The organism is Dyadobacter sp. HNCC25DJ185, from assembly GCF_056895195.1.
Map to the genome: position 1 here is coordinate 230686 of NZ_JBXHAR010000005.1, position 115343 is coordinate 346028.

Genomic DNA, 115343 nt, shown 5'->3' on the forward strand with positions numbered 1-115343 from the left:
GGATCCCGGTAAAAAAGCCGCCCTATATTACTTCGGTACAGGTTTTGGGAAAAGAAAAGCTGTATTCCCAGAAAAACAATGTGCTGGAACTGGAACCCAGCGAAGATTTTATCACTTTTCAGTATGCATCCCTGAATCACCGCGACATTCCTTCTCTGCAATACAGTTACCAGTTGGAAGGCATTGATAAGGGATGGGTGAATGCTGCCCGGTCCATTACGGCTTCGTACACCAACCTGCTGCCTGGGACATACACGTTCAGGGTGCGCAGCACAGACCAATACGGTGTATGGATGAATTCGGCAAGAAGCCTGAAGGTGGTTGTAAAGCCTTACTGGTGGCAAACGTGGTGGTTCATTGCCTTTTGCATGCTGGTGTTTTTGGCAGTGCTCTTTCTCACTTACCGCGCCTATCTCAGGCGCAAGCAGGAAAAACGTTTCGACAGTACCATTGATTATTTTGCCAATTCGGTTTACGGTGACAATTCCGTCACGGAAATTTGCTGGGACATTGCCCGCAACTGTATCTCGCAGATGCGTTTTGAAGACTGTGTGGTGTATCTGCTGGATGAGAAAAAAAACGTCCTCGTCCAGCAAGCTGCTTATGGCCCCAAAAACCCGAAAGGATTTGAGATCATCAACCCTATCGAAATCGAGATAGGCAAGGGTATTGTGGGTACCGTGGCACTCACTGGCAGGCCTTTGATTATTTCAGATACCAGTAAGGACGAGAGATATGTAGTGGACGATCAGGTGCGGCTTTCGGAGATCTCTGTGCCCATATTGCATGAGGGCAAAGTCATCGGGGTAATCGATTCGGAGCATACCCGGCGAGATTTCTTTCAGGAGAAGCACCTGAAAACACTGACTACAGTTGCGGCGATCAGCGCTAATAAAATTGCGGAGGCCCTCGCCAAATCACAGGCGCAAAAACAGGAGCTTGTTGTTCTCGAAATCCAAAAAATGCTGGCAGAAAGCCAGTTGATGGCCCTGCGGGCACAAATGAACCCGCATTTTGTTTTTAATTGCCTCAATAGCATCCAGGAATGTATCGTAACCAAAAAATATGCGGAGGCGAGCAAGTACCTCAATAAGTTTTCCAAACTGTTCAGGCTGGTGCTGAACAATTCGGGAAAAAAACTGGTCAGCCTGGAAGAAGAGCGACAGGTACTCGAGCTATATCTGGAACTGGAGCTGATGCGTTTCGGGCAAAGCTTCAGCTATGAAATCATCATGGATCCACGGTTGGACGAACATCAGATCCTGCTGCCCTCCATGCTCCTTCAGCCGTATGTCGAAAATGCATTATGGCATGGCCTGATGGCCAAAGATGGTCCGCGCATGATGGTGGTTGAATTCAGAATGGTCAGTGAAGATGCGTTCTTATGCCGCATTGACGACAACGGTATCGGACGCGAAAAATCTTTCAGTATCAAGGCGGCGACCAGCAAACCCAAAAACCACAAGTCCCTCGGCCTGTCCATCTCGAAGGACCGTATCGATATTCTCAGCCTGCAGGGAAACCATGCGAGTGTGAAAATCACGGACAAATACGATCAGCAGGGCCAGGCGACAGGCACGCTGGTCGAAGTAGAGCTGTCCACCTATTTAAGAACGCCATAATTATTTACTCAATGATCAAAGCACTGATTGTAGACGATGAACCCAAGGCCCGTAATATCCTCAATTATTACATTGAAAATTTCGTAGAAGATATCACGGAAATACGTGAAGCGGAATCGGTGGATGCTGCTTTGGAAATACTCAAAACGTATCGTCCGTCCATCGTTTTTCTGGATGTGGAAATGCCCAGGAAGAATGGTTTTGATTTTCTGAGATCGATCAAGGAACCTTCTTTCGAAGTGGTTTTTACAACTGCGTACAACCAGTATGCCATACAGGCAATCCGTTTCAGCGCACTGGATTACCTGCTGAAACCCGTGGACCCTGACGAGCTGAAAGCGTCCATGGAGCGGTTCAGGAACAAAATGTCCCCCGACCAGAATAAGGTACTGTTCAACAACCTGGCCGAAAACATGCAGAAGGGCCATCCGAAAGACTTCCGGCTGGCTATCCCTTCTAAAGACGGCGTGTTTTTTCTGACCATTGACCAGATCATCCGTATGCAGGGCGACGGTAATTATACATTTATTCACTTTAAAGACAAAAAGCCGATCGTAACCAGCAAAACACTCAAACACTATGAAGAGATGCTGGAAGAGTTCGGATTCATCCGTACACATAAATCACATTTGGTGAACCCTTTACACATCGTCAAGCTCGCGCCCGACCGCGATTGCCTGCTGCTTACAGACGGATCTCAGGTCGAGATCTCAAGACGTAAAAAAGAGGATGTCATTGAGCTTTTAAAAATCAAGTGATTTTACCTTTCCCTAAATAAAAGTAACCGTTGAATTGTTATGGCTAGTTCGCCAGTTTCCCGCGCATTCCTTTGTATCTGTCAAAGGAAAAATGGAGCTAATCATCATTCAGATATCGTATTTAGTTCAGGCAGGGCTGGTTTTGCTCCTGTTGCTGATCGCATACAGAATCATCAGGTCCCTGAGTCTGAACCAGCGGACCCCTGTACAAAGAATACTGGCACATGGTTCTGAGGCCAAAGCCAGAGTGCTGAGTGCCGAGCCAGCCTCCGGACAGCGCCCTGGCATCAAACAGATCAAATTGCTCTTACAGGTAGAACCCGAAAGGGGCAGGAATTTTATCGTTGAGATCTTTACCAGCGATAGTCGTTTCAAAAGCATCCACAGCGGGTCAACCGTTCAGGTCAAATACAATCCCGTCAACCGCCAGGAGGTTGTATTGATTGACCAGATTTAATTCTTAGTATCGTCGATTGCCAGCCAGTTTCCGGGTATTAAATCCGGGCTTATGTCTTATAAGTAAGCAAACTGCTATCACAGACCGACATGACTCATTCAAGACGAAAATTTATTGCTTCCGCATCGGCCATCGCAGCGGGTGCAGGCATCTCCGCCATCATCCCTGGTTCGCTTTCTGCATTTCCAGTCTTAGACACTGCCGCCGGCAACATTCGTATCGGGGCAATCGGTGTACACGGGATGGGGTGGTCGGACCTGACAGCGATCCTTAAAAATCCGGGTGTAGAGTGTGTTGCATTGTGTGATGTGGATAAGAACGTGCTCGACAAACGCGTAGCTGAGCTTGCCGCGAAAGGGAGCACGGTAAAAGCCTATTCGGATTACCGTCAGCTACTCGAAGACAAAAATGTAGATGCAGTGGTGATCGGTACCCCCGATCACTGGCATTGCCTGATGATGGTAGAAGCGTGCCAAGCCGGAAAGGATGTGTATGTGGAGAAGCCCATTGGGAATTCCATTGCGGAATGCAGGAGTATGGTATCCGCCCAGGCAAAATATAAAAGGGTCGTGCAGGTGGGCCAGTGGCAGCGTAGCCAGAAACATTTCAGGGATGCAATGGATTTTGTACATTCCGGTAAACTGGGCAAGATCAGGCTCGTGAAAGTATGGTCTTATTTTAGTTGGGTTGAACCCATCAAGAAACTGCCCGATACTACCCCGCCAGCAGGGGTAGACTATGATATGTGGCTCGGTCCTGCACCAAAACGGCCGTTTAACCCCAATCGTTTTCATTTCAATTTCCGTTGGTTCTGGGATTATGCGGGCGGGCTGATGACCGACTGGGGCGTGCATTTGCTGGATTATGCATTGCTGGGAATGAAGGCAGACATTCCAAACAGTATCATGGCTGCCGGAGGAAAATTTGCCAGTCCCGATTCTGGTGCCGAAACACCGGATACGCTGACAACCGTTTACGAGTTTGATGATTTCAATATACAGTGGGAGCATGCCATTGGGATTGATGGAGGTCCATATAACCGTCAGCATGGTATTGCCTATATCGGCAATAATGGTACGCTTGTTCTCGACCGGGAAGGCTGGGAAGTGATACCCGAAGGCAAAAGAATGGAAGCAGTGGCTCTGCAGAAATCGGTGGACAATGGACTCGACCTGCATGCTAAAAACTTCATCGATGTGGTCAGGTCTAGGAAATTGGAAGACCTGCACGCACCTATCCAGATCGGATCGGATATCGCTGTTTTTTCACAGATGGGCAATATTGCGTTCCGTACCGGAAAGAAGATTTATTGGGACAAACAAAAGGGCAAGTTCAACGACGAGGAAGCCAATAAGCTGATCGCCAAGGAATATCACAATGGTTACAAAAGACCAGCGGTGTAATACCTCGTGGGATTTGGAAGAGGAATATTTTCAAAACTGCCCGGGCTGGCCCATCGCAATTTTTGATAGACCTTCCGCCGCGGACGGTCTATCAGCTTCAGCTTGTAGCCCGTTCCCCATTCATTTCCGGACACAGACTATGATTCTGTCTGCTTTTTGTACCGCTTGGAAACCATTTTTGCTTTAACTGAAACCGTGCTTTTTTCCGCACGGACCGCATTCATTCGGTAAGCCACGGCAAGCGAGATCGTACCGGTGGCGAACCAGAAAAAGTCGGTTATTGCCACGTAGAAGTTTCCTTTTGACAATGCGATGAAAATCCAGTCGCCGGTGATGATTCCATTGGTCATTGGGACTGCAAGTGATAGTACTCCACCCACCAGCATGTAAAACCAGGTCATGCGGGACTCTGTTTTCAAGAACAAGCCTGCAATGCTCAGCAAGAGCCAGGAGACAAAAAACGCAGTTCTGATGACGACAACGCGGTTTTCCAGATCGGGTACCAGCAACTCGGCGTTGAATAAAATGGCAACCGCGGGAAAAAGTCCGAAGGAAATGGCGAGGTACCACATGGTAACCCGGTGATGAAATCGTTTCTGCCTGTCGGTATAACTCTTTTTATTCCGCGCTTCCTTCCACAACAATACACCGCTGATGATCACGAAACAAGAAAAAATGGCTAACAGAAAATAGATACTCTTTAATGCAAGTCCGCCGAAAGTAGCGAAATGCAGCCTGGATATGCCGAACAAAACGGATTGGGCATAAGTCCTTTTGCCCGGTAATTGATCGGAAATCAATTTTCCATCTTTTAGCCGCAATGCCACGGAGCCATCGCCGTTGAAGGTCTCGTTGTTTTGAAGAGCTACGGAAATCACGCCATCCTCCCGGTCGTAATGTTTGAGTTGCAGATAATGCAGTTCGAGCTCCGGATTTTCGCTTTTTACTTTTTTGAGAATGCTGGTAATCCCCACATTTCCGGCAGTAACGGGGGATTTCTCGTTCACTTCCATGGCGCGTTCCGAAAAGATATCATTGATCGCTTTTTGCTGATCACCGCCATAAAAAACCATCACAACCGGCAGCAAGACCAGGAACGACAGCATATAGTAAGCACCTGTAATTGCGTACATCAGCTGAAAAGGTAGGCCGAGGAGGCCGAAAACGGTATGAGAATTGGTCCAAAGATTTTTTAACGACCCTTTGAGGGAAAAGCCGTGAAATTTGGTCAGTATGTTCTGCCAGTGAACCATCACTCCGGTCACCACCGCAAATGCGAAGAACAAGGCGACAAATCCGGAGAGGTACCTGCCCAAAAAAGGGATCTGGTCGAAGAAATGGAGCCGGTAAAGGGTTTCGCCGATGGTGGTTTTCTCGTCTTTATAAAACGCACCGGTTTGGGGGGAATAGGCAACGTAATAATGTTCTTCAGGCCCGCCTTTTGGGGCTTCTAAATGACCGAAGATGTTCACCAGCGGCCGTTCTTTTGATTCCGTCACGAGGGTGATGTCTTCGGAAAAATCAAATTTCGGGTTGGTTTTTTTCAGGTCCTGGAGGATCTGGTCGTAATCCAGCGGATGGGCCAGCTTCTGACGCGCTGCCGGATTTTCCCATTGGTAAAACTCGTCTTTGAAAAGCGTAAAGGCACCTGCGAAAAAAATGACGTACAGCGCAAAACTGATCACGATCCCCGAAACCGTGTGCGTGCTGAAAATAATGTTGTACAGTCGGGGGGATAGACCTTTTAGCTTCATGATTATTTAAGAAAATATACGATGGCCGCGCAAGCCAGGAATGAAATAAGATACACGGCCCAAACGGTCCAGCCGTCCCGCATCAGGAATGCGATAACCATCAGGGCCGTCCAGAGTAAAAAGACCGAAAAGGCCCCGGTAAGGATCACTTCCATACGCCAGGGAAGCATCACCCCGAAGGCCATTTGGATGGCTACCGCCAGGAAGTAACCGCCGAAAACCCCGGCCGTGATTTTGAGGGCGCGCTGGCCGCCGGTGGTCAGATACTCTTTTTTAGCAGGCATAAGAGATCAGTTCTATCAGTAATAAAACATGCACAGCTGCGACTAATCCGTAGAAATAGGATTTCCCCAAAGCCGCAAACAGCTGCACCAGGCCGATTCCCAGCATACAGGCTGCCAACGCCAGCAAAAGGCCGCCCGCCCAGCCGTCGGAACGCACATATAATATGGAACCGGCCGCGGTGAAAAGGAACCCGATCAGCCGGACGCGATGAAACCTGGGGCGTAACAAAAAATAAGGAAAATATTTTGACTTTGAATAGTACAAGTACATTCCTAGCAGAATAAGATAGAACTGTGGCATAAAATAATTTTTTGCAAATATTAATATTATTTAAACTAAATACAAATAAGTAATTACATTTGACGAAAAATTACAAATGCAGCTTATGAGAGTATTTTTGCTACTAGTTATAGTTTTGATTTATTGTGTAAATGCCACTGGACAGGGTGTTTCTATATCAGGAAAAGTCAGAAATGAGGATGGGGATTTTCTTCCCTTTGTTTCCGTATCTTTAAAAAATACAAAATACGAAACTGCTTCAACTCCCGAGGGTACCTTTAAGCTCCTGAACATTCCTGCCGGGGCGTACAGACTGTCGGTCGGGCATGTGGGTTTCAAAACTTTTGAAAAAGACATCCGAGTCGCTGGCCGCGATCTGGTAGAGGATATGGTTCTGACGGCCGATACCATGGAGCTGGATGAAGTTTTGGTCAAAACCGAAAAGCAAAGCCGGGTGCAGGAAATGAAGCCCATCACGATCAGCAGTGTGGAAATCAAAAACGTAGTGAGCCAGAGTGTGCTGATCACGGATGCGATCGACCGGCTTTCGGGTGTCAGGATACGCCGTTCCAGCTCCTTGGGCGAACCTTCGGATATTTCGATCAACGGCCTTCGCGGCAATGCGGTGCGGGTTTATATCGATGGTCTCCCCATGGAATTCATCTACCCGAACTTCGACATTTCGACGCTGCCGATTGGAAATCTGAAACGGATTGACGTCTATAAGGGCGTATTGCCGGTCGACGTTGGTACTGATGCGTTAGGCGGGGGAATTAACCTGGTAACTGACCAAAAATCTTACAATTCGCTGCGGGCTTCCTATCATGTGGGCTCTTATCATACGCACCTGGGCGATTTTACGCTCGGGTTGGCCAATAACAAAAACTATTTCCTGAATGTAACGGGGGCGGTCAACTATTCCGACAATAACTATGGAATGGATGCGAGAATTTTTGAGGAAGGCAATAAGGTCAGAAGGATCAGGCGTTTTCACGACCAGTATAAGATCTTTTTTGGCGGGTTAACCATTGGGACGCACAGCAAACCCTGGGCCGACGAACTGAAACTTTCGGTGAATGTCTCGGGAGGAAATAAGGAATTGCAAAACGGTGCGCGTGTCAGCGGTACCGCTTTTGGCGAAGTGAATTACAAAGCGGAGAACCTGACGGCGGTTTTGAAATATGAAAAATCGTTCTGGAAGGAGCGGGCACTGTTTTCGACCGCAGGCAACTATAGTAGCCAGACGCTTAACTATGTCGATACCACCAAAAATGTTTATAGCTGGAGCGGGAAAATCATCGGCAGGAAAGAAAGCGCCGGAGAATATTACGAGGCCAATACGGATACCTACATCCACGGCTGGATCAACCGAAGCAGCTTTACTTTTAAGCTTAGCCCAAATCACAAGCTGCTGTTTTCCAATTTGTACGCAAAACAGAAGCTTACTGGTGTGGACTATCTGGAAGACGATCCTGCCCGCGACTACCTCCGCATCCCGCAGTACCTGACTAAAAATGTGGCAGGCGCGCAGTATGAAGGTTTGTTTTTGGAGAAGCTGACATTTTCAGCGGCCATCAAAAGATTCGGTTACATCCTGGACGGAGCCGAAAACAACACGTTTGCACTAGTCAAAAAGAAAGACGGTATCTGGGGCTGGAACACGGCTTTGAAATATGATGTGACCGAGGGAATTTTTGCCCGCGCTTCCTTTGAAAAGGGTTACCTGATCCCCCAGTTCGCACAATTCGTAGGCAACGGCTCTGATATTGTACGGAATACCGACCTCCTACCGGAGAGCAGTGACAATCTGAATCTGGGTGTTGCTGTATCAAAGCCGGTCGGTCCCGACCTAACCCTTTCTACAAACATCAACGGCTTTTACAGAAACCAGCACGACATTATTTTCATTGGAAATGGCGTGATCAAGCGCTATGATAATGCTGACCAGGTGCGTACGCTAGGCGTGGACGGCGACCTGTCGTGGACCTTCCGAAAGGCACTCAGCCTGAAAACCAACGTGACTTTCCTGCGCAAGACTTTCACTAAAATGAAACTGGCTGAAAGTAGGTTCCTCGAAGGAACCGCGTTCCCCAACAACCCGAATTTTTACGGAAACGTGGAGTTGGCATGGCAAAAAATGGAGCTGCTGAAAACCGAAGACCGGTTCAGGGCTTACCTGTTTTACAATTACATCGCGCCGTTTAACCACATTACCGTCGGCAAAGGCAACAGTATCAAGAACACGCCCGAGGCCTATGTGCCTGTACAGCATCGTCTGGACGGCGGACTTTCCTACACATTCCCGAAACGCACCCTGACCGCTTCACTGAATGTGATCAACATTTTCAATGCAAAGCTGTTCGATAATTACCTGGTACCGCGTGCCGGGACGAATTTCAATGTGAAGCTGATTTACGAGCTAAATGCTTTTTAGCTATCAGCTAACCCGCACAATTTTTCAAACAAAATCCCAATCCTAATGAAAGCAACCAACTTACTACTATCCCTTCTTTTCGGAGCTGCACTGATTTCATGCAACAGCGACGGTGATAAAAAAGACGCAGAGCCCGAGTCACTTTATCAGGAAGAAGGATTTTTATTGTCGAGCATTTCGCAGTCGACTGCCGGTTATAGTTACTACGCCGGGTTCTTCGCGCAGCAGCCTTCGGGTGACGTTGATCTGACTAAAAATACAGCCTACAGTTCTTTGCTGACGAGGGCGTCCTACAAGAATTATCTATACAGTTTTGCCCTGGATGGAGATAAAAAATTATCCAAACAAGCCATTTTAAAGTCATCCGGCGCAGTGGTGGAAGTGGCGAGCATTCCTTTGCTCGATTATTTAAATGCTGTCAAAATCATCAACGACAACCTGGGTGTGTACTCAACGGGCGGTAACAGAACCCTGTTTCTCTTCAACCCGACGACCATGGAAAACCTGGGACAGATCGATATGTCTAAGGCGAAAAATTTTCCTGACAATGAAACCAATATTTACGCGCACTTTTCATACCGTGCAAACGACAACAAATTATTTGCTGCACTGTATACCAACAGCAGCAAAACCGGCCAGTTTTACGACGCCCAGGATGTGTATGTCGAAGTGGTGGATTTGACCACCCGAAAATGGGAGAAAACAGCCGTTTTTAAACAGGCTACTTACCCGGTAACCAGGGGATTAGAGCATAGCATTGTGGACGAAGCGGGCAACGTTTACATGATAACGCAAGGCCAGTATGGGCTCGACGGGCAATTGGGGCCTAATTCAGCCAAAAGGTCCAGGCCGCAGATATTGAAAATACCAGCTGGTCAAACCGATTTCGATTCGACCTATGCTTTCAATCCTGTCGATGCGGTGGGTCAGCAAAGTTCTCTGTTCCAACTGCTTTTGGGCGCTACTTATGATGCCAATGGAATTGCATACGCCTGTATTTCAGCAGCGCCATATCCTCCAAGGTTATTGGAACTGATCGCCAAGCTGGCCGCCAATTCAATTACATCGGCAGAATACGCGGAACTTTCGGACCTGGCATTTTACAGCCCGGTGCAACGCTGGGCGAAACTGGATTTGAATGCGCAAACCGCCACTGTGATAGCAGATATGCCACTGACCGCAGGTTATGGTTATCCCAATACCCACAAGTACGACGGCAAATTTTTCCTGCCGGTTTATAATCCCGGCTTAGGCTTAAACGGATTTTACAGCTATGATCCGATGACCGGAAAATCGGAGAAGATGGTGAATGTGACGGCTGGCGGGCTGGTCACGGATCTTTTGAAACTAACAAAGTAATAAGCTATCTGCCATGGTAAAAGCCTCGCAAGTCGTTTTGCGAGGCTTTTTTGGTTTATTCAGCTCGAATAGTGGCAGTCACCAGAAAAAATAATCAGCAAAATATTTTAAGTAAATAAACATTTACTTACTTTTGCCTAACCCCTTAACCGCCCCGACAAAGGATTCATTATGAGACCAAAAAACCAGGAAAAAGAAGACGCCATCAAAAGCATTGCGCTGCGGATCATTGCCGAAGAAGGACTTGAAAACCTGAGCATGCAGAAGCTGGCGAAAGAAGCCAATATTTCGCCAAGGACGATTTATATCAAATACGAAAACAAGGAGGACCTGCTGATCAAGCTGTTTATCGAGGAGGTATTGGGCGCTTACGAAAGTGCGGTGCTCGAAAATTTCAGCGACGAAATGGAGTTTGATGAAGGCGTACGCCAGATCTGGTTGAACACATTTCAATATCTGAAAGAAAACAGACATGCATTTGTGCTGATCCAATATGGGAAATCGTCGCCTTTGCTAAACAAGGCTTTTACGAAAGCAAATATCTCCGAAGGCCAGTTCTTCGCGCCTGTTCACCGGTTTTTGGAAAAAAATGTCGCAGCCGGGAAGATACGGGACCTTCCGAATGAAGTGCACAGGGCTTTGCTGTTTTCGCCGGTTTTTGATTTGGCAAGTGAGTATTTCGACTACCTGGAAAGGCCAGTGCAGATTATCACGGGTGAAGTTATGCTGGAATGTTGTGAGGCGGTGGTGGCTGGAATGATTAAGCGATAAGTATTTCATAGTTAATTAGTTAGTATTTTTTTAAAATTAAGATTTGTCAGATATGAATGCGATTAAGGATAAGCGTATTGCAATCATTGGTGGCGGGCCTGGCGGATTGACGTTGGCCAGATTGCTGCAAATGAACGGGGTGAATGTGAAAGTGTATGAGCGGGACCCACATAAGGATGCCAGGCCCAAAGGTGCGACATTGGATTTGCACGAGGAATCGGGGCTGGCAGCGGTTCGTCAGGCCGGGTTGATGGATGCTTTCCATGCCAATTACCGGCCCGGAGCCGACAAAGTGAAGGTTGTTGACCAGCAAGGTAAAGTAGTCCACGATGACCACGAAATGGCAGACAGCGACAGGTCGAGACCGGAAATTGACCGCGGCCCCTTGCAGGAAATACTGCTGGCGTCGCTCCTGCCAGGGACAGTCGTCTGGGATAGTCAGTTTGTGGGAATGTCGGAAGCGAACGGGTCCTGGAAAATTGAATTAAAAAATGGTCGTTCTTTGGAAGCTGATTTGGTGATCGCGGCCGATGGAGCTAACTCAAAAATCCGACCTTATATTACTTCGATCAAACCTTTTTACTCTGGGGTAACCATTGTGGAAGGGGCAGTCCACCATTCAGAAATAGCCAGTCCGAAAATCCATAAGCTTTTGAATGGAGGGAAGATATTCGCGATGGGAGACAGTAAATCATTGATTGTCAGCTCGAAGGGCGACGGGAGCCTGGTGTTTTATACCGGCTGTAAAACAAGCGAACATTGGGTGAAGGAAAGCGGGATCGATTTTTCTGATAAAACGCAGGTGACCGACTGGTTCAGGAGAGCGTATGCAAGCTGGGCCGATATCTGGCTGGAATTATTTGAAAACGCGAGTCCGGACTTCGTACCCCGCCCGCAATATTGTATGCCGCTCGACCAGACCTGGGAAGCCCTCCCTAACCTGACCATGCTTGGGGACGCGGCACATTTGATGCCGCCTTACGCTGGCGAGGGCGTGAATATGGCCATGCTCGACGCCCTGGAATTAAGCCAATGCCTGCTGAATGATATTTTCCAGGACACAAAATCCGCGATCGCTGCCTATGAAAGTCAAATGCGCCAGCGTGCTTCGGAAATCGCAGGCATAACCCTGGAATCTACCGCCGCGCTGCATGGGCCGGGTGCCATTTCCTGGTTGTTGCGCATAATAGGGTAATTTGAAATCAAAATGGCGTTAGGTTCTCCCTGGATATCCTCCTAAAAGTGATATATAAGACTGGGAAATGCAGTGTATTGGCTTGGGCTATGTGCTGGATGCGTTTCATGATGTGGAGAATTGGGTTTTAAATGTTCGAACCGGCCCAATGCCTACAGGTATAAAGGCACCATCAGCAAAGTATTAAATCACAAACAGGGCCTTTCAATACCAATGATCCCCGAATTCAGCAGGTAACTGTGTATTGCCACCGCAACCTTGTTCACTTGTTCAATGGATATCGATTAAATAACGAACAATATGCTCCGCCGCTCATTGATGTGCTCTCCGTTGATGCTGACTATATGCATCCATTTCTTAACGTCCTGCTACCCAAACTTATTCGCCCAGGGGCTGTCCGCATCTGCCGGTGATTGTGAATGCAGTAACCTGGCTAAAGTGACATTCCCCGGAGCCACCATTACCACCGCGGAATGTGTGTCAGCCGGCAGTTTTACACCGCCCGGCAGTGCGCAGCCTGTAAGTGATCTTCCTGCATTTTGCAGAATTGCAGCCACTTTAAAACCAACTTCAGATTCCCATATCCGTATAGAAGTATGGCTTCCTCAAAGTGGCTGGAACGGCAGATTTCTGGGCACGGGAAATGGCGGGGGAGCAGGAGGGATCGCGTTTGGCTCGCTCGCCAATGGTTTGAAACGCGGTTTTGCAACAGCGAATACTGATATGGGTACCTCGCCAGGCCCCAATGAAGTGGTGGGACATCCCGAAAAATGGGCGGATTTTGGTCACCGTGCCACCCATGAAATGACCGTCACGGGCAAGGCCGTTACCGAGACGTTTTACAAGAGGGCCCCGCATCATTCCTATTTCTCGGGCTGTTCTACCGGCGGTCAGCAGGCATTAATGGAATCTCAAAGATATCCCGACGATTACGACGGCATCCTGGCAGGGGCCCCCGCCAATAACCGCACGCATTTGCATACGATGTTTCTCTGGAACCTCAGGGTTACGAACGATATCGACGGAAGCGCTTTTATTCCAAAAGAAAAAATTGCCTTGGTGACCAATGCGGTAGTCAAAGCCTGCGCAGGAAAAGATGGCGGTGCACCCGGCGATCAATTTTTGACCGATCCCAGCGCGTGCCGGTTTGATCCCGAAACGCTGCCCCGTTGTCCGGACGGCATTGACAATGGTACCTGCCTCACTTCCCCCCAAATGGCGGCGCTGAAAAAGTTATATGAAGGGCCGGTCAATCCAAGGACAGGCGAGAGAATTTACACGCCAATTCCGCTGGGCAGTGAAAATTCAGCGGCCGGAGTCGACCTGCAACAAAACCCGCAGGCATCGCTGCCCGCGCTTTTTTATCAATATAAATGGGCATTTGGGAAAGAGTTTGACTATAAAACTTTCGATTTTGATAGAGATCAGGACAAACTGGATGCGGTTCTTGGCAGCGTACTCAATGCAAACAGTACGCATCTGGAACCGCTGAAGAAGCGGGGAGGGAAAATCCTGATGTATTCGGGAATGGCCGATCCGCTGGTACCTTACCAGGATGCCGTCAGTTACTATCAGCGGGTAGTAGCTGCCCAGGGCGGATTGAAACAGACGCAGGATTTTTTCAGGTTCTTTCTGGTACCTGGCATGGCGCATTGCAGTGGTGGGCCGGGCCTGAACGATTGCGGTGACGTACTTACTGCCCTGGTCAGATGGAAGGAAGAAGGTACAGCGCCCGAACAGTTGATTGGGACTGCTTATGTAGACGCTAAACCCGCCAACGGTGTGCGGTTCAAAAGGCCCGTTTACCCGTGGCCGCAACTACCAGTGTATGTCGGAGGCGACGTGAATTTGCCAGAAAGTTATAAAGGAATGGCGTTTCCCGAAAGGAAAGTCTTGCAACCAGCAGGCCGCTATCTCAAATAGCTGCTCCTCCCCCCGAATTGATGCTGAATGACTTTTATCATGAATCTGCCTTACCGAGGTCAGGCTTTATGGAAAGTTTCGGGACTAGCTTTGCGTAAAATTCAGGTCCCAAACTTTACTTGCCAATTCCATGCATACTTTTCATATCCCGGTTTTAGGGCTGGGGTACTCTGTAGACACCCCCATCAAAGTTGCCCATTATGGTATTTCGTCCGTTGCTTCGATCGTTGATGATGAAATGATCGAGCGGATGCGCAAACATCATTCCATCCAGAATGGCGAAACTTATATTCCGATTTCCAGCCAGGAAGATGATTTCAGAAGCAGACGCATTACGGCTTATCTTAACTTGATGGACCGCATTGTTGATCAAAATTTCGAGCGGCTGAAACAGCAGCCGTTCATACAAGGCTCACAGATAACCAGGTATTTCGAGCTGCTGCCTGAGACTTCTCCGTTGAAAAAAAGATATGTCCAAATGCTGAGTACCAGGCAGACGGAAGTGAAAATCGCAATCGGCAGGGAGCTGAGGAACAACCTGACCAAAGGTTCGATCGACGTCAACATCATGTCCAAAGTGGATAAGCTCAATAAGGATGTGCTTGGAAATGCTTTGGGGGATGAGTTTTCGGATGCCTCGGCTGCATTGCGCGGATTTGCAAACAGCACATTAAACTCTTCGCTTGTGCTTTCGGCCGGCATGAACCCCAGACTATACAATTACCTCGAAAGCTTTCCGGATTTTTATCCCGACGGTCGGGGCGATTTCAAAAAGAAGGTCATTTTAAAAGTAAGCGATTTTCGTTCCGCCTTTATACAAGCCAAATACCTTGCTAAAAAGGGAATCTGGGTTTCCGAGTTTCGGATCGAGTCGGGTTTGAACTGTGGCGGGCATGCATTTGCGACCGAAGGTTATCTGCTGGGACCTATCCTGGAAGAGTTTAAAGTCAAAAAGCAGGAAATGCTGTCGGATTTAGGCTCGCTTTACCAATCGGCGCTTTCTGCTAAGAATATCGAAATTCACCACACACCGGCGCTCAGGATTACTGTTCAGGGTGGGATTGGAACAGCAGAGGAACATCACTTTCTGCTTGAGCATTATGAAGTGGACGCAACTGGCTGGGGCAGCCCATTTTTGCTGGTCCCGGAAACCACAAATGTCGATGAGCAGACATTGCAGGATCTGGCGGAAGCCGACAGTTCGGATTATTATGTGAGCAACTCGTCCCCGCTGGGCGTTTTGTTCAATAATTTCAGGAAGAGCAGCGCGGAAAAACAGCGCCTGGAGCGTATTGCAAAGGGTCGGCCGGGCAGTCCATGCAAGAAGAAATACCTGGTTTCCAATACCGAATTTACTGGAGAACCGATTTGCACCGCGTCACGTCAATATCAGAGCTTAAAAATCAAGCAGTTGGCCACGCTTAATCTATCTGCGGAGGACTATCAGGCCCGGGTCAATGCAATTACTGAGAAGCTTTGCCTTTGTGAAGGGTTGAGCACAGCCGCTTTGATTAAAAATGAGGAGATCAGGCCCAGGGAAAATCACGCTGTGGCCATTTGTCCGGGGCCAAATTTGGCTTGGTTTTCAAGGATTTATTCGCTGGACGAAATGGTAAAACATATTTATGGAAAAATCAACCTGCTTGCGGAGGTCGCGCGGCCTAATATGTTCATCAACGAGCTGAATTTGTATATAGAGCATTACCAGAAAGACCTGGAGGCGCACCTGGCCCATTTTACCGAGAAAAAACAGAAATATCTCGGTAAATTCAAGGAGCAGCTATTGGCAGGGATTCAATACTACAAAGGCCTGTTTCCGCAGATGTCAGGCCAGTTAGAAAATATTGAAATGGCATTATTACGGACGGAGCAGGTCAATTCCGCATCCTGACCAGCTTTTCGTATTCAAAAACGGTGATCAGGCTACCCTTCATATCGATCAGGGACTCGTCCTTGAAATCGGATAGGGTACGGATCACCGTTTCTGTTGCGGTACCCACCATCGAAGCGATGTCTTCGCGGGTGATGGACATGGAAAATGGTTTGGAACGGTCGTCCTGATACCGTTGCACCAGAGTCACCAATGCCTGGGCGACCCTTTTCCGGACTGAATTGTAAGCGAGGTGCAGCAGACGCTCCTCCCGGTCCTTTATCTCATTGGAAAGCATCCGGATGAACTTGGAAGATACTTCCCGGTTTCCCTGCAAAAGATTAAAAAAGTCGTCTTTAGGTATCATCGATACTTCTGCCTCTTCCAGCGCTATCGCGGTTTCCTGGTAGGCTTCGCCCTGTAGCAGGTCGAGGTAACCGAAAAAGTCGCCTTCCTTGTAAAGGTCGGTGATATACTCCTTTCCGTGATCGTTTGATTTGTAAGCTTTTACCTTGCCCTTTTGAAGGAAAAATACATTGGACGGAAAACTGCCCTCGGTGTAAATCGTTTCTTTCTTTTTTAAGGTTTTTACCTTTTTGTCCTCCGCTAGCTTGGCAATCAGATCAAATGATTTAGCTTCTTCGATAAATTGGTCCAATCCTTTGGCTGAGCGGTCGAACTGGCGTTTCAACCTTTCGCTCTTTTTGAGGCGCATTTCAACAATGTTCAGCAATTCTACATCGTCGTAGGGCTTGGTGAGGTAATCGTCGGCGCCCATGGTCATCCCTTTTCTGTAATCCTCCTTTTCGGCTTTTGCAGTCAGGAAAACGAAGGGAATGTTGGCAGTGCTCTCTTCCTTGCCCAATAAATGCAGCACCCCATAGCCATCCAGTTCTGGCATCATGATGTCGCAGATGATCAGATCAGGCTTAAATTCGCCGGTAACCTGAACGCCCTCCTTGCCATTCTGCGCCGTCATTACCTGATAATTAGCGAGTTCCAGGATCTCTGCCGTATTTTCTCGCATTTCGGGGTTATCTTCGATCAATAGTATTTTTTTATGTTCCATGGGAAAGGAATTTCGGGTATCAGTGGTTTAGGTTAGATGATTTGGTTTAAAACTATTTTTTGAACTGGACGGACTATTTCGGCCAATGTCCTGCTATCAATCCTCTTGCTTCTCGGGGACCCTATTCGGGAGCTTTACAAAGAACGTTGTGCCCTGCTCCACCTGGCTCGTGAAAGTCACCTTTCCGCCCATCAGGTCTACGTAATTGCTCACGATGTTGAGCCCCAGACCGGTGCCTTGGGTCGTGCCTGCGTTGTGTGCGCGAAAGAAACGGTCGAACACGTTCGGCTGGTCTTTTTCGGGTATCCCGATCCCTTCGTCCTCGACTTCGATGTTCACCGTATTTGCTGCTGTAAATACTTTTAGAAGGATGCGCTTCCCCGGTCCGGAATATTTGATGCCATTGGAAAGCAGATTGAATAGGATGTTTCTCAATAACTGTTTATCCAGCCAGACTTCCTCAATACCCGAATAATCAAATACAATATGCTGTCCTTCTTTGCAAAGTCCCTGGATTTCTTCAATCAGCGTCTGACAAAAATGTTGCAGCTCTACCGGCACGGGGATGCTGTGAATCCGCCCTTCTTCCAGTTTACCAATCGAAAGGAAGTCATTCAGGATTTCGGTGAGGTTGGTGACTGCCGATTTAATCCGCTGAACATGCTTTTGCCTTTTTTCTTCCTCTTCCGTGGTACTATATCTTCCAATGAGCGAAGCGGAGGACAATATGGTCGCCAGCGGCGTGCGGAATTCGTGAGAAGCAATCGTCACAAACTGGCTTTTCATGTTGTTCAACTCTTTCTCTTTTTTCAGGGCGCGTATCACTTCTTCCTGCGATTCCTCGACTTTTTTAACGGCTTTTGCTAATTCTTTTGTGCGCTGTGCCACTCTTTCTTCCAGTTCAGCATTCAATTTTTGTATTTCAAGATTGGCTTCCCTTATCCTGTTCTCCTGCTTTTTTCGCTCGGTAATATCGATGACGAAACTCACGACAAACTCTCCGTCGCTCGTTTTGAACGGACTCAGACTCACTTCAACCGGGAACTCGGTGCCGTCATAACGTTTTGCAAATAAATCCATGGCATGACCCATGCCGCGTGCTTTGGGTGCTTCCAGATATTGATCGCGGTAATGCACATGGTTTCCCGAGAACCGTTGCGGAATGAGCGTTTCAATTTTCTTTCCGGTCAGGTCCACTTCCGTGTAGCCGAAAAGTTCTTTGGCTTTGGGGTTGAGCATGACAATCGTTCCCGATTTGTCGACGACCACAATTCCCTCTGTCGCATGCTTGAACAGCGCGTCGAGCATTTCAATATGCCGTGTCATCACCTTTGTATGAATTAAAATATCCCTATCGAACATAGAAAGGTACGTTACATTGGTGAATTGGACAAGGGGACGAAAAGTTAAACGGTCTCACTGAATAAAGCTGTTTCAGGCTGATTTTCCCACAAACGGGCGTCAAAAGCCATACAGATATTGCGGATAAAGGGTTTTCCTTTTTCAGTTACCTGGACTTTAAAAGGATGGAATTCAATGAGTTCGTCGAACTCCATTTCAGAAAGCCTTTCGATCGATCTGAATAATTCGATACATACTTCATCGGCATTTTCCCAGGAAGTTTCGAACTGTGTCATGAGCCGAAGAATATGACGGCGGAGGATCAGATCTTCCCTGCTTAGTATATGTCCTCGGAAAATGGGAAGTTGTCCGGCGTCAATTTTTTCATAATAATCCTCTACTTTTTTTTCGTTTTGGGCATACCCCCGCCAGCTGTCGCTGATCGCCGAAGCACCCAGTCCAATCAGTAATCGGGTGCGGGTATCGGTGTATCCCATAAAGTTTCTGTGCAGGCGGTGTTCCTGCTGTGCTTTGTAAAGCTCGTCGGTTTCCAGCGCGAAATGATCCATGCCAATATCTTTGTAGCCAGATAGTTCCAATACATTCCTGCCGGTCTCGTAGATCGCCATTTTTTTATCGGGGTCGGGCAGGTCTTTTTCCGTAAAATTCCTTTGGCCGGGCTTGATCCAGGGCACGTGGGCATAACTGTAAAAAGCAATGCGGTCGGGTTTCAGCTGGACCACACGGTGCATGGTTTCCATCATATAGCAGACTTTCTGATGCGGAAGCCCGTACACAATGTCGAAGTTGATGGACGTGTAACCCATCTCCCTGGCCTGCACCGTCAACTTTCTCACCTGCTCATAAGTTTGCTGCCGGTTGATAATCGCCAGCACGATCGGGTTAAAATCCTGAACACCAATGCTGATCCGCCTGAAACCCAGTTCGAATAGGGTTTCTAAATGAGCCTCTGTTGTATTGCCCGGGTGCGCCTCAAATCCGAACTGCGCTTTGGGATGAACGGACGAATCTTTCAATAATCCCAGGATCAGGACCTTCAAATTCCCCGGACTGAAAAAGGTAGGCGTTCCGCCGCCCAGGTGTATTTCACGGATAACAGGTTTGGTATCACCAAAAAGCGCCACATACATTTGCCACTCTTTCAACACTGCAGCCACATATTTTTTTTCGACAGCATGGTTAATCGTAATGCGCGTGTTGCAGCCGCAGTATGTGCATAGGCTTTCACAAAACGGCAGGTGAACGTACAGGCTGATTCCCTCTTTTTCATTGGAAACCGAGAAAGCATCCGTTGCGAGTTCTTTCCATTTTGCTTCTGTGGGTGTTGTTTGCCAGTAGGGAACCGTCGGATAGCTTGTGTAGCGCGGCCCCGGCGTGTTGTACTTGAACAGCAAATCCTTATCCATGGTAATCTTTGTTTTGATTGGTTACTAGGTATCAAAACTAGAAAGCCGACTAGATGAAAAACATGACTTTCGTCAGGAATAAAACTAACTTTTGGTGCAAACTATTTGCCATGGCAAATCGTGATCTGGTCGGCAGGGGTACGGTCGTTCCCTGGATATTGGACTAAAATCCCCCTGGCCACCAGCCACAATCCCGCAATAACAATGAATAACGGGGTAATTTGATGAAAACGGCTGCGCAGCGCCGGGGTAATCCAGTTTTTGAAAAAACCGACGGCCATCATCATCGGCACGGTACCCATTCCAAAAATGAACATGAACAATGCTCCTCCTGGGCTACTCCCCGTCGCAATGGAACTGATCAGTGCCATGTATACCAACCCGCAGGGCAACAGCCCGTTGAGCATACCGAGTAAAAGCCTGCCATATAGTTTCCGGCTTTGCAATAAAACCGACATTCCTTTCTTCAACCTGTTTACCGCCCGCTGCCAGATCTTCGGCGGATGCAAAAAACCGCCGATTTGCCTGGGCCAGACAACATAGGCCACCATGCCTATTCCAGCCAGCACGGTGACGTATTTAAGCCAGCCAATGAGCGCAATGGTACTTCCGAAAATGCCGATCATGCCCCCCAAAGCGGCGTAGGAAAGCGCCCGGCCCACATTGTAAACCAAAAGGCCAGTCATTTGTTGCCAGCTGTTCCCTTGCCGGGCCGGCAGCGCCAATGCGATCGGGCCGCACATACCTACGCAGTGAAAGCTGCTCAAAAGCCCGATCGACAATGCAAGATATGGGAGCACAACGTTCATCGTCCACCTTTTTTAGAACGGCTGATTTTGATCGTACCTTCATTCCAGTAAGTCTGGTGCCCGTCCTTCCAATCGAACTGCAGGCGATAATTTCCTTCGGGCAAATCGCTGGAAGGGATAAGCTGGGTACCGCTGCCCGGTGTGATGGCGAACCGGCGGTCGTTCTGATCGTTTGAGGGGCAATACAGTCTGATTTCTCCGGAGATCGGGCCATTTTTTACTTGTTCGGGATAGCTGACGTGGATTCCCTGGTCATCTACTTCCCATACCAGCGGCTCCTTCAGGGCTGCCGCACGTTCCATTTTTTCAATTTTGTCCTGAAACCGAAGCTCTTCGTCGTAGTAATGTTCGGTTACCAAATCGATTTTCTGTCTGGTGCTCATCGTCACCAGTAAGAGTATCATCGCTACGAAGCTCAGATACAACGCTGCTATTCCAGCTCCCCAGTTAATTTTCATACTATTCCGCAGATAAAAACACAGTTTCAAATTCTTCCAGCTTTTCGTTCCCCTGCCAGACAGACAGTTGCAAATTCGTTCTCCTTTTCTTCAACGCTGTTTTGGGGATTACGACAAATAGAGTCCCTTCCACCATTCCCGCGGGCACCAGCGTCAGGTCGGGCGTTCCGGCGAACAGCAGTTTGCCGCGGATATTTTCCAGTCGGATCACCGGTTTTATGATCTGGTTGGTTTTGTTAAAAATTTTGAAGGTATACAGGTTGCTGACGGTATGGTCGGGATTTTCGATAAACTGACTGCCCGGTGCGCGGAGCAGCGATGTCTGCGTGTCGGTTCTTGAGACGATCACAAAACCCAGCGCTGACCAGAGCATGAGCAATACGGCGGCATATCCGAGCACTCGAGGCGTCACCAGTTTCTTGGTTTTGTTCAAAATGGCATTTTCCGAAGTGTAGCGTATCAGTCCCGTTTCGAATCCCACTTTGTTCATGATTGAGTCGCAAGCGTCGATGCAGGCGGTACAGTTTACACATTCCATTTGCAGGCCATTCCTGATGTCGATACCGGTAGGGCATACCGCCACGCATTGGTGACAGTTGATACAATCGCCCTCTGTTCTTTCCTGGCCTTTATGGATTTTTCCGCGCGGTTCGCCCCTTTCGTGATCATAGGCCACGGCGATCGTGTTGCGGTCCATAAAAACGCTTTGCAACCTGCCATATGGGCACACCACGGTGCATGCCTGGTCACGAAGCCAGGCAAAATTGAAATAAAACAGCGCAGTGAAGCCAATGATGCCCAAAAAGAGGGCGATGTGGTCTTCCAGGGGTTCACGGATGATTTTCGCCAACTCATCCACTCCCAAAATGTAGGCCAGAAGAAGATTGGCAATGGCAAAGGAGACCAACAGGAACAGGGCATATTTGCTGCCTTTTTTAATGATCTTGTCCGAATTCCATGGCGCCTTACTCAATAGTTTTTGCTTGTTGGCATCACCTTCAATAGCATATTCGATTTTGCGGAAAACCATTTCCATAAAGACGGTCTGAGGACAGGCCCAGCCACACCATAGCCGTCCTAAAATCGTGGTGAACAGCACCACGAAAACCATGAACGACAACATGGTCAGCCCGAAAAGCCAGTAATCCTGCGGCCCGATGAAGATACCGAAAATGATAAACTTCCGGTCGAGCACATTGAAAAGCAGCATCGGCTGGCCGTTAAGCTTAACGAACGGACCTGCAAAAAGCAATGTGAGAATCAGCACTGTAAATGCGACACGCCTGTTATGCCATTCTCCTTTTGGTTTTTGAGGATAAAACCAGTTGCGTTTCCCGCCTTCGTTCACCGCATTGAAATGGTCGCGGAAGGATTCGTCGTGATGGGCTATAACGGAATTTGTGGGAATCATTTGTGACGGTGCCATGCACCTTGTTAATGTGGATTAAAATGCCCTTTTTCTGAGTACAAAAGCGGCACTATGTATTTGAACCTGAGCGTACTCAGGCCGTGTCGGCCCGTCCGCCCAGGTTCACGCAGCGAACATTTGATTCTGAATATGTTTTATGGACGTTCAATGACAAAGCGGAATTTTCAGGTGACCGGATCATGAAGGCACGATTCAAATGGTCGATGGCGGTTAATGGCCGATGCTGCTATTTAAACCCAACCCTATCAATTCGCCGCAACGTTTTCATCGGCAACCATTTCTCCCTGCGGCTCCTTAGGATTCGCCGGTTTTGTCCCCTTCAATGATAAAACATAGCTTGCCACTTTTTGAATGTCCGTAGGCGAAAGCTGTTTTTCCCAGGATATCATTCCCTTTTCCGGAACGCCGTATTTAATGGTTTTGAAAAGATTTTTGATCCCGCCGCCGTGCAGCCAGTAGTTATCTGTGAGGTTAGGTCCTACGGTCCCGCCGCCGTCTACACCGTGGCAAGCCGAGCATTTTTCCTGAAAAATGGTTTTACCCTGATCAATCGCAGCCTTGTCGGAAATGAGCGTAACACTATTTTCGTCCATGCTGGCGCCCACCTTTTCAATGTAGGCTTTTTTATCGATCTCGGCCTGAGCGATATCTTTATCCAGCTCGGCCAGCTGAAAATCACCGATTCCGCTGAAATAATAGGTACAATAGCCTATGGCAATCACCACTGTCCCTATAAAAAGCGACTGCAGCCAGGGCGGCATGCGGTTGTCAAGCTCTTGGATACCGTCATAGTCATGGCCTTCGATCAGCAGTTGTTTTTCATCGGCCGGCAGCACCGCCATCCCGGCAAACCGTTTCCACCAGGAAACGGTTTCCACTTTTTCGCCCTGGGCAAGTTTCTGACTTTCAGTTACTTTTTTGAGAATGCTTACCGCATTAACCAGCATGATGATGACGAGGGTAGCGATAAAAAACAGCACGCCCAGCAACATATAAAGGATGATCTCGGTACCGGAGATCGCCCGGATTTTATCTTCCGGGTCCTGGGCAAAAGCCGAACCCGAAACCATAAGAAACGCGGTTAGTGACAAAAGTCCTTTTTTGATCAAACCGTCATTCAGCGGCATACTTTCCAGTTTTCCCAATGTTTTTTTATCAATACGAAAAACATAAACAAGGAGGCAGACAAAAAAGATAAAAAATATGATGAGAGAAATCAGCGGGTATATGCTTATCCCGGCAATGGTTTCGAGGTAGTTACGGAATTTCATAAGATTTATTTCTCGGTTTTGATGTCGGTTCCAAGTCTTTGCAGATAGGCGATTAGTGCTATAATCTCCTTGTTTTCGGAAGTTTTGATGCCGCTTTGTTTAAGCCGCGCCTGTATTTCCTTCGATTGCTTGTGCAGTTCCACATTGGCTATTTTGTCATATCCTTTTTCGTAAGGCACTCCCAGCGTTTCCATCGCGCGTATCTTCGCCGCGGTAGTGGTCGTGTCCAGATCGTCTTCCAGCAGCCAACCATAACGGGGCATAATAGAGCCTGGCGACATCGTGGTCGGGTCTTCCATGTGGTTGTAGTGCCAAGAGTCGGGATACTTGCCGCCAACACGGTGCAGGTCGGGGCCTGTGCGTTTGGAACCCCACTGGTGCGGATGGTCGTACACAAATTCACCCGATTTTGAATATTCGCCGTAACGTTCGATCTCGGAGCGGAAGGGGCGGATCATCTGGGTATGGCAAACATAGCAGCCTTCGCGGATGTAGATGTCCCTTCCTTGTAGTTCCAGCGGCGTATAAGGTTTGACAGCGGCGATCGTAGGTACATTGGATTCGATCATGAATGTTGGGATCATTTCGATCATCCCCCCGATGGCGACAGCGATCAGAGCGAAAACAGTAAGTGCGAGCGGCTTGCGTTCCAGTAACCGGCGGTGCCAGAATTCGCTTTTTTCGGCGTGCCAGATGGCTTTCAAAGGCATGGCGCGGGCAGTTTCGGAGGCGATCAGCTTGCCTTTTAGGGCTGTCATCCAAAGGTTATAGATCATGACCACAAACCCTATGATGTAGAGCGAGCCGCCTACGCCGCGCAAAAAGTAGAGCGGTTTCAACTGGGTGACGGTTTCCAGGAAGTTGGGGTATTTCAAAAGTCCTTCCTGCGTAAATTCCTTCCACATAGAGCTTTGCACCCAGCCTGCCCAGTACATCGGGATGGCGTAGAAAAGAATTCCGAGTGTACCGATCCAGAAGTGGAAATTGGCGGCTTTTTGGGAATATAACGGTCGGCCATATATGCGTGGGAAAAGCCAGTACAAAATCCCGAAAGTCAGGAACCCGTTCCATCCCAGCGCGCCTACGTGAACGTGCGCCACGATCCAGTCGGTGTAGTGGGCAATGGCATTGACGTTCTTAAATGAAAGCATAGGCCCCTCAAATGTCGCCATACCGTAAGCGGTGATCGCAACGACCATGAATTTCAAAACAACGTCTTCTCGTACCCGGTCCCATGCCCCGCGCAAGGTCATCAGACCGTTGATCATACCACCCCAGGAAGGTGCGATCAGCATCACAGAGAAAACAGTGCCCAATGTCTGAGCCCAATCGGGAAGGGAGGTGTAGAGCAAATGGTGCGGCCCTGCCCAGATGTACAGGAAGATCAGCGCCCAGAAGTGGACGATGGACAGCCGGTAGGAATAAATGGGCCGGTTGGCGGCTTTGGGCAGGAAGTAATACATTAGGCCGAGGTAAGGCGTAGTGAGGAAAAAAGCCACTGCATTGTGCCCGTACCACCACTGGACCAGCGCGTCCTGTACGCCCGCATATACCGAATAACTTTTAAAGAGTGAGATTGGCAATGCAATGCTGTTGACCACGTGCAGCATGGCTACGGTAACAAATGAGGCAATGTAAAACCAAACGGCCGCATATATATGCTCTGTGCGGCGGTTGATCGTGGTCATGATCAGGTTGATCAGCGCTGCTACCCACACTACCGCAATGGCTACGTCAATAGGCCATTCCAGTTCGGCATATTCTTTTGAAGTGGTGATACCCATGGGAAGCGTGATCGCCGCCGCCAGGATGATGAACTGCCAACCCCAGAAGTGGACTTTTGCCAGAACGGGGCTCCATATCGGTGTCCTTAAAACCCGTGGGACCGAGTAATATAATCCAGTGAAAAAACCGTTTCCGACAAACGCGAAAATCACGGCATTGGTATGCAGCGGCCTGATCCGGCTGAACGTTAGGAACGGAAGGTCCATGTTCAGGTTCGGGAATACGAGCTGGAAAGCGGCGAGCAGCCCGACCAGCATGCCGATCAGACCAAACAGAATGGTCGCTATGGCAAAATCCCGCACAATGCGGTTATCATATTGGAATTCATCCAGTTCGACAGTGGCGAGGCCGGGATGGGGAACATTTGACATAATTCAGATAAAATTTAGTGAATGGGCTACTGATCTTTTTTTACGGGTTTGGAGGAAATGGGTTCGTCTAGTAAAATCCGGACGGATGGGGTGTAGTCGTCGTCATAATGTCCTTTTTTGACGGACCAAATGAAGGCGCTTAAAAATGCGACAGCAATCAGGAGACTGGCGATGATCATGACATACAATGCGCTCATGGTGAATGAATGATGTTTTTGTTGTTCCAAAACTACCCGATCATGCCGGGGTGAATGATGACGATAGCTATCGCCGGATATGACTTTGATCAGTTTTTGAAAATCTTTCTAGCGGCCAGACTGCTTGCCGCAGTGGTAAAGGCCACGATGGAGATAAGGCTGACAGGCATCAGGATTGCCGCCAGGACCGGTGAAAGTTTGCCGCCAATAGCAAAAAATAGCCCGAGTGTATTGTATATCAATGAAATTGCGAAGCTGGCCTTGATGATTTTTTGACCAGAGCGGGCCAGTCGGATAAAGCCTGGCAGGCGGGCCAACTGGCTGCCTTCGATCATGACATCGCAGGATGGCGAGAAATTATTGGTATCATCGGAGACAGCCATCCCTACATTGCTCTGCCGCAATGCGCCAGCGTCATTGAGCCCATCCCCGATCATCAGGACATTGTTGTGCCGGCTGGCCTGCAGGTTTTTGATAAAATGTAATTTTTCCTCGGGTTTCTGATTGAAGTACAAATTTGCCGCATTACCGAAAACCGAACTCAGAAAGGACACGTCCGTCGGTTTGTCGCCAGAGAGCAGGTAGGTTCGAAAACCGCTCTTATGAAGTTCGGAAATGGTCTTGGCCAGGTTGTCCCGGTACTGAATGCAGATCGTAAAGTAGCCGATAACTTCCTGGTCTATGGAGACGTACACTTTCGAAAAAGATTTTTCCTGATCAGCTTCGGGACGCGCACCAACCCAGGCGGCCGATCCCAGCCTGATCTCCCGCTGGCCCCACCAGGCTTTAATGCCCGATCCGCTGGCTTCCACATAGTTCCCCAGGACCCGTCTGCTGGCTTGGGTGTTTTTCAGCTTTGCGACGATCATCCTGCTCAGCGGATGTGACGACTGAGCCGCGACGGTTTTGATGGCTATCAGCTCGTTTTCCGACAATTCCTCGCCGATAAACTGTATTTCCGCCTCTTCCGATTGCGTAATGGTGCCGGTTTTGTCAAACACAACGGTATCGATATGCGACAGCCGCTCTACGGCATCCGCATTTTTGGGATAGCAATGATTCTTGCCAAAGAGGCTTAAAATGTTTCCATTGGTAAAGGTCGATGACAGGAGCAAGCCGCATGGGCACGCCACAAGCAGGCAGGTAGTAAATGCCCTGAAAGCCGTTTCGGCATCGTTTCTGACAAAATACCAGCCGAGAAAAGTGAGCGTTGCGATGATGAGCACGATCACCGAAAAATAACGGTTGATCCGGGCTGCAAGCGTTTTGTTCTGATCTTCTTTTGCTCTGGAAAACGCGTCGTTGTTCCAGAGCTGGGTCAGGTAGCTTTGGGATACTTTTCTCAGAACTTCCAGCTCAATAGCCGGGCCCGTCTGCTTTCCGCCTGCGTAGACGGTTTCGCCGCGTCTGCGCGAAACAGGTTCTGCTTCGCCGGAAACAAAGCTGTAATCAATCCAGGCATCCGGGCTGAGCAGCACAGCATCGGCCGGGACCAGTTCGGCGTTCCGTACAAAAATGATATCTCCGGGAACCAGGTCAGTAACCGGCGTGCGCAGTTCGGCGCCGTTTTTTAACACCGAAACCGCAACCGGAAAGTAGGATTTATAGTCGCGATCGAAAGAGATGCCATCGTAGGTTTTATCTTGGAAAAAGCGGCCGATCAGCATGAAAAATACAGCGCCTGTGAGCGAGTCGAAATACCCCGGGCCGGTCTTGGAAAGGATCTGGTACAGGCTTAACCCGAAAATGCTCAGCAATGCCAGTACGATCGGGGCATCGATGTTGAGGTAACGGCCTTTCAGCGCAGACCAGGCCGATTTGAAAAAATCATTGGCGCAATACAGCAATACCGGTAAGCTCAATGCCAGATTCAGGAAGCCAAAGGTGACCCTCAGTTTCTGGTCAGTGGCGGTATTTCCCAGGTGAAAATATTCCGGGAAGCTCAGCATCATGATATTGCCGAAACAAAATCCCGCAATTCCGATCTTGTAGAGCCGGGTGCGGTCCCATTTTTTGATCTGTCTGCCCTCGAGATCGTTCAGGCTGATGTAAGGCTCGTAACCGATACGCGAGATCAGCGCCGCCAGTTCGCTCAATTTGATCTTTCCTGCGTCAAAGGTAATCCTGACTGTCTTTTCCGGAAAGTTGACGACAGAACTGCGAATGGCAGGATTGAATTTGTACAGCTGTTCCAGCAGCCAGATACAGGAGCTGCAATGCATTTTAGGCACCTGCAAGTTGACCCGGGATAACTGTCCGTCTGTAAATTCAAGGATCTTCTGGCTTACGTCCGGCAGATCGAGGTAGTCAAATTTACCTTTGAAATAGGCCTTATCGGGAGAGACTCCGGTAGCTCCTTGGATGGCATAATAATCGCAGAGGTTCGTTTCCTTCAAAATGTCGTAAACATTGGAACACCCGTCGCAGCAGAACTCGTGATGGTCCCTGATGATCACTTCTTCTTTACATTCCTCTCCGCAATGGTAGCAGATGTGTTTAGTTGGGGTTTCCTGAATGACTTCGGAATAGAGGGTCTTCATGAGTGAGCTTTGCTTTTTGGATGCAGCTTAACTGCCTGGCAAAGTTGCCCGATGCAAGTCTTTTGGAAGATGACTTTATAAGCGAAAAAAGCTGACTTTCGTCAGCTTTTGGAAAACGGCTATGGAATAGGCTAAGCGGATTCTATACCTGGGGTCTGTCGTTATCAGTTTGATACGCGCGTCAGGTCACTTTTTAGCCTGCCTCACAGCCTTTATGGGGAAGTCCCCGTATTGGGATCCGATCATCCCGGTTAGCGTGTCGCCTTTCTGTACGAAGCTGTATTTGAACACGCCATTCTGGTTTTCTGTCGTGAAGGTGACTTTTCCCTGATCAACAGTCAGTCCCTGCATCTCATTTCGGTCGACACCCTCCACGTAGCCGACCGTTTTGTTTTCCTTTTGCTCAAAAATCAAAAATCCCGATTCGTATTCAGCCGGAACATCACTGATCAGGTATTTCCAGCTTCCAACCAGGTCGTCGGCTGTGAATGCTTTTCGCGCCGCAAGCGAGAACGCGCCAATCGCGATCACCATAAGAAAGATGTAATGTTTTGTTTTCATGTCCATTCAGAAGTTTAAGTTGAAAGATCCGGTACTTAGTCGAAAATTAAAAATAAATCCCGACTTTGTAATATTAGGATCAACGGAGATTAAGCCTCAGCCTAAACATGGCGACAGCTCTTGCCGGGAGTGGCCCGGGGGGCAACCCAAGCAATTTTGGGCTCCGCAAGAAAGAGCCAGAGGCTCGACGGATATCCCAGCAGCGGATTTCAATCCGTTGTATTTTGATAGCGGGCGAGGCTATATTGGTAGCCTTGTCGCCTGTTATTCCGGGTTGAAACCCGGAGGTAGGATATCGGTCGAGCCTCTGGCTCTTTATTGTTAGTGTCTTGTCGGCTGGGGCCTCGGGTTGAAACCCGGAGGTAGGATATCGGTCGAGCCTCTGGCTCTTTATTGTTAGCGCCTTGTCGGCTGGTACCTCGGGTTGAAACCCGGAGGTAGGATATCGATCGAGCCTCTGGCTCTTTATTGTTAGCGCCTTGTCGCCTGTTACTCCGGTTGAAACCCGTAGGTAGGATATCGGTCGAGCCTCTGGCTCTTTATTGTTAGTGTCTTGTCGGCTGGGGCCTCGGGTTAAAACCCGGAGTTAATAAATCGATCGAGCCTCTGGCTCTTTATTGTTAGCGCCTTGCCGGCCGGTACTTGGTCTGGCTTTCCTGACTGACTTGGGGAGAGAGGGTGTTCATGGGTGAGCTTTGCTTTTTGTAATGCAGCATAACTGCTTGGCAAAGTTGGCTCACGCAGATTTCCCAGAAGATGATTTTCGTGACTTATAGGTTAATCACGCCTGAAAGTCTTTTTTGGTTGTGCTTTTCTCATTGTTTATAACCATTATGTAATGTCCTTTGGGCAGGGATGAAACGTTAAATGCTGACCTTCCACCAGCCACCTTTTTACTGAGCAATTTGATTCCGTTAGCAAAGGTAAAATTGTTTGCAGTGGACTGCCAACCGCAGAAACTTCCTGGATTCGATCTTTGGTTATTTTGCGCTTTGCCCACTCCTGCGGCCAGTATGCACATGAAAAAAATGAGGATAAATTTGGCGTTCATAGCTTTACAATTGTTTTTATAGGGTAAAATTCTGAGCAAAACTATCGTTCGTATACTGTATACGTGACGACCGTTCAGTCAACCTTAGAGTGCCGATAAATAAATGGTTGTTGAATTGCCTTTACGGTATCGATAAATCGCGATCCACTTTGTGGCGGTGGGTGTCGAAATATTTTTCATTGCAGCCTCACAAGATCACCTGGTTTTATCGACGACGCTGTCTTGTCCCCCTATAACTGCCTCTAAACCGGTAGGGTGCCGTCCAATTGCTATGCGCAAAGCCTTCGCCGTCTTTATGCTGGATCACCCTGTCCAATGAGGTATGTTCCATGATTCTGATCTTTCTCATTTTTGTTAGGTTTTAGGTTTTTGTTGGGACAAAGTTAGGGCGGATTGGATGCCTGGATGGGGTTTGATCGTGACAATGCTAGGGTTGTTTTGCGGCAGTTGGGGCGGGAAGTTTTTTAGTTTTTTAAGAAGTCGAGGGGATTGAGTAGGATTGAAGTGTTTATTAATAACAGCTGATTTATGTAAGCCTGTTTGTAGGAATTCTTACGGTGCGCTGCACCTTCGGAATTTGACGTAGGCGTGTTTTTCTACAAATCTTATGGTGCTCTGCACCTATCTAGCCAGGAAGGCGCAGAGTGCCGCAAGATTTGTAGAAAATGATATCAACATCGGAAGCGTAAGGTGCAGGGCACCGTAAGAAATTCAGAATACGGTAATACACAATTGGTTTTTGAAGTTTAGAATCTGATTATGGAGGTATCTGGTTTGGTACTGTCGATGGAGTGTATCGTTATCATGGGAATATTGTTAGGGGTTTTAAAGTAAAAGAGATTTCGAGGTAATCTCAGAAGGTGTCCAGTATTCTTTTATTGCCAGTCAGCTGTCGGGATATAAGTATATTTGATCGTATCTAACTTTGCTGAGTAGTCTGAACTTTTCATCATATTGCTTATATACATTTTGTTAATAATGCCGGAAGAAACTTCCAAATCAAAGACACCTCGAAATCCAGTGTTATCGTCGATTTTAAACCAAGTAGTCATTAATTTCCGTTTTCTGTCATAACTTTCCCCCCAGCGTAATGCTTTGGTAGAATCACTTTTTTGAGTCGGGTTTCTACTGAATTCAAATATTCGATATTCGACGCCAAGGCGAAATTTGATGCTGCTAAACTTGTCACCTGATTTGACGAAAGCTTTTTTGACAAGAAGAAGAGTATGATCTTCCGCTTCTAAAATAGGTTTTGAGGTACCATTAACCGAATATTCTACCAATTTCCAAAATCCCCCTGTGCCATTATAATGTGGATCTACTCCCGGCAAGAAATTTTTTCTTGAACATGCGGTTGTAATAAATATCAAGCAGACTATTATTGCAAGTGATCCTCTTATCATATTTCAGGTTAATATGTAAGCTTATTGATACAAGCCATCAATTTCCAAGTAATGTTTCTATTTTCTCTCGTAAAACAAAAATGCCTGACTACAATCCCCCAAGTAGCATCAATGTTCATATACAAGCTGCCTTTGCTGATTTATATTTGGCAGGAAATTGGGGTTCTTTATGGCTTTTTCCTCTAAAAGATCAATCGACCTTTCAAGAATTTCCTGCAAAGAAAATTTAAAGTCAAAATAATTATCCGTGTAATCTTGAACTTCCATTTCACCAAAGTCGACAATCAAATCAATGTCACTTTCGCTATCAAAGTTGTCGGTCAGCACTGAACCAAACGCATATAAGCTTTTTACTTTGTGGGCTTGGCAAAGTCGAACGATTTCGGTTTTATGTTTTTCTAGTGTGTTCAATTGATGGATTGTAATTTTTAATTCAGGGAAGCCTGGATTAACCCTAATCTTCCCAAGGCTTAATATTCACAATCTTATCACCCCTCATCACAACAAGCGGCGTATTTTTTTGTTTTTTGAATTCAACTACCTCTTCGTGGGTTTTTTTGATTCCCAGGAGGATTTTTTCCCTCAATTCCGCTCCTTTCTTAATTGTGCTCATAATAATTTCTTAGTTCGTGGTATTTATCTTTTGCAATAATTTCCAAATCTAGATTATCTAGCTTTTCCGCTATTAATTCTTCCTCCTCGAAAGAATTGTCAATTATAAAAGCATGATCCACAATTGGCAGATAGATATCAAATAAATTCTTAATGCCTTTTATATATCTTCGTTCGATTACCTCAGGATCAATATTGTGCCCACCTTCAGAAACCCTCATTCTTACACGATCCTTTGCCAAATCTACATTATTGAGCCAATAGAAAACCAGCGTTATTGTGAAACCTTTTTTCTTTGCTTTATCTATTTTTTGTTTATAACTCCTGGTTGATAATGTTGTTTCAAATGCAAAGCTATCTTTGTTGTTTAGTAGCTCGTTAATCCTGTTCAACATAATTCGTCCCGCCTCTAACGCAACCCTTTCCGGCTGAAATGGCGAGATACCTTTTGCAATTTCATCGGCATTTACAAATTCTTTGCATTCCAAAATCTTAGGAAGAACCGCAAATGAGGCAGCGGTTTTTCCAGCTCCATTGCAGCCTGCAATAATATAGAGATTCTTATCTGGCATTTGGAAATTTACAGGTATTCAATTGTGTGCAGCATTTTTTCATTTACCCCCAATCAACCTTTCCAACCGCCCCATCATCTCATCCTTCTCCTTCAACATCCTTTCATAAAGCGCAATTTTTTCTTCATGCAATTGCAGGAGTTTCTCAATTGGATGAAATATAGGGTTATTATTTACAACGGCAGCATTATTATTGAAGGTACTGGATATGACCGTAATCGCTTGATTCTCATCAAAGTTGCGAATTGCCTCAGCTGGAATTTTAAGGATAGCCGCAACCTGTTCCAATAGGTCGGAATCGATCTTTTCTTTTTGTTCGAGTAGGGAGATTTTTTGTTGGTTCCACTCGTCACCGAGTTCGAACGCAAGGAAATCTTGTTTGATGCCCATCATTTCCCGAAAGCGCTTCAAATTACGGCCTTCGTGGATCTTGGGGTTGGAGGTAGTGGGTGTCATACAAATGTGCTATTTCGTTGAAAAGGCAATTTATATAAATCCGCCGGGAAGTTTCCGGATAATTTACGGGGATTGCGATGTAAGGTACCGGGGCGGTATATCGCGTGGGGCTGATGCTGCAATCAAGGTTATCAACCTAAGAAATTTTGGACTCACAAAGACAGAGCCAGAGGCTCGACCGATACCCTAGCAACGGATTTCAATCCGTTGTATTTTCCGTTGTATTTCGGCAGAGCATGAGGCCATATTGGGTTGCCGTGTTGCAGTGTGGTGCCCACCCCCGGGTTGAAACCCGGGGTTAGGATATCGGTCGAGCCTCTGGCTCTTTTGCTTACAACTCCAGCTTCTGCTTATCCTTCAAAAGCTGTTCCTTCAACTTCCCATAATCCACATCCTGCACCGCCACATTGCTATCAATCGCCAGTACCGCCGCAGCCGCAGCGCTTTGGCCCAAAATCATAAACACCGGTTCCATGCGGATAGAACCGTAGGCGATGTGTGTAGCAGAGAGGCAGACGGGCACGAAGAGGTTTTGACATTCCTCCTTTTTAGGTACGATGGAAGCGTATGAAATGCTGTACGGCTGTTTCGGGTGTACACCTATATCACCTTCGTTTTGTACGAAACCGTCGGCTTTTACGTAGCGTTGGGCGTTGTGGGCATCCAATGAGTAAGAACCCATGCCAATGGATTGCGAGACGGCCTTTTTACCCAAAGTTTCATTTTCAGTCATGACGCTCTGGCCGATCATGCGGCGGGCTTCGCGGACGTAGATCTGGTGGGGCCAGCCGCCGTTGTCTTTGAACTCGTCTTTGGGTAAGCCCCATTTTTTCATTTCGGTCTGCACATCTGCCGGTACACGGGGATCATTGGACAGGAAATACATCAGGCCTTTCTGATACAGCTCGTGCTCTTTGATGATCGCTTTTCTGCGCTCGTAAGTTGCGTCGGGGTAGTCGTAGTTCTGGCCGATAAAGTCGGTGCTGAACGGGCCGTGGTTATTGGTATCCGTTTTTTTATTGGGGATGGGATCGTATTTGTCGAAGGTCTCCGTCCAGCCCGCTTTGTAAACGCGTGCCAGCAATTCGTACTTCGAAGCGTCGTAGCCTGCCGGTTTTGGAAAGGGAATACGGTTTTCCGGATTCATGGAAAGGCACATACGGAAGCAGTAGGCTTGTATTTTGTGGTCCCCGTCACCTTTTTTGCCGATTTTCTCTGCACTTACATAAGGCAGCAAGCCGCTTTTCGGGTCGCCCTCGATTTTATAGGGGCTGATGTTTTTCTTGAAATAATGTCCGTGCTGGAAAACTTCCGGCTGGATACCATTCCATTCTTCATTGTAAACGCTGTTCGCTTCCCGTCCGACGTGGTATTTCACACCAGCCGACGCCATCAGATCGCCTTCATAAGTGGCGTCGATGAACATTTTGCCTTTGAAAGTTTTGCCGCTCAATGTTTTGATGGCAACGATCTTTCCATTTTGCTTCTCAACGCCCTTTTTGCGGTCTAGCCACTCGTCGCGGTAAATTTTCAGGTTGTTTTCTTTCACAAAATCTTCAAAAACCTGCTCAGCTACGTGCGGCTCGAAGATCCACATGGTGCGGTCGGTACCGTCCATGGCCGGCGTGCCCTGACCTTTGTTGCCATACTCTTCTTTTTTCTGCCACTGCCAGGCTTCGGGTTTGTCGTAATGCAAGAACACGCGGTGGTAGAATTCCCTCGCCAATCCACCGATCACGGCTTTGTTGCCGGTATCGGTAAAGCCGAGGCCCCCTGCTGAAAGTCCGCCCAAATGCTTGTCTGGCGAGACAACGAGGACGGTTTTGCCGGATTTGACTACCTGCACGGCAGCGGTTACCGCGCTGCAGGTTCCGCCGTAAACGATCACGTCGGCTTCGTAGGTGCTACCCGACTGTTTTTGTGCGAAAAGGGCGCAGGCGGTTTGGATAATGAGTATCGTGAGCGTAAACAGAAAGCGTAATTTTCTCATGAATGGGCCTGTTAGGATTTAGAAATTATTTTGAATCAGGGACAAACAAAACCGCATCCGCCACTACCGTGCCTTTTGCACCTTCCGAGGAGATGCTGACTTGGGAGCTGGTACCTTTTGGCAGATTGAATTTTCCAAGATGAAACCACTCCCCGGAAGTCTGGCCTTCTATGACAATGTCCTTTTCTTTGACGACGATGCTCTTCACTTCCTTACCAAAAGTCACTCTCAATGTCATTTCAGGAGCGGCCTTGGCTACTTTGGGGAAATACATATAAATATCGTACGCTTTGGAAACCTGGATGTCCGGTTTAAAAGTCACCGATGCACTGCTTTTATCAGCGTCCGCAACAGAAAGGAACGAGGGGCCGTAACCTCCTCTTTTGACGGTCGTCCAGTTGCCATTGACGGTTACATGCTGGTTGTCATCATTATCGACCAGGATCTCAGGCGTGGATCCGTTCACAAGCGGATTAGCCGTCAGGCTTGCCTGCAGTTGGGAAACATTGATCTGTTGAACCGGCTTTTTGGAATCGATCGCCATCACCGCCGCCAAAGCCGCCGATTGCGCGAGTACCATAAATACGGGTTCCATACGGATCGAGCCGTAGGCGATGTGAGTGGCTGAAAGACAGACCGGTACCAACAAATTCGTGCATTCCTTTTCTTTTGGAACCAGCGAGCCGTAAGCGATCGGGTAGGGGCCGAAGCCCCCGACTTCTACATTGCCCTCGTTTTTCGCCATGCCATTTACCACAATGCGCTGAATATTATGCGAATCCATCGTGTAGGCAGCCATCCCCACGCCATCCTTAACGATTTCTTTTCCTTCGCAATTAGCTTGTTTCATGACATAACTCCCGATCATTCGCCTCGCTTCGCGGACATACAGTTGCGGCGACCAGTTGCCCGTTTCGGTGTATTCGTCTTTGGGATAACCCCATTTCAACATGGCCTGACTTAACTCGGTCGGCACCCTCGGATCGTGACCAAAGAAGTAAAGCAGACCTTTTGTGTAGGTTTCGTGGGCCTTAATGATTTTTTCTCTGGTTGCATAGTCGCCGTCCGGATATTCGTAATTCATGCCGATCATGTCTGTTGAAAAGCCGCCCTTATTATTAATGTCGGTTTTGTTATTGGGCATTCTGCTCCAGATAAAATAATCCGTCAGAGCCTTTTTCTCCGGGTACTTTTTGATAAGCCTTGCGAGCAGTTCGTAGCGATTGGGATCATACCCTTCCGGTTTTGCAATCGGGATCATATTATTGGGGTCAGATGAAAGGCAGATCCGGTAGTTGTAGGCTTGCACTTTCTTATCACCGGCTCCGGTTGCATCCAGTTTCCCATCCGAAATGCCCCAAAGTAAGCCGCTTTCGGGTTTTCCTTCGGTTTTGTAGGGATCGATGCCGTCGGGGATCTGGTGTCCGGTCATGAGCTGCACGCCATTGATCGTCTCGTTGTAATCGCTGTTTGCTTCACGGCCCACCGCATAGCTCACGCCCGCTTTTGCCATCAAATCTCCCTCATAAGTACAGTCGATGAAAACTTTGGCGGCAATAGTGCGATTGGTCTTTGGGTCAGGTTTCAGGTTATTTTCCAAAACAATGGATTTGATCTCAGAGCCAGACTTATTGGCGTTGACGATCCTGTTTTGATAAACCACTTTGATGCCTGCTTCATCCAGGTATTGCTGCAAATTCTGTTTGGCGACTTTCGGCTCAAAAGTCCATTGTTCGAATTTGCCGTAATGCTTGCCAATCCTGCGATAAAAATCTCTTGCTAAGCCGGTTATCGCATATTTATTACCAATATCAGTGTAGCCGAGCCCGCCGGAAGTCATGCCTCCCAAATGGCCACCCGGTTCGATCAGCATCACCGATTTGCCTGCCTTCTTCGCCGTATAAGCTGCGATCACACCGGCGGAAGTTGCTCCGTAGATACATACATCCACTTGCTCTGGCGGCGGTGTGCCGGGCCGAAACCCGGATAACACCAACGCAATGAAGCAAGCGGCCTGCGCTAATATTTTGCTCATATTTTCTTGTTTTGATTGGATCAAAAGACTTTTTAATAACCCGGATTCTGATCCTTGGCGGTCAATGCTTTGTTATAAAGGATTTCTGAATTAGGGATCGGCCAAAGCATATGTTTGTCAGCAACCACAATATTTTTGACCTCCAAAATGCGCTGCTTGGCAATTCCCAATCTTTTCAAATCATTCCACCGCTTGCCTTCGTACATTGTCTCATACCCTCTTTCCTGTACTACTTTGTCAATAAAAGTTTGCAGGGTAAAATCAGAGAGTTTGAAATCGACGGTCGAAACGGAGGTCGACGGTTTACCATAAGCGCGGCGGTGCACTTTGTTCAGGCTTTCCAATGCTTCTGCGGTAGGCGCGCCTTTGGCGCGCGCATCTGCTTCTGCGTGGAATAGCAGCACATCGGCAAAGCGGTACCACGGATAGTCGTTCCCTGCTCCGGCAGTAGCGGCAGGGTCGCGGTATTTGCGGTAAAGCAGGGAAGTGGGTCCCAAGCCGATATCAACATTGTAAAACATGTGGTTCTTGCGCAGGTCTTTAAAATCCCAGTTTTTGATCACAGAATTGGAAACCGAATCGGTATACTGCGCGTACACGCCGCCGGGACCATAATAGGCATATTGGGCTGTTTTCCGGTGGGCGTAACTTACCAATCCAAATCCCTGCTGCCGGGAATATTTGAAATAAAACACTTCCTCGGTCGTATTGACGACTTCCGGGCCATATATTTTTTGAAAATCCTCCGAAACGGTCACTTCAACGAGCGAGTATTTCTTGGAGTCGATTACTTCCTTCGCTTTCGCACTGGATTGCTCCCAGTTTTCCAGGTACAAATAAATCTCAGAAAGCAATGTTTTGGCAGCCCATTTGGTGGGCCGGCCGATTTCCGCCGGCGAGTCCGGCAAGCCTTGCTCGGCGGCCAATGCGTCGCTCAAAATTAGTTTGTAGACGTCCTCTACCGAAGATCTCGGCACGTCGGCTACGGTCATATTTTCTTCCGTGCGCAATGGAACGCCCGCCCAGTTACGTACCATGGCAAAGTAAATGAGCGATCTCAAATATTTGGCTTCCGCCACATAAGCTGTTTTCTCCGCATCGCTCATAGAGGTGCCTTTTGGGACGTTGCTGATCACCAGGTTTGCATTCCGGATCGATTGGTAAAAGTTGTCCCAGATCACACCGACACGGTTGATGTTGGTATTGTCGAGACCCTGGTACAGGCTGACGGGCGTTTGCGTTCCTCTGGAGTTTCCATAGTCCGCTAAGCCTTCGAGCTGAGCGGGGTAATTGATCGAGAGGGCGTTATCCACCCGCATCGGACCATAAATCGCATTAACCGCGGCTTTTGCTTCCGCGGAAGTATTATAAAAATTTTCTGAGGCCAGCGACTTCGGCTTTTCCTCGAGGACATCCGAGCAGGCCGTTAAAATCGCCGTCAGGACCAAACAAGTGAATATTTTATACATATTTATATTTCTTTAACCAGTTTTAAAAAAACTTAAAATCCTACCCTGAGTCCGATTGTAGTGGTTTTCGCCATTGGATATACATAATGGTCGACGCCCTGGACAATGGAATTGGAAGCTCCGTAGGAATTCACTTCCGGATCATACCAGGAGTACTTGGTGAACGTGATCAGGTTTTGTCCGCTGACGTACAGCTGCGCATTGGTCATCCATTTGATATGCAGCTTGGTAACTGGCAGATTGTAGCTCAGCTGGATGTTTTTGAAACGCAGGTAGGAGCCGTCTTCCACGAAACGATTGGACATCTGGGCCTGCGATGAGGTTTTGATGATCGGATATTTTGCGTCGGTATGGGCCGGGGTCCAGTGATCGAGGTATACCTCGCGCGGCATGTTCAGTGCTTGTCCGTAGTCGTAACCCTGTCCCTGCGCGCTCAGGTTGAAGATATCATTACCTTGGGAACCTTGAATGAAAACCGTGAGCTCGAAATTTTTGTAAGACATCGTCGAATTGAAACCGTAGATAAATTTGGGATTGGGGTTTCCAATGATCCGTTTGTCCCCCGCGTCGCGGCTTCCGTTGTTGTTGTAATCTTCATACGCGATAAAACCCTTGTCGTCATACCCCTTTTCAACATATCCGTAAAAAGATCCCAGTGGGTAACCTTCACGGAGGATGTTCACGTTATCGTTCACTGCCGCGCCAATCGTGCTGCCCAGAATGTCGTTTCCGCCGTACAGTTTGACGACCTTGTTCTTGTTGAAAGATATATTTGCGCCCGCGTTCCATTTGAAAGCCCCTTCCAGGACTGTGGCGTTGGCAGCGAATTCGAACCCTTTATTCTGGATTTTCCCAATGTTCTGAATGGTATAGGTATAACCCAGCGAGGACGGGAGCTGCACATTGTTGAGCAGGTCGCGCGTGTTTTTGATATAGTAATCGGCCGTTAGATTGATCCGGTTGTTGAGCAATCCTACGTCGATACCGATATCGGATTGTGCCGTTGTTTCCCATTTCAGCGACCCGGCCAGTCGCGTTCCAGGCGCATAAGAGGTGGTTAAAGCATCACCAAAAACGACCTGTCCGGAGGCAAGCTGGTTCAAAGTAAAGTAAGGGTTGATGGAAGTATTACCGGTTTCACCATATCCCGCCCTTATTTTTAAATCGGAAATGAAGGGAATACTTTTGATAAAATCTTCCTCGGAAAGCCGCCAGGCTAGTGCAGCAGAGGGGAAATAACCCCATTTCTGACCGTCGCTGTACCGCGACGAACCATCGGTGCGGAAACTGACGGTTGCCAGTATTTTGCTGTTAAAGGAATAATTAACCCTCGCCAGATACGAAAGCAGCACCCATTTTTGATAAGAAGAGCTGGGTACGTTCTGCGTAGTAGCTGCGCCGATATCGTACGTTTCCTGATTATCGCTGATAAAACCGCTTCCGGACGCATTTAAAGTGGTAGCCACATAGTCCTGATAGGTAAAACCTGCGACGGCCGAAAGACTGTGCTTGCCAAACTCCTTATTGTAACTGACCGTATTCTCACTCAGCAGACTACTTACGCGGTTAGTACCCACAGCAGCCGAGCCTTTCGAATTGACGAATTTGGTAGTTGTGTAGGTATCGGTGCGGTCGTCGGTACTTTCAATGCCTGCCATCGTCTTGATCGTCAGTCCCTTGATCGGCTCAAATGTCAGTGCGCCATTGGTCAGGACCTTGTTGGAACGAATAAAATCCGAATACTGATAGAGAAAATTGAGCGGGTTCGTGATCACATTGGAACCCCAGGCGTATGCTTCTGCCAGTTTGGTATAAGAGCCGTCGGCGAGCGTCGGGGCGATGGTTGGGTAACCTGATAGCATCGCCGACATCAGGGTCCCGCCGCGGTTGCCCTTATCCGAATTTTTACGGTCGGAATCGATCCGGCTCAGTACCGAGCTTAAATCAAATTTGAATTTTTTACCAATATCTGTACTGAGGTTGAAGCGCAGCGCATTGCGGATGTAGTTGCTTCCGATAATGATCCCATCCTGGTTAAAATTACTTCCGGATACCGAGAACCTTGTTTTATCCGTACCGCCGCTTACTGTAATGGAATGGTTCTGAACCGGCGCCTTCTGAAAAGCCAGGTCCTGCCAGTCGGTACCTTTCCCGAAACCGTTGATCTGATCCTGGGTGAAATGCGCTGGTAAACCATCGTTTGCGGCTTGTTCATTATAGAAATTGGCATACTCGGTCGCGTTCATCAGGTCAATTTTCTTTCTCAATTTCTGGGTTCCATAATATCCCTCGTAAGAAACGGCGACCCGACCGGCTTTGCCTTTTTTGGTGGTGATCAGAACCACACCATTGGCTCCCCTTGAACCGTAAATCGCAGTGGCGGAGGCATCTTTTAAAACTTCTATGGATTCAATATCTGCATTGTTGAGCAGGGTTGGGTTGCCAGAGTAGGGAAATCCGTCGACGACATACAGCGGCTCGTTACTTCCCTGGATCGAGTTTGTTCCCCGTACACGCACGCTGATCGCGCTTCCGGGCGCACCTGTGTTTTGAGATACATATACGCCGGCTGCGCGTCCTGCAAGTGACTGTACGAGGTTGGTGGCCGGATAAGCATTGATGTCTGCGGATTTAATAGAAGCTACCGAACCCGTGAGGTCGCTTTTTTTCACCTGGCCATATCCAATTACCACTATTTCCTGTAACGATTTGTCTTCCAGCAGCATGTTGACGGTCAGGCTGGTTTGGTTACCCAATACAATTTCCTGCGACTTGTAACCGACAAAACTGAATACAATCACGGTATTGGGGGCCAGTTCCTCAGCCATCTCCAGCTGAAATTCGCCATCCGGATTGGTGGTGGTACCCGTTTGTGTGCCCTTCAATACGATGCTCACACCGGGCAGCCCTGCTCCCGATTCGTCGAGGACTTTACCGGTCAGTTTCCTTTTTGGTGCCGTCAACGGTATGGTTTCCCCCGCAGGCGCTTCCTGTGGCGCTGTTTCCAGTCTTCTTAGAATGATGATTTTGCCAGATACTTCGTATTCAAGCCCTAGCGGAGTCAGAATTTGGTCCAACACCTCATAAAGTGGTTTATTCACAGACGATACGGTGACCTTTCGCCCGGATTTGATGATTTTTGAACTGAATACAAACCGGATATCCACCTGCTTCTCGACCTGATGAAGCACTTTTTTCACTTCGCTGCCATTGGCTGATATCGTAACTTTCTGGGAAAGCAGTGATTGCGCCTGGCCATCGTGCGCATAGCCGGTTCCGATGAACCATATGGCAAATATCATTTGAGTAGCTGTTATTCGCATTGTCCAAAGTAATACCTGGCGGTACTTAAAGGGTTTTTTCATAGATTTGAATGTTTTGTTAAGATTGAAAAATTGGCAAAACGATCCCTGCCTCCTCGCGGAGGAAATGGCGACAACCAAAGGGGATTTTCTTGAGCCGGTGATGCGGGAACATTGCCGGCTCTTTTTTTGAGGTTATTCTTTCTTTTTCGTGATGGAGATGGTTTAAAGGTTCTAGTTTTTACATCCTTTGCTGTGTATGACGATCTGCCCGTCGAGGATCTCGTAACTGGCTTCTACAGCCTTGCAAATGATTGATAGTTTGTCGTGAAGTGTCTGGTTATCCAAAGTGGCGGTGAGCGGACAGTCTTTCAGCAATTCCTGGTCAAACAGTATGTCGATGCCATAAGCCTTTGCTATTTTTTCAAAAACCTCGCTGGCAGGGGTGTCTTCAAATTCGAATTGCGGTATTTCGGCTTTGGCAACCACCATTTCCGGTTTTTCAACCAGGGTTTTTACCATTCTTACTTCCTCTCGTGAGTAAATGATCTTCTGATTGGGCCGGAGGACGACGCCCTGCAGGTCGGCACTGGTTAGTTTTTCTTTTGCAGTCGGGTCTGAAGCCGGGAATACGGAGACACGTCCGGTTTTAACCTCCACCGTGACCTCGTTGGAATTGCCATACGCTTTAATCGTGAAACTGGTGCCCAAGACCTTGGTAACCAATCCATTGGAGTATACAAAAAAGGGTCGCCCGGTATCCTTGGCAATATCAAAGAAGGCCTCTCCGGTAAGATATACTTCCCGTTTTTCTTTTGGCAGCTTACTCGGGTAGCGGAGCTTGCCGGCTGGCGCGAGGGTAATGCGGCTGCTGTCGTCCAGCATGATCCGCATCGGCCCGGAAGAGTCGTTGACCTTTTCTATAAAAGCCTGATCGGGCTGAGAAGCACTTTCGGCAATCGCTGTCCTCACCGCTTTTTCCTGGGGGGCAGATTGGTAAATGGCCCACGCGGCAACGAGCAGGAGGGCAACAGAGGCTGCGATACGGAACCACGGCATACGATAGGCAGGTGCAGGATTAAACCGGGTTTCCGGTTCTTCGTTGATCCTGCTTACGGTCTGTTTAACAATCTGTGTGATTTCGGGCTCGCTGATCTCCGGTTCATGCAAACGCAGGGAAAGTACGATGGCCTTTGCCTGCTGGATTCTTTCCAGTGTTTCCGGGTTGGCATCGATCCAATCCTGCCAAATTGCATCCGTTTCGCGGGTGGGTGACAGTACCCATTGGCGAAAAAAATCGTCCCAGACAAAATCCTCAACGGTGAAGTCGTAATAGCGGTCCATAGTTCATATTTGCGTCTATAATCCGATAGACATAAACCTGGCCGGGATACCAATAAATTTTAAAGAATTTCTAAAAAAAAGAATAAAATATTTTTGAAGTGGTACTATCGTGCTGTTTTATAGCATTAAATGCATCATGATCAAGGCAAGGAATTCGGCTTTCCAATGCGTTTTGAGTTGTTTGATAGCGATCTGGAGAAGATTGGATACGGTTTGCGGGGTGACAGACATGACCTCTGAAATCTGTTCGCGGTCCAGCCCCTGGAAGAATTTGAGATAAATTACTTCGCGCTGTCTCCTGGGAAGCTCCTGCACCAGTTTTTCGAGATGCCGGGCCCGCGCCTGGATCGATTCATTGTGGATGTACTCCTGCTCGACAGAAAATTCCAATTCGAAATGGTCGCCCGGGCCGGAGAGGTCCAGGTCGCCGATCCGGAACCGTGAAGTGACCTGCCTGTGCATGAGGCGCCGGAGGGACGACATCAGGTAAGGTTTGACGGCGGCTTCCGCATTGAGGTTTTTTCGTTTTTCCCAAAGATGGAGAAAAAGGTCCTGAATGGAATCCTTCACAAATTCCTGATCGCGGGAGAATTTGGAACCGTAACGAAAAAGCATCCGGAAATGGAGCGACATAAGCCGCTCAAACGCTGCTACATCTCCTGCCAGGAACCTTTGCCAGGTGATCTGGTCGTCGGAAGATTCGGGTGATTTGGGATGTAGCTTCATAATGCAGGTAAAAGACTTGACGACACCAGGTTGTCGTTGCCCGTATCTTTTACAAGATTAATCAAACTTAATCCAATTTTCCTCCTAAAAGACTCTTTTTTTTACGTCTTTTGAGTGCCGGTCCCGGGAAAGTGGAACCTACAATAGTCAACCGGATCAGTTAAAACCGGGCACCACGAAAGTCTGCCACAAAGCCCAACCATTTGCGCGATCAGCCCGACGGCACCCCGGCTGCTGGGAATCCTGGCCAACGCAGTTTTTTCTCCGGTTTTTGACCAATCAGAATAAACAAACGCATTAATGAGGTTTGACCAGCACGATGGTCGAGGAGAGGCCGGGGATCTTTCTTTCGGCGCCGTTATGCGTGAAACGTGTGTAGCTGTAATAGCTGCCGCAATCGGTTTTGCGCAGTTCATAAAAGGCGACGAGGGTGTCAGTATCCAGGTGATTGAGATAGAGCAGCAGTTGCGTAACCCCGGAAGTATAGTTGGGCGGATATGTCTCGAATGTAAAACCATCCAGATTTTGATCATATTTTTTGGTCAGGGTCACATTTTCCTTTCCGACAAGCAGCTTTATAGAGTCAGCATGGTAGCGGGCGTTTTTATCTGTAACCAGATTCTTCCCATTTTGATCAAAAATAGCGAAACGCACAGGTGCAGTCTGCATCTGGTCAACGGTGTCGCAATTGGTGCAGGATCCAAGCGGGCAGAGCGACAGCACGAAAATGACGCATTTCAACGTTTTGTTCTTCATGGTTAGCACGATGGTGAGGCAATTTAACAGGCAGGAACGACCTTATTTTTGTTTGTCAGCTTATTGAATCAGAGCATCTTTGATATAGAAAGGTTGGATTTTAAACAAAAACGGACCAGCCAGAATAGTCTGACTGGTCCATTTTTACTGATATAACCTATTGGCCTAAAGAAGCTTACCAAAGAGGTTGTTTTAACTTGACGAAATAAATCGTGTTGCGGTCGACAGTACCTGTTGCGGGCAAAATTTTGGTATCATAAGTTCCCAACTGGCCGGTTTTTGTAACCACTCCAAAATCGTCGTCATTGGAGATGGCAATGGTATTAGCGTCGATGATGCAAATTCCTTCTGCTTTATCGTGTGGATAAAGGGTTGGGATGTCGGTCATCAGGTCGGCTGCCAATGTTTTGCTTACGGGAGTGATGCCGTTTGCGGCCAATCCTGCAAAGTCTTTCAGCTCTTCCACCGTCTTGCCGCCATAGAGCTTGCCGCTCTCGCCATTAGCGGGGTCAGATATATCTGTGGCGCCCGAAATGTCGATTTTGAATACTTTTTTGAAAACAGACCCTCTAGTAGCGTCCGTAGCATATTCGCCATCCCTTTCAATCACCAGGAATTGTGTATTGTTGATCGCCACGATCTCGCTGTTGGCCTGAAGATTTGCTTTGTCGATCAGGTATACATATTGTTTGCTCTCGCCAGTTGCAATATCAAAGGCGAGGATTCGCGTCACCATTGAGCCCGTGATGGCAGCCGACGAAGGGTTGAAAAGAGGAAACTGCATCATACCCACCAAAGTCTTTCCATCAGGTGTGATCGCCAATCCTTCCATACCACGGTTCGGTCTTCTTCTGGCGAAAACGAGCGGGATTTTGCGGCCACCCGTGCCATTTCCAAAGGGATTAATGCGCTCGATGGTTTTACCGTTGGCATCAAAATGTACGATATGCGGGCCGTATTCGTCACTTACCCAGAAAGTGCCGTCGGCCGCCATAGCCAGTCCTTCCGAATCGATGCCGTCAATGCTGTTTGGAAGGACATTACCCATCACATCCAATGCAGTTTCACCGCTGAAACCAAAGCCGGCAGGGTTGGGCAAACCATTGAGATTGTTCCCATTTGCGTTTTTCAAAAAGATCGTCTTTTCAAGGACCAACTGGTCCCCGATCAGCCGGAATTTCCCGATTTGCGGAACGAAGTCAGGCGAAGAAAAGACCTTGACGTTGGTGCCGGCACCATCAATGTTCGAACCCCTGTCCGTCAGCAGATAAAACGCCATGTGGTCGTTCGGGTCCTGCACGAGGGCAGAGCCAAAGCCACCATTGTATACCGTCACGTCGCCTACTTTCGCGAGGATAGCAGGATTGGAAGCTTCGGCCTTCGCCGGATAATTTTCCGAAGGAAGGCCGTGGTCCGTACAGCCGCTCAGCAAAGAGACCGTAGCCGTGGCGGCGAGAAAAGAGTGTAAAAAGGTCTTCATTTTGGCAAGTTTAGTTTTGGTAAAACTACACCTGCGGATTTTATGGGTATGTTAAGTTATGGGGTTGTAGATGAAGGAAATGTTAAGTGGAGTTGTCTCTAACTACCTCACCAGGACTTTCCTGACCTGCTGATTGTCGGTGCCCGGATTTACGTTAAGATAGTAAGCCCCTGAACTTAGCTTCGGCAGCGGCTTCCGCATGAAGGTTTTTTCGTTTTTCCAAAAGATGGAGAAAAAGGTCCTGAATGGAATCCTTCACAAATTCCTGATCGCGGGAGAATTTCGAACCGTAACGAAAAAGCATCCGGAAATGGAGCGACATAAGCTACTCAAACGCTGCTACATCTCCTGCCAGGCGACCTGATCATCTGACGCTTCGGGAGATTGGGAATGTAGTTTCATAGGATTACAAGATTAATCAGACTTAGTCCAATTTTCCCCCTATGACCCCGAAAATTTTTGTGAATCAGGATTTTGGCATTGACTTGTTGCGCTGTTTAGTCAACCAAAATGCGTTTCTTGACTTTTTCCTCGCCCGAAGTGATCTCTAAAAGGTACAGTCCCCGATTAAAATTATGCAAGGAAATATTTAATTTCTGTTTTCCATAAAATGGCGCGAAGGCCCTGCGTGTCATAGTTGAGCCATCCATATCGAGCAATCTGATAATAACTGGTTTCCGGCCATTGCTGCTCACTTCGGCCTGAAGTTTTTCACTAGTCGGATTGGGATAAACCGTTACGTCCAATAAGAAATTTTCGGATTCTTCAGTGGCTTCGGCCGCTGATATGCGCGTGCTACTATTACATCCGCCCGTTATTGTTTTTGAAAAAGAAGCAGTACATCCGTCGCTGGTAATAGTGACGGTGTAAATGCCAGGGGATGTGATATCAATGTACGGCTTCGTTTCGCCGGTGCTCCATACATAGGTAGGATTAGGGGCTGTGGTCTTGGAATTCAACCTAATTGTTGGCCTGGTACAGCTCAGTACCGTTGAAGCGCTGGTAACCGTTACGGTAGGAGCGGTGGTGTTTCCATTAATAATTTTAGTTGCGGTCGCAATGCACGTACCGCTGGTCATCGTGACTGCGTAGGTACCAGCTTCGGTAACGTTGATTTCCGCAGTTGTCTCACCCGTGTTCCATTTGTATTTTGGACTATCGGACGCAGTGCTTGCAGTAAGTTTAACTGATGGTTGTGCGCAGCTCAGCGTATTTAGGCCACTGATCTGTACCGTGGGATCTCCTGTGCTTCCTCTTATCACTTTGGAAAAGGAAGCCGAGCATCCACCGCTGGTTACAGTTACCGTGTATGTTCCCGCAATTGTAACGTCAATAAAAGGCGAAGACTGACCGGTACTCCACAGATAAGTAGGATTTGGAGCGGTTGTCCTCGCATTAAGCCTTATTGTTGATCTGGTACAGCTAAGTACGACAGATGCGCTTGTAATATCGACGGTCGGTATAGCCCCTTCACCCGAAACCGTTCTTGTAGCAGTAGCCGTGCATGTTCCGCTTGTCATGGTTACCGAATAGGTCCCTGCGGCAGTTACATTTATCGTTGGCGTCGTCTCGCCGGTACTCCATTTGTATTTTGGATTATCGGACGCAGTGGTTGCAGTGAGCTGAACGCTTGGTTGCCCGCAGGTCATGTTGGGTCCTGTAATGCTAACGGTCGCAGCTCCGGTGGTACCTCTTATCGTTTTTGAAAAGGTAGCAGTGCATCCACCGCTGGTTATAGTAACCGTGTAAGTTCCTGCTTCGGTCACGTCTATATAAGGGTTTGTGGCACCTGTATTCCACTTATAAGTTGGGTTTGGCGCAGTCGTACTGGAATTGAGTCTGATTGTTGATCTGGTGCAACTCAATACAACAGAAGCGCTGGTGATGGTGACGGTTGGTGCATTAGTCATCTTTGTAACCGTTTTCGAAGCAGAAGCGGCTGTACAACTCCCGCTATTCATAGTTACCGTATAAGCGCCCGCCTCAGTAACCTGGATAGTGGGGGTGGTCTCACCTGTGCTCCAGTTGTAGGTTGGGTTATCGGAAGCTGTATTGGCAGTCAGGGTGATGGCGGATTGTCCACATACAGCTTCTGACCCCGAAATACGGACCTCAGGCTCAGCACTGCCCTTTATTACTTTTGAAAAAGTTGCGGTACATTCACCACTGGTCATGGTAACCGTGTAAGTTCCGGCTGTGGTGACTGTGATAGATGGTGTCGTTTCGCCTGTGCTCCATTTGTACTTGGGATTTGGGGCGGATGTGTTCGGATTGAGTTTTATTGAAGGCCTGGTACAAGTTAGTACGGTTGATGCACTGGTAATAGTGACCGACAGGGGAGCAGTGCTGCCTGTAACTACTTTAGTGACCGACGTAGTGCACGTCCCGCTGTTCATTGTAACTGTATAGGTTCCTGCGGTGTTCACCTCAATAGCCGGCGAAGTTGCACCTGTGTTCCACAAAAAAGTTGGGTTTGGAGACGTCGTAGTTGCCTTGAGAATAGTGCTGGTTCTGGCGCAGCTCAGCACGGTCTCGCCGCTGACGTCCAAAGCTTTTGCCCCCGTTACTACTTTTGACGAAGTAGCGGTACAACCCTGGCTGGTTATGGTGACTGTATATGTTGCCGGCGTGCCAACATCTATTGACGGCGTCGTTGCTCCTGTACTCCATTTAAATGTAGGGCTGGGAGCAGTTGTAGTGGCTGTCAGAGTCGCTACCGGATCGGCGCAGGAAAGCAAGTCGTTGCCGGTAATGCTGACAGTTGGCTGATTGCCGTTTCCTGTAATGGTTTGTGAAGATGAACCGGAACATCCTTCGGAGGTTATAGTCACAGAGTAGGTTCCTGCTGTCGCCACCGTAATAGTCTCTGTTGTTGCGCCGGTGCTCCACTGATAAGTCGGATTAACTAAACCGTTATGGGACTTCGCAAATAGTCTCATAGTCGGCGTTCCACATGTCAATTCAGTCGATTCGCTCGCAATATAAGCTTCAACTGGAGTTGTCCGGCCATAGACATACTGCGAAGCTGTCGCAGTGCAGTTTCCGCTCGTCATCGTCACCGAATAAGCTCCTGTAGAAGTAACGGTGATTGACGGCGTCGTTTCGCCAGTGCTCCACAGATAAGTTGGATTAGGTGAGGTCGTGGTTGCTGTAAGAGTAGTGCTGTTGTTGGAGCAGCTTAGCGGAGTATACCCGTTGATCTTTACAGCAATCTCAGGTCGGTTTGATGTCACCACTTTGGTGGCTTTTGCGGTACAGTTTCCGCTTTTCATAGTAACCTCATAGCTTCCTGGTGTACTTACTGTTATTGTAGGCCCGGATCCTCCCTTATTCCAAGTGTAGCTAGGATTGGAGGCGGTTGTACTCGCTGTCAGGGTAACATTGGGGGCGGCGCAGCTTAGCAATGTGTCACCGGAAATACTTGTAGTAAGGGGAGCAGGGTTTCCGGTGACTACGGTCGAAACTGTGGTGGAACAGGCTCCACTGGTCATAGTTACGGTGTGTGTTCCGGGCGTTCTCACACCAATAGATTGATATGTCTCGCCCGTGTCCCATTTATACTTAGGATTTTTTGCGGTGGTACTTGCAGTTAGCGTAACGACTTGGGTACTGCATGTGAGTGCAGGCGCTGAACTTGAAACAGTAAGCTTGAGTGGTGCTGGGTTACCGGACACCCCCGAATATCCTTTGACCGAACAGGTCCCGCTGGTCATAAGTACATCGTAATTTCCCGCTGCTGTAACAACGATAGATGCCGTGGTGGCTCCGTTGGACCAGCTGTAAGTGGGATTTGGAGAGGTAGTATTGGCAGTAAGCGTCACGCTCTGCTGGCTACAGCTCAATACGTCTGGTGTCCTTGTAAAAGAAACGGAACATCCTGTACTCGTGTAAACATGCAGATCATGATCCTCTGTTTCTCCGGAATTATAAATTCCGCACGGGTCATCAGGCACTACCTCGTAGGCAGTTACGACGCGCATCCTTATACGTCCCAGCGTCAAATTTGCCGGAATCTGCATCGTGCCTGAAAACGGCCCGGCAGCGGGCTCCGGTGTGCTGTAGGCAACTTCGTCTGCTTCGAAAGTGCCGTTTCGGTTTTTATCAAGCCATACTTTGACGCCCGTTTTCCGAGTACTGCTGATGCGCTGGCCACTGATGGTCACCGTCTCTCCGGATGTAACTGGACGGTAGCTGGAAAATTTGTTATAACCGTCTGTAGAGCAACCGGTTGACAGTCCGTTCTCACCACTTCCATTGATCAGAAGCGTGTTGAGCCCATCCCCCGCACATCCATTCAGATACGTAGGGCGGCAGTTAACGGCGTCATTTTGAACGTATAGAACATAGTCTTCTGTTTCGCCATAATCGTAGGCACCGCAAGGATTATTTGGGTCGGTTTCGTAAGCCGCCATAACTCTTACGGATAGAGGTCCGTCGCTCAAAACAGGTATTTGCAGGGTTCCTGAGATAGAAACTTTTGTGGGAGAATTGGAGGAATAGACTTTTTCATCGTTTTCATAAATTCCGTTCCGGTTTTTATCCATCCAGATTGCCACATTAGCAGCAAGTTGATTATTCAAAAACAAGCAGATGAAAGGGGTGTTTTCACCCGGTAATACGGAGGTACCAGCACCGAAATAGCCGTATCCGGCTGGCGAGCATGCCGAATTGTTACTCAAATACTTGCCACCAATAGCAAAGTTCTTTATACCATGTGCATCAGAGCAGCCATGGACATAGGTCGGCTGGCAACTGGCTGCTAATGTGTCAAGTCCTGATATAGCGTTGTCAAATGTTGTTTCGGCTAGCAAAGGGACTTCTATGCAGCAACAAAGTCCTACAAGCGCAATCGATTTTAGTAGAAATCTGCCCATTGATTGTTTGTTTAATATGAAGGCTAAGCACCGGGTAAGCCCCTGAAAAATTATTTAATCATAACCTTCCTGACCTGCTGACTCTCTGTTCCCGGATTTACCCTGAGATAATAACTACCCGCATCCAGTTTCGGCAACGGTATGGTTAATGAGGTCTCCAGACCCGGGAAAGAACTGCTGAATACTTCAATTCCCTTTTGGTCGACCAGTTTAACTGAATTTACTGCATCTGGTGACTCAATAAAAATAAGGTTTTGAGTAGGATTGGGATACACAAGAAGATCAGCAACTTTCATTTGTCCGCTGGCCGTAACAATCCTACTATACTCAAAACTATCATCTGTATCGACCATTTTTAGCCGGTAGTATTGCTTTAATAAGGATGATGAAACATCTGTGTAACTATACGATCCACCCAGCTCATTCCCCCTTGACGCGACATTAGCCAGGTATTTAAACCCTTGTCTGGGATCTTCGCTGCTCTCAATTTCAAAATAACTGAAATTAATTTCTTCGGTAGTTTTCCAGGTAATGCGATTTCCTTCCGGCGTGGATTGTGCTTCGATGGATTCCAACTTGACGGGCATAGCGTCATCAGCTTCCGACAGGGAAAACGTTCTTTCATCAATTCCAAAGTACGGCGGCCCCTGCTCATAGCTTGGAAAGACATATGTGAGAATCCACTTTTTATCAAGGTCGTCCCAGGATAGGTTAGGTTTTAATTTGTAAGCCCTGCCACTGGTAGTCATTAGTAATCTTAGATTTTCCTTTCCCCTGGTATCCGTTGGATTTTGCGGTAACTTAACTTTGCCTTTATAATTGTCAAAGTCACTCTGACTAAAATACAAAATAAGCTTTGGCGTGTCGAAATCGTCACTGACGTATCCTCCGGTCATTTTATAGGTCCGCACATTGTTCACAAACCGAAGCTGGGTGGTAATGACGGCATCATTGTAGGCCGTGCCATTAATATAACCGACTTTGAAACAGCCATTTTCAATGTAACCGCAACGCGAGCAACTTCCATCACCGAAGACGCCATGAATCTGTGTGCTGAAATCCATGTCGGAGAACGGCAGTCCTCCAACGGTTGTAACGATCTTCGCAGATGTGGAAAGGGGAATATTAATACAATTGACTGCGCTGGCAGTAACGGTCGTTTCTCCCGCAAATGTTGGCACAAATGTTACCAATCCGGTGTTGATATCAATTTGGTTCCCCGCCGCAAGGCTCAGATTATCAAGCGAATATTGTATCGACTTATATTCCCCGTAGCTGCCTGCCTGATAACTCAAAATTTGTCCTTGCTGACAGCGCTGCTTAGTGCCGCTCAGGTTCAGGGTTCGCAGATCGACCAGATTATCATAAAGCCTACCGTAGATTGTAAAGTCGTCCAAGTGCATCTGGTGGCTGCCGCTGCTGATAGGGTGTGATATTTCGATCGTAACCTCACCGGTTAGGCCTGAGATCATCTCCGCTATTGGGGACCGTGACCAGGAAGCGGTGGTTTTAAAGTCGATGATGGAACCGTTGACTTTCATAGTATAATCACCAGCGAACACAAATAACGAGAAATCTGTGATGTCCAGTTTTTTACAATTCGGTATTTTCAAATTCAAGATAAGAACGGGAACCTTGTCATAGGATTCCAGTTTAAGGACTGTGCTCACATCCTCACTGCTAAGGATGGACAAATTTTCGGAATTACCCGACCACAGGGAAGTTAAACCCGGGGCGATTATGTCAGGAGTAGCTAGCTGGGCCTCGCTAGGGGGATTGCTAAGATTTTCAAAAGTATGTCTATAAATGATATCCCCTCTGACGGTTAAAATTTTACTATATCTGAAAGTATTGTCAGCGCAAACCATTTTCAGCCGGTAGTGCTGTTGCAAGGCGGCAGTTGGAATGTGTGTGTAATTATAATTTCCCCCTAGTGGGTTTTGGCCGGATGGGACCGTAGCAAGCTTTTTAAAACCTTGTAATGTATCCTCACTGTTTTCTATTTCAAAATGATCAAAGCTAGTCTCTTCTGAGGTCTTCCATGAAAGGACGTCGCCCTCAGCAGTCCTGGCGACGGCGATGGATTCTAGTTTGACAAAAGGAGTCCCGGCATCGGCAAGGGTGATCTTGAAGTTACTTGACGGCCAGGGCTCGGCTAAGCCCTGGTTGCTGAATGCATAACTGATAACCCACCATTTTCCGGCTTCATTCCAGGAAACGACAGGCTTAAGTTTCTGGACCGGATTGCTGTTGGATGGACTTACCGTTTGGATGATTAGTCTCAGGTTCTCCTTTCCCTGTTCATCCGAAGGACCCGTCGGTAAGGAAAGTGTTCCCTGATAGTGATCGAAATCACTTTGTCGAAAGTACAAATCAAAACCAGGTCTGGCGCCAGCCGCTGTGTTTGGACTTCCTTTGATTTCAAAATTCCGCACTCCGCCTTCGAAACGAACCTTCGCCGACGCATATCTACTTTCGAAACCGCTCTTATAAATTGTCCCGGCGGTCAAACAAGGATATTTCGAATTTTTTAAATCACCACAGTCAGTGCAATTGTTGACTATAGTTTTTGTTTGAAAATCCATATCTGTCGAAGATGGCCCTGAAGGTATGGTCATGATATCGATCGTTTTTGTGAAAGTCTCGTTCGCACAGCCCAGAGCGATTGCTGTCAGCGAGACTGTTCCGGCAAATGTGGGGGGATAAGTCAGATAAGCGCCACTTACCATGGTTACGCCGGCAGCCTTGCTGGCAGCATCCATCTCGTAGCTAATCGATTTATAAGGAGTGCTCAGGTTCGCTGTATAAGTCACTGAACCGGCACCGGGACAACGTTCCAGTGGTATACTACTCGAATAGGGGAACTTGATAGCTGACAGGTTGGAAGTTGCCTCGGTTATCTGACCTTCTATTGTGAGATCATCAATGCTGGATAGGGTGCCAGGATGTCCCGAATCAACCGTAATTTCTATTCGAAAAGCCTTAGGTGTATTCTGAATAGCTGAAATGTTAACTTTTTTTATTTGCTTCACATCGGTGTAAGTGTTGCTCGTACCACCAACGGCCACTCCATACGCCTCACCATTGAGCCTGATTGAAAAGTTAGCATTATTGCTCGCAAACCCCTTAAATGATATGCTGCTGACCGCTAGTTTTTTGCATACAGGCATTTGAATCTGCAAAACATAAACCGCCGTATTCCCACTAGCAGTAATCGAAAGCGCCTTTTGTCCGGCGTCTGTCCGGGTGCGGTACAGAAGTCCCGAGTTCAGGAAAATATTGGTCAGGTCGGGATGGATAATGTTGGGGCTGCTCAGTTGTGCATCCGTGGGAGGGTTGTCGAGATTTTCGAAATTATGCTGGAAAATAATCTCTGCCCCGAAGGAAACAGAAATCGAAAGGAACCAAACACAAACCAAAACCAGCCTCAGAAGGGCGCCGGGAGTAAAAATTTTCATAATCGAACGTTGAGTGTCCAGTAAATATTGAGGAAACTAAGTTAAATAAAATGCCGGATACATATTGTACCGGCATTCGAAAAAATAACCCGAAACTTATTTACCGTAACCGCTTAGTAAGATATTCTACTTTTGGTAACGCCCAGCTTACCTTCGCGCTTACCGGATGGTGGTCGGATAGTGGTTCCCCGGCTTCATTGCTGAAAAGATCATTTTCCAAGTGGTATTCCGATGTTTTCAGAATGAGCTCGTTACTGCTGCGGTAAAGTATTTTATCGATGGTCTCTGTCGAATCCGTGATGGAGAGGATATCCGAAGGGGGAATGTTGCCGGAGGATTCGGGGAGTAGTCCGTTGCGTTTGTGCAGGATCCAGGCGTCTTCCAGGCGGAGGTCGTCGAGTAGGATTTGGAGGTTGTCCAGACCGTATCCATAATGGGCGTTGAGATCTCCCATGACGACCACTGCTTTTCCGGCTGAATGTTTTTTGATATAACCTGACAGCTGGATGATGTTATTGCGCCTCGCTTTTGCTGCCGAAGGATGGTTGTAAGCATTGGCGTGAACATTGTAAAAATCAATAAAGACGTCCCGTGCCACTTCCAGCCGGCTGTACGTAAAACCTTTCGGGGTAAAACAGTCGGCACCGGTGCAATCGGTCCATTTAATCCTGCGCATTTCGCGGATAGGGTATTTGGAAAGGGTATTCAGGCCGTCGCCGAAGGGCACTTTACCTTTGCTGCTGGTGCGGAATGTGTGGGTGTTCCGGTTATAAAGGTTTCGGTTATAGTTGAAATCTTCCTGGACATGCACGACGTCGAACCGGTTGAGTCTCAGGCCTATCTCGGTGATGCTGGGTGCACGCTCGGTTTTGGCGCTGGAAATGATCTGCGGCAAGCCGGCCACGTTATAAGTGATCACTGAAAATTCGCCGGAGCTCGCTGAGTCCAATACGGGAAATCCGGCGGCTAAATCGGGCAATACTTTTTGGTTCGACTCATTGCCTGCCCAGAAAAGGGGCAGTACTAAAAAAATCCACACAGCCCGGTTCAGCGAGCGGCGTTTAGCAGAAGAAGTGAGCATCCTGTCGTTTACTTGGTTGCACGAAATTAGCGTGGCAATGTGAACGGGATTATCATGCAAGATTAAGGATACGTTAATAGTTTCGTTTTTCTGTAAAGAGAAAGGGTCGGAAGGGTCAAAAGGTTAACGAAGGTGGTTTGCATGTAACCCCTTAACCTTTTAACCCTTTCACCTTTATCCTTTCCAACCTTTCCAAATTTCTTAACCCTCCCTTCACATTCACGAAACATTGCACACCTACATTCGCAGGGATGGAAAAAATAAGAGTTGCCTTCTTTGCCGAGATCCTGATCGCCGATTTTGACGGGGCTGCAAGGACCATGTTTCAGCTTTTCGACCGAATTGATGCCGAAAGATTTGAATTTCTCTTCATTTGTGGCTCCGGACCTTCGGATATCGGAGGTTTTGAGTGTGTACGGCTCCCGACGGTCCAGATTCCTTTTAACAAAAAATACAAAATAGCACTGCCCTCGTTAAGTGCTGGAAGCATCCGCGCAAAACTGGATGAATTCCAGCCCGAAGTGATACATATCGCCACGCCTTCGCCTATGGGGCACTTTGCGCTGGAATATGCGTCTCGAAATGCAATCCCGGCTGTCACGATCTACCATACGCACTTCATCAGCTATATCAACTACTACCTTAAGTACCTTCCTTTTCTGATCGCACCAGTCGAAAAGCTGGCGCAAAACAGCCAAAACCAGTTTTATGACGGTTGTGAAAGGGTGTATGTCCCTTCTGCAAGCATTGCAAGGGAGCTCGGAAAAATGGGAATGGCGCCTCAAAAGATAAAAATATGGAAAAGGGGTATCGACGCCGGCTTGTTTTCGCCTTCCAAAAAGGACGAAAATTACATGCGGCAACTTACCGGAAATGATCTTCCGACGGTACTTTTCGCCAGCCGACTTGTCTGGGAAAAAAACCTGGAAACCCTGATCGCCATTTACCAGCTGCTTCGCAAAGAAAACTTCCCTTGTAATTTCGTTGTCGCCGGCGACGGCATTGCTTTCAGGGAATGCCGGAGACGGATGCCGGGCGCTATTTTTACGGGAGAACTGGACCATCGGGAGTTGTCGGTATTATATGCATCGGCATCCGTTTTTGTTTTTCCTTCCGTGTCTGAGACATTCGGGAATGTGGTACTGGAAGCCATGGCGTCCGGGCTGGTGCCGGTGGTGGCCGACGGAGGCGGTAGCAGGGATTTTATCAGTAACGGTGAAAATGGGTACAAATGCGAGCCTAACGATGCTGCCGAATATGCCGACAAAATCAAGCGGGTGCTGGGCAATAAAATTTTACAAACGAAATTAGCCGAAAATGCCATACGGCACAGCAGCAACTACAACTGGGAGGAGTTGGCGAAGATCTATTTTGATGATCTGGCAGCATTTGCGCAGGCTGTAAACGAAGAAATCCAGGCTTGAAAATCCGACCATTTTATATCAAATCTTTCAAAGTTCTGCTCCTGCTGAGCTTTGTCGTCATCTTCTGGCAATATATCAGGAGAACCAACCTTAGCGAAGTACTTCCCGCAATTCGTCGGGTAGGGGCTGGCTTCGGATACATCATTGTTACGACCTTCGCTGCTTATTGGTTTGGGACCTTGGGCTGGTGGTATTGCCTGGGCGGTTCCAAAGCCAATATTTCCAAATGGCGCTTGTTTGCGGTCCGGCATGTTTGTGAAACGGTCGGCATTCTTAACCCAGCCAGTTTTGCCGGCGCGGACATGCTGAAAGTCATCGTACTGAAACCATACGCCATAGCCCGTGAAGCCGTCCTGACTTCTGTTATTATTTCCCGTATATCGGTAGTTGGCAGTCAATTGATCCTGATTTCCTTCGCGACGATCTGGTTGCTGATAGAGCGTGATCTGGAAACCCCTTTCCTGTCGCCGGTTATCCTGGTTATGTTGGTATTCGCCGCTCTCCTCGCCATGGGGACGATCATTTACAAATTCATTGCGTCGGGTTTGGATAAGACCTCTCCATCCGACATCATTGAGAAAAATACAAGATTGGGACGTCTCAAAACCAGGATCAGAAGCGCCAGGCAAGATCTGTACGTGTTTTTTCTACACCACAAAAAGGATCTGTTGATGTCCTTTCTTTTTTCTGCGCTCCACTGGATCGTCGGCTCGCTCGAATTTTTCATTCTGGTCAGCTTACTGGGCTACGACATTTCGGTAATGGACGGGCTTTTGCTGGATATGGGCGTTATCCTGTTCAAATCGGCCGGTGCATTTATTCCGGGGCAGATCGGGGTCGAGGAAATCGGCAACAAAATGATGCTTGGCCTGATCGGTATCAGCAGCGCATCCTTGTGGCTTTCGGTATCGGTATTGAGGCGGGCGCGGCAGGTTTTCTGGATACTGGCCGGAGCCTTGTTTTATCTGGTATTCATCCGCAGGAACAACCTGTATCCTTCTGCCGACAATGGAAGTATTGTTTATAAGCCATAAATTTCCTCCGGCCATCGGAGGCATGGAGAAGCAAAGCTATGAGCTGATCACCGGCATGGAACGCTATTGCAAGGTGCACAGGATCGTTTATGACGGCCGGGGCGGTATGCTCAGATTTTTCTTTTCATTGCAGAAAAAGATCAGGCAGGCCTGTAAAGACCATCCCGGCATTTCGGTAATCCATTTTAACGACGGTCTGCTCACGGCTTTTTGTTCCTGGCATCGAGGATACCGGCATTTAAAACGCACCGCGACCCTGCACGGGCTGGACGTGGTGTTTCCTAGCAAAATCTACCATAGGTATATTCTTCCGCGTTTCAATCACCTGGACAAATTAATCGCCGTGAGTCATGCAACTGCAAATCGGGCAGTAGCATTAGGGCTCAATCCCCAAAGGCTGACAGTGATTCACAACGGTGTGGACCCTCAGCCGACGCTTGTAGCGAAAACAACCGGAATTGCAGAAGTGCTGGCTGGTTTTGACATTCACTACCTCGGCCAATGCATTCTGGTTGCTATGGGCCGGCCGGTCAGAAGGAAGGGTTTTTCCTGGTTTATCGAAAAAGTAACTCCCTTATTGCAGGGTGATTTCTTACTGTTACTGATCGGCCCGTTTGAGCAAAAACCAACATGGGCGGAGCGTTTTCTTTCCGTATTGCCAAAGGATCTGCGCGAGAAACTGATGTTGTTTCTGGGTTTTCCGTCCGACAACACCCGGCTCAGGCAATTGCTGCGGAATCCGGGTATTGCAAACTCCGTCAGACATCTGGGGCGCCTGCCCACCGAAAAAGTGAAGGATATCCTGGCCGCCGCCCATGGATTTTTAATGCCCAACATTCATGTTGAGGGGGATATGGAAGGTTTTGGGCTGGTTTGCCTGGAAGCTTCCGCATTGGGGTTGCCTGTATTTGCCGCCGATATCGACGGAATTCCGGATGCAGTACAAAATGGAAAAAACGGCTTTTTAATTCCAAGCCAAAACCCGCATGCATGGGCAGAACGGCTCAATCGGGTGATCGCCAGTCCCGAAAAAGAGAAAAGACAGGGCGAGGCGTTCAGGCAGTTTACGATGGGGCACTACCATTGGGATAAAATGGTCAGGGCCTATTATGAATTGTTTGCGTCACTTTAAAATACATCATTCTTTCTGTTTCAACTGAGTACTTCATGAAATCTCTTCATTGCATTGCCTTTTTGTTTTTGTTCATTCCATTTTTTGTGCGGGCACAGACCAGCCACCCTTATACAGCAGCACAGGCACATTCCCACAATGATTATGAGCAACATATACCGTTTTATTCTGCTTATTATCAGCAATTCGGTTCCGTAGAGGCCGATGTGATCGTAAGGAATGATACCCTTTTTGTGGCGCATCAGAAAGCAGATATGCGGCCCGACAGGACACTGAGCAGCCTGTACCTCAATCCATTGGCTTCGATGATCACAAAGAACAATGGCCGGGTTTACCCGCAAACCGGACAGACGATCCAGTTATTGATCGATTTAAAAACATCCGCGGCCGAGACGATGCCCGTATTGGTTAAAGAGCTGAGAAAATACGAACAGATACTGGTGCCGAAAGGACCGGTCAAAGTTGTTTTGAGCGGTAATTCACCGGTACCCGCTGACTTTGAAAAATACCCGGCTTATATTTTTTACGACGGTCGGCCGGAGATTCAGTACACCGCTGCTCAGCTTGCCAGGGTAGGACTGATCAGTCAGTCATTTTCCAATTATTCCCGCTGGAACGGAAAGGGTATCCTGATTGAAAAAGACCGGAAAGCCATCGAAAATGTAATCGGGCAGGCGCATGCGCAGGGAAAGAAAATCCGTCTCTGGGCGACGCCGGACCAGATCAATGCGTGGAAAATGCTCATGAACCTGGGTATCGACTACATCAATACCGACCACGTGGAAGAACTGGGCGCTTACCTCCGCAACCGCCCCGGTTCGGAATACATAGCCAAAGAGGCTTACAAACCCTACGAACCCACCTATCGTAACAACGACAGCCGCACGGAAGTGAAAAATGTGATTTTGCTCATTGGCGACGGTATGGGCCTTGCGCAAATTTATTCGGGCGTCACGGCCAACCGTGGAAACCTCAATTTGACTAAAATGCTGAATATTGGTTTTTCAAAAACCAATGCATCAGATAGTTATATCACTGATTCCGCCGCTGGTGCCACAGCCATGGCGATAGGCGAGAAAACCAGGAACCGGGCGATTGGCGTGGATAGCAATTTTGTGGCGATACCCAATCTGCCCGACAAACTGAAAATTTTCGGAGTCCAATCGGGCCTTATTTCCGCCGGCAGCATCACGGATGCGACGCCCGCAGCGTTTTATGGGCACCAGCCTTACCGTGAGCTCGAAGACGGGATCGCTCATGACTTTCTCAAATCCCCGGTAAGTATCCTGATCGGTGGAGGAGCCGCGAAATTTACAAATGGCAGGGTAGCTGATTCCCTGCGGCTGAAAGGCGTGCAGTTTTCGGAGAAATGGGCGGATCTGGATCAGATGACAGCACCTTTTGTATTGCTGGACGATTCGAAAGTGGTTTCCGTGGAGAAAGGCAGGGTAGATTTCCTGATTCCCGCGTTGCAAAAAACCTTTCGCTCCCTGTCCCCGAACAAGGCAGGCAGCTTTATCATGGCCGAAGGCGCGCAGATCGATTATGGCGGCCACGCAAATCTGGTTTCCTATGTTGTGACCGAAATGCTCGATTTCGACAAGCTCGTGGGCGAAGCCATGCGTCTGGCCGATCTGGACGGAAAAACGCTCGTTGTGGTCACCGCGGACCATGAAACCGGCGGCCTTACGCTATTGGACGGCGATATCCGGAAAGGATATGTCGACGGCCATTTCAGCACGGGCGACCATACCGCGATCATGGTGCCCGTCTTTGCATACGGACCGCATTCCCTGGATTTCAGGGGCGTTTACGAAAACACGGCGATCTATTCGAAAATTCTCTCCGTTTTTGAAAAATACCGGAAAAAATAACGGCCTGTTATCAAATTGTTATGGATGAAAAATGCCCAAACCAACAGGCAGTTTTCCATGTTTTTCCCTTCGAAACCGCAGTTACGACTGCTCTGACACCTGCAATGGAAATCTTTAACTGGTAACTTTTTGGTACAGATGAAATCCGGTAAACTTTCTTACCAGGTCGACCATTTTAACAGAAACTTTGAGGATAGGCCCAAATTGCTTTCTGTAGTGATCCCGCTGTTTAATGAACAGGACAATGTACTGCATCTTTTGAGGGCAATCAGGCAGGCATTATCAGGATATGATTATGAAATTATCGCGGTCGACGATGGTTCGTCCGACCAGACGGTGCAACTGCTCCGGCAGGATCTGGACGAAAGACTGAGTGTGGTGGTACTGATGCGTAACTACGGGCAAACCAGCGCGATGGCAGCCGGAATCGCGGCTGCGAAAGGCAAATACGTGGCTACACTGGACGGCGACCTGCAGAATGACCCAGAAGATATTGTGCGGCTGCTGGTGCGGGCTATGAACGGAAACTGGGACATTGTAGCCGGGTACCGCGCCAATCGCCTCGATGGCTGGCTTTTCCGGAGGCTGCCGAGCAGGATTGCCAATTGGATGATCCGTAAGCTCACCGGCGTGCATCTTAAAGACTACGGATGCACTTTGAAAATATTCAAAAGGGAAGTAGCTCAAAACCTGGGACTTTACGGGGAATTGCACCGCTTCATCCCGGTACTTGCCCATATCATCGGCGCCAAAATGACCGAGTTGCCGGTCAGGCACCACCGGCGGCTTTTCGGGAAATCCAAATACGGGCTCGGGAGGACGACCAGGGTAATGAGCGACCTGCTGCTAATGCTCTACATGCAGCGCTGGGCAAAGAAGCCGATCCACCTTTTCGGCCTGATTGGCGGTGTTGCGACGCTGGCGGGCTTCTTAACCGTTCTTTACCAGGGTGCGGGTTTCGTTTTCATGGGACATTTTGATAAAATCTGGGTGCTGTCGGGCCTGATGCTGCTCTCGACGGGAACAGTGATCGTCCTGTTGGGTTTGATGGCGGAAATTCAAATGCGGATTTATTACGAAGGTTCGGGAAAGGTACCCTATCTGGTAAGAAGGATATTTCGGAAGAAAGAAAGCGCTATTTCGGAGGACTTAGAATTTAATCAATGAAACAGCCGGTTTATCTTCCATACGTGTACGTAGCCCTCATTGCGGTCATTTATTTTTTGGGTTTGCAGGTGCCGCTTTTCGACAACGACAGTGCGCACCATGCGTTGATCGGCATGCATATGTACCTGACGGGCGATTATGTATCGCTTATTGATCAGGGCAAAGACTACCTGGATAAACCACATCTGTTATTCTGGCTTTCAGCACTTGGCGACGAGTTGCTGGGGGTGGGCACGTGGTCGTACAAGTTGCCGAGCATTATCCTGGCCGCTCCGGGTATCTACGCGACTTTTCGGCTCGCTCAAAGATTTTATGGCCGCCCTGCCGCGATCCACGCCGTTTTGATCCTGGTCTCTACACAAGCCTATATACTGGCCCATAACGATGTACGGATGGACGCGATCCTGTTGTCTTTCATCATTTCGGCAACCTGGCTTTTGTATGAATACATCCTTACCGACCGGACCGACCGGCTGGTCACCGGGACTTTGTTCCTGGCCCTTGCATTTGCCACCAAGGGGATGGCAGGCGCGGCAGTACCCGTTATTGCGGTGGGATCGCAGGTGCTATATACCCGCAACTGGCGTTTCATCCGGTCGCTGCGCTGGCTTTGGGCCGTACCGCTGTTCTTTGTTTTTATCAGTCCGGTATTGTATTGCTATTACTTGCAATATGATCTCCACCCGGAAAAAGTAATCCGGGGCATGACCCATATTTCGGGTGTTTTATTCATTTTGTTTTCCCAGAATACAGAACGTTTTCAGGGTGTAAACTGGGGGAGTTCCGGGGCAGACGATCCTTTCCTGTTTTTTCATTCGTTGCTCTGGGCGTTGCTGCCTTGGTGTTTGCTGGGATATTGGGCCGTTTTCAGGAAAGGGTCTGAATTGTTCCGGACGAGATTTGCGCCAGTGGCTGGAGGAGAGGTGATGAGCTGGGCGACTATCGTGATCATGTTTGCTATCCTTTCTTCCTCCCATTTCAAACTGCCGCATTACCTGAATATCCTGTTCCCGTTTTTTTCGATCCTGATCGCAGGGGAACTGGGGAAAATCAGGGCTGGATCTGCGGAGGGTAAATGGGCGATGGCCGTGCAGCAATTTGTGGCCGTTACCATGGTGCTGTCGGGGTTGTTCATTAACTTTTATCTTTTTCGAGTCAAAGCGGTGAGTGTTGTGGCGCTGAGTATGCCGGCCCTTGCGCTCCTAGTTTACGAATGGAGGTTTAACAAGAACCTGACGGACAGGTTGGTTAAAGTTTCGCTGAGTGCCTCATTGTTTGCAAATGTCCTGATGAACGGGAATTTCTACTTTCAGATCCAGGATTACCAGGCGGGGTATCACATTGCGGCGAGAATCAGGAAAATGGAAATCCCGGAAAACAAGGTTTTTATCCTTGACTGGGCGAGTCCGAGCATGAACTACTATTCATCCTACTTTTTCAGTATCGCAAATGCGAAGACATTCGCTACCGAAACCGATTTTTGGATAGCTGGCCCAATCGGGCATATTCATGAACGCGCCCATGAAACGGGGCTGGAAATAAGGGAATCCTATTTGTTCCCCGATTTTGACACTGCTAAATTACGGGCCGGTTTCGTGAACCCGGCAACCCGGCAGAAAGCCTGCGAAAATATCGGGCTTGTCCATCTCAAAAAGATATGAGATTGATGCAGTACTTAAAATGGGCGGCAAAGCTCCTGGGCACGGCGCTTTTACTTTATTGGGTTTTTGTCCAGACCGACAGGGAGAGCCTGGCCAGGGCGATCGACGGGGCTGACAAGCTCACGTTTGCCTGGGCTTTTTTGCCCTACCTGGCGTCCCGGGTGGCCGGTTCATTTCGTCTGACGCTCATTTTGAACCAGTTGGGTGTGCCTTTGTCGAAACGGACCGGGCTTCTTTTGAACTGGGTGAGCATGTTTTACGGCATGTTCCTTCCGGGCGGACTGGGAGGCGATGCTTATAAACTGATCGATCTCAAACGGCGCTTCCCGGGCCAAAGTTCAATGCTGTTTACCCGCGCCTTACTTCTGGACAGGCTGACGGGTTTTATTGTCCTCGTGGTCCTGACCATCCTTTTTTCGCAGTTTTACTTCCCGGGCACATTCCGGGTTTTAGCATTGATATCGGTTATTCTGATTGCCCTGGCTTCCTGGTGGGCCATGCGGCGCTGGTTCGCTGTAATTTTGCCCAAACTCGACAGCCTTTTTTTTCTATCCCTGTTGGTACAGGTAAGTCAGATCGTCAGCGTTTGCATCCTGTTGTATGCTGTACAGGTTTACGCCGATTTTAAAAAGTATAACCTCCTTTTCCTGATCTCGTCCGTGGCGACCATCTTCCCTATCAGCATGGGCGGGGTGGGGGTGCGGGAGGTCGTTTTTCTGAAAGGTTCGGAATTATTACAGATTACCACACAGGCAGCCGTGGCGGTGAGTGTGCTTTTCGACATCATCGTTACACTCACTGCCGTTACCGGAAGCCTGGCCATTCTCATTCATTTTCGCAGGAAAGCAGCGTTTGGTTCCGGACACCCGGATTTTCCTAATCCCTGATCAGCACGAGCGCGCCCATTGGTACGGCCTGTTCTTTCAGGAACGACAATTCCACTTTCGGTGTCGGATAAAAGGCTTGCATGACGAAGGCCTGTAATCTCTCGTCGACCATCCCGCGCAATGTCTCGCCCAGATGGGAGAGGCCGCCTCCCAGGATCAGCACATCCGGATGGAACAAATGCGTTACATGCGATAACCCCCAGGCAATATGCCTGCTGAGTTTGTCCAGGATGCCGATGGCCACAGGGCAATGTTCTTCGAAAGCAGGTATGAGGTATTTTGCCTCACCCCCGCGGGCTGTCGATGCTTTGTGCAGTTTAGCAAGATGGCTTTCAGGATTTTGCATTACCGCTTCCCGGATCTGGGCATCAATGGCCCAGCCTGAGCAAAGGGATTCAAAGGTTGCTCCTTCGAGCGTCATCCGCAGCTGCCCGATTTCAGCTTCACCAGGATGGCGACCGTGGTACAGTCGTCCGTCCTGCACCAGCCCGCCGCCGACACCGCTGCCGAGTGTCATATAAAAAACCGTCTGATGTCCTTTTCCCGCCCCATAAAAGGCTTCCCCCAACGCGGCCACATTCGCGTCGTTATCAATCCTGACCGGCACGCCGAATACATCGTGCAGCCAGCCCGAAAGGTCAAAATCCATCCAGCCCGAAATCTGGTGGGAAACACCGATGCGACCGCTCTGCGCATTGACCGGCCCCCCAAAACCCACGCCCACACCACTGAGCAATGTTTTTCCGGAGATTTCACCCTGGATATTTTTAATGTGATTCAAAATCCCTTCCGAACCTTCCTCCTGATCAATGGCTACCCGCCATTGATCCACAATGACGCCCGAAGAGGAGTAAATAATTAACTGCAGCTTAGTTCCGCCTATCTCGATCGACAGGTAATTTGGGTCACTCATGAAAATGCTTTTGAAGAATATATTTGATTACAATACGTAAAAGGCCCCACGCATGGCTATTTTACCACGGGTGAAGCCCTAACTTTTTTGAATAACCGGACCACTACTTGTTCAAATGTTCCCTTACCGCTTTCGCAGAGGTGCCGGCTTTTCCGACAGCCTCTTTCAACGCCTCTTTGGAAACCCCAAGTGTTTTGGTCCAATAAGAAACCTCGTAATCCTCATTGATGTTGATCCGGCCGCTATCCGCAGGCCCCTGTTTGGTTTTGTCATCAGCCATGTCTGCGATGGTTTAGTGATATGAACCTGATGATAAAAACCGTACCGCGGCCAAAACCGGTGCTAATGCCGGATCGTGATATGTCTCACGGTTTCTGTTTTACCGTTTCCGATCCTGATCAGATAGAGACCTTCGGGGATATTTTCTAATGGAACGGATACCTTCTTTTTGTGGGTAGTCTGAAGTTCCCTGACACACTTTCCGCTGTTATCATAAATTCTGATCGGGATTGGCTGGTCTGGCAAGATACCCTCGCTACCTTCGCTTTCAATCGTGATCATATGGAATGCAGGGTTGGGATATACATTGTATTTCAAGGGTTTTGGCGTTTCGATCACCTCAACGCTTTCGCGGCGGGCGCTTTCAGAAGCCGAATCTTCAGGCAAGCCGAGAACAAGTACCGTGTCTTCCTCAAATGTTGAAAAAACCGGTTGTGGGGCGGCGTTCGGTTTGGTGACTGTTAATTTCTGCGTTTGAATACTGGCTGGCTCATAAAAATCATTGCCTGCCTGCGATGCGGTAATGATCGTGGAGCCGGCTTTGAGCATGTGAATTTTCCCGTTCAAAATCGTCGCTACCGCAGTCGTGCTGCTTTGATAGGTTACCGGCAATCCCGAGCTGGCTGTTGCGCCGGGAGAAAAATCGGGCGCTCCGACGACTTTGTTGGGCAAGGCTTTGAAGGTGATGGTCTGCGTGGCTTTTTTGACCGACAGCATACGACTTACCGTAGGGGCGGCACTATAAATTGCGTTTCCGGGCTGTGAGGCAACGATATTGGTAAAACCCTTTTTGAGGATATGGATTTTCCCGTTCACGACCGTAGCTACCGATTTATCGCTGCTCGTGAATGTAACAGGCAGTTTCGAGCTTGCACTGGCCACCAGTGTGAAATCCGGGTCCCCCACCAGTTTGTCCGGGATCGCCTGGAAGGTGATGGTCTGGCTGGTTTGTTTGACTACCAAGGTTTGATTGACTTTTGGCGCTGCCTGAAAACTGGCGTCTCCGGTCTGGGTAGCACCAATGGTAGTGAGACCTTCTTTGATCACATGAATTTTGTTGTTCACAATTGTCGCTACCGCAGGATCACTGCTGGTATAAGTAACTTTGAGCCCTGAGCTTGCGACCGCGCCAGGGTCAAAATCTGCTACACCAACCAGTTGTGTGGGAATGGCCTTAAAGGTGATCGTTTGATCGCCTTTTTTGACCGTCAGCAATTGGGCAACTTGGGCTGCTGCCAGAAAAGTCGCGTTCCCATTTTGGGTTGCCGTAATCGTAGACGTGCCTGGTTTAATCAAATGCACTTTGCCATTCACCACTGTCGCGACGTCGGGATTGCTGCTGGTGTAAGAAACTTTGAGTCCCGAGCTGGCGGTTGCACCAGGGTCGAAGTCCGGTGTCCCCATCTGCTTTGCAGGAATTGCTTTGAATGTAATGGTCTGTACCGCTTTGGTTAAGGTCAACTGTTGGGCGACATTGGGAGCCGCATAAAAGGATTCATTTCCGGCCTGTGAAGCGGTAATCGTTACGGTCCCTGCCTTAACGATATGTACTTTTCCGCCGACGATCGTGGCGACGGCCGGATCACTGCTGGTGTAAGAAACTTTGAGTCCTGAGCTGGCGGTTGCACCAGGGTCGAAGTCGGGTGTCCCTACCTGCTTTGCAGGAATTGCTTTGAATGTAATGGTCTGTACTGCTTTGGTTATGGTCAATTGTTGGGCGACATTGGGAGCCGCATAAAAGGATTCATTTCCGGCCTGTGAAGCGGTAATCGTTACGGTCCCTGCCTTAACGATATGTACTTTTCCGCCGACGATCGTGGCGATGGCCTGATCACTGGTGGTGTAAGTAACCGAAAGGCCCGAAGTGGCAACCGCACCGGGTGTAAAATCTGCTTCACCAGGCGCTTTGGGGGGAATAGCCTTGAAGGTGATGGTTTGAGTTCCTTTATTGACCGTCAGTGGCTGCGACACAGTGGGAGCGGGTGCAAATGATCCGTTTCCGGACTGAGAAGCGACAATAGTGGTAATACCAGCACCGACAAGGTGGATCTTTCCGTTGACGACGGTTGCTACGTTGGCATTACTGCTGGCAAAGCTTACGGGTAGGCCAGAACTTGCCTTAGCTGCCGGCAAAAAATCTGCCGCACCAAACGTCTTGTCGGCAAGCTTGTCGAAAGTGATGGTCTGCGGTGACTTGACTGTGAGTGTCTGAGCGACATTGGCAGCGGCGTTATAGGCATCGTTCCCGGCCTGCGAAGCCGTTATTACAGAAGTTCCAATACCTACGATCCGTATTTTCTGACTGACAATCGTTGCCACGGCAGTGTTGCTGCTGGTGTAGGTTACTGGTAAGCCCGAGGATGAGGTAGCTGCTGGCGAGAAGTTGGCCGACCCGGTTATTTTTACTGGTAAAGCCGCGAAGGTGATCACCTGGTTGTCTTTGCTAACCGTGAGTTGCTGGGCAACGTACATGGCTCCGAAATAATTTTCATTTCCACCCTGAAAAGCAGTAATGGTTGTGGTACCAGTCCCGACAATGTGAATTTTCCCGGCCGCGATCGTCGCAACCGAGGTGTTGCTACTGGTATAATTAATCGGAAGCTGTGAGGAAGCCGTTGCGCCCGGATCAAAATCGGCGGTCAGAAATGGCTTGGCGGCGATGGGGGGGAAGATAATCACCTGCCCCGCTTTACTGACTGTGAGCAATTGCAATACATCAGATGCGGCCGTGTAGGCCGAATTTCCGGCCTGGGATGCAGTGATGTAAGTTTGTCCCACGCCGTAAATACGGATCCGGCCATTGACAATACCGGCAATCGCCGGGTTGCTGCTGCTGAACGAAACCGGAAGCCCGGAACTAGCTGATGCCACAGGTGTGAAATCGGCAGAACCATAAGTCATCGCTGGAAGAGGGTTGAAGGTAATGTTCTGGCCTACAACACCACTGATCTTCTGGATGGTGGCACCCGTGAAATTGTAACCGCCCACTTGCGAACATGATCCCGAAACGGCGATTCGTATCCAATCTTTCGGAGGTGTGGAGCCGCAGACGTTAACAATGGTTCCGATCGGGAGCCCGTCTATTTTTTTTATAGTCTTGCCAATGTAGTGATACCCGCCGACCTGCGTGCAATAACTGGGCTTCACAGCAGTTGAAACCCAGCCTTCGGGTACATCGGAACCACAAATATCAAGGACGGTTCCGGCTGGCGCGCCTTCGATTTTTCGGATGGTTTTTCCGATAAAATGATAGCCACCTACCTGTGTGCAGTAGTTGGGTTTAACCGCGGTTGAGATCCAGCCTGCCGGTACGTCAGAGCCGCAAATGTCCAGAACCGTCCCGGTTGGCAGCCCTTCAATTTTCTTGATTGTTTTTCCAATGTAATTATAGCCGCCCACCTGGGTACAGTACTGGGGGTTAACACCAATTGAAATCCAGCCAGCCGGTACATCCGAGCCGCAGATGTTAAGGACAGTTCCGGGCGCAAGCCCGTCAATCCGCATAATTGTGCGGCCGATGTAGTGATAACCTCCGTTAATTGCGCAATAGGATGGTTTCACAGCTATCGATATCCAGCCAGCCGGTACATCGGACCCGCAAATTTCCATTGTCTGGGCATTGACGAAGAATGGAGCGGCCAGTATGACAAGTAATAAGTACAATTTTCTCATGAGCGGTTTGCGGTTGATTGTTTCAGAGGTATATAGCACCGGACCGCCTGTAGGTAACAGCTTTCGGAAAATTATTTTCGGAATTTTTACTACTTACCAAATCGCGAATCAGTCATTAGAGGAACCAACCGTTAAATAAGAATTGGAATGTTTTAGTTTTTTATGGATTTCCTCATACTATATTTGGTCATCACAAATGTAAGGCGACCCACTCTCTTCATTCGTCTACCCACTCTTCAAATAGCATATCGGTCAATCAGCAGGATCCGATTTTTATTGCGGGCTAAAAATATTTGATCTTCTGTGTTACCCGATTTGAGTTTTTCACGACTAACCATTTGCAGCGGCTTACACATCTCATCGTTTGCAGGCCAGGGAACCAGGTACATCGGGAGTTTGAACATTACTTTGCTAAACACAAATCGTTACCATGCTGGAAAATTGTCTGAAAGAAATCGTCACCCGTTTTAACGACTTTGTGCTTCTGCCCAAGACGGTACTCAACGGCGGAGGGTCGGGGATCCTGGAAACACTGGTCCTCGCCGATATCGCAAGGCACGAGAAACAGCAGGAGACGGACGATACCATGCAGGACCGGCTGGTATTGACGCTCATCAGCCTGGAAGAAGAGAACAGCCTCAAAAACAATTATCCGGTACGCCAGGAACAATCGGTGGCGATTTTTCAGAAACCAGCCCTGCATTTGAACCTGTATTTGCTGTTTTCCGCGAACTTCAAATTATACAGCGAGGCTCTGAAACATCTCGGACTGGTTTTACAGTTTTTTCAGGCCAACCAGCATATTACTTATACCGACGAATTCAGTAACACACACAAGCTGACGTTTACCATTCATAACATCGGTTTTGAGAATTTGCATAACCTGTGGACGGTTCTCGGAGGACATTCCATGCCTTCGGTACTTTACAAGGCCAGGCTGCTTTATGTGCAGCAATCACCGCTGACCGGTGCAGATGTGATCACACAGATCGATAACGTAGAGCATCTTAATTGATGCAAGGTTAGTTTCGTAAAAACGCTGATTGATATGCTTCATATTGAATATCAGGTGCTATGCTCCGTTTCGTTTGAGCATGCCTATTACCAGAACGGCAGGAGCAATGATTTCACGCTGGTGCCGACCAGGTCGTGTTCGGAAGCATTGCAGCGGCACGGGCTCGTCCTGCGCCATGCCGCCGACCGCACAATGATCATGCGGAAGATGGACGGGGGCGCTCCGGAAACGGCATTGGACGCTGCGGTTTGTTTTACGTTCCTGGTGTACCTGAACAACCCGCTTTTATGGAATGTGAGCCAGTTCTCCTGGGAAGTCAACCCGCAGGAAATGGTTTCGGTGAAGCAATTTTACCTCACTAACCTTCATGAGGCCGACGGGCAGCTGCTTCCCAGGCTGACCAGGGACGAAAAATTGTCGGAAAAGGACGCTTTGCCGCGTGTCAGTACCGAGCGATTCAATGTGGATGTAGCAAAGGGCCAGGTGGACCAACTGTTAATCGATCAGCTTTTGCCCGGAAGGAAATGGCAGCCATTGCCGCCGGTACCTGTTAAGCCGGACCAGGAAATGGCGGAGATCAGCCTGCCGGGACCCGGCCTTTACCGGCTGCCGCCCGAGATTGCAGGTGAATCGCCACCAGTTTTTCTCGCCAATGATGAGGTTGCAGGTAGCAGGCCGTTCTTCGGGGTGATGGATTTATACCTTGACCAAACCGTAAATCCCGGGACAAATTACATCACGTATATTCAATACCGTAAGTTTGGCTGGCAGTATGTGCTGGTTGATGTCAAAAATAAAAAAGTGCCGTACGGGACCAGGGACGATATCAAACTTTCTTTTGCCAGGCACAGCAATGACACCGAGTCGCCCCAGGGGGTAAAATTTACCCGGCTGGAAGAAGCCGAACTGGGCGAGAAGCTTAAAACAACGATCAGACAAATGATGGACAGTAACAAGGATTCCATCGAAAATGTGTTTGTATTCGCCAGCAACGTCCCGATCCCGATCCTGGAACACCGCCCGCCTGTGGTTGAACTGAGCATCAGAGGAAACAGCAATTTTGCCAAGCTGCCCGTGCCCGACATCTCGACAGTCAATATCAGGGGCGATCAATCGCTGATCTATTTTAATATCTAACATCCGTAAACACTTAAAAAGAATACATTATGGCTGCATTACCAGATACCCGGATGCCCGGCGTGATCACACTCGAGGTGCCTACTCTGCCACCATCGATCGGCGTTGTACCCAGTGCAGTGCCTTGTTTCATTGGCTACACCGAGTTCGCCAATAAAAACGGCGCCGACGTGACGCTGAAACCCGTGCGCATCCGCAATATGCGGGAGTATCAGGATTATTTTGGTACCTCTCCCGACAAGCAAATCGATATTAAGCTGCTGGAAGTGGTGGATGATCTCGACGTCACCAAAACAGTCAGGATTGATGTTAAAGTGGTTCCCGATCAGGAATTCAAATTCAGGATGCATTATGCCATGCAGTTGTATTATGCCAATGGTGGAGGACCTTGTTTTATCATCGCGGTTGGCAGCCAGGCTGGTGGAATAGTGAGCGTAGGGGACCTGATCAAAGGTGTGGATGCCGCGAAACTGGCGAAGGATATCACTATTTTATCCTTTCCTGATGCCTGCAAGAATTTAACCGACGCTGATTATTATGGGACTTTGGTTCCCAAAGCATTGGAACATTGCACCAAAATGATCAACCGGGTAACACTGATCGATGTCGATGACAAGAACAAGGATATAAGCGACATCACAGCTAATTTCCGGACACCGATCGTTAAAAACATCAACCTGAAATATGGCGCTGCTTACTATCCTTTGCTGGACACCACGATCGATTACAAGTTCGATCCGAAATTCGTGACTATCACTTCGCACCACGCATTTACCAGCGGGTTACTCATCAGAGCCCAGGCCCTTGATCAGCTTAAACCTCAATTGGATGCCATAGCACTCATTAAAGCGGCGATCACGGCAACCGCGGCCGCTGATGTAAAGGCATTGAAACTTGAACTTCAGAAGCTGGCACGAGAAAAATTCCTGACGATGCCTGACAGCGTCACCGCCGCTCTCGACAAGCCTGGGGCAACAGTTGACACGGTAAAAGCGGATACCAAGGCCGCATTCGACGATTTCGAAAAGGTTGCAAAGGATAAAGAGAATGCTTTTGAAGCAGACCAGAAAGTCATAGAAGACAAATTCACCGCTGCACACTTTATCCCAGCAGGCACTAAAATGGCAACATTTGAGACCACTAATAACCTGTTATTCAACAAGATTAAAGAGGCGATCAACGCAGTGCCGGTAACCCTTCCGCCAAGCGCGGCAATGTCCGGGATCATGGTACAGACCGACGCCACACAGGGCGTGTGGAAAGCACCGGCCAACATTGGACTGGCAGCCGTAATCAGCCCCACTGTGGAGATCGACGACGATTTTCATGCAGACCTGAACGTCGATGCAGCCTCGGGTAAGTCGGTGAACGCAATCCGCGCTTATGAAGGAAAAGGGATACTGGTTTTTGGCGCACGTACCCTGGTTGGCAATGACCTGGAATGGCGTTATGTGTCCGTCCGCCGTACTTTTTGCTTTATTGAAGATTCCATTGCGCGTGCCATGCAGGATTTCATTTTTGCCCCCAACACGCGCGACAGCTGGATCAAGGTGAAGGCCATGATCACCAACTTCCTGACCGAGATCTGGAAATCCGGAGGGCTGTTTGGAAATACCACGAACGAAGCGTTTCAGGTAAATGTAGGCTTGCCTGAAACAATGACCGACGTGGATATCCTGGAAGGCCGCATGATTGTCGAAATCAAGTTGCGCGTGGCGCGGCCGGCTGAATTTATTATCCTGCGTTACGAGCATAAGTTCCAGGCCAGCGCGGCATAAGTTCCACATAGTCAAAATATTAAATACTAGCTTATCATGGCAGATAACATATTTTATCCAGTTCCTAAATTCCGTTTTAAAGTAAAATGGGATAATCTTTCGAAAGAAACCGAGATCGGTTTTACCGAAGTCACCGGCCTTGATTACCAGGTCGACCCGATCGAATACCGCGACGGCATTGACATAAACCTATCGAAAAGAAAAATGGCAGGTCTCCGGAAATTCAGCAATGTGGTGATGAAACGGGGCGTATTCAAAGGCATTCACGACTTTTACGACTGGATCGACGGCGGCGAAAATGCCAAGGATACTTCTGTCGTCAAACGCAAAGGTTACCGCCGGACGGTCAACATCACGCTGATGGACGAAGCGGCGGTAGAGGTGATTTCATGGAACCTTTCCAATGCCTTCCCGGTCAAAGTCCAGTTCAGCGACATGAAGGCCGACGGCAACGAGGTATCCATTGAAACCATTGAGCTGGCCCACGAAGGTGTTACTGTTTCCTATCATTAATCACCCGCATCATGGCCTTTTATCCACCGGTCAGCTTTTATTTCAAAGTAACCATCGACGGTTTCCCTGAGGCGGAGGCCGACTTTCAGGAGGTAACGGGCCTGAGCATGACCCTGGAGACATTGGCCCTGAAGGAAGGCGGCGAAAACCGTTTTGTGCACCAGTTACCTGTGAGGACTACCTCAGACAAGCTGGTGCTCAAAAGGGGGCTCAAAATCAGCTCGCCCCTGTTGAACTGGTGCAGCCAGGCCATCGAAGAATTTTCGTTCAGTCCCAAAAACCTGGATATATTTCTTCTGGATCCCGGCAGGCCCGATTCCCTTACCAACCCGTTGGCGGCCTGGCACATAACCCGGGCTTACCCGGTCAAGTGGTCGGTTTCGGCATTCAATGCCATGAACAATGAGCTGGCCATCGAGACCATCGAAATGCAGTACCAGTATTTTACCAAATCATTTCCCGGCTAACGGAACAAGTACAAATGGTAGATATAAAAGAACTGGTCATAAGGGCCAACGTGAACGAATCGGCCCCTGATACAAATGGTAAAAAAGGCGGCAATGCCCAGACCGGACACCCTGCCGCCGATATCCGCGAGGAAGCTGACAAAGCGATCATCGAGTCTTGCGTAAGGCAGGTACTGGCGATTCTGGAACGACAAAAAGAACGGTAATTATGGAAAAGGCTTATGTGAACAAATTGAGGCTGGCGTCGATCCACCTGGATACCAGTTCGCCGCTTGCCGTTGCCAGCTCTGTATTGCAAACCCTTGGCGGCGGCGTTTTTGAACTGCCGATCAACCCGGAGCAATACCAGCGGCAGTTCAAGATCAAATACAATACGCCGTCGGAATCCGGTGCGGCAAAAGAAAAGACCGAATCGCAGTTCAATTCGGTGGAGCCGGAGGTGCTTGACCTCAAATTCACCATCGACGGAACCGGCGTGGTACCGATTCCCAAGCAGGCCATCGATGCGGTTTCCCAGGCACTTGCAGCCGGCGGACCCGATGCCCAGCTCGCATTTGTGACGGCCAAACTGGCCCAGTTGCAGTTGGTTGTCTACGGCGTGCAGGACGAGTCGCACCGTCCGCCGTTTATCATGGTGAACTGGGGAAAACTGGTTTTTCTCGGGATTTTGCAGGAAATGACACAAAATTTCACGCTTTTCCATTCCTCCGGGCTACCGCTCAGGGTGGAAGTGAACCTGAAATTACTCGAGTTCAAAATGCCCAACGCGGCGGCGGCGGCAATGTCGCTGCTGTCCCCGGACCTGACCAGGACTAGAGAAGTAAAAGCCAGCGACACCCTGCTGAACCTGTGTACGGAAATTTATGAAAAGCCCGACTATTACCTCGAAGTGGCGAAGGTCAACAAGCTCACGAATTTCAGGAAGTTGAAACCGGGCATATCCCTGCAATTTCCGCCAGTGGCAGATTAAGACAACAATTTCAATTTTTATTACGCAAAAAATGGCCGGACTTCCTTCGATTCCATCACTGGACAGCGCGCCCAGCTCTCCAACCCATACCGTCAGTGTTACGTTGAAAATGGACGGCAAAGATGTGACCCAGAACCCGGGTGGCCTGGTTTCGCTGTCCATCTACCGCGAACTGAACAAGGTCCCGTCGGCCAAGCTGATTATTTCTGATGGCAAGGTTGAAAAGGGCACCTTTGCCAAAAGCGGCTCACCGCATTTTGTGCCTGGTAAAATGGCCGAAATCCAGCTGGGTTACCAGAACAAAACCGAAAGTATTTTCAAAGGGTTGGTGGTGCGGCACGCGATCAGTGTGCTGCATGGCCGGGGCTCGGCGTTGGAACTGGTGTGCAACGATGCAGCCATCCGGATGACCCTGGTACGCCAGAGCAAATATTTCGTTCAAAAAACGGACAAGGATATTTTCAGGGAAATTTTGCAGAAATACAGTGGAAACGGGATCACCGCCGGCGACCTGGCAGATACCGGCTACACGCATCCCGAGCTGGTTCAGTACCATTGCACCGACTGGGACTTTCTGGTCATGCGGGCCGAGGCCAACGGGCTGGTGGTATGGTGCCAGGATGGCAAAGTGAGCATTATGAAGCCAGAAGTTGCCGCCAAAGCCGATTTTGCCGTCACCTGGGGCGAGGAAATCATTGATTTTGAAGCGGAAATGGATGCCCGAACACACTTTCCGGATGTGGAAACAGCGAGTTGGGACAGCACCCAGCAAAAAATGGCTTCCGAAAAAGGATCCGGGAACTCGGGAGGGGGAGGCGGATTGGGTTCGGCAGCAAGCGCATTGGGCGGTGCAGTATCCGCGGCAGCCAGTGCCGTGGGCATAGACCTCGGCGCTGAAGACGCGACGCACCATTTCCCGGATGTACTTTATAAAAACCAGAAACCGGGTATGTTCCATGGTGGTGATATGGCCACCGAAGAACTCAGCTCCTGGGCCAAAGGATGCAAAAGGAGGGCCGAATTATCGCAGGTACGCGGGAGGGCCAGGGTGCGTGGCAGAAACTTCAAAGTGATGCAAACCATTGAGTTGAAAAAAGTAGCAGCGCGTTTCAATGGCAAGCACCTGGTGACGGGCGTGCTGCACCAGGTACACGATGGTACCTGGCAGACAGACATCCAATTTGGCCTCTCGATCAAAACATTATCACAGACAGCTCCGGAAATCGCCATGCCCGACGCCTCGGGGCTGCTCCCTGCGATCCGCGGGTTGCATGTGGGCGTTGTGACGAAAATCGGGGGCGATACCCAGCCGGGCGACCAGCGTATCAAGGTCAAGATTCCTTTTATCGCCAGCCAGGGAGGAAGTAATGAGGGCATTTGGGCACGCTTGGCGACATTGACGGCCGGCGAAAAGCGGGGATTTGTTTTCCGTCCCGAAAAAGGGGACGAAGTCATCCTCGGCTTTATCAATGATGATCCAAACGACGCGATTGTTCTGGGTTCATTGCATAGCAAAAAATTTCCCGCGCCTGTTAAAACCAGCGATGACAACTTCGAGAAAGGGATTTTTGCCAAAAACGGTATGCAGATGGTTTTTGATGACAGTAAAAAAAGCATCGAACTCAAAACAAAGGAAGGCTACACCATTGTACTCCATGACACAGACGGCAAAATTGAAATCAAGGACAAAGAGAGTTCGATCAAACTTTCCTCCGCCGGGATCGCCATGGTGAGCGAAGCCAGTATATCGATCGAATCCAAGCAGGTTGTGTCCATCAAGGGAAAGCAGGTGCGGCTCAATGATCCGTAAAATGTACCGTATGTACTGACCATTTTATCATCAAACAACAAAGAAATAATGGGTGCAGCAGCCAGAATGAACGATTTGCAGCAATGCCCGGCACCGCTGGAAGGCGGCGGGGGTACGCACGTAGGCGGGGCGATCCAGGTGGCAGGACAGCGGACCGTCTTTATCAACGGGGTGATGGCGGCCACGGAATTGGATACCTGCGTCTGTCCCGGCAGCCCCAATCGTATCCTGAAAGGTTCGCTGTCCGTCTTTTTTAATGCCAAAGGCGCTGCGAGGGTCAACGACCCTACCCTGCACGGAGGCAAAGTAGCGGTGGGTTCACCGAATGTATCAATAGGAGATTAACACTTGCTTACATGGACACAAATTTGTTTTCAGAAGCCCCCGAACGCAAAAGCTTTCTGGGCACCGGCTGGGGTTTTCCCCCGCAGTTTTCCAAAGTAACGCATACTTCGGTAATGGTGTCGGATGAGGTGGACATCTGGCAAAGCCTTTGTATCCTGTTCAGTACCAGTCTTAAGGAAAGGCGCATTACCATGGATTATGGATGCAACCTCGAAGATTATGTCTTCGCGCCTGTCAACGTATCGCTGCTCTCGCTTTTGGAAGATATGCTCAAAGAGGGCATCCAGCTGCACGAGCCGCGCATCAAGCTCGACAAACTGGCGATCACGCCCGATGAGCTCGAAGGCAGGCTGGACATTCTGATCAGCTACATCGTGCGCAGTACCAACACCCGCTTCAACAAGGTTTATCCCTTCTATTACCAGGAAGGCACCAACGTAGATTTTTAATAAACCAAGGCTATGTCCTATCCGCAAAAATCCGTACACCCGCTTGAACGTCAGGGTACTACCCAACGCGAGCGGCTGCTGAAAGCAATACTTCCCGAGAACCTGATACTCGACGACCGCAACATGGCCGACCTGCTCGCCTTTGCCGGTGAATATGCCAAACAGGTCCGCTATTGGAACCAGGACAACTATCCCGACGGCGACTGGACTTCGTTTTGGGAGCAGGACATCAGCACATTGCTGGCCATCGTTGCCGCCACCGATCTGAATGAGCTGCAGGTGAAATTCCGAAGCGCCGAGCTGGACTTCGTGAAAGCCTGCAAACAGGAAAAGAAAAAAGAAGGCATACCTTATTGCGAAAAGGCGCTCGTAAAGCTGCACGCCTTGGTCGTGCAGATATTTGAAGTAGCGGTCCGCATCGAGGACATTTATGGAAAGCTGCCCCAAAACCATCCGTTCCGTATCGAGGTAGGCGCGTTGATCCAGGGGAAACTGGGGCTCGGGCAGGGCAACAAAAAATTCGACCACCCGCTGGCACAGCTGATCAGCTACCACAAGGGAATCAGCAATGACAATCAGCTCATTGACCAATACGCACCATTGATCGCCGACCCCGAGACCTGGGGCCTCACCGTCCACGATTTTCTGAACTGTATCGATTACCGGCAGATCACCCACAAAGACCAGGCAGAGCTCTGGCGCTTGTTCCTGGATTTTTTCAAAGTCTTGACCTTGATCGTTTCCAAAGCGCAGAAAGCGTTTCAGTTGACGGTCAATCAAAGAGGCGATCATCCGCCCCATATCGCGTTGTTCCTGTCGTTCTGCCTGTTGTTCCGCCGTTACCATCAGGCAGAATTGAATGGTATGGTCGGCAAACACCTCGACTATTACTATCGGGACGTATTGCGTTTGCAGGAGCGCCGCGAGATCCCGGACCGCGTTCATCTGGTGTTTGAAATTGCCAATGACCTGGAATCATACCGGTTGGGCAAAGACACGCTTTTTCTCGCAGGGAAAGACAAAAACGGCGACGACCTGTTGTATGGGCTGGCGGACGAATTGATCTTGAACAAGGCGTTACTTGTAGAGAAACAAAACCTGTATTTTCACAAAGACGAAAGTGCCGATCTGATCCCCATTGCGCTGCCATTCGCCGACCGGAAAGACGGCTGGAAGCTGGCTTTTCCAAAAGGGAGAAAACTGTGGCACTCGTTCTGGGGGGCGGGTTTGTACAAAAAGCTGGTTGCGAAAACCAATCTGCTGACCAGAATAATTGGTAAAGAAGCATTTAAGTCCCCCGAAGTTTTAAAAATCGCAGAAGAAGCAACCCGGATCATTGGTAAACCCGGATTTTTGATTTCATCTCCTGAATTGTACCTGGCGAAAGGAGGGATCAGGCAGATCACAATCGGCGGGATTGATGAAAAAGTATTAGGCCTATTCGATATTGCCATCAGTACCAAAGAGAAAATTGAAAGCATACCGGCCCCGGCGGCGGCTATTGCATTTGATCTTAAGTTATCGTCCAATGCAGATTTTGAAGGAGGAGTTCAGGAGGTTAAAAGTTCGATCATTGGGAACCTGTATATTGATGCCAATGGGCAGGTGGCCGGTGCTGCCGAATTCAAAACCGGGGATGACAATTCACGTGCCTTTTTTGGAAGGGTATCCAACATTTCCTTTAACGAGAGCAAGGTTAAGACTTTTTTCTTCTCAGGTAAGGCCGTTATCGATGATGGATCCATCACGATCAGCGGCGCGGACCTATTTGATTCCAGAGTTCCATTCGACATTGTTTTGGAAACAGCAAGGAGAACTGAGGATATTAAATCGATTACGGTCAGGGGTAAGAAATTTGGTACAGCGGGTGGTAACCTGAATATTTTACTGGATCCGATAACGATAAGAGGCAGTGTAGAAAAGTCTTTTGCGGCTAATCCGGCCCAGTTGATTCTCCCACCTTCATTTCCGGATATCGTACCCGTAGCAAATGACCCCTGGGTACCTGGCGGCTTGCCTTTTCTGCGATTTACCTTAAGAAGCGGAACAGATCTGAACGATATTGAGGCAGCTAACTTCCAGAGCCTGACGTTGCAAACCAGCAACAATAACCTGAAAAATGTAAGCATTCAACTGGGGGATACCTCCTATACACCCACATCAGAAATACCGCTGATTGGTAATAATCTGAACGATTCAAGGTTTTCGCTTTATGTAATTGCGCCGGAACTGTCGGTGAAAAAAGTCAGGCAACCGGTTCTGACATTACCCCTTCCCGGCGAAGACCACGAACGAATGATCATGAAGATGAATCAGAAGAGCAATGACGTTTTTCAGAGATCCGAAGCTGAAAATATCGACTTGTTCAATTTCGACCTTACATCACCCGTCGCTTACAAGGTAACTACGCCACACGCCTTTTTCAGGAAAGACATTGTTATTTTTCCCACCGGGGCAGACAATCAGGTTAATGTTCTGAAATTACCTAGCGAAAGCATTTCGGTGAGTTACACAACGGAGCCCGTAACCATCAAGATCGCAGGAGAAGCCTCCGTGGATAAACTTTATCACATTGATTATCTGGGTGGTTACGCGGAGGCGAGAAAGAGAACACTCATTCCAGACCGCATGCTTCCGGCGTATGATGCGCCAATGGGTTCGCCAAAGCCCGCAATTCCCGAAACCAAAACAGCCGATGGTAATCTGCGGCTGGGTATCCAGGACATCCTTCCCGGACAAACTCTTTCCTTGCTTTTCCATTTCGCGGAGGGCACCGGCAACCCCGACCGGATCGCCCCCGATGAAATAGTATGGTCATACCTGCGCGAAAATGTGTGGGTTCGGATTCCGCCGCAATTTATCCTGAGCGACGAAACCCTTGGCCTGCGCAAAACGGGCATCATCCGTTTCCAGATCCCCGCCGACATCAACAATGGCAATACGCTTGCGCTGGGCGAAAATGGCCGGAAAGATCTGTACTGGCTGCAGGCATCCGCCACCGAGGATCCGGTCCTGAAAATCAGCCTGGACGCTCTGCCGCAATTGAAAGACATTTTTGCCCAGGCCGGTACCGCGATCTTTGAAAATAACAACAACGACCTGGCCCATATCGACAAAGGTTTGCCCGCATCGAGCATTACCCAGCAGCGTTTCCGCGATGCCAGTATTTCCAAAGTGGAACAGCCGTTTATTTCGTTTGATGGCCTCCATGCCGAAGCCAGCGACCAGCCTGCCTATTACCGGCGCATCCACGAACGGCTCCGGCATAAAAACAGGGCGATCACGGTTTGGGATTACGAGCGGCTGACGCTTGAACATTTCCCCAGAGTGTCTTTGGTCAAATGTCTGCCGCATACGCGCGACAGGGATGTACACCAGCCCGGTTATGTGACATTGGGCGTGGTGCCTTATCCGGCGAACATGACAGGCGACACCAAATTTTATCCGATTTTCAATGCAGGCGACCTGGAAGAAATAGAAAGGTTTTTGAATAAGCTCAACACCTATTTTATCAACCAGCAGCATGGAGGCGTGGTTTGCTGCTGCACCAAAGATTCGGATTGCGGCTGCGATCACGACGGCAGGTTATTGATCCGCAATGCCATCTTCGAGCCCGTGCGTTTACAGATATGCGTTAAGTTCAGGCCGGGTAAGGAAGAGTTATTTTACAAAAAGCAGCTCAACGGCGACCTGAAAGCATTTCTGGCACCCTGGGCGACCGACGAGCAGAGCCCGCTGGTTTTCGGGATCCGCATTTATACGGTCGAATTGCTGCGCTTCCTGGAAAATCTGGATTATGTAGACGTGGTTTTAGGAATAAAAGTGAAGCATTTCCCTGATCGCGAAACGGCGGAGAACAAGGAGGCGCTCATTGATTTTGAGGAAGTTGAAACCATTGAACCTTTTACTTCCAGGTCGCTGCTGACCACTTACCTCGATATGCTGAACGAGGATAATCCCAATGTGCTGGATCACCAGATCCTGATAGCGGGGGAGGATGGCTGCGAAGACTGCGGCTGTTAAGTTTCTCAATACATCATTGATTACCAGATTATCACCTCTCAAAATGGCTACGACACTGACAGTTCCGAAAATATTGAATTACCCTCCCGGCATGAATTACCAGTTGCTCCGCCGGGAAGGTCTGCGCCACCTGGAAAGACTGGGCTCTTCGGTCTGGACCGATTTCAACAGCCACGATCCCGGCATCACCATCCTGGAAGTGCTTTGCTACGCTCTGACGGACCTGGGTTACCGTACCCAATTGCCCAATGCCGACGTGTTTGCGCCAGGTATCGATTACAAATCTTTTTTCACGGCCGGCGAGATCCTGCCCAATGCGCCGGTGACCGCGCTCGATTTCAGGAAAATACTGATTGATATTGAGGGCGTAAAAAATGCGTGGATCAAAAAAAGCAAAAAGGAAGATGTGCTGGTTCAGATCGATTTCGGAAAGAAAGCCGACATGCTGGATATTCCCGGCTTACGACGATATTTGGAGGAATTTTCAAAGGGTGATCCAACCATGCCGTCGCTAACATTCGAACCCAATGCCGTGGAAACGCTGGAGACTTTGAGCAAGCCGGATTTTCAGCAGGCAGTAACCGATTTTTTTGATAAAAGCTTGTCCGAGGACTCCAAGCCGACTGGTGACAAACGCAAAGCGCTGATCCTGTTCCTGATTGAAAACCGTTTTTCCGAGATAGAAAACTGGGCGAGAACAAAATTTGATGATGGCTATCAGAAGGCCCTGGCGCCTGCCCTGAGTTTTCTGGACATCATTAGGCTGCTCCGCATACAATTAACGGCTTATTGGACCTTGCCGAATGCCGAACGACTCCCAGTGAAAACAAGTGCGTGGGATATGCTGGATACTTTTTTGCAGGTGAATCCAGCATTTCAGGACGAAATAGTACATCCGTTTTTAACAGCTTATCTGATCAAAAGCAGCCTGATAACCGAAAAGAAGGAAGAAACAAAATACAAGCTTTTCTCGCCAAATGGTATCTACAAAATTTACCTGCAATTGGAAGAGGATTGCCAGGCTCAGGAAGACAAAATCCGCAAAACCGCCCTCGCAAAGCTGCATGAAAACCGGGCATTGTGCGAGGATTTTAATCCGGATATCAAAGTCATAGAAACAGTCGGGCTGGGCATTCAAACTACGATCGAAGTGACACCGGGTGCCGACCTGGTGCAGGTGTATGCCGATATCCGCTATGCGGTGGAGGAATTTTTGTCGCCCTCGGTGAAGATGTACAGCTTGCAGGAAATGATGGACAAATATGCCACTTTCACGCTTTCCAATGCTTCTTTTGAACAACTGGTAGACGCTGACCTGCCCGCAGATGTATTGGCTGACCTTGAACCGTTGCGCGGAAAATTGTTGACCGGCTTATCGAATTGGAAAACCGAAGTCGCCCAGGCTGTGGGAGCCGAAATGATGCCGGATTACGAAGGTATCCTGCTGGATGCGACTGAAAAGTCGTACGACTCCAGCCAGGTATTCGAGGGTCCAAGACTTACGCATGGGTTTATCGATGATACCGAGCTCGCCGCGGCCGACTGGCGCAGGACGATCTACAAATCGGACCTTTTCCAGGTGATTTCGCGGGTTGAAAATGTGGTAAGGGTTCAAAAGCTCGTCATTAAAAAATGTGGCGAGAAAACCAGCAGCGATGAATGGTGCCTGAAATTCGATTGCGACTGTCAGCCGACGACCGATTGGAATGATACATGTTCTTCGGTGCTATTTACAAAAGGCGGCCGCCCCGTTTCCCTCAATGATTCCATTGAATGGGAAGTGCAGGACCGGCTGGAACAATTACGCGCCCAAAATGCAAAGATCGACCGGACGGGGAGTATGGACCTGGCATTACCCAGCGGAACCCGGCGCGACGACCTGGCCGATTACACCAGCATTCAGGAAGAATTCCCCCGTACTTATCACATTGGGCGGGAAGGCATTGTCTCCACAGAAACATCGCTTCGGAAAGCACAGGTGAAGCAGCTGAAAGGCTTTTTAATGTTTTTCGACCAGATCCTGGCCAATTATCTGGCGCAACTGGCCCAGGTGCGCGAGGCGCTTTCGATCGAAAAACCAATAGAAAAAATGTCGCTCTACCAGACGTTGTATGAGATACCGTTTGTTAAAACACTCTTTTCCGGCCTGGCCCCGGGCGAGGATTGGGAAACGTTCAAAAACGATCCGGCCAATGCCTACGTACAATCATTGGAAAAGCTCGCCAAAGGAAGTGATATCACTTACAAGCTTCGCCAAAACCAGATCCTGGACCATCTGCTGGCCCGTTTCGGAGAAGCATTTACGGATTATGCCTTTGCATTATTCAATATAGAAAACCCCCTCGAAGACGCTGCAGACAGCGATGAGGGTGTAAAAGACTGGCTGAAAGATAAGAGGCGGTTTCTCAAACAGCTGCCTTCGCTGGGCAGCCTGCGGGGACGCGGCTTCAATTACCAGGCCGAACCGGAAGACGATAACCGGCATTTCTGGGATTGTGATAACATTGAGGGCTTCAAAAGACGTGTGCTGGCCCAGCTGGGCATCAAAGAATGGTCCCGCCGGACCGTCAGCGTACTACCGCGATTTGTGATGGATGCCAAACTGGAAATGGTCGGGAAATCGCGCAGATACCGTTTTGGGATCAAATCAGAGCAAGACAGCCCGACATTCTGGATGACCAGCACGGCATTGTTCAGCCAGGTCGATTCGGCTCATACAGAGGGAGACCGGTTTTTGTCACAATCCGCAGATACCGACCATTATAGCGTGGTTTCGGACGACAATGGCACACGCTGGTATGCCGGCTTCTGGGAGCAGGAAGTAAGCGGCCCGGCCGGCAGTGGTTTTGCGGCGGCTTTCGACAACGCCGTGATGCTTTCCGAGCCCTTTGATTCAAAAGAGGAAGCGTCGAAGTTCTTACGGAAAATAACAGATTTTGTAGAAGACCCATGCAGCAGCGACAATTTCCATGTGATCGAACATATCCTCCTTCGCCCGCTCGACAAAGATTATTCGATCCTCACCCCGAGGTCGCTGTCCGCGGATTTCGGCGGGTTGGACGCCTATTCGTTTCAGATCACACTGGTGGTGCCGGATTGGGTTGACCGCTTCAAAATCCCGGCCCAATATGCCCACTTTGAGCAGCTTGTGAGGATGGAAGTACCAGCGCATGTGATGCCCAGGGTCGTGAAGCTCGACCGGACGAAAATGATCGATTTTGAGGAAACTTACTACGGCTGGCTGAATGTGAAGACTGATCCGGCGGCCGAAAGCTTTGACCTCAGAAAAGCAGCAAATGCACTTATCGAACTTTTAAACAAGTATTGAAATGACCGCACCAACTGAAAAGAAACAGAGCGTCGATGTATGTCTCTATGGGCACGGTATTGTTTGCGGGCTCACGGTACAGGTCAATCCCAACTGTGATATTGAGCTGGGCGGCGGCACTGTGGTAACCCAGGACGGTACCGTTATCGCCCTGCCCGGAGAATGCTTCAGTTATTACCTCAAAGTGCCGGGCCAGGCCGTTCAGAAGTACTTTCCGCATAGCTGGAGCGACAAGGACAGGGCCAACCGGCTGGTGATGGAACTGGTCCCCAAAGGCGAATACAACCCTAAAACCATGGATTCACTTAAACAGCAAAATCCGAGAGACCTGCCGACCCGCAACTTGCTCGATGATAAAATTGCGGTCATCCTGATCCCCGATGATATGCCCGGTCAGCGTTATGTTCTGCTGGTAAGCCCCTCGGTTTTGGTTGAAAAGGATGCGGAATTGCTGGCGAAAGTAAAGGAGCTGTCGAGGAACGATGTCATCGAAAACCGGAACGGTATTTTCAGGCGACCCCATCAGAACAAGCCGGTCTTTTCCAACGAGGTCATTGCCCACGCGCTCCACCCGCACCTGCAGCTGCAAAAGATTTTCATCCCCAGATTTGGGTATAAAACGCTGGCGGTAGCCGATCCCGGGCAGCCGTTCGGCACGGATAACCTCGCCGATCCTTTCGAAAAGGTGAGGCTCTTCCGTGACATTTTCTTCGAATACAAGGCGATTCTCGACGATCTTATCCCAAGGTTCTGTACAGTGCTCGAAAAGCTGCACGAATTGTACGGCGACCGGCTTTCGCACAAAGGCCGCGGTTACTGGACACAATACCGTACCATTTTAATCCAGAAATGGCAAGTATTTTTGAAAGAAGGCGAGCACTTGTTTTACGTCCAGTATTTCTACGACTGGCTCACAGACCTGGTTAAGGCATATGATGAACTGAGTGTGCAACTTTCCGCATTCAAGGCCTCCTGTTTTTGCGTTCACCCGGCAAAAGACAGGGAAAAACTGCCTTACACCTTAGTCCGGTTAGGGCCTGTCCTGGGCGGAAGATCCAGTTACACGCCCGTCAATTTCAGGGACTATTTCGAGCCCGCCATGAGCAATGGGGACGCTTCGGAAGACTGGAACGAGATCCGGTTCCTGCACTGGAGAATGATGATGATGATCTGGACTTTTGATCTCCCGCAACTCAAACTGGACGAGAAAGTGCTTGTGGCGGGCCATTACATCGCGCCGGCCAGGGAGTTTGAAGATTCTACCAATTACTTTGAGAAGGGCGACACCGGCCTGACAGACATGGCATTGAAATTCACACCGGGGCAGACGCCAGATGCCGAATTGGGCAGGCAGGCGATCCCTTACTATTACCCGCTGGATGCCGACAGCCCGTATTCATTGCACCGCTATTGGAACTACCGGCTCACCCAAATGGGGCAAACCAGCCGGGTCAGGTCCTACAATGGACACGGCGGCAGCGATTCCTACACCCATAACCGGGATACCCTGTTCCCGCTGGCGTTCAATCTCAGAAACGAGCCATTCCTGCGCGCGGAGGGTCATATCGGCAAAGTGATGACTATCAACGGTGAGGCCGACCCCAAGAAGATTTCGCCGGACTGGGCAACTGCTATCGACCGTTATAATCTGACCGCCAACATCCTATTCGTGCCTGTTTCGTGCCTCCGTGGCCTGAAAACAAAGAATTACCCCGATGGATCGGGCCTGGCCAAGGGTTTTCCCTCAGCCCAACAATCCAAGGTAGGCCTGGAACACACGGCCGGTATCGAACAGGGCCAAACCCTTGTCATGGTGTACGTGGATCAGGCCGACAGCGAACAGATTGATCTGAGCGAGTGTAAGAGCGATACCCTTCCCGAGGTAGGGCAATTTACGATCGTGGCCGATTTTACGATACCGCACGCAGGTCCGTTTGTGATTGACATTCCAGCGTAAATACATTGTCCGACATGCATAATCCGAAACCATGAACCATACGATCCAACGTCTCACTGTGGAGATCAACGCGATAAACAAATCGTTTGCCCGCGAGCGCGGGAACGAAGTGTCCCGATGGTGCCGGACAGATGCACTGCGAGGCATGCTGGCAGAAAAGCTGGACAGCCTGGTCCCGGACAATATCGTACTGACAATACCCCGGTTGGAAATTGACGTCGAGGCAGTTGATGAGCATTCGTTTCAAAGGAGCCTGATCGAAAAACTGTTAAACGGGATACTGGACTCGACTTCTTTTCCAAAAGATGCCGTCGGGCAACACCGGGAGCAATACGTGTTCCAGATGGCTATGTTCTTTTTGAAGAACGGCTTTTATCCTTCCAATCTGTCAGGTGAAAAGATCATGCAGGTTCGCCGGTTTCTGGAAGAGCAACCGGCCAATACCGACTTTGTTTTCTGGACGGAATTCGCGAACCAAACGAAAACCTCGCCGCAAATTCTTTCCAGGCTGATCCGGCATTTGGGATTACTGCCTGTGAGGCGGATCCTGGCTAAATTCTTCAGCGTGCATTTCAATGCTTCGATCACTGAAAGCTGGATCCGGGATTTCTGGACTGAAAACAGCCAGAGCCCGGGTATGATGTCGCCTGAACTGCTGGCGTCGGAAGAAAACGTATGGCTGTATTTTTTGCAAAATAAAGAACATACCGGCCTTAAAGACCGGTCGGCGTTTGCCGCAGTTTGCAACCAGATGTTGATGGGGGAAAACGGGGTGCCTGACGTCCAGGAGGAAACAGCCTTACTCGAAGAGAAAAGCCCGAAAATCGAATACCACATTGAAAGTGCCGGATTGGTCTTGCTGGCGCCTTACCTGCCCCAGCTGTTCGGAAGTTTGGGATGGATTGAAAACCGAAACTGGCTGGATAAGGAAAATCCGTACCAGGCTGTATTGCTGTTGAGCTATCTGGCACATGGGGCCGCGGCACCCAAAAGCAGCGCGAACGACTGGACACTCCCTAAAATTTTGTGCGGCCTGCCGCTAGGGACGTTGATCCCTGACCACATCGTGCTTACCCAGGAGCAAATGGATGTGACTGAGCGGCTTCTGGTAGAAATAATTGGGTTCTGGGAAGTATTGAAATCCATGTCCCCGAACAACCTGCGGGCCATGTTCCTGCATCGAAACGGTACCCTCGCTTTCCGCGAAGACGGCGAGGCAGGGCCGGGCTGGGTGCTGCGCGTAGTTGAACGCCAGGCACAGGATGATCTGATTGACCGCATGCCCTGGGGTTTTCGGGTCACCAAACTGCCCTGGATGCAGGATACGCTCTATGTGAAATGGTAAAATAACCACAAGGTATGTCCAGTAAAGCGACATTAACGGCAGAAAAGCAACCGGCGAAAGCGATCATGCCCCGGCCGCTTTTTCATGCTCCGCCGCTGCGCAAAGCGGGTAATCCTGTTGATAGGCCGGGCCAGCCTGCCGACGCAATGACCGACCGCCCCATGCGTGCACCTTTTCCGGTTAAATCCCTATCCGATTTTGGCGGCAGCCGTAAAACAGCGCCCGCTCAGCCGGTTGCACTGGCCGGGAAGAAGACAGCCCTGCCCGAAACAATCCGCCAAAAAGGTGGGGATCGAGGTGCCGTCCCAGGTGGTTCGACTCTTCATGAACCTATCCGCGCAAAGAAAGCGACCGATGCGTCTGTTCCAAAATCTCCGCAGAGGCCCGCGGACGATCCGGCGTTCAAAACCGTGAGCGACCATGCAAAACAACAAGCACTCTCCCAGAAAAAGCACGACAAAACCGAAAACAAACTCCGGCAAGGAAAAATGGGTGCGGTAGCACCAGCCGGCGAGAAAATCGCGCATGCAAAAGGAGGCCTGGTGAAGGATATGAACCAGGTGAAGGTCAAACCCAAGCTATTTGACCGGGAGCAGTTTCTCCGCCAGTTCGACCAGCAGATCAAGGATGCGCTGCCGAAGAGCAAAAATGAAATGCAGAAATTCGGGAATACTAAAGAACCGAATGAACCTGCTGAAATAAAAGCATTGAAAGGTCAGGTAACGGATGGCGTAAAAGGCGCCAAAAATGACGCGACCCAGCCGATCGCCGAGGCTTCACAAAAAGCGCCGGACGCCAGTGCAGTACAATCGCCCGAGCATAAGCCGTTGGAGGCTGAAAAGCCCGGTGGCGCTCCTGTCGTGGACAGTCCGCAGCAAGCCGCCCCAAAGCGCAAAACGGACGACGAAATTTCCATGCAGAAAGAGGCGTCTTCACTGGATTCGCAGATGCAGGAAAATGAAGTGACGCCTGCGCAGCTAGAGAAATCCAATGAACCCAGCTTTCAGGCGGCCAATGAAACGAAAAACACGGCCCAGGAAAACGCCAGAAAGGCCCCCGACAATTATCGCAAAGAAGAAACACCGACCCTCGAAGGCCAGAAATCAGAAGCAGAAGGCAGCATTACCGGCCAATTGAAAGGAATCAATGGTTTAAGGGCAGGTCAGTTTACCGGAGTTGACAAAAATAAAGTCGCTGTCAAATCGAAGAATGAATTGCTGCGCGAGCAGATCAGGAAGCGGCTCGAAGATATCTATAACGATACCAAAACCAGCGTCGACAAGCAGCTCGCGGACCTAGAAACGGCGGTTACGACCCGCTTTATAAACGACCTGGCGAGGGCAACCAAAAATTTCAAACACAACGTAGATGTCAGGATCAAAGACCTCGGAATCGGGGATGCCATCTCGGATTTTTTTACAGGAAGTGACAGCAAGCAGGACATTTTCGACGCCGAGAAAGCGAGGTTCGAATCGGAACTCAGGACGACGATCAATGACATTGCGACCACGGTGGAGCAGGGACTCAATGCGGCCATGCGGACCATTCAGTCGGGTCGTGACAAGGTGACCAGCGAAATCGCCAAAATGGGTCCGGAGGAAAAGAAAATAGCGGATGAAATAAAGGGAGATATCGACAGCAGATTCGATAGCCTCGAAACAAAGGTCAACGAAAAACAGGGAGCCTTGGCAGATTCTCTTGCTAAAAAGTACGTAGAAGGGGTCACCCAGCTCAACGATATTTTCGAGAAGATCAAGGAAGAGAATATGGGCTGGATCGAGCGGGCAGCAGCAGCGGTCAGAGGTGTGATCAAAGCCATTGCGGAATTGAAAGAGATGCTTTTGGGCGTCCTGGCGAAGGCGAAAGCAGTGATCACGAGCATTATCAAGGATCCGATGCGCTTCGTCGGAAACCTGATCGCCGCAGTCAAAATGGGGCTGAGCCAGTTTACCAAAAATATCTGGACACACCTGAAACAAGGATTTTTTGCCTGGCTGTTGGGTTCGCTTCCACCAGGGATCGAAATTCCGAAAAACTGGGACCTGCTCAGCATCTTCAAATTTGTGGCATCCATTCTGGGACTTACCTGGGCGAATATCCGGGACCGTGCCGTCAGGAAAATCGGCGAACCGGTCGTGAAAGCTATGGAAACCACTTTTGATGTATTCATGGTGATCATCAAGGAAGGAATAGGAGGGGTATGGCGGTTGATCAAGGAGAAAATGAACAACCTGAAAGAAATGGTGATCGACGCCGTCCTGAATTTTCTCAAAGAAAAGGTCATCATGGCGGGTATTGCCTGGATTATTGGGCTGCTCAATCCGGTAGGCGCATTCATAAAAGCCTGCAAAGCGATTTACGATATCATTAAGTTCTTTATCGAACGCGGAAAACAGATCATGGAGCTGGTCAACAGCGTGCTGGATTCCATTGCCGAAATTGTTGCCGGGAAACTGGGCAATGCAGCCAAACGGGTGGAAGATTCACTGGCCAAAGCCGTTCCGGTAGCAATTGGATTTCTGGCCTCCTTACTCGGACTGGGCGGATTGTCGGAAAAAGTCATGGAGATCATCAAAAAGATCCAAGCGCCGATTAACAAAGCCATTGACTGGATCCTGGATAAGGCCATTGCATTCGCCAAGAAGATCGGCATTGATAAGCTGGTACGGAAGGTGAAGGGCGGCATTGATAAAGGGAAGGCATTTGTGAAGGAGAAAGGGAAACAAGCTGCGGCAAAAGTGCTGAACTTCTTTGGAGTAAAATCCAAATTTGTCGACGCAAAAGGAGCGTCACATTCGGTCTATTTCCAAAAGTCGGGAAATTCCGCTGTGGTGATGGTAGCGAGCGACCCAAAGAATATCGAAGCGTTTCTGACCTTTTACGCTAACGAGTATGGTGTAGATGCAAAATCAGACAAGGGTAAATTAATCGCTTCTATCAGAAGCTTTGTGAATAAAGAAATTTCTACAAAAATAACTTCTTTGAATAAGCAGTCGGACGAAACCAAGAAGACTGCCATTCAGCAGGAACTTTTGGTTCTGAACGTCAAACTTTCGGGAATGTTACAGACCCTTCTGGCTGGCGACAGAAATGTAGGGAAGCTCATAGAATCTTACCGGCTGGAGGGGCTGGCAGGTACATACGGATCTATGCCGAAGCCGGCCGGTGACGAACTCACTGCCGACCACCAGCCCCAGGCGGCTATTTTCGAAGAAGCTTCAAAGATGAATTTCTTTGAGAAAAATGGTAAAATGGCCCAAAGGGCAGCAGGCCGCGCCAAGACGGGGTACGCCATCAATCTGTATAGCAAACGGCACATAGCGGGGAGAACCTTCGGAGGAAAAAGTAATACCACCTTAACGGCCTTTCGGAATGCTGCTACAAAAGCAATTCAGGCACTTACTTTCAAGAGCGATGACAATGTTGAGTCGAGGAAAATGAAGCAGAGGCAGGCGGTGATTGATGGCGCCATCAAACCTGCATTAAACGAGGATGTAAGGGAAATGCGCAACGTAATCGGCAAAGAAGCGAACTTCGCGGATATTGAAGCTTTGCAGATTGAAAAAAAGGAAAAAACCGAGCTCAAGCGTACGATCAAACAAAATATAACCAGCGGGGAAAACCAGCTGCAAAGCCAGAACCTCGATGAACTAACGAAATAAGCCATGGGAAACGCATTCGCAGAGAGCATGTTATCCAAAGCACCTGGCAGCAAGCCGGTGTTTAAAGCGCAGCCTGCCGTCGGCGCAAAACTGCCTTCGCCTCAGGCAAAAGGTGGCGATGACTTCCGTCTAATCCAAAGACCGTTGGCCGCAAGGTTGCCTTCGCTGTCGGATCGGCCTAACCTCGGCTTGGGAATGCTTCATATTGATTCGGAGGCTATCCGGATTATGATTGAGCAATGGCTGGATCCCTCGAATTTTCTAAGATCCCTGATAAGTTCCTTGTATGCGAACCAGGCCAGGACCATAAGGGGATTATCCTCCATGTCAGGCCGGGTTGCGGCAACCAGAACGCTATCGGGTACTACATTGGTATCACAAGTGGCTGCCTCGCCTACAGCCGAGTCAGGCGAGTTGACGCAAGCTACACTTGAAAACCTGGTGGGAACTTTTCTGCGCGTTGAACAAATCGTACAATTTCGAGAGTATGTATTAAGTCACATAACCAGTAAATGGGACAAGTTGACTGAGGAAGAGCGTTTGACCATATTCACTTTTACTGGAAGAATAGCTTTGAGTGGCCTTAGGAGTGCGATTACAACAGATCCATCCTTAGGACAGTCTATGGTGGAGCTTATTACCAGTATGCCTTTTCCAATCTTTGGAACTCCGGCTTCCGTAACGTTCCTCCGCTCGGAAGACAACATTACAGGTTTCATATTGACATTTGACGTTTCGCAGATACTTGGTGGACGACGTTGACGGCGTAGCACAACAATCAAAACTTAAAATCTAAACAAAATGGCATCGGGCTTTTTCAATTGGCTAAGCAGGATATTCGAAAACCAACGGGCGCTGGAAGCTGCAGCGGAACAAAAACTACTGCCCCAGGCCACCCATACCACGCCGGAGCCCGAAACGGAACCTACTATGGAAGAGCATATGGAGATCGACGTCGAAACCGCTCATGAGCCCGCTTATGAGCCTGAACAGGAGGTTGCAAAAGCACCCGTTACCGAACCGCTTCAATACAAGCCCAAAAGCAACTACCCCAACCTGTTGCTTTCCATGGAATACTTGTCACAGGTCACGGAATCGAGGTTGAACGCGCATTTTGAGAACAGGGATTTCAGTTTCCCGGAATTGAAGTTCTATTCGGACGGGTCGCCGGTTTATAATTTTACGGAAAAGCATCACCTGACCAAAGAAGAGTATATGATGTTGATGGTGGCTATTTCGCCGCACATCCAGCCTTATTTTTTTGAAAATAAAATTTCAAAATACTTAACCAAAGACGGCCATTTTGCAGAGATAGGCGGTGTGAAAGCCGAGCAGTCGGGCGGTATGATGCCGACAGGCGAGACAGTCCTGTTTCTGCTGGCAGGGAAAGATACTGCTTACCGTCTGCACCTGATGGAAAGGCTCTTTTCCAAAGAAAATCCATTGATCGCAGAACACGTGGTCACTCTGGAAGAGCCCAGGGAAGGGGAGCCGGATATGGGCGGACGCCTCACAATTTCAAGGGATTATCTGGAACTCTTCACAACAGGAGAGGAATGGAGGCCGGCCTTTGGTCCCAATTTTCCGGCAAAATTCATTGAAACTACCATGAAATGGGAAGACTTGGTGGTTTCGGAAAGTGTACGGGCGGAGCTGGACCAGATCTATAACTGGTTGAAATTTAACACCCGATTATTGAAAGATCCTGCTTTAAGTGCACGCCTGAAACCGGGGTACAGGGCATTGTTTTACGGAAATCCGGGAACCGGGAAAACCTTGGCTGCTACCCTGCTTGGCAAGCGTTTGGAAAAGGATGTATACCGTGTCGACCTGTCCCTGATCGTATCCAAATACATTGGCGAGACGGAAAAAAACCTGCAGACACTTTTTGAGGTGGCCGAAAATAAGAACTGGATCCTGTTTTTCGACGAAGCAGACGCGCTTTTCGGGAAAAGGACGTCCGTCAGCTCATCCAACGACCGGTATGCCAACCAGGAAGTTTCCTATTTGCTTCAGCGCATCGAAGATTACAATGGCCTGATCATCCTGGCTTCTAATTTCAGAAACAATATGGATCAGGCCTTTACAAGACGCTTTCAATGTATGATCAACTTTCCGGTGCCCAATGCGGGCGAGCGGCTGCTGTTATGGCAGCAAACTTTTCCATCGACCATTCAGATCGCGCCCGACATTTCCCTGGAAGAACTGGCCAGGAACTTCGAGCTCACCGGGGCAGCCATTCTGAACATAGTTCAGCTAGCCAGCATCCAATCCTTCTCCGCCGGGCAGCCTTTGAATAAGAGTATGCTTTTGCAGGAGATCCGGAAGGAATACGCAAAGGAGAGCAAGACGATGTGATGCCTATTCCCCTTCACTAAACCGGACACCCCGGAGACGCATTGGTGCCCCCGTCAAAACGAAATAAATATCTTTCACGCCGCTCTGGGCTCCGGGACCAATATTCATCAGGATCCTGCTGCCGTATTCTCCCGAAAACTTTCCGACGAGTTTACCTTCCGGGGACCCAATATGCGCCTCAATGGTTCCGGAAGGGGAAGTTGCTGCATTCCTTCCAGCAACGCGCAGGATTTCAATTTGCCTGATACCGGTTAAGTCGGTATCCTTCAACCTGAAATAAGCACCGGGAGTGGCTACCGCAGCTGTGGTACTATCGTCTGAAAAAAGGAGGTCTTTGGTGGCATCGGCGTAGGAGACCGGCACGATGGGGCTGCGCAACACCACAGTCATCTCCGCTGTTTGAGAAGCAGCTGTTTTAGCGCCCCGGTCGGTATAGGCAGCACGGAAAATGAAACTGCCCTCTGTGTTTTCACCTTTAGGAATCGCTGTGACGTAACTGCCTTTGACCGCGAGCGTTTTGGCGGGTTTTGGTGCGTCCGACAAGCTCATAATGTATTTCACGATCGATTTTACATCACTTTCGGCCATGGTTGGATGGGCAGGCATGAACGCGTCGCCCCATACTCCGGAGCCGCCGGTCAGGATTTTTTTAGACAAACCGCCAATCGCCGAAGGGTCGCCCTTGTATTTTAGGGAAACATCCGTGAATGAAGGGCCAAGTACTTTTTCTTTGATCGCATGACAGGCTTTGCAGTCGCTTTTATTGATCACTGAAATAGCGGTAGCATACTGGGCGGAAGCATCCACGCTCAGCTGCTTTTGTGCTATTTTGGTTAAATTAAAACCTTCGGACAGGTAATTGGTGCTGACGGAAACTTGCGACGGCAGGATTTTCCTGTTGGCCAGGCTGCCGTCTTCTCTATCGTTTACGGTTACCTCATAATCAATGGATTTTCCGGGGAAAAAGAAGCTGGAATTTCCTTTTGTGATGTTAAACTTTACAGCCGGCGGTTCGTTGCCAGCCTTTATTTCCACAGATTTGGCGTTTTTCTCCCCGGATCGATCTGTCACGGTCAAAGTGGCCTTGTAAGTGCCCGGTGTAGTAAATGTGATGGTCGGGTTAGCTTCTTTCAGCGTTTTGAATGCTGCGCCATTTCTGGTGATGGTCCAGTCGTATTGCAAGGCGTCGCCTTCGTCGAAATCTTTAGTGCCATCGGACGACAGGGCTACCTGCAGGGGAAGCGCACCGGCAGTTTTACTGGCCGTCGCTTCCACCTGGGGTCTGCGGTTGCCGCCATTGTATTCAATACGTATCAGTTCCGCTTCGGGATTGTCTTTGAAATAACCGTTCCCATATTCCAGCACATAGAGGTCACCTTCGGGTCCAAACTTCATATCGATCGGGCCTTTCAGTTTCAGATCCGGCAGAAACGTTTCCATTGCTTTGTAATCGCCTTGTTCATCCATCTCCACCACATTAAGCCAGCCTCTTACCCAATCGGTAATAAACCATTTTCCTTCATAGTAGCCCGGGAATGTGCGTTTGGCGCCTTTAAAATCATCCTGGTGGAACACAGGTCCGCCTACTGCGCTGTTACCTCCGCTTTCCATCAGGGGAAATTCCTGGCTCTGGCCCTTGGAATACCAGATAAAAGCAGGCACCGCTTCGGGCAGTTCTTTCAACCCCGTATTATTGGGCGAATTGTTAACGGGATGTTCTGGATTAAAGGGCTTGCCCGAAACTTTGGTAGCAAAATCGTATTCCACATACGCCTTATTGTCGGCGACGAAATAGGGCCAGCCGTAAAAACCCGGCCCTTTGGCGCGGTTGAATTCATCGTAGGATTGAGGTCCCCTTTTTTCGATATCATCTGTGGAACCGTCGGGGCCAACTTCCCCCCAATAGAGCCAGCCCGTCTTTGAGTCGATGGTGGGTCTCCAGGGGTTGCGATTGCCCATCGTGTAGATTTCCGGCCGGGTATTGGCCGTGCCAGGAGGGAACAGGTTGCCCTTTGGAATGGTATATGAGCCATCCGCTTCGGGATGGATGCGCAGGATTTTCCCCCGTAAGTCGTTGGTGTTCGGCGATGATTTCTGAGCGTCGCGTGCGGATTCTCCGGAGCGGGTGTCCAATGGCGAGAAACCGTCGGATGCACGTGAAAAAGTGTTGTCGCCGGTAGTCAGGTAGAGGTTCTTATCCCGATCAAAAACCATCCCGCCGCCTACGTGGCAACATTCTTCTCTTTGGACTGCCACTTCCAGGACTACTTTTCTGGAGCTTTCCAGTAACGCTTGTCCGTGCCATTCATATCTGACGAGAATGTTCTTGGCTTCGTCCCCGGCAATGGAATAATAAATGTAAATCCAGTGGTTTTTCTCATAATCTGGATCCAGGATTACGCCCTGCATACCATCCTCGCCTTCCGTCACTTCGCCTGTTTTGCTGACGTATTTCGTACTTACGGCAAATTCTGCTATCAGCGCGAGGTTGCCTGACTTCGGGTCGTAAACTTTCAGTTTCCCTTTTCTTTCTACAAACAAAACCCGGCCGTCTTTCAGGATCTGAAACTGAATGGGTTCTTCCAGGCGCTGGGCAAGTACCACTTTTGTAAACCGGTTGTCGTCTGGTTTTTTGGTTTGAGCAGCTAAGCGGGTTGAAGGATAAAAGAAAATGAAAAGCAATAAGGTTTTGAACAATGTTCTGGTACGAGAGCCGGTCTGGCAATACTTGGTCATAGGATTAGGGATAGTTTTGAATCGTCGATCTGGTCCGGTGTATAAAGAAATTCAGTACGGTTTTTCCGCTGCGGCGACTCACTTTGTAGTAGTAAATCCGACGAAGTTACCCCAATTCTCTTACCGTTCCAATAGCCGAGCATTGGCCTAGAAGAAGCCGCCTGGGTGCTGGGGGATCTGCGGAACGCTTTTTATACAACCTTTACGAGCTGAACAGCATGAGCAACCGATGGCAGAAGGTTAAAATCTCAAACTTTATTCCCCTATTTTTTATGAAAAATAACCTGGATATTTTTCCAAAAGTGAATTCCAACGCAGTAGTGATGGCTGCTGCAGGAATAGGACTTTTGGCGTTGGCCAAAGCAGTTTATTCAAAAATGACCCGTTATAACCTTCGGGATAAGGTCGTTCTGGTAACGGGCGGTTCCAGGGGACTGGGTCTTGAAATGACCAGGGTTCTGGTGTCACGCGGCGCAAAGGTCGCCATTTGTGCAAGGACCGAAAACCAGCTGGAAAAAGCGGAATATGAGCCGGCATTGGAAAAAGCAGATGTTTTCGCTATCCGTGCAGACCTGACCAACGCCACAGAGGCCACCCGGGTGGTAGAAGAGGTGATCAAACGCTTCGGTCGGTTGGATGTATTGATTAATAATGCGGGGACGATGATCGTCGGACCGGAGAACGTGATGGAGGTTGGCGATTACCAGCTGGTGATGGACGCAAATTTATGGTCGGCGCTTTATACCATGAAGGCCGCGGTAGGTCATTTCAGAGAGCAAGGGGAGGGGCGCATTGCAAACATTTGCTCGATCGGGGGAAAAATTGCCGTGCCACATATGCTGCCTTACAGCGTGAGCAAATTTGCAATGGTTGGCTTGTCGGAAGGTATGGCTGTGGAGCTGAAGAAAGACAATATCCATGTTACCACAGTTATTCCTAACCTGATGCGTACCGGAAGTCCACGTAATGTATCCGTGAAAGGAAATCATGAAAGTGAATACGCATGGTTCAAGCTTGCCGATTCGCTGCCGTTTTTATCCCAGGATTCAGCCGCCGCTGCCCGGGAAATTATCGGGGCGATTGAGGCGGGGGAAAGCGAAATTGTACTGACTGCGACGGGCAAAATAGTGACGGCTCTGCAAGGTATCATGCCTGGATCGATCACCTCGCTTTCACAGTTCGCGGACCGGTTTTTCCCGAAAAGTGAAAACAAGGAGGCTAAAAAAGGTTTTGAGACTGAATCGGAAAAGAGGACTCAACTGGTTGGTTCCGTTACAGATGAGGCAGCAGCAAGGAACAATGAATGATAACCCGCTGCTACATTTCCACCCACGAGTCTGCCAGGTATTCCCACTGTATTTTTGAAAAGGCGGTTTTGCCCGCTAACCCGACTGCAGAATTGCGTATGCGTTCGATCAGGTTATCCGGAGATGTGTTGACTTTGATATTTCGGTCATAGACTGCCGCGGTCACTTTGGACTTTTCCCTGGTAACGGTAAAAGTGCTTGTAGAGTCTTCCGTATAAAAATGCGCGGTGTCCGGGTCATTGCTGGCGGGATTTGCTGCTGGCCTTACCCGCATACCGATGCTTTCAATACCTTCGGCAGCATAGGTCTGGATTGCTTCAACCCGAACCCAGTCGTAACCCTGCCCGGCTTCGGTGCCCGGGCCGGCGATATCTATCTTGAAATAATAGCCTTCTTTCGCAGGGCCCTGGATATCAATGCCGTTTTCGTCAGTGAGCTGAAATGTGCTCATCACCTTTGCCGCCAGCTGGTTCCAGTTGTTGATGTCCAGCAGGCGATTCCTGGCTGTTTGGTACAAAATGATCGCCCCCTGTTCGTCAGGTAATTGCTTTACGCTTTCCGCATTGATGACTGCGCCGTCATGCTGAGCAGGTATGGTTCCTGTGAAGTTTTTTTCGCCCATTTTGTGAAGGTGATTGGTCCCGGGAATTATTGCACGGTTTTCTGTTATTTTTAAAACCATGCCAGAGACCCACCGATCAGAAAAAAGGATCTAAAAAGCTGAAAATGAAATGAAATAATGGCGGGATTTAGTCGAATTTGTCGAATAGCTCCTGATACGCCCCTTTGGCCAGTTCTGCATCGAATGCCTTTCCAAAGCGTTCCAGGTCACCATCTCCGCTACTGATACCCAGGCTTTTTTTATCACCTTCGAAATAGAGGAAAAGGGCTGTGCCGCTGGCTTTCAGGCGGATACTTTTAGTCCGGAAATCAGGCATGTCTTTGCGGCTCACCTCCGATACCTCGTAATGTTTGGTTAGGAAGTCGTAGTAAGCTTCCAGCATTGCTTCTTTCACAGGAACGAGCTCATAGGAAGAAACCTTTCCGGAGAGCGGATCTTTGGAGTAGCGTCCCTGCCAGTAAGGCAATTTTTTTAGTGTTCTCCTCACCAGCCGATCGCGACCTGCCTCGTCCTCCGTCCATTCAAAATAAGTAGCCAACCAATCGGAAGTGGCGTCCCAGACAGAAAGGAATCTCGTTTCAGTTTTATCGAACGGAACGGCATAAGCTGCATTGGTTTTAAAATCGATTACTACAAGTGCATATTCGTAGAGAAGGGTGTTTTGCCTGCTGCTGCGTTGCCCTATCAATACAAGCTGTGTACCGTTTGGTGAAATTGCCAATACCCCGGAATTATAGGCATTGTAATCGTCCAATGCGGCTACGCGCTCGTAAGAGTTGACATCGACAGGGTAAGATTTTAATGTTTGGATGTCGAGTATAACCCGCTTGTTGATCATCAGGTACCTGCCCCCCGAAAGGAACCTGCTCCTTCCGGAATCGTCACCCAGGTATACCGTCTGAATGGTATCCGGCTTTCCGTTCTCACTATCCAGCCACTGGAAAGTGGCAAAATCTCCGTCCTGCAAATCAAGCGGAGTGACTTTTGGCCGGCCATTTTCTTCGGTAACCAGGTGCATGCTGTGCGTGCCGACGAGTACCGCAGGTTGCAGGGCATCTTTGAGAAATAGGGCTTGCCAAGAAAAGTCGACGGTTTTGTCCTTCGTGGGTATCAGCACCTGCTTGCCATGGTGATAAACCCTGAAATAAGAGGTGAGATTACGGGCGTCGGGATCGCCCCCGTTATTGAACCAGAGACCCGAGCGGCTACTTTCGACTTCCCAGCGGATTTCAAAAGGACCGGATGTTACTTTCCCCTCCGTTACTTTTTCGGAAGAAGGGCCGCAACCGAAGAGGGCGGCGATTACTGTTGACCATTTCATAAAAGCGGGCTTCCATTTCATAATCGAATATAGGCCCGCTTTTAGGGATGACGGTTACCGAAGGGTAAGCCGAAACAGCCATTCAATAGATAGTGATGGCCGGATCACAATAGGTTATTTCAAGGTAATGGATTTGAAATCCCTCGTCAGGTCGGTCAGCGATTTTTCAACACCCATGCGTTCCAGGGATGATGCACCCACGAAGCCGTGCACATTGGTTTTCGCAAGAATCTCGCGTACATCGTCAGGCGTGTTGATGGGTCCGCCGTGTGCGAGGAAAAATATATCAGGGTTCACTTCCCGGCCGGCGTCGGCGATTTTCTGGGTCTGCTCAATGGCCTGGTCCATGCTGACGGTCGCGTCTACCACTCCGATCGACCCCCCGACTGTTGTTCCCACGTGCGCTATGATGGCGTCGGCGCCCACTTCGGCCATCTGCCTGGCTTCTTCCGGGGTGGCGACATACACAATGGAGAACAGGTCCATCATCGTGGCCAGCCGGATCATCTCAACTTCCTTTTCGAAGCCCATCCCGGTTTCTTCCAAAACCCTCCTGAAATGACCATCTACAATTGAATGTGTAGGGAAGTTATTGACGCCGGAAAAACCCATTTCCTTCACCTTCAGCAAATGGTGCCACATTCTCCGGCGCGGATCGGAACCGTGCACACCACAGATCACCGGTACTTCTTCTACCACTGGCAGCACCTCGAATTCCCCGATCTCCATCGCGACCGCATTGGCATCGCCGTAGGCCATCAGCCCTGCCGTCGATCCATGCCCGGACATCCTGAACCGCCCCGAGTTGTAAATGATAATAAGGTCTGCTCCTCCTTTTTCGATGAATTTGGCGCTGATTCCGGTTCCGGCACCGGCGGCGATAATGGCTTTTCCCTGGTCTAATGTAGCTTTCAGACGTTCACGCACTTCCTGCTTGGTGTAGGGGTTTCCTTTACCTGTCCATTGATTTGGCATAATATTCTGTGATCGATATGTTGAATTGAGTAGATAACGGGACTAATATGCCGCAAAATTAGGGTATATCTTCCTTTGCAAGTAAATCTAACAGTGTTTTGACAAGCATTTCTGCAAACTGGGTGTCATTAATGTGCGCGTCGATTTCCAGCACCTCCACGGGACCGTCGGCATTGCCTTTGATCGCATCAAACAGTGCCCGGTCTGTTTCAGGGTGGTAAAATATGCCTCCCTCTGAGTCAACCTGGGAAATTCCGCGTAAGGGCAATACTACCGTAACCGGGGCCAGAGCCCTGCTGATTTTTTCAGCCAGTTGTCTTCCCAAAATCATGTTTTCCTCCTCATTGGTCCGCATAAGTGTCACGTCGGGCGCCCAGCCGTACAATTCGCGATGCCTGTATCGAGCTGGAATTGTATCCGGGTGCCCAAAATTCACCATGTCCAGGCACCCCGGGACTACGACTTGCAGGATGCCCATGTCGGCGGCGGCCGTTAATCTGTCTGGGCCTGCACTGCAAATCCCTCCACAAAGTTCATCAGCCAGTTCCGTGGTCGTCACATCCAGTACAGCGTCAAAAACGCCTTCCCGGATAAGGGCCTCCATCGTTTTTCCGCCGACGCCCGTGGCGTGAAATGCGAGTACCTCGTAACCTCTCTTATTGAGTAATGCGGTGCATTTGTCTACACAGGGCGTGGTGTTGCCAAACATGCTGATAGCAATGGTACCGGAAGTGTTTCGGGCGGTTTGTACCTCCACCTTTGACATCGCACAAATGGCAGCGGCAGCCTGTTCAACCAGCGGCCGCAGGATGCTGTTCATCCCTGCAACGTCTACGACCGAGGGCATCAGCGTAATGTCTTTATTTCCGATTTGCCTTGACAGGTCTTTGGCAGCCAATGTGGTGAGGCACAGCTTGGGTATGCCAAAAGGGATTTTCTGCATGGCGGCCAGGGCAATATAAGTGCCCCCTCCTCCGCCCATGCCGATCGCGCCCTTGATCTCATCGTCGGCGACCAGTCTGGATACAATCCTTGCAGCGCCCCGCCCCATGACGTCGATTGCTTTCCCCCGATCGCGGGTTTGCCTTAAACCGGCAAGGCTATCGCCCCCTTCGGCAGCAACCGTATCGGCCTCAAAATCGACTTGAAAGGAATCTGTCGAGCCAAATACGCCTGTATTGATGGCGATGATACGCTCGTTTCTTGCGAGAATACATGCACTCAGGTAAGAGAAAATTTCGCCTTTCGTATCAAAGCAGCCGATGACCAGGATGCCCTTTTCTTTTGGAGACATGTGATTGGGTTCGGGATGCTTATTTCAAGGTTTTGATGTAAGAGAGCAGATCGGCCACCTGTTTGTCAGAATAGTTGTCTATCAACCCCTTTACCATGAAAGAGCGCCCGCCCAAAAATCCCTGGCTTTTGATAGCGCTGGCTTCGATAAATACTTTGGCGCCTCCCATAAATGCGAGTGTTGTGCCCTGGTTATCTTTATTGACCAGGTATCCTTCCGCGCTGGTGCCATCTTTTTTAAATACGCGGTAAACAGCATACCCAGACTCTACGGCAGCATCCGGATTGAGGATCGCGGTAAGCAGTGCTTCGTTTTCGCGGTTGGCCGAACCATCCAGCGCGGGCGCGATGTTCTGACCCTTGTTGGCCACCTGATGACATGCCAGACAAGTTTGAAAAAGCAGTTTCCCAGCTTCCGGACTGCCGTTATTTTTGGATGCTATCGCCATATACCGGGACAGCTTTCCATTAAAGGCCCTTTTTACTTCTTCGTCGCGTTTCTTAACACCTTCGAGAATAGAGGCGGCATTTTTGTTGTCCTTGTTGGAATCAACCACACGTTCTGCAGCGGGAAGGTCGAATGCGGCGAGGTCGAGGAGTTTTGCCGAGTGCATCCGTAACAGCAGCGCAGAGCCTTGTTCGGAAGATGAAAGAGCAGAGGTCAGCTCATTTTTTTGTCCGGGAGTCAGCTCGGGCAACCATTTTTTGAACAAGCCCTGTGCCACGGCTGGGTCCGCCTTGCACAGGCTATTCAATGACGCGGCCCGGATTTCGAAGCTTTGGTGGCTATCCCGGACGATTGTTGCAAAAATGGCCTGGTTTTCCTTCGGGTTTGCATCCAATGCTTTAATTATCAATTGCATCGTTGGTTCGGGCGTTTCGTCGTTGATCAAGGCAATAACAGCTTCACGAGAGCCCTTGACTTGAAAGCGACCGATGGCATCCAGAGCCAGGTCTTTATCCGATTGCGAACCGCTTTTCAGCAACGTATTTACAGGAATACTCAAAAGTTCAGCAAGCTCGGGAGACTGAACCTGTGACTGATTTTGGATTGCAAAATCGACATAAGTTCTGGCGTTGACAGGATTTTCGATGACCGGTTTCACCGCTGACCTGACATCCCTGTTCCGTAACATTCCTGCGATGGCTATGAAGGTGGATTCGTCCAGTTTAGAAATAGCTGCTTTGGGCCAGAATTTCAAAAATGCCGGATCCCTTTGATCAGCGGGCAGCGCCTGCACTGCCCAGAGCATATTAACGGCGGGGACGTCATTCGCTTCTGCAGATCCAATATACTTCTGCAATTCAGGCTGATATTGTTCCAGCGCCCTTCTGGCCAGAAAGCGCTCTTGTTGCCTTTCGTAACTGCCCCCCATTGCGTTGCCCCCTAGCTCCGGCTTGCATGCTTTAGCCAATAGCTCGATCACCGCCTGGTCGGCCCCGCCTGTTTCGGTCAATGTACGGAGTACCTGGGCACGGATTGAAGGGTTGTGATCTTCCATCAGGTTTTTCAGTTCCTGCACAAATTTTGCGGAGCTAATGGAAAAGCTGCTCAGTGAGCGGACTGCTTCACGCCTGACGTCGGCGACCGGCGATTTGAGCAATGCGGAGATCAGGCTTGCATCGTAATATCTGAGGCCCTCCAGGGACCACAATGCATGTATTCTTGTAATGGGGTCTTGTCCGGCGTCGGAAGCGAGGGCCGCCAGTTGTGGTATCAATGGCTTCGTTTCTGCTGCTGGCCTGTCGCTGATCTGGTGCCAGGCGGCCCGTTTTTCCCACAGAGAAGGTGATTTGAGATGGCTCACAAGATCCTCGGTCGGTGTGGTATACAGGTTTGGGATAGCCCTCGGCTGCTGACTGATATGTCTGATCCGCCAAATGCGGCCATGGGTTTTGTCACGGTCGGGGTGGGTAGTGGGCAGTTCGTTGTGCGAAACGATCTTGTTATACCAGTCGGCAATATAAAGGCACCCATCGGGACCGAATTCCATGTTGACAGGCCTGAACCAGTCATCTCCGGAAGTAAGCAGGTCGGGCAGGTGTTTCATGGTAACCGAGCCGTCGGGGTTATGGACAATCTGCACGGCGTTGATGGTGCTGGTGATCGGGTTTGCCAGAAAGGCTACATTCCGGTATTCCTCGGGAAACGAACCCGAAGCGTCGTCGGGGAATGCAGTGCCGGAGATGCCCGTTCCGCCAACCCTGAATTCGTGAAGCTCCGGGACAAAAGGCTGATAATACCTCAGACGCTCGTTCCCGATCCCTGGAAACCCGCTTCCCGGATCCATTGGCGTTACAGCGTAACCCAGGTCGTTTGCTTCGGAACCGTACCATTCCCCATTGCCCCGCAACTGAAATCCCCAGATGTTGTTGAGTCCCACGCTTACCAGTTCTATTTTTTTTGCGTCAAGCGAGAAGCGGGCAATCTTGCTGAAATCGATTTTGAGCTTTGCGTCACTTTTCAATGAGGATACTTCCCCTTTGTTCAATGCACCATGGCTGAAATGGATCCAATCCCCCGGCGCCCTTACCAGCGTATGCGCCATGGTGTGGGTATCTGTAAAGCCAAAACCGGTCAGTAACGGGTCGCGCTGATCGGCCTTGCCATCTTTGTCCCGGTCATTCAGAAAAAAAAGCTCGGAACCCTGAGCCACATAAGCGCCGTCTTTATAAGGCAGGACACTCATGGGAATGGTAAGACCATCAGCCCAGATCGTCGTTTTAGCCGGGCTTTTTGCGTACAAGTCGGATATGATGATAATTTTATCAGTGCCCTTTGTCTTGCCCTGATACAGGTCCAGGATGCGCTTAAAGTTAGGATGGTTTTTCTGAGCCGCCGGATCGTCCATCAGGCGCAGCAGATCATCCCATTGGATGTCTGCAACAGGGTCCAGCGGATACATGCGGGCTGTTTGTGTCCATAACCTTCCCGCGTCATCGAACGTGAGATCAACGGGATTGACGATACTGTCCCTTTCGCTGGCCACAAGTTCTATGACAAATCCGGGAGCCAGCTTAAAGGCGGCGAGTTCTTCTTCTGGGGTGTATACTTTTGTCCTTTCGGATTGTGTCAGATTTTTTTGGCCGAAGGAATTTTCAGAAATGTGAAGATGTAGCACATATACAATGGCAGAAAGGAAAGCTTTAAACTTCATATTTCGCGGAAGTTAATAAGTCAGTAAGAATGATTTTTGATGAGATGGGCATTATCTATAAAATTGTGTACCTGTGGTTTCTTACTGTTTTGGTTATTAAAGTTTCAAAAAAATAGGGGATAGCTTAATTAAGCTATTGACAGCAGCGTGTGTTTGTTTTACTTTTACGGATATCATTTTTTGCTTAATTCAATCTTATCGGATAAAGGATTTTTACTCAACGTTTATTTATATTATCTGTCCACTGGTCGGGAACGGTTTGCTGAAAAATTACAAGTCCTTCGTAATTCAACAGCGTAATTGTTCCCGGTATTTTTTATAGACAGCGTGTTTGATTGATGATGGGCATTTCAATAAAATCTTATCCTGGCCTCCATGCCCTCTTCCTGGAAGACGATTTTCTTCCTACGTCGTAGACAGCTTCTGGCGACTGTAATTTGACTTCGTTTGTCATTTTACCTCGTTGTACAAACGATGGTTATACGCGGAGTTTTTTGTACCTGAAGTCACATTTGCCCGCTCCGCCGGCAATGGTACCGGTCCTGATCAGCTGCAGGCCGGCGAGCTCAGAAGTAATTTCGTCTAATTCACAAAGTATGGAAGCGTACCTGTCGTAATCAAACTTTTTGAAAAGTTTACAGACGCCGCATTCGACGACGTCCACGCCATAGCCGAAGCCAAAAGTTTCATTTTTGTCGGTAATAATATTTGCCTTGAAACCATCCTGGGACGTGTTTTGGCTAAACCGGATTGCCCATTTTCTTAAAAAATAGCCCGCAAAGCGACTGCCGACCAGCGCGGCCGGAATCCGTTTCAGCCAGCGATGAAACCAGTTCTTCGGTCTCACATATTCTGTCACCACTTGCAGACAAATTTCCCTGATCGCAGCAAAATCCACTTGTTGCTCGTCGAGTGTTTTAATAAGTGCCAGGAAGTAAGCGCAGAAATCCAGCCGGTGATCGATCGGGTTGGCAGATTTTGATGCAAAAGCGATGTGTTTTGAGATGATTTGAAAGTTGTCGGCGACCTCATTCAGCAGAGAATCCGTCTGTTCGGGATATTTCTGTTTTACAACGGCGGAGAAATATTTCTGATAACCAGGCATTTTTTATGCATTACTATTAAGTGTTTAAATTCAGCATTTTATTCCAAATTTTTCCTTGGAAGCCAATTTTTCTGAGATGAAAACGGGTCAAAGATGATGGTTTTTTGCAAAAATATTCTCTTGATTTTCTGTATGGGCAGCGGCTGGTACGATTTTTAAATGGTCGAAAATAAGTAACCAATCACAACTTAAAATCATCAGCAATACCATGGAAACTTCGCACAAGATTACCTACAACAATGATCAGGATTCACTTGAAATGCAGGTTAACTTTGAAAATACAAACCCGTTTGCAGTCAGGACGGATCTGAACAAGGTTACCAAACCGGGCAAAAGGCCAAGGATTATGAAGCCTTTATATTCGGCAAGATTATCTTAACTTTCCTGCATGATTTATGTGGCAGGAAGCTCCAATACCGATATGGTCGTCAAATCTGACAGGTTGCCCGTGAGGGGAGAAACCGTCATTGGAGGGGTATTTCTGATGAACCCAGGGGGGAAGGGAGCCAATCAGGCTGTCAGTGCGGCACGGTTGGGAGGAAAAGTAACCTTTATCTGTAAGCTGGGCGATGACCTTTTCGGAAAGCGGGCGCTGGCACAATTCGCGCGGGAAGGTATCCGCACGGATTTCATTGCAATCGATCGGGCGCTGCCTTCCGGAGTGGCATTGATCAATGTCGATGCCGATGGTGAAAATTGCATTGCCGTAGCGCCGGGAGCAAACAGTTCGCTGGCCAGTGAGGATGTGTCGGCAGCACTTGCGGAAATACGTGCCGACGATCTACTGCTGGTACAGCTGGAGATTCCTACGGATACGGTCGCGTTTTGCGTGACGCATGCAAGCAGGAAAGGCGCAAAGGTCATCCTGAACCCGGCACCTGCACAAAAATTGCCCGATACGATTTACAAAGACCTTTTCCTGATTACCCCTAATGAAACAGAGGCCGAATTGCTGACCGGCGTCAAGGTCGAAACGGAGGCGGCAGCTGCGAAAGCTGCAGATATACTCATTGAACGGGGCTGTGAGAATGTGGTTATTACTTTGGGAAGTAAGGGTGCCTTTCTTCGAACGGCATCTCGGCGTGTCGTTATCCCCGCTCCTCCGGTCGCAGCGATTGACACGACAGCAGCCGGTGATTGCTTCAACGGTGCATTGGCGGTGGCCATTTCGGAGGGAAATAGTCTGGAAGAATCTGTCGAATTTGCGTGCAAAGCAGCTACGATCAGCGTAACCAGAATGGGCGCGCAGAGCTCTCTGCCCTCTCGGAGTGAGTTGGAAGCAATATAAGACTTACAGTTTGAACAGCTTTTTGGCATTGCCGTAAAGTAATTTTCTCTCTATTGCTTTGCTGCCCGACAGTTTTCTGATCTCTGCTATGGTCTGGGATCCCTGGCATTTTTCACCCTCGCCTACACTGTCGTCGCAATCGCTTCCATACAACAGCTTGTCCTGATGGCGTGCCAGGAATTCGCGCGCGTGATCTTCGTCTCGTGTCATCGAAAGCAGCCCTGAGCCAGCAGAAAGATCGCCGTACATATTCGGGTAGTCACTTAACAATCTGTCTGTCAGGCCGCCTTTAGTGACTTTCGTTTGAGGATACAAAATGCGTTGGTCGGTGTGGTTTTTATCAATATTTGCCCACCAGGTCTGCGCATGGCCGATGAAATTGACATTCGGGTATTTCTCAAGCATTTTGGGAAAGCGCTCAAAGTTGTAATTGAACATTTCAAACTGCCAGTGCATCAGCACAGGTACCTGGTAGGCACCGGCGAGTTCATAAATTCTTTGCATTTCCTTTGAGTCGCAATCCAGGCCAAATTTGAGCTCTCCAATCACAGGAGCACCCAGTTTCAGGTATTTTTCTATTTCTTTGATGGCATCCGGCAGGTCCGGCACTTCGTTGGCACCGAACGTGAATTCGTCGGGGTACTTTTTCGCCATAGCATAACAAACATCATTTCCCGAACATCTCGCCTGCAAGCCGTTGGTCTGTCCTTTGTGGGTCGACATGCCGAAAGCCGGGGTTCCTGCGGGAAGCAAAATAGTTTTAGAAATCCCCATTTTACGTTGATGGGCAAGCAACTGATCATGCGTTCTGCCGGCATAGTCGGTATGCTGGTGGATATCTATAATCGGCTCTGCATCAAGTATTTTTGCGCCTGACGCGCAAAGGCTTGACCCCAGCAGGACGGCACTTGTAACACTGAAAAAATCTCGTCTCGAAAGGTGATTTGGGTCAAACATTTATACAGTAGGTTGGGATTTTGTAAAAATAAAAACAAACGGCTGCGATCCGAGCTGTTCCAGCACTTATTCACAATAATTCCTGAGCAATAAAATAGTTAAATTGCATTTACTTTTCATGGAAGTTGGTGACTTATGCTACTCAAATCCTCTATCCGGTCCGCTATTTGTTTGGCTTTTGTCATAGCCTACAGTGTTTGGTCGGCGTGCGGGCAGTCCGTCAAAAAGCCGGTGAGGGTTATCAACACCAGAGATGGTCTGCCTCAGTCCTTTGTTTCCGGGCTGGTGCAGGATTCCAATGGTTTTGTTTGGGTTGCTACGCTTAATGGGATAGCGAGATTTGATGGCCTGCGTTTCAAGGTTTTCGGTAACAACCTGCGAGATTCATCCACCATCAGTTCGAACGTCGCCGTTTCCATGAAGCTGGATGCAAGGGGTAACATCTGGATTGAATACGGATCGGGTGCGATTGATGTGATGGACGCTAATTCCGAAAAGGTCACCAGACTCACTTCCAAACCATTGTTCGGGACCCAGCCAGTGAGGCGGGCGCGCGAAGGCTGGTTGGGCGATTTCAATGGAAACCTCTGGGTTATCAAGCAAGCCGGAGGCGTTGTAAAGTACGATTTCAAACGAAATCAGGCCATTGATTTTACGAAGCCGGGTTACCAGTTTCCAGGCGACACGGTGCATGGGATGATGGAGGACAAACTGCATCGTATCTGGGTGCTCAGCCAGGATGCCATCGGTGTTTTTGATCGTGCCAGGGGCAGGTTTGTAACACAAGGGATCCCTTTTAAGCTAAAGTTGCATAACGATGGCGGCGCTGACGCAGAAGTCATCGGTATGCACGAACGCAGTAATGGCGAGATCATGTTCGGTGACCGTGAACGGCTGATCTTTTTTCAACCTAAAAACGGAACCTTCAGGTATCAGGTTTTCAGGGAAGCATTTCAGACCGGCATCCGTTCCATACAAAGCAGTCCGGACGGCAACGAATATTTCGAAAAGCTGGGAGAGGTTTTCCGTTACAATGACCGCACCGGAATGACCATGGTAGGTAGAATAGACAACCCCGGTCATCACGAAACGCCTGCGTTTTTAGTGGACCGTTCGGGCTTGATCTGGCTTGGCACCAATGCCGCGGGTCTACAGCAGGTCGATCTGGCAACGCCTTTTTTTGAATCGAAATCTACTTTGCATTCTTTTCACGAAGATCTGCTGCGACAGGAATTGAACATCTCGCTGGCAGCATTTGCTAAATGGCCGGTAGACAGCCAAAACTTTGTTGCATCAAGCTATTTTGTGAGATCAACCTATGACGATCAGGGAAGATTGTGGCTGGCGGCGCGAAATCGGGTCGCATATTATGATCCAAAATCAAAAAAACTGGCTCTACTGCCTGAAATCGCTGGCATCAGTAATCCCACCAACCTGGCACTGGGCATACGGGGGATCACGTTTGCGCCTGACGGCACACTGTGGGTTGTCAGCGATAAGGGTGTTGTCGTTTATTTCGACCGGACTGCCAAGAGTTGGATCACATTTATGGAACCCGCCATTTTGAGAAAAGAGACGGGTTCGGAGGTGGTGGTGGTAGACATGATAGCCGACCGCGACAGGCTGTTTTTGACGACAGCCGATGGAAATGGCTTGCTGATCGTCCATATTCATACCAAACATGTCCAGAAGATCACCCACAAATCGGGTCCGGAGCTTTTTCCCGAGGATTTGGTACTGGGAATGAGCAATGATCCTAAGAGCCCTGATTTTCTTTGGATCGGGTCGTACAACGGGCTGATCCAATTGGATAAAAGGAGTCTGCAGAGCCGGGTCTTTACGGTGCAGGACGGCCTGCCCGACAACACCATTTACTCAATTTTAGCTGATAAAGCAGGCTATTTATGGTTAAGTACCAATAAAGGTTTGTGCCGTTTTCATCCGCAGAACCATCAGATACAGACATTCCTCAGTGACGACGGCCTGCCCGGGGACGAGTTCAACCGTTTCCATCATCTGAAATTGCCTGACGGGCGACTGGCCTTTGGGGGTATCGAGGGATGGACTATTTTTGATCCCAATGCATTGAAGGCCGATACCTACAACTCGCAGGTAGCCTTCACAAACCTCAGGATCAATAACATCGATGCAGCGGAATACGAGGACCCCGTGATCTTGCCCGGAGAGATGAATAGCCTGAAAAAGCTTTCGCTCCCATATGACCTGAATTCACTTACGTTCGAATTTGCCGGACTTGAATTCAACAGGCCCAAACGACTTAAATACCGTTACCAGCTGAAAGGTTATGATAATGGCTGGGTGATGGCCGAGAATTCTCCTGTGGCCAGTTATACCAAATTACCGCCGGGCAACTATTTGCTCCGTATCAATTCATCCAACTCCACAGGTCAATGGAGCCCGAATGTCAGAGAGCTTGTCCTGCAGATTGGGGCACCTTTCTGGCTTAGGTGGTGGGCCTATTGTATTTATGCCGGCGTCGCGGCCCTGCTGCTCTGGGGGTACGCCCGTTACCTGGCCTATAAAGAAGGGCTCAAGCAGGAAATTCTTTTAAAAGAGCGGGAAGCGGAACAACTTAAGGAGATAGATACGCTTAAAACAAGGCTTTTTTCCAACATCACACATGAATTCCGTACGCCGCTGACCCTTATACTTACCCCGGCACAACGCCTCAGACCGACCTTAAACGGGGCTGAACAACAGCGATGGCTGGCAGCTATTGAGCGCAATGCGAACCAGTTGTTGAGGTTGATCAATCAGTTGCTGGACCTTTCAAAACTTGAATCGGGTAACCTGCCTGTGAATGAGTCGCTGGGAGATCCCGGGAAGTTTCTTCAGGATCTGGTTTCTTCTTTTACGCATGAGGCCGAAGCCAAAGAAATTCTTCTGATTTTCAAAAGCGAGGCCGATTTAGGGAATTATTGGTTTGACCCTGAAAAATTGGAACAGATCGTCTTAAACCTGGTTGCCAATGCGATCAAATTTACACCAGAAAAGGGCGAAGTACAGGTCAGCCTTTCGGCGCTCGATGAGAACGGGATTCAGATCGAGGTCTGCGATTCGGGCATTGGCATTCCTGCCGATAAGCTGCCGTATATCTTCGACCGTTTTTATCAGGTTCAAGATCCAAGTCATGCCAGGCAGCATGTAACTGGCTCTGGAATAGGATTATCGATTGCGAAGGAAATGACAGAGTTGCAAAAGGGGACATTGTCGGTTGAAAGCCCACCGGAATACGGCGGGAATTGGCGCACCCGCTTTTCGGTATGGCTTCCTTACCGTCGGGCTGTGGAGGCAGCAGCCCCGCCAGAGCCCCATCGTCGCGAACCTTTTCAACTGTGGCAAGGAGGGGAAGACGCGGACCCGGGCTCTATCGGCGGGGAAGAAGATATTCCGTCGATCCTGCTGGTTGAGGATAATCCGGAGCTGGCCGAATTTATTGCCGATATCCTGAAAGAAAATTACCGTATCGCCAAGGCACGCAATGGTCTGGAGGGATTGGAATATGCGATCAGCAATTACCCCGACCTGGTTCTCAGTGACGTTCTGATGCCCGCCATGGATGGTTTTGAATTTTGTGAGAAACTAAAAAAAGATGAGCGAACGAACCATATTCCGGTCATCCTACTGACTGCCCGTGCTTCTTTTTATGATAAAATCGAGGGTTTGAGCTTTGGTGCGGACGATTACCTGACCAAGCCCTTTCACACACAGGAATTAGAACTGCGCGTGGGCAACCTGCTGCAACGTCAGCGGCGGCTGCGGGACAAGCTTAGTGCCGAACTGAAAAACCCGGAACAGCTGACACAATCCTCTTTGGAGCCGACGGTTACCTTACAGGATATGTTCGTTCAAAAACTATATAAGGTAATCGAACAACGGCTGGAAGACTCTTACTTCGGGGTGGAGCAGCTTGCGTCGGAGGTGGGAATGAGCAGGGCGAGCCTCCATCGTAAAGTCAAATCACTGACGGGCCTGGCGCCGGGGGATATGATCAGGAATTACCGTCTCAAGCGGGCCGCGCAATTTCTTAGGGAGGGTTACAACAGCTCCGAAACAGCTTTTAAAACAGGTTTTGAAAGTGCGTCCTATTTTTCTAAATGCTTTCGAGAGTTTTACCAGGTTACCCCAAATGAATTTGTCTGAGCGTGTGTTTGATACGTAGTTTATATCATTTGAAACAGGATTGATAGCGGCTTCTCCCGCTTGTCAGGATATTTGCACCATTATTATTCAGCGTGTTGATCCATGACATACCAGGAAGAAATTGCGAGAGCAGAGGAACGTTTAATTGCGGCCGTTAAAGAAGGAGCTGTAGAAGTAGTGGAAGATTTACTTCACGATGAAGTGCTCTTCATCGACAGGGAGGGCCAGATTATTCCGCATTCGGAAGATCTGAATATTTATCGCTCGGGAGCGCTTCGCATCAAAAATATCGACGTTTGCAACAAACAGGTGAACCTGCAGGGCAATACTGCCATGGTCCTCGCTGTCGAAAGGATTAAGGGGAGGTGCCGCGGCCGCGCGTTTGAAGGCAGGTATTTATACATGAGGGTCTGGAAAAGGAACAACACAGGATGGAAAATTTCCGCGGCTTCCTGTAGCGCCGTGCCTGTACTGGATTTCTAGCCGCAATGCGGGATCTGAATGGCGATGTTTATTTTTGCGGAATCAACAGAGGGGATTTCAGCGAAAAAGTATACATTCAGTCCAAAGATTCATCCTTATGTCCAAAAAAGCGCTGTTCCTCTGGTTTTTCATGATCGTTAAGTTCGCGCTTCACTATGTTATTGTTGCCCCGGGGTACGATCTCCACCGGGACGAATACCTGCATCTGGACCAGGGTAAACATCTGGCCTGGGGGTATCTTTCCGTACCACCTTTTACATCCTGGACGTCCTATCTGATCCTGTTGCTGGGAAACTCGGAGTTCTGGGTGAAGTTCTTTCCGGCTTTTTTTGGCGTGCTGACGCTTGTCGTCGTCTGGAAGGCGATTGAGGTTTTGGGTGGAAATTTATTCGCTTTGACCCTGGGCGCCACGGCTGTCACATTGTCTGTGTTACTGCGGATCAATATGCTTTACCAGCCCAATTCTGTTGACGTCTTGGCCTGGACGCTACTGTATTTTGCCTTACTCCAATACATTAAAACAGAGCAGAATAAGTGGCTTTATATAGCTGCAGTAGTTTTTGGGTTTGGTTTCTTAAACAAGTACAACATTGTTTTTCTTATCGCCGGACTGGTCCCGGCGCTTTTGCTCACTGACCGCCGGAAAGTATTCATGCATCAAGGAATATATATCGCAGCGGGCATTGCGCTTCTCGTCATTTTACCCAATTTGATCTGGCAGTACGAGAATCATTTCCCCGTTTTACATCACATGAAA

Annotated in this window: 83 protein-coding genes (2 of these 83 only partly in view); 40 read left to right on the plus strand and 43 right to left on the minus strand. The window is 49.1% G+C overall.

Features of this window, described 5'->3' with window-relative positions; all coding sequences use genetic code 11:
* From AC1XUF_RS15925 to AC1XUF_RS15940, 4 genes are all read left to right on the plus strand, one after another.
* Nucleotides 1–1622 carry the 3' portion of a histidine kinase gene (locus AC1XUF_RS15925; RefSeq protein ID WP_483342804.1) on the plus strand. 2011 nt of this gene lie to the left of the window's left edge, so only the last 1622 of its 3633 coding nucleotides appear in the window; its start codon lies off the left edge, out of view; it ends in the stop codon at nucleotides 1620–1622.
* 11 nt (nucleotides 1623–1633) lie between these two features.
* Nucleotides 1634–2380 carry a LytR/AlgR family response regulator transcription factor gene (locus AC1XUF_RS15930; protein WP_483342805.1) on the plus strand — a complete coding sequence of 249 codons (747 nt, stop codon included), beginning with the start codon at nucleotides 1634–1636 and terminating at the stop codon, nucleotides 2378–2380.
* Between the two features lie 91 nt (nucleotides 2381–2471).
* Nucleotides 2472–2837, plus strand: a complete 366-nt coding sequence (locus AC1XUF_RS15935; protein ID WP_483342806.1) for a hypothetical protein — start codon at nucleotides 2472–2474, stop codon at nucleotides 2835–2837.
* Between the two features lie 89 nt (nucleotides 2838–2926).
* Nucleotides 2927–4240 carry a Gfo/Idh/MocA family protein gene (locus tag AC1XUF_RS15940; RefSeq protein ID WP_483342807.1) on the plus strand — a complete coding sequence of 438 codons (1314 nt, stop codon included), beginning with the start codon at nucleotides 2927–2929 and terminating at the stop codon, nucleotides 4238–4240.
* 137 nt (nucleotides 4241–4377) lie between these two features.
* Here the strand turns inward: AC1XUF_RS15940 and AC1XUF_RS15945 are convergent, their stop codons facing one another.
* From AC1XUF_RS15945 to AC1XUF_RS15955, 3 genes are read right to left on the minus strand one after another with little or no spacing between them, the layout of a single operon-like run.
* Nucleotides 4378–5994 (minus strand): PepSY-associated TM helix domain-containing protein, encoded by a 1617-nt coding sequence (locus AC1XUF_RS15945; protein WP_483342808.1) that lies wholly within the window; start codon nucleotides 5992–5994, stop codon nucleotides 4378–4380.
* Between the two features lie 2 nt (nucleotides 5995–5996).
* Nucleotides 5997–6278, minus strand: coding sequence for a hypothetical protein (locus AC1XUF_RS15950; RefSeq protein WP_483342809.1), 282 nt, complete (start codon nucleotides 6276–6278; stop codon nucleotides 5997–5999).
* Nucleotides 6268–6579 (minus strand): hypothetical protein, encoded by a 312-nt coding sequence (locus AC1XUF_RS15955; RefSeq protein ID WP_483342810.1) that lies wholly within the window; start codon nucleotides 6577–6579, stop codon nucleotides 6268–6270. The genes AC1XUF_RS15950 and AC1XUF_RS15955 overlap by 11 nt, the downstream gene beginning before the upstream one ends.
* A gap of 85 nt (nucleotides 6580–6664) precedes the next feature.
* On the opposite strand from AC1XUF_RS15955, the gene AC1XUF_RS15960 reads away from it, so the two are divergent.
* The 6 genes from AC1XUF_RS15960 to AC1XUF_RS15985 all read left to right on the plus strand — a co-directional run bounded on the left by AC1XUF_RS15960 (nucleotide 6665) and on the right by AC1XUF_RS15985 (nucleotide 16131).
* Complete coding sequence (locus tag AC1XUF_RS15960) at nucleotides 6665–8992, plus strand: TonB-dependent receptor (RefSeq protein ID WP_483342812.1); 2328 nt, start codon at nucleotides 6665–6667, stop codon at nucleotides 8990–8992.
* Nucleotides 8993–9037: 45 nt separating this feature from the next.
* Nucleotides 9038–10351 (plus strand): hypothetical protein, encoded by a 1314-nt coding sequence (locus tag AC1XUF_RS15965; protein ID WP_483342813.1) that lies wholly within the window; start codon nucleotides 9038–9040, stop codon nucleotides 10349–10351.
* Nucleotides 10352–10522: 171 nt separating this feature from the next.
* Nucleotides 10523–11122, plus strand: coding sequence for a TetR/AcrR family transcriptional regulator (locus tag AC1XUF_RS15970; protein WP_483342814.1), 600 nt, complete (start codon nucleotides 10523–10525; stop codon nucleotides 11120–11122).
* A 52-nt stretch (nucleotides 11123–11174) separates the two neighbouring features.
* Nucleotides 11175–12317 carry an FAD-dependent oxidoreductase gene (locus tag AC1XUF_RS15975; protein WP_483342815.1) on the plus strand — a complete coding sequence of 381 codons (1143 nt, stop codon included), beginning with the start codon at nucleotides 11175–11177 and terminating at the stop codon, nucleotides 12315–12317.
* A gap of 300 nt (nucleotides 12318–12617) precedes the next feature.
* On the plus strand, nucleotides 12618–14240 hold the full coding sequence (locus AC1XUF_RS15980) for a tannase/feruloyl esterase family alpha/beta hydrolase (protein ID WP_483342816.1): 1623 nt from the start codon (nucleotides 12618–12620) through the stop codon (nucleotides 14238–14240).
* Nucleotides 14241–14370: 130 nt separating this feature from the next.
* Nucleotides 14371–16131 carry a hypothetical protein gene (locus tag AC1XUF_RS15985; protein ID WP_483342817.1) on the plus strand — a complete coding sequence of 587 codons (1761 nt, stop codon included), beginning with the start codon at nucleotides 14371–14373 and terminating at the stop codon, nucleotides 16129–16131.
* On the opposite strand, the gene AC1XUF_RS15990 is transcribed toward AC1XUF_RS15985, so the two are convergent.
* The 29 genes from AC1XUF_RS15990 to AC1XUF_RS16130 form a co-directional block, all read right to left on the minus strand.
* Nucleotides 16115–17179, minus strand: coding sequence for a response regulator (locus AC1XUF_RS15990; RefSeq protein ID WP_483342819.1), 1065 nt, complete (start codon nucleotides 17177–17179; stop codon nucleotides 16115–16117). The two genes, AC1XUF_RS15985 and AC1XUF_RS15990, sit on opposite strands and share 17 nt — an antisense overlap.
* 96 nt (nucleotides 17180–17275) lie before the next feature.
* Complete coding sequence (locus AC1XUF_RS15995) at nucleotides 17276–18505, minus strand: PAS domain-containing sensor histidine kinase (RefSeq protein ID WP_483342820.1); 1230 nt, start codon at nucleotides 18503–18505, stop codon at nucleotides 17276–17278.
* Between the two features lie 80 nt (nucleotides 18506–18585).
* Nucleotides 18586–19947 (minus strand): oxygen-independent coproporphyrinogen III oxidase, encoded by a 1362-nt coding sequence (hemN, locus tag AC1XUF_RS16000; protein ID WP_483342821.1) that lies wholly within the window; start codon nucleotides 19945–19947, stop codon nucleotides 18586–18588.
* Nucleotides 19948–20048: 101 nt separating this feature from the next.
* On the minus strand, nucleotides 20049–20756 hold the full coding sequence (locus AC1XUF_RS16005; RefSeq protein ID WP_483342822.1) for a sulfite exporter TauE/SafE family protein: 708 nt from the start codon (nucleotides 20754–20756) through the stop codon (nucleotides 20049–20051).
* Entirely contained in the window at nucleotides 20753–21214 is a 462-nt protein-coding gene (locus tag AC1XUF_RS16010) for a FixH family protein (RefSeq protein WP_483342823.1), read from the minus strand. Before AC1XUF_RS16010 ends, AC1XUF_RS16005 begins: the two co-directional genes overlap by 4 nt.
* 1 nt (nucleotide 21215) lies before the next feature.
* On the minus strand, nucleotides 21216–22640 hold the full coding sequence (ccoG, locus tag AC1XUF_RS16015; protein ID WP_483342824.1) for a cytochrome c oxidase accessory protein CcoG: 1425 nt from the start codon (nucleotides 22638–22640) through the stop codon (nucleotides 21216–21218).
* Nucleotides 22641–22888: 248 nt separating this feature from the next.
* Entirely contained in the window at nucleotides 22889–23914 is a 1026-nt protein-coding gene (locus AC1XUF_RS16020; RefSeq protein ID WP_483342825.1) for a c-type cytochrome, read from the minus strand.
* 5 nt (nucleotides 23915–23919) lie between these two features.
* Nucleotides 23920–26070 carry a cytochrome-c oxidase, cbb3-type subunit I gene (gene ccoN / locus AC1XUF_RS16025; protein WP_483342826.1) on the minus strand — a complete coding sequence of 717 codons (2151 nt, stop codon included), beginning with the start codon at nucleotides 26068–26070 and terminating at the stop codon, nucleotides 23920–23922.
* A gap of 26 nt (nucleotides 26071–26096) precedes the next feature.
* Entirely contained in the window at nucleotides 26097–26267 is a 171-nt protein-coding gene (ccoS, locus tag AC1XUF_RS16030) for a cbb3-type cytochrome oxidase assembly protein CcoS (protein ID WP_483342827.1), read from the minus strand.
* A gap of 89 nt (nucleotides 26268–26356) precedes the next feature.
* Nucleotides 26357–28807, minus strand: coding sequence for a heavy metal translocating P-type ATPase (locus AC1XUF_RS16035; protein WP_483342828.1), 2451 nt, complete (start codon nucleotides 28805–28807; stop codon nucleotides 26357–26359).
* A 186-nt stretch (nucleotides 28808–28993) separates the two neighbouring features.
* Nucleotides 28994–29368 carry a hypothetical protein gene (locus tag AC1XUF_RS16040; protein WP_483342829.1) on the minus strand — a complete coding sequence of 125 codons (375 nt, stop codon included), beginning with the start codon at nucleotides 29366–29368 and terminating at the stop codon, nucleotides 28994–28996.
* A gap of 1256 nt (nucleotides 29369–30624) precedes the next feature.
* Entirely contained in the window at nucleotides 30625–30768 is a 144-nt protein-coding gene (locus AC1XUF_RS16045; RefSeq protein WP_483342831.1) for a hypothetical protein, read from the minus strand.
* A 526-nt stretch (nucleotides 30769–31294) separates the two neighbouring features.
* Nucleotides 31295–31822, minus strand: coding sequence for a hypothetical protein (locus AC1XUF_RS16050; RefSeq protein WP_483342832.1), 528 nt, complete (start codon nucleotides 31820–31822; stop codon nucleotides 31295–31297).
* A 108-nt stretch (nucleotides 31823–31930) separates the two neighbouring features.
* A complete protein-coding gene (locus tag AC1XUF_RS16055) occupies nucleotides 31931–32233 on the minus strand; it encodes a nucleotidyltransferase family protein (RefSeq protein ID WP_483342833.1) in 303 nt (100 codons plus the stop codon).
* 43 nt (nucleotides 32234–32276) lie between these two features.
* Entirely contained in the window at nucleotides 32277–32435 is a 159-nt protein-coding gene (locus AC1XUF_RS16060) for a hypothetical protein (RefSeq protein WP_483342834.1), read from the minus strand.
* Complete coding sequence (locus AC1XUF_RS16065; RefSeq protein WP_483342835.1) at nucleotides 32422–33006, minus strand: ATPase; 585 nt, start codon at nucleotides 33004–33006, stop codon at nucleotides 32422–32424. Before AC1XUF_RS16065 ends, AC1XUF_RS16060 begins: the two co-directional genes overlap by 14 nt.
* A gap of 39 nt (nucleotides 33007–33045) precedes the next feature.
* Entirely contained in the window at nucleotides 33046–33462 is a 417-nt protein-coding gene (locus tag AC1XUF_RS16070; RefSeq protein ID WP_483342836.1) for a helix-turn-helix domain-containing protein, read from the minus strand.
* Nucleotides 33463–33793: 331 nt separating this feature from the next.
* A complete protein-coding gene (locus AC1XUF_RS16075) occupies nucleotides 33794–35452 on the minus strand; it encodes an FAD-dependent oxidoreductase (RefSeq protein WP_483342837.1) in 1659 nt (552 codons plus the stop codon).
* A gap of 25 nt (nucleotides 35453–35477) precedes the next feature.
* Nucleotides 35478–37487: an FAD-dependent oxidoreductase gene (locus AC1XUF_RS16080; protein ID WP_483342838.1), complete on the minus strand. Its 2010-nt coding sequence runs from the start codon at nucleotides 37485–37487 to the stop codon at nucleotides 35478–35480.
* Between the two features lie 32 nt (nucleotides 37488–37519).
* On the minus strand, nucleotides 37520–38956 hold the full coding sequence (locus AC1XUF_RS16085) for a RagB/SusD family nutrient uptake outer membrane protein (protein ID WP_483342839.1): 1437 nt from the start codon (nucleotides 38954–38956) through the stop codon (nucleotides 37520–37522).
* Nucleotides 38957–38988: 32 nt separating this feature from the next.
* Nucleotides 38989–42321, minus strand: a complete 3333-nt coding sequence (locus tag AC1XUF_RS16090) for a TonB-dependent receptor (RefSeq protein ID WP_483342840.1) — start codon at nucleotides 42319–42321, stop codon at nucleotides 38989–38991.
* Between the two features lie 171 nt (nucleotides 42322–42492).
* Nucleotides 42493–43602 (minus strand): FecR family protein, encoded by a 1110-nt coding sequence (locus tag AC1XUF_RS16095; protein ID WP_483342841.1) that lies wholly within the window; start codon nucleotides 43600–43602, stop codon nucleotides 42493–42495.
* 117 nt (nucleotides 43603–43719) lie between these two features.
* Nucleotides 43720–44328, minus strand: coding sequence for an RNA polymerase sigma factor (locus tag AC1XUF_RS16100; protein WP_483342842.1), 609 nt, complete (start codon nucleotides 44326–44328; stop codon nucleotides 43720–43722).
* 297 nt (nucleotides 44329–44625) lie between these two features.
* Nucleotides 44626–45084: a hypothetical protein gene (locus AC1XUF_RS16105; protein WP_483342843.1), complete on the minus strand. Its 459-nt coding sequence runs from the start codon at nucleotides 45082–45084 to the stop codon at nucleotides 44626–44628.
* A 175-nt stretch (nucleotides 45085–45259) separates the two neighbouring features.
* A complete protein-coding gene (locus AC1XUF_RS16110) occupies nucleotides 45260–46564 on the minus strand; it encodes an esterase-like activity of phytase family protein (protein ID WP_483342844.1) in 1305 nt (434 codons plus the stop codon).
* Nucleotides 46565–46718: 154 nt separating this feature from the next.
* Nucleotides 46719–46886 carry a hypothetical protein gene (locus AC1XUF_RS16115; protein ID WP_483342845.1) on the minus strand — a complete coding sequence of 56 codons (168 nt, stop codon included), beginning with the start codon at nucleotides 46884–46886 and terminating at the stop codon, nucleotides 46719–46721.
* A 175-nt stretch (nucleotides 46887–47061) separates the two neighbouring features.
* Nucleotides 47062–51438, minus strand: a complete 4377-nt coding sequence (locus tag AC1XUF_RS16120) for a GEVED domain-containing protein (RefSeq protein WP_483342846.1) — start codon at nucleotides 51436–51438, stop codon at nucleotides 47062–47064.
* A 50-nt stretch (nucleotides 51439–51488) separates the two neighbouring features.
* Nucleotides 51489–54896 carry a T9SS type A sorting domain-containing protein gene (locus AC1XUF_RS16125; RefSeq protein ID WP_483342847.1) on the minus strand — a complete coding sequence of 1136 codons (3408 nt, stop codon included), beginning with the start codon at nucleotides 54894–54896 and terminating at the stop codon, nucleotides 51489–51491.
* Nucleotides 54897–54996: 100 nt separating this feature from the next.
* Nucleotides 54997–55977 (minus strand): endonuclease/exonuclease/phosphatase family protein, encoded by a 981-nt coding sequence (locus tag AC1XUF_RS16130; protein ID WP_483342848.1) that lies wholly within the window; start codon nucleotides 55975–55977, stop codon nucleotides 54997–54999.
* A gap of 251 nt (nucleotides 55978–56228) precedes the next feature.
* On the opposite strand from AC1XUF_RS16130, the gene AC1XUF_RS16135 reads away from it, so the two are divergent.
* The 7 genes from AC1XUF_RS16135 (at nucleotide 56229) to AC1XUF_RS16165 (ending at nucleotide 65156) form a co-directional block, all read left to right on the plus strand.
* Complete coding sequence (locus tag AC1XUF_RS16135) at nucleotides 56229–57401, plus strand: glycosyltransferase family 4 protein (protein ID WP_483342849.1); 1173 nt, start codon at nucleotides 56229–56231, stop codon at nucleotides 57399–57401.
* Nucleotides 57398–58435: a lysylphosphatidylglycerol synthase transmembrane domain-containing protein gene (locus AC1XUF_RS16140; RefSeq protein WP_483342850.1), complete on the plus strand. Its 1038-nt coding sequence runs from the start codon at nucleotides 57398–57400 to the stop codon at nucleotides 58433–58435. Before AC1XUF_RS16135 ends, AC1XUF_RS16140 begins: the two co-directional genes overlap by 4 nt.
* The gene (locus AC1XUF_RS16145) at nucleotides 58410–59567 is read left to right on the plus strand and encodes a glycosyltransferase family 4 protein (RefSeq protein ID WP_483342851.1); all 1158 of its coding nucleotides are present in this window, start codon (nucleotides 58410–58412) and stop codon (nucleotides 59565–59567) included. Before AC1XUF_RS16140 ends, AC1XUF_RS16145 begins: the two co-directional genes overlap by 26 nt.
* A gap of 35 nt (nucleotides 59568–59602) precedes the next feature.
* Nucleotides 59603–61441: an alkaline phosphatase gene (locus AC1XUF_RS16150; RefSeq protein ID WP_483342852.1), complete on the plus strand. Its 1839-nt coding sequence runs from the start codon at nucleotides 59603–59605 to the stop codon at nucleotides 61439–61441.
* A 138-nt stretch (nucleotides 61442–61579) separates the two neighbouring features.
* A complete protein-coding gene (locus AC1XUF_RS16155; RefSeq protein WP_483342853.1) occupies nucleotides 61580–62608 on the plus strand; it encodes a glycosyltransferase family 2 protein in 1029 nt (342 codons plus the stop codon).
* On the plus strand, nucleotides 62605–64269 hold the full coding sequence (locus AC1XUF_RS16160) for an ArnT family glycosyltransferase (RefSeq protein ID WP_483342854.1): 1665 nt from the start codon (nucleotides 62605–62607) through the stop codon (nucleotides 64267–64269). Before AC1XUF_RS16155 ends, AC1XUF_RS16160 begins: the two co-directional genes overlap by 4 nt.
* Before the next feature lie 5 nt (nucleotides 64270–64274).
* Nucleotides 64275–65156 carry a lysylphosphatidylglycerol synthase transmembrane domain-containing protein gene (locus AC1XUF_RS16165; protein ID WP_483342855.1) on the plus strand — a complete coding sequence of 294 codons (882 nt, stop codon included), beginning with the start codon at nucleotides 64275–64277 and terminating at the stop codon, nucleotides 65154–65156.
* Here AC1XUF_RS16165 and AC1XUF_RS16170 read toward each other — a convergent pair.
* The 3 genes from AC1XUF_RS16170 to AC1XUF_RS16180 form a co-directional block, all read right to left on the minus strand.
* Nucleotides 65146–66069: an ROK family protein gene (locus tag AC1XUF_RS16170; protein WP_483342856.1), complete on the minus strand. Its 924-nt coding sequence runs from the start codon at nucleotides 66067–66069 to the stop codon at nucleotides 65146–65148. The two genes, AC1XUF_RS16165 and AC1XUF_RS16170, sit on opposite strands and share 11 nt — an antisense overlap.
* Nucleotides 66070–66172: 103 nt before the next feature.
* Nucleotides 66173–66349: a DUF3606 domain-containing protein gene (locus AC1XUF_RS16175; protein WP_483342857.1), complete on the minus strand. Its 177-nt coding sequence runs from the start codon at nucleotides 66347–66349 to the stop codon at nucleotides 66173–66175.
* Between the two features lie 62 nt (nucleotides 66350–66411).
* Nucleotides 66412–70020 carry a T9SS type A sorting domain-containing protein gene (locus AC1XUF_RS16180; RefSeq protein WP_483342858.1) on the minus strand — a complete coding sequence of 1203 codons (3609 nt, stop codon included), beginning with the start codon at nucleotides 70018–70020 and terminating at the stop codon, nucleotides 66412–66414.
* A gap of 430 nt (nucleotides 70021–70450) precedes the next feature.
* Between AC1XUF_RS16180 and AC1XUF_RS16185 the strand changes: the two genes are divergently transcribed.
* From AC1XUF_RS16185 to AC1XUF_RS16265, 17 genes are read left to right on the plus strand one after another with little or no spacing between them, the layout of a single operon-like run.
* On the plus strand, nucleotides 70451–71035 hold the full coding sequence (locus AC1XUF_RS16185) for a Pvc16 family protein (protein WP_483342859.1): 585 nt from the start codon (nucleotides 70451–70453) through the stop codon (nucleotides 71033–71035).
* A 33-nt stretch (nucleotides 71036–71068) separates the two neighbouring features.
* Nucleotides 71069–72172: a hypothetical protein gene (locus tag AC1XUF_RS16190; RefSeq protein WP_483342860.1), complete on the plus strand. Its 1104-nt coding sequence runs from the start codon at nucleotides 71069–71071 to the stop codon at nucleotides 72170–72172.
* A 29-nt stretch (nucleotides 72173–72201) separates the two neighbouring features.
* A complete protein-coding gene (locus AC1XUF_RS16195) occupies nucleotides 72202–73950 on the plus strand; it encodes a phage tail sheath family protein (protein ID WP_483342861.1) in 1749 nt (582 codons plus the stop codon).
* Between the two features lie 36 nt (nucleotides 73951–73986).
* Nucleotides 73987–74463, plus strand: a complete 477-nt coding sequence (locus tag AC1XUF_RS16200) for a phage tail protein (RefSeq protein WP_483342862.1) — start codon at nucleotides 73987–73989, stop codon at nucleotides 74461–74463.
* Nucleotides 74464–74474: 11 nt separating this feature from the next.
* On the plus strand, nucleotides 74475–74930 hold the full coding sequence (locus AC1XUF_RS16205; protein ID WP_483342863.1) for a phage tail protein: 456 nt from the start codon (nucleotides 74475–74477) through the stop codon (nucleotides 74928–74930).
* Between the two features lie 14 nt (nucleotides 74931–74944).
* Nucleotides 74945–75136, plus strand: coding sequence for a DUF5908 family protein (locus tag AC1XUF_RS16210; protein ID WP_483342865.1), 192 nt, complete (start codon nucleotides 74945–74947; stop codon nucleotides 75134–75136).
* 2 nt (nucleotides 75137–75138) lie between these two features.
* Nucleotides 75139–75900, plus strand: coding sequence for a CIS tube protein (locus AC1XUF_RS16215; RefSeq protein WP_483342866.1), 762 nt, complete (start codon nucleotides 75139–75141; stop codon nucleotides 75898–75900).
* Between the two features lie 31 nt (nucleotides 75901–75931).
* On the plus strand, nucleotides 75932–77710 hold the full coding sequence (locus tag AC1XUF_RS16220; RefSeq protein WP_483342867.1) for a phage baseplate assembly protein V: 1779 nt from the start codon (nucleotides 75932–75934) through the stop codon (nucleotides 77708–77710).
* Nucleotides 77711–77758: 48 nt separating this feature from the next.
* On the plus strand, nucleotides 77759–78055 hold the full coding sequence (locus AC1XUF_RS16225; protein ID WP_483342868.1) for a PAAR domain-containing protein: 297 nt from the start codon (nucleotides 77759–77761) through the stop codon (nucleotides 78053–78055).
* A gap of 11 nt (nucleotides 78056–78066) precedes the next feature.
* Entirely contained in the window at nucleotides 78067–78504 is a 438-nt protein-coding gene (locus AC1XUF_RS16230) for a GPW/gp25 family protein (RefSeq protein ID WP_483342869.1), read from the plus strand.
* Nucleotides 78505–78516: 12 nt separating this feature from the next.
* A complete protein-coding gene (locus AC1XUF_RS16235) occupies nucleotides 78517–82527 on the plus strand; it encodes a hypothetical protein (RefSeq protein ID WP_483342870.1) in 4011 nt (1336 codons plus the stop codon).
* A 43-nt stretch (nucleotides 82528–82570) separates the two neighbouring features.
* A complete protein-coding gene (locus AC1XUF_RS16240) occupies nucleotides 82571–85855 on the plus strand; it encodes a hypothetical protein (protein WP_483342871.1) in 3285 nt (1094 codons plus the stop codon).
* A 1-nt stretch (nucleotide 85856) separates the two neighbouring features.
* Nucleotides 85857–87812 (plus strand): hypothetical protein, encoded by a 1956-nt coding sequence (locus AC1XUF_RS16245; RefSeq protein ID WP_483342872.1) that lies wholly within the window; start codon nucleotides 85857–85859, stop codon nucleotides 87810–87812.
* Nucleotides 87813–87843: 31 nt separating this feature from the next.
* Nucleotides 87844–89157: a contractile injection system tape measure protein gene (locus AC1XUF_RS16250; RefSeq protein ID WP_483342873.1), complete on the plus strand. Its 1314-nt coding sequence runs from the start codon at nucleotides 87844–87846 to the stop codon at nucleotides 89155–89157.
* 14 nt (nucleotides 89158–89171) lie between these two features.
* Nucleotides 89172–92819, plus strand: coding sequence for a phage tail protein (locus AC1XUF_RS16255; RefSeq protein ID WP_483342874.1), 3648 nt, complete (start codon nucleotides 89172–89174; stop codon nucleotides 92817–92819).
* A 3-nt stretch (nucleotides 92820–92822) separates the two neighbouring features.
* Complete coding sequence (locus AC1XUF_RS16260; protein ID WP_483342875.1) at nucleotides 92823–93581, plus strand: hypothetical protein; 759 nt, start codon at nucleotides 92823–92825, stop codon at nucleotides 93579–93581.
* Nucleotides 93582–93620: 39 nt separating this feature from the next.
* The gene (locus AC1XUF_RS16265) at nucleotides 93621–95177 is read left to right on the plus strand and encodes an ATP-binding protein (protein ID WP_483342876.1); all 1557 of its coding nucleotides are present in this window, start codon (nucleotides 93621–93623) and stop codon (nucleotides 95175–95177) included.
* 3 nt (nucleotides 95178–95180) lie between these two features.
* Here AC1XUF_RS16265 and AC1XUF_RS16270 read toward each other — a convergent pair whose 3' ends face one another.
* Entirely contained in the window at nucleotides 95181–97913 is a 2733-nt protein-coding gene (locus tag AC1XUF_RS16270) for a PQQ-dependent sugar dehydrogenase (RefSeq protein WP_483342877.1), read from the minus strand.
* 272 nt (nucleotides 97914–98185) lie between these two features.
* Between AC1XUF_RS16270 and AC1XUF_RS16275 the strand changes: the two genes are divergently transcribed.
* Entirely contained in the window at nucleotides 98186–99220 is a 1035-nt protein-coding gene (locus AC1XUF_RS16275; RefSeq protein ID WP_483342878.1) for an SDR family NAD(P)-dependent oxidoreductase, read from the plus strand.
* Nucleotides 99221–99230: 10 nt separating this feature from the next.
* On the opposite strand, the gene AC1XUF_RS16280 is transcribed toward AC1XUF_RS16275, so the two are convergent.
* From AC1XUF_RS16280 to AC1XUF_RS16305, 6 genes are all read right to left on the minus strand, one after another.
* Nucleotides 99231–99842, minus strand: a complete 612-nt coding sequence (locus AC1XUF_RS16280; RefSeq protein ID WP_483342879.1) for a hypothetical protein — start codon at nucleotides 99840–99842, stop codon at nucleotides 99231–99233.
* 127 nt (nucleotides 99843–99969) lie between these two features.
* Nucleotides 99970–101163: a hypothetical protein gene (locus AC1XUF_RS16285; RefSeq protein ID WP_483342880.1), complete on the minus strand. Its 1194-nt coding sequence runs from the start codon at nucleotides 101161–101163 to the stop codon at nucleotides 99970–99972.
* A gap of 114 nt (nucleotides 101164–101277) precedes the next feature.
* Nucleotides 101278–102138 (minus strand): phosphoenolpyruvate hydrolase family protein, encoded by an 861-nt coding sequence (locus AC1XUF_RS16290; RefSeq protein ID WP_483342881.1) that lies wholly within the window; start codon nucleotides 102136–102138, stop codon nucleotides 101278–101280.
* A 58-nt stretch (nucleotides 102139–102196) separates the two neighbouring features.
* On the minus strand, nucleotides 102197–103432 hold the full coding sequence (locus tag AC1XUF_RS16295; protein WP_483342882.1) for a Tm-1-like ATP-binding domain-containing protein: 1236 nt from the start codon (nucleotides 103430–103432) through the stop codon (nucleotides 102197–102199).
* 19 nt (nucleotides 103433–103451) lie between these two features.
* A complete protein-coding gene (locus AC1XUF_RS16300) occupies nucleotides 103452–106589 on the minus strand; it encodes a PVC-type heme-binding CxxCH protein (RefSeq protein ID WP_483342883.1) in 3138 nt (1045 codons plus the stop codon).
* Nucleotides 106590–107067: 478 nt separating this feature from the next.
* Complete coding sequence (locus tag AC1XUF_RS16305) at nucleotides 107068–107694, minus strand: L-2-amino-thiazoline-4-carboxylic acid hydrolase (RefSeq protein ID WP_483342884.1); 627 nt, start codon at nucleotides 107692–107694, stop codon at nucleotides 107068–107070.
* 208 nt (nucleotides 107695–107902) lie between these two features.
* On the opposite strand from AC1XUF_RS16305, the gene AC1XUF_RS16310 reads away from it, so the two are divergent.
* Entirely contained in the window at nucleotides 107903–108073 is a 171-nt protein-coding gene (locus tag AC1XUF_RS16310; protein ID WP_483342885.1) for a hypothetical protein, read from the plus strand.
* 9 nt (nucleotides 108074–108082) lie between these two features.
* Nucleotides 108083–108982 carry a ribokinase gene (gene rbsK / locus AC1XUF_RS16315; protein WP_483342886.1) on the plus strand — a complete coding sequence of 300 codons (900 nt, stop codon included), beginning with the start codon at nucleotides 108083–108085 and terminating at the stop codon, nucleotides 108980–108982.
* A 3-nt stretch (nucleotides 108983–108985) separates the two neighbouring features.
* On the opposite strand, the gene AC1XUF_RS16320 is transcribed toward rbsK, so the two are convergent.
* Nucleotides 108986–109939, minus strand: a complete 954-nt coding sequence (locus AC1XUF_RS16320; RefSeq protein ID WP_483342887.1) for an amidohydrolase family protein — start codon at nucleotides 109937–109939, stop codon at nucleotides 108986–108988.
* Between the two features lie 171 nt (nucleotides 109940–110110).
* Here AC1XUF_RS16320 and AC1XUF_RS16325 point away from each other — a divergent pair, with 171 nt between their 5' ends.
* The 3 genes from AC1XUF_RS16325 to AC1XUF_RS16335 form a co-directional block, all read left to right on the plus strand.
* A complete protein-coding gene (locus tag AC1XUF_RS16325) occupies nucleotides 110111–114103 on the plus strand; it encodes an ATP-binding protein (RefSeq protein WP_483342888.1) in 3993 nt (1330 codons plus the stop codon).
* Nucleotides 114104–114205: 102 nt separating this feature from the next.
* Complete coding sequence (locus tag AC1XUF_RS16330; RefSeq protein WP_483342889.1) at nucleotides 114206–114586, plus strand: nuclear transport factor 2 family protein; 381 nt, start codon at nucleotides 114206–114208, stop codon at nucleotides 114584–114586.
* Nucleotides 114587–114683: 97 nt separating this feature from the next.
* Nucleotides 114684–115343, plus strand: partial view of a glycosyltransferase family 39 protein gene (locus AC1XUF_RS16335; RefSeq protein ID WP_483342890.1) — the start only. 858 nt of this gene lie beyond the right edge of the window; the window shows 660 of its 1518 coding nt (coding positions 1–660); it begins with the start codon at nucleotides 114684–114686; the stop codon falls past the right edge of the window.

Excerpts from the sequence above, each read along its gene's own strand:
- AC1XUF_RS15930 (WP_483342805.1), top strand. The coding sequence starts at position 1,634 with ATGATCAAAGCACTGATTGTAGACGATGAACCCAAGGCCCGTAATATC.
- AC1XUF_RS15935 (WP_483342806.1), top strand. The coding sequence starts at position 2,472 with ATGGAGCTAATCATCATTCAGATATCGTATTTAGTTCAGGCAGGGCTG.
- AC1XUF_RS15940 (WP_483342807.1), top strand. The coding sequence starts at position 2,927 with ATGACTCATTCAAGACGAAAATTTATTGCTTCCGCATCGGCCATCGCA.
- AC1XUF_RS15945 (WP_483342808.1), bottom strand. The coding sequence starts at position 5,994 with ATGAAGCTAAAAGGTCTATCCCCCCGACTGTACAACATTATTTTCAGC.
- AC1XUF_RS15950 (WP_483342809.1), bottom strand. The coding sequence starts at position 6,278 with ATGCCTGCTAAAAAAGAGTATCTGACCACCGGCGGCCAGCGCGCCCTC.
- AC1XUF_RS15955 (WP_483342810.1), bottom strand. The coding sequence starts at position 6,579 with ATGCCACAGTTCTATCTTATTCTGCTAGGAATGTACTTGTACTATTCA.
- AC1XUF_RS15960 (WP_483342812.1), top strand. The coding sequence starts at position 6,665 with ATGAGAGTATTTTTGCTACTAGTTATAGTTTTGATTTATTGTGTAAAT.
- AC1XUF_RS15965 (WP_483342813.1), top strand. The coding sequence starts at position 9,038 with ATGAAAGCAACCAACTTACTACTATCCCTTCTTTTCGGAGCTGCACTG.
- AC1XUF_RS15970 (WP_483342814.1), top strand. The coding sequence starts at position 10,523 with ATGAGACCAAAAAACCAGGAAAAAGAAGACGCCATCAAAAGCATTGCG.
- AC1XUF_RS15975 (WP_483342815.1), top strand. The coding sequence starts at position 11,175 with ATGAATGCGATTAAGGATAAGCGTATTGCAATCATTGGTGGCGGGCCT.
- AC1XUF_RS15980 (WP_483342816.1), top strand. The coding sequence starts at position 12,618 with ATGCTCCGCCGCTCATTGATGTGCTCTCCGTTGATGCTGACTATATGC.
- AC1XUF_RS15985 (WP_483342817.1), top strand. The coding sequence starts at position 14,371 with ATGCATACTTTTCATATCCCGGTTTTAGGGCTGGGGTACTCTGTAGAC.
- AC1XUF_RS15990 (WP_483342819.1), bottom strand. The coding sequence starts at position 17,179 with ATGGAACATAAAAAAATACTATTGATCGAAGATAACCCCGAAATGCGA.
- AC1XUF_RS15995 (WP_483342820.1), bottom strand. The coding sequence starts at position 18,505 with ATGACACGGCATATTGAAATGCTCGACGCGCTGTTCAAGCATGCGACA.
- hemN (WP_483342821.1), bottom strand. The coding sequence starts at position 19,947 with ATGGATAAGGATTTGCTGTTCAAGTACAACACGCCGGGGCCGCGCTAC.
- AC1XUF_RS16005 (WP_483342822.1), bottom strand. The coding sequence starts at position 20,756 with ATGAACGTTGTGCTCCCATATCTTGCATTGTCGATCGGGCTTTTGAGC.
- AC1XUF_RS16010 (WP_483342823.1), bottom strand. The coding sequence starts at position 21,214 with ATGAAAATTAACTGGGGAGCTGGAATAGCAGCGTTGTATCTGAGCTTC.
- ccoG (WP_483342824.1), bottom strand. The coding sequence starts at position 22,640 with ATGGCACCGTCACAAATGATTCCCACAAATTCCGTTATAGCCCATCAC.
- AC1XUF_RS16020 (WP_483342825.1), bottom strand. The coding sequence starts at position 23,914 with ATGAAATTCCGTAACTACCTCGAAACCATTGCCGGGATAAGCATATAC.
- ccoN (WP_483342826.1), bottom strand. The coding sequence starts at position 26,070 with ATGTCAAATGTTCCCCATCCCGGCCTCGCCACTGTCGAACTGGATGAA.
- ccoS (WP_483342827.1), bottom strand. The coding sequence starts at position 26,267 with ATGAGCGCATTGTATGTCATGATCATCGCCAGTCTCCTGATTGCTGTC.
- AC1XUF_RS16035 (WP_483342828.1), bottom strand. The coding sequence starts at position 28,807 with ATGAAGACCCTCTATTCCGAAGTCATTCAGGAAACCCCAACTAAACAC.
- AC1XUF_RS16040 (WP_483342829.1), bottom strand. The coding sequence starts at position 29,368 with ATGAAAACAAAACATTACATCTTTCTTATGGTGATCGCGATTGGCGCG.
- AC1XUF_RS16045 (WP_483342831.1), bottom strand. The coding sequence starts at position 30,768 with ATGAGAAAGATCAGAATCATGGAACATACCTCATTGGACAGGGTGATC.
- AC1XUF_RS16050 (WP_483342832.1), bottom strand. The coding sequence starts at position 31,822 with ATGATAAGAGGATCACTTGCAATAATAGTCTGCTTGATATTTATTACA.
- AC1XUF_RS16060 (WP_483342834.1), bottom strand. The coding sequence starts at position 32,435 with ATGAGCACAATTAAGAAAGGAGCGGAATTGAGGGAAAAAATCCTCCTG.
- AC1XUF_RS16065 (WP_483342835.1), bottom strand. The coding sequence starts at position 33,006 with ATGCCAGATAAGAATCTCTATATTATTGCAGGCTGCAATGGAGCTGGA.
- AC1XUF_RS16070 (WP_483342836.1), bottom strand. The coding sequence starts at position 33,462 with ATGACACCCACTACCTCCAACCCCAAGATCCACGAAGGCCGTAATTTG.
- AC1XUF_RS16075 (WP_483342837.1), bottom strand. The coding sequence starts at position 35,452 with ATGAGAAAATTACGCTTTCTGTTTACGCTCACGATACTCATTATCCAA.
- AC1XUF_RS16080 (WP_483342838.1), bottom strand. The coding sequence starts at position 37,487 with ATGAGCAAAATATTAGCGCAGGCCGCTTGCTTCATTGCGTTGGTGTTA.
- AC1XUF_RS16085 (WP_483342839.1), bottom strand. The coding sequence starts at position 38,956 with ATGTATAAAATATTCACTTGTTTGGTCCTGACGGCGATTTTAACGGCC.
- AC1XUF_RS16090 (WP_483342840.1), bottom strand. The coding sequence starts at position 42,321 with ATGAAAAAACCCTTTAAGTACCGCCAGGTATTACTTTGGACAATGCGA.
- AC1XUF_RS16095 (WP_483342841.1), bottom strand. The coding sequence starts at position 43,602 with ATGGACCGCTATTACGACTTCACCGTTGAGGATTTTGTCTGGGACGAT.
- AC1XUF_RS16100 (WP_483342842.1), bottom strand. The coding sequence starts at position 44,328 with ATGAAGCTACATCCCAAATCACCCGAATCTTCCGACGACCAGATCACC.
- AC1XUF_RS16105 (WP_483342843.1), bottom strand. The coding sequence starts at position 45,084 with ATGAAGAACAAAACGTTGAAATGCGTCATTTTCGTGCTGTCGCTCTGC.
- AC1XUF_RS16110 (WP_483342844.1), bottom strand. The coding sequence starts at position 46,564 with ATGAAGACCTTTTTACACTCTTTTCTCGCCGCCACGGCTACGGTCTCT.
- AC1XUF_RS16115 (WP_483342845.1), bottom strand. The coding sequence starts at position 46,886 with ATGTCGCTCCATTTCCGGATGCTTTTTCGTTACGGTTCGAAATTCTCC.
- AC1XUF_RS16120 (WP_483342846.1), bottom strand. The coding sequence starts at position 51,438 with ATGGGCAGATTTCTACTAAAATCGATTGCGCTTGTAGGACTTTGTTGC.
- AC1XUF_RS16125 (WP_483342847.1), bottom strand. The coding sequence starts at position 54,896 with ATGAAAATTTTTACTCCCGGCGCCCTTCTGAGGCTGGTTTTGGTTTGT.
- AC1XUF_RS16130 (WP_483342848.1), bottom strand. The coding sequence starts at position 55,977 with ATGCTCACTTCTTCTGCTAAACGCCGCTCGCTGAACCGGGCTGTGTGG.
- AC1XUF_RS16135 (WP_483342849.1), top strand. The coding sequence starts at position 56,229 with ATGGAAAAAATAAGAGTTGCCTTCTTTGCCGAGATCCTGATCGCCGAT.
- AC1XUF_RS16145 (WP_483342851.1), top strand. The coding sequence starts at position 58,410 with ATGGAAGTATTGTTTATAAGCCATAAATTTCCTCCGGCCATCGGAGGC.
- AC1XUF_RS16150 (WP_483342852.1), top strand. The coding sequence starts at position 59,603 with ATGAAATCTCTTCATTGCATTGCCTTTTTGTTTTTGTTCATTCCATTT.
- AC1XUF_RS16155 (WP_483342853.1), top strand. The coding sequence starts at position 61,580 with ATGAAATCCGGTAAACTTTCTTACCAGGTCGACCATTTTAACAGAAAC.
- AC1XUF_RS16160 (WP_483342854.1), top strand. The coding sequence starts at position 62,605 with ATGAAACAGCCGGTTTATCTTCCATACGTGTACGTAGCCCTCATTGCG.
- AC1XUF_RS16165 (WP_483342855.1), top strand. The coding sequence starts at position 64,275 with ATGCAGTACTTAAAATGGGCGGCAAAGCTCCTGGGCACGGCGCTTTTA.
- AC1XUF_RS16170 (WP_483342856.1), bottom strand. The coding sequence starts at position 66,069 with ATGAGTGACCCAAATTACCTGTCGATCGAGATAGGCGGAACTAAGCTG.
- AC1XUF_RS16175 (WP_483342857.1), bottom strand. The coding sequence starts at position 66,349 with ATGGCTGATGACAAAACCAAACAGGGGCCTGCGGATAGCGGCCGGATC.
- AC1XUF_RS16180 (WP_483342858.1), bottom strand. The coding sequence starts at position 70,020 with ATGAGAAAATTGTACTTATTACTTGTCATACTGGCCGCTCCATTCTTC.
- AC1XUF_RS16185 (WP_483342859.1), top strand. The coding sequence starts at position 70,451 with ATGCTGGAAAATTGTCTGAAAGAAATCGTCACCCGTTTTAACGACTTT.
- AC1XUF_RS16190 (WP_483342860.1), top strand. The coding sequence starts at position 71,069 with ATGCTTCATATTGAATATCAGGTGCTATGCTCCGTTTCGTTTGAGCAT.
- AC1XUF_RS16195 (WP_483342861.1), top strand. The coding sequence starts at position 72,202 with ATGGCTGCATTACCAGATACCCGGATGCCCGGCGTGATCACACTCGAG.
- AC1XUF_RS16200 (WP_483342862.1), top strand. The coding sequence starts at position 73,987 with ATGGCAGATAACATATTTTATCCAGTTCCTAAATTCCGTTTTAAAGTA.
- AC1XUF_RS16205 (WP_483342863.1), top strand. The coding sequence starts at position 74,475 with ATGGCCTTTTATCCACCGGTCAGCTTTTATTTCAAAGTAACCATCGAC.
- AC1XUF_RS16210 (WP_483342865.1), top strand. The coding sequence starts at position 74,945 with ATGGTAGATATAAAAGAACTGGTCATAAGGGCCAACGTGAACGAATCG.
- AC1XUF_RS16215 (WP_483342866.1), top strand. The coding sequence starts at position 75,139 with ATGGAAAAGGCTTATGTGAACAAATTGAGGCTGGCGTCGATCCACCTG.
- AC1XUF_RS16220 (WP_483342867.1), top strand. The coding sequence starts at position 75,932 with ATGGCCGGACTTCCTTCGATTCCATCACTGGACAGCGCGCCCAGCTCT.
- AC1XUF_RS16225 (WP_483342868.1), top strand. The coding sequence starts at position 77,759 with ATGGGTGCAGCAGCCAGAATGAACGATTTGCAGCAATGCCCGGCACCG.
- AC1XUF_RS16230 (WP_483342869.1), top strand. The coding sequence starts at position 78,067 with ATGGACACAAATTTGTTTTCAGAAGCCCCCGAACGCAAAAGCTTTCTG.
- AC1XUF_RS16235 (WP_483342870.1), top strand. The coding sequence starts at position 78,517 with ATGTCCTATCCGCAAAAATCCGTACACCCGCTTGAACGTCAGGGTACT.
- AC1XUF_RS16240 (WP_483342871.1), top strand. The coding sequence starts at position 82,571 with ATGGCTACGACACTGACAGTTCCGAAAATATTGAATTACCCTCCCGGC.
- AC1XUF_RS16245 (WP_483342872.1), top strand. The coding sequence starts at position 85,857 with ATGACCGCACCAACTGAAAAGAAACAGAGCGTCGATGTATGTCTCTAT.
- AC1XUF_RS16250 (WP_483342873.1), top strand. The coding sequence starts at position 87,844 with ATGAACCATACGATCCAACGTCTCACTGTGGAGATCAACGCGATAAAC.
- AC1XUF_RS16255 (WP_483342874.1), top strand. The coding sequence starts at position 89,172 with ATGTCCAGTAAAGCGACATTAACGGCAGAAAAGCAACCGGCGAAAGCG.
- AC1XUF_RS16260 (WP_483342875.1), top strand. The coding sequence starts at position 92,823 with ATGGGAAACGCATTCGCAGAGAGCATGTTATCCAAAGCACCTGGCAGC.
- AC1XUF_RS16265 (WP_483342876.1), top strand. The coding sequence starts at position 93,621 with ATGGCATCGGGCTTTTTCAATTGGCTAAGCAGGATATTCGAAAACCAA.
- AC1XUF_RS16270 (WP_483342877.1), bottom strand. The coding sequence starts at position 97,913 with ATGACCAAGTATTGCCAGACCGGCTCTCGTACCAGAACATTGTTCAAA.
- AC1XUF_RS16275 (WP_483342878.1), top strand. The coding sequence starts at position 98,186 with ATGAAAAATAACCTGGATATTTTTCCAAAAGTGAATTCCAACGCAGTA.
- AC1XUF_RS16280 (WP_483342879.1), bottom strand. The coding sequence starts at position 99,842 with ATGGGCGAAAAAAACTTCACAGGAACCATACCTGCTCAGCATGACGGC.
- AC1XUF_RS16285 (WP_483342880.1), bottom strand. The coding sequence starts at position 101,163 with ATGAAATGGTCAACAGTAATCGCCGCCCTCTTCGGTTGCGGCCCTTCT.
- AC1XUF_RS16290 (WP_483342881.1), bottom strand. The coding sequence starts at position 102,138 with ATGCCAAATCAATGGACAGGTAAAGGAAACCCCTACACCAAGCAGGAA.
- AC1XUF_RS16295 (WP_483342882.1), bottom strand. The coding sequence starts at position 103,432 with ATGTCTCCAAAAGAAAAGGGCATCCTGGTCATCGGCTGCTTTGATACG.
- AC1XUF_RS16300 (WP_483342883.1), bottom strand. The coding sequence starts at position 106,589 with ATGAAGTTTAAAGCTTTCCTTTCTGCCATTGTATATGTGCTACATCTT.
- AC1XUF_RS16305 (WP_483342884.1), bottom strand. The coding sequence starts at position 107,694 with ATGCCTGGTTATCAGAAATATTTCTCCGCCGTTGTAAAACAGAAATAT.
- AC1XUF_RS16310 (WP_483342885.1), top strand. The coding sequence starts at position 107,903 with ATGGAAACTTCGCACAAGATTACCTACAACAATGATCAGGATTCACTT.
- rbsK (WP_483342886.1), top strand. The coding sequence starts at position 108,083 with ATGATTTATGTGGCAGGAAGCTCCAATACCGATATGGTCGTCAAATCT.
- AC1XUF_RS16320 (WP_483342887.1), bottom strand. The coding sequence starts at position 109,939 with ATGTTTGACCCAAATCACCTTTCGAGACGAGATTTTTTCAGTGTTACA.
- AC1XUF_RS16330 (WP_483342889.1), top strand. The coding sequence starts at position 114,206 with ATGACATACCAGGAAGAAATTGCGAGAGCAGAGGAACGTTTAATTGCG.